Origin of the sequence: Bosea sp. RAC05, assembly GCF_001713455.1 — a bacterium.
Classification (GTDB): Bacteria; Pseudomonadota; Alphaproteobacteria; order Rhizobiales; family Beijerinckiaceae; genus Allobosea.
Genome location: NZ_CP016464.1, coordinates 1,461,954 through 1,576,291, shown reverse-complemented (window position 1 = coordinate 1,576,291; position 114,338 = coordinate 1,461,954). Strand labels below are relative to the sequence as shown.

101 protein-coding genes and 1 tRNA gene (2 of these 102 cut by a window edge) are annotated in these 114,338 nt (G+C 68.4%); 28 read left to right on the top strand and 74 right to left on the bottom strand.

The genetic code is table 11. The features are described from left to right. The 5 genes from BSY19_RS10870 to BSY19_RS10850 all read right to left on the bottom strand — a co-directional run. Nucleotides 1-128: the beginning of an FAD-dependent oxidoreductase gene (locus BSY19_RS10870; protein ID WP_069054183.1), read on the bottom strand. It extends 2,086 nt beyond the left edge of the window; only the first 128 of its 2,214 coding nucleotides appear in the window; the start codon lies at nt 126-128; its stop codon lies beyond the left edge, outside the window. Nucleotides 129-440: 312 nt separating this feature from the next. Further along, a complete protein-coding gene (locus BSY19_RS10865; RefSeq protein WP_069054182.1) occupies nt 441-1,649 on the bottom strand; it encodes an acetyl-CoA C-acetyltransferase in 1,209 nt (402 codons plus the stop codon). A 17-nt stretch (nt 1,650-1,666) separates the two neighbouring features. Then, a complete protein-coding gene (locus BSY19_RS10860) occupies nt 1,667-1,909 on the bottom strand; it encodes a hypothetical protein (RefSeq protein WP_069057004.1) in 243 nt (80 codons plus the stop codon). Between the two features lie 11 nt (nt 1,910-1,920). Beyond that, nucleotides 1,921-3,717, bottom strand: coding sequence for an acyl-CoA dehydrogenase C-terminal domain-containing protein (locus BSY19_RS10855; protein WP_069054181.1), 1,797 nt, complete (start codon nt 3,715-3,717; stop codon nt 1,921-1,923). A gap of 213 nt (nt 3,718-3,930) precedes the next feature. Beyond that, nucleotides 3,931-4,386: a MerR family transcriptional regulator gene (locus BSY19_RS10850; RefSeq protein WP_069054180.1), complete on the bottom strand. Its 456-nt coding sequence runs from the start codon at nt 4,384-4,386 to the stop codon at nt 3,931-3,933. A gap of 360 nt (nt 4,387-4,746) precedes the next feature. Here BSY19_RS10850 and BSY19_RS10845 point away from each other — a divergent pair, with 360 nt between their 5' ends. From BSY19_RS10845 to BSY19_RS10830, 4 genes are all read left to right on the top strand, one after another. Beyond that, the gene (locus tag BSY19_RS10845; RefSeq protein WP_150129577.1) at nt 4,747-7,092 is read left to right on the top strand and encodes a coiled-coil domain-containing protein; all 2,346 of its coding nucleotides are present in this window, start codon (nt 4,747-4,749) and stop codon (nt 7,090-7,092) included. After that, on the top strand, nt 7,005-8,024 hold the full coding sequence (locus BSY19_RS10840) for a tetratricopeptide repeat protein (protein ID WP_069054178.1): 1,020 nt from the start codon (nt 7,005-7,007) through the stop codon (nt 8,022-8,024). The genes BSY19_RS10845 and BSY19_RS10840 overlap by 88 nt, the downstream gene beginning before the upstream one ends. A gap of 193 nt (nt 8,025-8,217) precedes the next feature. Then, entirely contained in the window at nt 8,218-9,147 is a 930-nt protein-coding gene (locus BSY19_RS10835; RefSeq protein WP_069054177.1) for a sulfite exporter TauE/SafE family protein, read from the top strand. Beyond that, nucleotides 9,144-9,917, top strand: coding sequence for a TIGR02186 family protein (locus tag BSY19_RS10830; RefSeq protein ID WP_069054176.1), 774 nt, complete (start codon nt 9,144-9,146; stop codon nt 9,915-9,917). The genes BSY19_RS10835 and BSY19_RS10830 overlap by 4 nt, the downstream gene beginning before the upstream one ends. 10 nt (nt 9,918-9,927) lie before the next feature. Here BSY19_RS10830 and BSY19_RS10825 read toward each other — a convergent pair whose 3' ends face one another. The 12 genes from BSY19_RS10825 to BSY19_RS10770 form a co-directional block, all read right to left on the bottom strand. Beyond that, the gene (locus BSY19_RS10825; RefSeq protein ID WP_069054175.1) at nt 9,928-11,181 is read right to left on the bottom strand and encodes a molybdopterin molybdotransferase MoeA; all 1,254 of its coding nucleotides are present in this window, start codon (nt 11,179-11,181) and stop codon (nt 9,928-9,930) included. A gap of 7 nt (nt 11,182-11,188) precedes the next feature. After that, entirely contained in the window at nt 11,189-11,719 is a 531-nt protein-coding gene (mobB, locus tag BSY19_RS10820; protein ID WP_069054174.1) for a molybdopterin-guanine dinucleotide biosynthesis protein B, read from the bottom strand. A gap of 81 nt (nt 11,720-11,800) precedes the next feature. Continuing rightward, complete coding sequence (locus tag BSY19_RS10815; protein WP_069054173.1) at nt 11,801-12,808, bottom strand: formate dehydrogenase subunit gamma; 1,008 nt, start codon at nt 12,806-12,808, stop codon at nt 11,801-11,803. Nucleotides 12,809-12,957: 149 nt separating this feature from the next. Then, nucleotides 12,958-13,554 carry a formate dehydrogenase FDH3 subunit beta gene (gene fdh3B / locus BSY19_RS10810; RefSeq protein ID WP_069054172.1) on the bottom strand — a complete coding sequence of 199 codons (597 nt, stop codon included), beginning with the start codon at nt 13,552-13,554 and terminating at the stop codon, nt 12,958-12,960. Between the two features lie 15 nt (nt 13,555-13,569). Next, entirely contained in the window at nt 13,570-16,548 is a 2,979-nt protein-coding gene (locus BSY19_RS10805; RefSeq protein ID WP_069054171.1) for a formate dehydrogenase subunit alpha, read from the bottom strand. Between the two features lie 13 nt (nt 16,549-16,561). Continuing rightward, the gene (locus BSY19_RS10800) at nt 16,562-16,762 is read right to left on the bottom strand and encodes a hypothetical protein (protein ID WP_069054170.1); all 201 of its coding nucleotides are present in this window, start codon (nt 16,760-16,762) and stop codon (nt 16,562-16,564) included. A gap of 44 nt (nt 16,763-16,806) precedes the next feature. Continuing rightward, complete coding sequence (locus BSY19_RS10795; RefSeq protein WP_069054169.1) at nt 16,807-17,613, bottom strand: Cro/CI family transcriptional regulator; 807 nt, start codon at nt 17,611-17,613, stop codon at nt 16,807-16,809. A 107-nt stretch (nt 17,614-17,720) separates the two neighbouring features. Beyond that, on the bottom strand, nt 17,721-18,437 hold the full coding sequence (locus BSY19_RS10790) for a DUF3306 domain-containing protein (RefSeq protein WP_069054168.1): 717 nt from the start codon (nt 18,435-18,437) through the stop codon (nt 17,721-17,723). Next, nucleotides 18,434-18,964 (bottom strand): DUF3305 domain-containing protein, encoded by a 531-nt coding sequence (locus tag BSY19_RS10785; protein ID WP_069054167.1) that lies wholly within the window; start codon nt 18,962-18,964, stop codon nt 18,434-18,436. The genes BSY19_RS10790 and BSY19_RS10785 overlap by 4 nt, the downstream gene beginning before the upstream one ends. 10 nt (nt 18,965-18,974) lie before the next feature. Further along, nucleotides 18,975-19,985, bottom strand: coding sequence for a DUF6352 family protein (locus BSY19_RS10780; RefSeq protein ID WP_069054166.1), 1,011 nt, complete (start codon nt 19,983-19,985; stop codon nt 18,975-18,977). Further along, complete coding sequence (locus BSY19_RS10775; protein ID WP_069054165.1) at nt 19,982-20,536, bottom strand: DUF6505 family protein; 555 nt, start codon at nt 20,534-20,536, stop codon at nt 19,982-19,984. The genes BSY19_RS10780 and BSY19_RS10775 overlap by 4 nt, the downstream gene beginning before the upstream one ends. Further along, a complete protein-coding gene (locus BSY19_RS10770) occupies nt 20,533-21,276 on the bottom strand; it encodes a biotin/lipoate--protein ligase family protein (RefSeq protein ID WP_069054164.1) in 744 nt (247 codons plus the stop codon). The genes BSY19_RS10775 and BSY19_RS10770 overlap by 4 nt, the downstream gene beginning before the upstream one ends. Nucleotides 21,277-21,410: 134 nt before the next feature. Between BSY19_RS10770 and BSY19_RS10765 the strand changes: the two genes are divergently transcribed. Next, nucleotides 21,411-23,450, top strand: coding sequence for a 4Fe-4S binding protein (locus BSY19_RS10765; protein ID WP_069054163.1), 2,040 nt, complete (start codon nt 21,411-21,413; stop codon nt 23,448-23,450). An 88-nt stretch (nt 23,451-23,538) separates the two neighbouring features. Here BSY19_RS10765 and BSY19_RS10760 read toward each other — a convergent pair whose 3' ends face one another. After that, entirely contained in the window at nt 23,539-24,813 is a 1,275-nt protein-coding gene (locus BSY19_RS10760; protein WP_069054162.1) for a c-type cytochrome, read from the bottom strand. Nucleotides 24,814-24,915: 102 nt separating this feature from the next. Between BSY19_RS10760 and BSY19_RS10755 the strand changes: the two genes are divergently transcribed. After that, nucleotides 24,916-25,146 (top strand): sulfurtransferase TusA family protein, encoded by a 231-nt coding sequence (locus BSY19_RS10755; RefSeq protein ID WP_069057003.1) that lies wholly within the window; start codon nt 24,916-24,918, stop codon nt 25,144-25,146. Between the two features lie 24 nt (nt 25,147-25,170). Next, entirely contained in the window at nt 25,171-26,304 is a 1,134-nt protein-coding gene (locus tag BSY19_RS10750) for an Mrp/NBP35 family ATP-binding protein (protein WP_069054161.1), read from the top strand. A gap of 159 nt (nt 26,305-26,463) precedes the next feature. Here the strand turns inward: BSY19_RS10750 and BSY19_RS28505 are convergent, their stop codons facing one another. From BSY19_RS28505 to BSY19_RS10735, 4 genes are all read right to left on the bottom strand, one after another. Beyond that, entirely contained in the window at nt 26,464-26,589 is a 126-nt protein-coding gene (locus tag BSY19_RS28505; protein ID WP_257785740.1) for a hypothetical protein, read from the bottom strand. A gap of 70 nt (nt 26,590-26,659) precedes the next feature. Then, on the bottom strand, nt 26,660-27,286 hold the full coding sequence (gene mobA, locus BSY19_RS10745; RefSeq protein WP_069054160.1) for a molybdenum cofactor guanylyltransferase MobA: 627 nt from the start codon (nt 27,284-27,286) through the stop codon (nt 26,660-26,662). Next, nucleotides 27,279-28,172 carry a formate dehydrogenase accessory sulfurtransferase FdhD gene (locus BSY19_RS10740; protein WP_236840507.1) on the bottom strand — a complete coding sequence of 298 codons (894 nt, stop codon included), beginning with the start codon at nt 28,170-28,172 and terminating at the stop codon, nt 27,279-27,281. The genes mobA and BSY19_RS10740 overlap by 8 nt, the downstream gene beginning before the upstream one ends. Before the next feature lie 13 nt (nt 28,173-28,185). Further along, the gene (locus tag BSY19_RS10735) at nt 28,186-28,698 is read right to left on the bottom strand and encodes a DUF2478 domain-containing protein (protein ID WP_069054159.1); all 513 of its coding nucleotides are present in this window, start codon (nt 28,696-28,698) and stop codon (nt 28,186-28,188) included. A gap of 191 nt (nt 28,699-28,889) precedes the next feature. Between BSY19_RS10735 and BSY19_RS10730 the strand changes: the two genes are divergently transcribed. After that, nucleotides 28,890-30,131, top strand: a complete 1,242-nt coding sequence (locus BSY19_RS10730) for a hypothetical protein (RefSeq protein WP_069054158.1) — start codon at nt 28,890-28,892, stop codon at nt 30,129-30,131. Between the two features lie 12 nt (nt 30,132-30,143). Here BSY19_RS10730 and BSY19_RS10725 read toward each other — a convergent pair whose 3' ends face one another. From BSY19_RS10725 to argE, 7 genes are all read right to left on the bottom strand, one after another. Beyond that, nucleotides 30,144-31,145, bottom strand: coding sequence for an ABC transporter ATP-binding protein (locus tag BSY19_RS10725; RefSeq protein ID WP_069057001.1), 1,002 nt, complete (start codon nt 31,143-31,145; stop codon nt 30,144-30,146). 5 nt (nt 31,146-31,150) lie between these two features. After that, nucleotides 31,151-32,164 (bottom strand): ABC transporter ATP-binding protein, encoded by a 1,014-nt coding sequence (locus tag BSY19_RS10720; protein WP_069056999.1) that lies wholly within the window; start codon nt 32,162-32,164, stop codon nt 31,151-31,153. A gap of 5 nt (nt 32,165-32,169) precedes the next feature. Continuing rightward, nucleotides 32,170-33,114, bottom strand: coding sequence for an ABC transporter permease (locus BSY19_RS10715; RefSeq protein WP_150129574.1), 945 nt, complete (start codon nt 33,112-33,114; stop codon nt 32,170-32,172). 16 nt (nt 33,115-33,130) lie between these two features. Next, nucleotides 33,131-34,114, bottom strand: coding sequence for an ABC transporter permease (locus tag BSY19_RS10710; RefSeq protein ID WP_069054157.1), 984 nt, complete (start codon nt 34,112-34,114; stop codon nt 33,131-33,133). 113 nt (nt 34,115-34,227) lie between these two features. Continuing rightward, entirely contained in the window at nt 34,228-35,829 is a 1,602-nt protein-coding gene (locus BSY19_RS10705) for an ABC transporter substrate-binding protein (protein ID WP_069054156.1), read from the bottom strand. A gap of 154 nt (nt 35,830-35,983) precedes the next feature. Next, nucleotides 35,984-36,934, bottom strand: coding sequence for a phosphatase PAP2 family protein (locus tag BSY19_RS10700; RefSeq protein ID WP_069054155.1), 951 nt, complete (start codon nt 36,932-36,934; stop codon nt 35,984-35,986). Between the two features lie 117 nt (nt 36,935-37,051). Next, nucleotides 37,052-38,197 carry an acetylornithine deacetylase gene (argE, locus tag BSY19_RS10695; protein ID WP_069056998.1) on the bottom strand — a complete coding sequence of 382 codons (1,146 nt, stop codon included), beginning with the start codon at nt 38,195-38,197 and terminating at the stop codon, nt 37,052-37,054. A gap of 169 nt (nt 38,198-38,366) precedes the next feature. Between argE and BSY19_RS10690 the strand changes: the two genes are divergently transcribed. The 4 genes from BSY19_RS10690 to BSY19_RS10675 all read left to right on the top strand — a co-directional run bounded on the left by BSY19_RS10690 (nt 38,367) and on the right by BSY19_RS10675 (nt 42,286). Then, nucleotides 38,367-39,335 carry a threonine ammonia-lyase gene (locus BSY19_RS10690; protein ID WP_069054154.1) on the top strand — a complete coding sequence of 323 codons (969 nt, stop codon included), beginning with the start codon at nt 38,367-38,369 and terminating at the stop codon, nt 39,333-39,335. Between the two features lie 192 nt (nt 39,336-39,527). After that, the gene (locus tag BSY19_RS10685) at nt 39,528-39,917 is read left to right on the top strand and encodes a cupin domain-containing protein (protein ID WP_069054153.1); all 390 of its coding nucleotides are present in this window, start codon (nt 39,528-39,530) and stop codon (nt 39,915-39,917) included. Nucleotides 39,918-39,989: 72 nt separating this feature from the next. After that, nucleotides 39,990-41,162: a M20 aminoacylase family protein gene (locus BSY19_RS10680; RefSeq protein ID WP_069054152.1), complete on the top strand. Its 1,173-nt coding sequence runs from the start codon at nt 39,990-39,992 to the stop codon at nt 41,160-41,162. 14 nt (nt 41,163-41,176) lie between these two features. After that, a complete protein-coding gene (locus tag BSY19_RS10675; protein WP_069054151.1) occupies nt 41,177-42,286 on the top strand; it encodes an NAD(P)/FAD-dependent oxidoreductase in 1,110 nt (369 codons plus the stop codon). A gap of 93 nt (nt 42,287-42,379) precedes the next feature. Here BSY19_RS10675 and eda read toward each other — a convergent pair whose 3' ends face one another. The 8 genes from eda to BSY19_RS10635 form a co-directional block, all read right to left on the bottom strand. Continuing rightward, a complete protein-coding gene (gene eda / locus BSY19_RS10670; protein ID WP_069054150.1) occupies nt 42,380-43,024 on the bottom strand; it encodes a bifunctional 4-hydroxy-2-oxoglutarate aldolase/2-dehydro-3-deoxy-phosphogluconate aldolase in 645 nt (214 codons plus the stop codon). 39 nt (nt 43,025-43,063) lie between these two features. Further along, nucleotides 43,064-43,765 (bottom strand): 6-phosphogluconolactonase, encoded by a 702-nt coding sequence (locus BSY19_RS10665; RefSeq protein ID WP_069054149.1) that lies wholly within the window; start codon nt 43,763-43,765, stop codon nt 43,064-43,066. Next, nucleotides 43,765-45,267: a glucose-6-phosphate dehydrogenase gene (zwf, locus tag BSY19_RS10660; protein ID WP_069054148.1), complete on the bottom strand. Its 1,503-nt coding sequence runs from the start codon at nt 45,265-45,267 to the stop codon at nt 43,765-43,767. Before zwf ends, BSY19_RS10665 begins: the two co-directional genes overlap by 1 nt. 124 nt (nt 45,268-45,391) lie before the next feature. Further along, nucleotides 45,392-46,144, bottom strand: a complete 753-nt coding sequence (locus BSY19_RS10655) for an ABC transporter ATP-binding protein (RefSeq protein WP_069054147.1) — start codon at nt 46,142-46,144, stop codon at nt 45,392-45,394. Nucleotides 46,145-46,262: 118 nt separating this feature from the next. Beyond that, nucleotides 46,263-47,129, bottom strand: coding sequence for an ABC transporter ATP-binding protein (locus BSY19_RS10650; protein ID WP_069054146.1), 867 nt, complete (start codon nt 47,127-47,129; stop codon nt 46,263-46,265). Nucleotides 47,130-47,134: 5 nt separating this feature from the next. After that, entirely contained in the window at nt 47,135-48,025 is an 891-nt protein-coding gene (gene nikC, locus BSY19_RS10645) for a nickel transporter permease (RefSeq protein WP_069054145.1), read from the bottom strand. Nucleotides 48,026-48,032: 7 nt separating this feature from the next. Then, nucleotides 48,033-49,097 carry an ABC transporter permease gene (locus BSY19_RS10640; protein WP_083247528.1) on the bottom strand — a complete coding sequence of 355 codons (1,065 nt, stop codon included), beginning with the start codon at nt 49,095-49,097 and terminating at the stop codon, nt 48,033-48,035. 109 nt (nt 49,098-49,206) lie between these two features. Then, entirely contained in the window at nt 49,207-50,823 is a 1,617-nt protein-coding gene (locus tag BSY19_RS10635) for an ABC transporter substrate-binding protein (RefSeq protein ID WP_210184424.1), read from the bottom strand. Nucleotides 50,824-51,054: 231 nt separating this feature from the next. Between BSY19_RS10635 and BSY19_RS10630 the strand changes: the two genes are divergently transcribed. The 4 genes from BSY19_RS10630 (at nt 51,055) to pobA (ending at nt 59,132) form a co-directional block, all read left to right on the top strand. After that, nucleotides 51,055-54,447, top strand: a complete 3,393-nt coding sequence (locus BSY19_RS10630; protein WP_069054143.1) for a transglutaminase family protein — start codon at nt 51,055-51,057, stop codon at nt 54,445-54,447. A 9-nt stretch (nt 54,448-54,456) separates the two neighbouring features. Further along, on the top strand, nt 54,457-56,976 hold the full coding sequence (locus BSY19_RS10625) for a circularly permuted type 2 ATP-grasp protein (RefSeq protein ID WP_069054142.1): 2,520 nt from the start codon (nt 54,457-54,459) through the stop codon (nt 56,974-56,976). Then, complete coding sequence (locus BSY19_RS10620; RefSeq protein WP_069054141.1) at nt 56,973-57,851, top strand: transglutaminase family protein; 879 nt, start codon at nt 56,973-56,975, stop codon at nt 57,849-57,851. Before BSY19_RS10625 ends, BSY19_RS10620 begins: the two co-directional genes overlap by 4 nt. A gap of 108 nt (nt 57,852-57,959) precedes the next feature. Next, nucleotides 57,960-59,132 carry a 4-hydroxybenzoate 3-monooxygenase gene (gene pobA / locus BSY19_RS10615; RefSeq protein ID WP_069054140.1) on the top strand — a complete coding sequence of 391 codons (1,173 nt, stop codon included), beginning with the start codon at nt 57,960-57,962 and terminating at the stop codon, nt 59,130-59,132. A gap of 3 nt (nt 59,133-59,135) precedes the next feature. Here pobA and BSY19_RS10610 read toward each other — a convergent pair whose 3' ends face one another. From BSY19_RS10610 to BSY19_RS10600, 3 genes are all read right to left on the bottom strand, one after another. After that, nucleotides 59,136-60,140, bottom strand: a complete 1,005-nt coding sequence (locus BSY19_RS10610; RefSeq protein ID WP_150129573.1) for a BMP family protein — start codon at nt 60,138-60,140, stop codon at nt 59,136-59,138. A gap of 110 nt (nt 60,141-60,250) precedes the next feature. Continuing rightward, the gene (locus tag BSY19_RS10605) at nt 60,251-61,696 is read right to left on the bottom strand and encodes an aldehyde dehydrogenase family protein (protein ID WP_069054139.1); all 1,446 of its coding nucleotides are present in this window, start codon (nt 61,694-61,696) and stop codon (nt 60,251-60,253) included. A 110-nt stretch (nt 61,697-61,806) separates the two neighbouring features. Further along, nucleotides 61,807-62,463, bottom strand: coding sequence for a glutathione S-transferase family protein (locus tag BSY19_RS10600; protein WP_069054138.1), 657 nt, complete (start codon nt 62,461-62,463; stop codon nt 61,807-61,809). Between the two features lie 175 nt (nt 62,464-62,638). On the opposite strand from BSY19_RS10600, the gene BSY19_RS10595 reads away from it, so the two are divergent. Then, entirely contained in the window at nt 62,639-63,853 is a 1,215-nt protein-coding gene (locus tag BSY19_RS10595) for a polyhydroxyalkanoate depolymerase (protein ID WP_069054137.1), read from the top strand. A gap of 12 nt (nt 63,854-63,865) precedes the next feature. On the opposite strand, the gene BSY19_RS27925 is transcribed toward BSY19_RS10595, so the two are convergent. From BSY19_RS27925 to BSY19_RS10580, 4 genes are all read right to left on the bottom strand, one after another. Then, nucleotides 63,866-64,018: a hypothetical protein gene (locus BSY19_RS27925; protein WP_171905124.1), complete on the bottom strand. Its 153-nt coding sequence runs from the start codon at nt 64,016-64,018 to the stop codon at nt 63,866-63,868. 183 nt (nt 64,019-64,201) lie between these two features. Next, the gene (locus BSY19_RS10590; RefSeq protein ID WP_083247527.1) at nt 64,202-64,879 is read right to left on the bottom strand and encodes a phosphatase PAP2 family protein; all 678 of its coding nucleotides are present in this window, start codon (nt 64,877-64,879) and stop codon (nt 64,202-64,204) included. A 75-nt stretch (nt 64,880-64,954) separates the two neighbouring features. After that, nucleotides 64,955-65,860 (bottom strand): diacylglycerol/lipid kinase family protein, encoded by a 906-nt coding sequence (locus BSY19_RS10585; RefSeq protein WP_069054135.1) that lies wholly within the window; start codon nt 65,858-65,860, stop codon nt 64,955-64,957. Nucleotides 65,861-66,055: 195 nt separating this feature from the next. Further along, nucleotides 66,056-66,448 (bottom strand): PRC-barrel domain-containing protein, encoded by a 393-nt coding sequence (locus BSY19_RS10580; protein WP_069054134.1) that lies wholly within the window; start codon nt 66,446-66,448, stop codon nt 66,056-66,058. Nucleotides 66,449-66,734: 286 nt separating this feature from the next. On the opposite strand from BSY19_RS10580, the gene BSY19_RS10575 reads away from it, so the two are divergent. Next, complete coding sequence (locus tag BSY19_RS10575; protein ID WP_069054133.1) at nt 66,735-66,998, top strand: glycine zipper domain-containing protein; 264 nt, start codon at nt 66,735-66,737, stop codon at nt 66,996-66,998. A 75-nt stretch (nt 66,999-67,073) separates the two neighbouring features. Here BSY19_RS10575 and hutC read toward each other — a convergent pair whose 3' ends face one another. Continuing rightward, a complete protein-coding gene (hutC, locus tag BSY19_RS10570; RefSeq protein ID WP_069056995.1) occupies nt 67,074-67,823 on the bottom strand; it encodes a histidine utilization repressor in 750 nt (249 codons plus the stop codon). Between the two features lie 5 nt (nt 67,824-67,828). Next, on the bottom strand, nt 67,829-69,196 hold the full coding sequence (locus tag BSY19_RS10565) for a formimidoylglutamate deiminase (RefSeq protein WP_083247525.1): 1,368 nt from the start codon (nt 69,194-69,196) through the stop codon (nt 67,829-67,831). A 104-nt stretch (nt 69,197-69,300) separates the two neighbouring features. Between BSY19_RS10565 and hutI the strand changes: the two genes are divergently transcribed. The 4 genes from hutI (at nt 69,301) to hutU (ending at nt 74,780) form a co-directional block, all read left to right on the top strand. Further along, the gene (gene hutI / locus BSY19_RS10560) at nt 69,301-70,533 is read left to right on the top strand and encodes an imidazolonepropionase (protein ID WP_083247524.1); all 1,233 of its coding nucleotides are present in this window, start codon (nt 69,301-69,303) and stop codon (nt 70,531-70,533) included. Continuing rightward, on the top strand, nt 70,530-72,065 hold the full coding sequence (gene hutH / locus BSY19_RS10555; RefSeq protein WP_069054132.1) for a histidine ammonia-lyase: 1,536 nt from the start codon (nt 70,530-70,532) through the stop codon (nt 72,063-72,065). Before hutI ends, hutH begins: the two co-directional genes overlap by 4 nt. Nucleotides 72,066-72,306: 241 nt before the next feature. After that, nucleotides 72,307-73,113: an N-formylglutamate deformylase gene (gene hutG, locus BSY19_RS10550; RefSeq protein WP_069054131.1), complete on the top strand. Its 807-nt coding sequence runs from the start codon at nt 72,307-72,309 to the stop codon at nt 73,111-73,113. Then, complete coding sequence (gene hutU / locus BSY19_RS10545; RefSeq protein ID WP_069054130.1) at nt 73,110-74,780, top strand: urocanate hydratase; 1,671 nt, start codon at nt 73,110-73,112, stop codon at nt 74,778-74,780. The genes hutG and hutU overlap by 4 nt, the downstream gene beginning before the upstream one ends. Before the next feature lie 8 nt (nt 74,781-74,788). On the opposite strand, the gene BSY19_RS10540 is transcribed toward hutU, so the two are convergent. The 8 genes from BSY19_RS10540 to BSY19_RS10505 form a co-directional block, all read right to left on the bottom strand. Continuing rightward, on the bottom strand, nt 74,789-75,937 hold the full coding sequence (locus BSY19_RS10540) for an oxidoreductase (RefSeq protein ID WP_069054129.1): 1,149 nt from the start codon (nt 75,935-75,937) through the stop codon (nt 74,789-74,791). 37 nt (nt 75,938-75,974) lie between these two features. Beyond that, nucleotides 75,975-77,381: a TRAP transporter large permease gene (locus BSY19_RS10535; protein WP_069054128.1), complete on the bottom strand. Its 1,407-nt coding sequence runs from the start codon at nt 77,379-77,381 to the stop codon at nt 75,975-75,977. Nucleotides 77,382-77,389: 8 nt separating this feature from the next. Continuing rightward, nucleotides 77,390-77,968 (bottom strand): TRAP transporter small permease, encoded by a 579-nt coding sequence (locus tag BSY19_RS10530; RefSeq protein WP_069054127.1) that lies wholly within the window; start codon nt 77,966-77,968, stop codon nt 77,390-77,392. A 158-nt stretch (nt 77,969-78,126) separates the two neighbouring features. Then, entirely contained in the window at nt 78,127-79,098 is a 972-nt protein-coding gene (locus BSY19_RS10525) for a sialic acid TRAP transporter substrate-binding protein SiaP (RefSeq protein WP_069056992.1), read from the bottom strand. A gap of 91 nt (nt 79,099-79,189) precedes the next feature. Continuing rightward, nucleotides 79,190-79,993, bottom strand: a complete 804-nt coding sequence (locus tag BSY19_RS10520; RefSeq protein ID WP_069056991.1) for a FadR/GntR family transcriptional regulator — start codon at nt 79,991-79,993, stop codon at nt 79,190-79,192. Between the two features lie 145 nt (nt 79,994-80,138). Beyond that, complete coding sequence (locus tag BSY19_RS10515) at nt 80,139-80,918, bottom strand: ABC transporter ATP-binding protein (RefSeq protein ID WP_069054126.1); 780 nt, start codon at nt 80,916-80,918, stop codon at nt 80,139-80,141. 11 nt (nt 80,919-80,929) lie between these two features. Next, the gene (locus tag BSY19_RS10510; RefSeq protein ID WP_069054125.1) at nt 80,930-81,703 is read right to left on the bottom strand and encodes an ABC transporter permease; all 774 of its coding nucleotides are present in this window, start codon (nt 81,701-81,703) and stop codon (nt 80,930-80,932) included. A gap of 275 nt (nt 81,704-81,978) precedes the next feature. Continuing rightward, a complete protein-coding gene (locus tag BSY19_RS10505; protein ID WP_083247523.1) occupies nt 81,979-82,941 on the bottom strand; it encodes an ABC transporter substrate-binding protein in 963 nt (320 codons plus the stop codon). 245 nt (nt 82,942-83,186) lie between these two features. Here BSY19_RS10505 and BSY19_RS10500 point away from each other — a divergent pair, with 245 nt between their 5' ends. Beyond that, nucleotides 83,187-84,740 carry an acetolactate synthase large subunit gene (locus tag BSY19_RS10500; RefSeq protein WP_069054124.1) on the top strand — a complete coding sequence of 518 codons (1,554 nt, stop codon included), beginning with the start codon at nt 83,187-83,189 and terminating at the stop codon, nt 84,738-84,740. A gap of 126 nt (nt 84,741-84,866) precedes the next feature. Here BSY19_RS10500 and BSY19_RS10495 read toward each other — a convergent pair whose 3' ends face one another. From BSY19_RS10495 to BSY19_RS10435, 13 genes are all read right to left on the bottom strand, one after another. Continuing rightward, on the bottom strand, nt 84,867-85,913 hold the full coding sequence (locus BSY19_RS10495; RefSeq protein WP_069054123.1) for a histone deacetylase family protein: 1,047 nt from the start codon (nt 85,911-85,913) through the stop codon (nt 84,867-84,869). 74 nt (nt 85,914-85,987) lie between these two features. Next, on the bottom strand, nt 85,988-88,288 hold the full coding sequence (locus tag BSY19_RS10490) for a putative bifunctional diguanylate cyclase/phosphodiesterase (protein ID WP_171905123.1): 2,301 nt from the start codon (nt 88,286-88,288) through the stop codon (nt 85,988-85,990). Between the two features lie 90 nt (nt 88,289-88,378). Continuing rightward, complete coding sequence (locus BSY19_RS28500) at nt 88,379-88,981, bottom strand: TetR/AcrR family transcriptional regulator (RefSeq protein WP_069054121.1); 603 nt, start codon at nt 88,979-88,981, stop codon at nt 88,379-88,381. Continuing rightward, nucleotides 88,978-90,159 carry an acyl-CoA dehydrogenase family protein gene (locus BSY19_RS10480; protein WP_069054120.1) on the bottom strand — a complete coding sequence of 394 codons (1,182 nt, stop codon included), beginning with the start codon at nt 90,157-90,159 and terminating at the stop codon, nt 88,978-88,980. Before BSY19_RS10480 ends, BSY19_RS28500 begins: the two co-directional genes overlap by 4 nt. Nucleotides 90,160-90,314: 155 nt before the next feature. Beyond that, nucleotides 90,315-91,751 (bottom strand): amidohydrolase family protein, encoded by a 1,437-nt coding sequence (locus BSY19_RS10475; RefSeq protein ID WP_069054119.1) that lies wholly within the window; start codon nt 91,749-91,751, stop codon nt 90,315-90,317. Nucleotides 91,752-91,958: 207 nt separating this feature from the next. Next, nucleotides 91,959-93,548 (bottom strand): ABC transporter substrate-binding protein, encoded by a 1,590-nt coding sequence (locus BSY19_RS10470; protein ID WP_210184423.1) that lies wholly within the window; start codon nt 93,546-93,548, stop codon nt 91,959-91,961. Nucleotides 93,549-93,595: 47 nt separating this feature from the next. Continuing rightward, the gene (locus tag BSY19_RS10465) at nt 93,596-94,483 is read right to left on the bottom strand and encodes an ABC transporter permease (RefSeq protein WP_069054118.1); all 888 of its coding nucleotides are present in this window, start codon (nt 94,481-94,483) and stop codon (nt 93,596-93,598) included. Continuing rightward, the gene (locus BSY19_RS10460) at nt 94,476-95,420 is read right to left on the bottom strand and encodes an ABC transporter permease (protein WP_069054117.1); all 945 of its coding nucleotides are present in this window, start codon (nt 95,418-95,420) and stop codon (nt 94,476-94,478) included. Before BSY19_RS10460 ends, BSY19_RS10465 begins: the two co-directional genes overlap by 8 nt. Nucleotides 95,421-95,520: 100 nt before the next feature. Continuing rightward, complete coding sequence (locus BSY19_RS10455; protein WP_069054116.1) at nt 95,521-97,146, bottom strand: amidohydrolase; 1,626 nt, start codon at nt 97,144-97,146, stop codon at nt 95,521-95,523. Nucleotides 97,147-97,311: 165 nt separating this feature from the next. Continuing rightward, nucleotides 97,312-97,387 (bottom strand) — tRNA-Thr (locus tag BSY19_RS10450). Nucleotides 97,388-97,468: 81 nt separating this feature from the next. Beyond that, on the bottom strand, nt 97,469-98,416 hold the full coding sequence (locus BSY19_RS10445) for a prephenate/arogenate dehydrogenase family protein (protein ID WP_069054115.1): 948 nt from the start codon (nt 98,414-98,416) through the stop codon (nt 97,469-97,471). After that, nucleotides 98,416-99,516, bottom strand: coding sequence for a histidinol-phosphate transaminase (gene hisC / locus BSY19_RS10440; protein ID WP_069054114.1), 1,101 nt, complete (start codon nt 99,514-99,516; stop codon nt 98,416-98,418). Before hisC ends, BSY19_RS10445 begins: the two co-directional genes overlap by 1 nt. 161 nt (nt 99,517-99,677) lie before the next feature. After that, nucleotides 99,678-100,532: a chorismate mutase gene (locus BSY19_RS10435; RefSeq protein ID WP_069054113.1), complete on the bottom strand. Its 855-nt coding sequence runs from the start codon at nt 100,530-100,532 to the stop codon at nt 99,678-99,680. Nucleotides 100,533-100,732: 200 nt separating this feature from the next. Here BSY19_RS10435 and metX point away from each other — a divergent pair, with 200 nt between their 5' ends. Genes metX through BSY19_RS10420 form a run of 3 tightly spaced genes read left to right on the top strand, consistent with a single transcriptional unit; the run spans nt 100,733 to nt 102,935 of the window. Continuing rightward, complete coding sequence (gene metX, locus BSY19_RS10430; protein WP_069054112.1) at nt 100,733-101,902, top strand: homoserine O-acetyltransferase MetX; 1,170 nt, start codon at nt 100,733-100,735, stop codon at nt 101,900-101,902. Nucleotides 101,903-101,906: 4 nt separating this feature from the next. Further along, entirely contained in the window at nt 101,907-102,530 is a 624-nt protein-coding gene (gene metW, locus BSY19_RS10425; RefSeq protein WP_150129572.1) for a methionine biosynthesis protein MetW, read from the top strand. 33 nt (nt 102,531-102,563) lie between these two features. Next, nucleotides 102,564-102,935 (top strand): thiol-disulfide oxidoreductase DCC family protein, encoded by a 372-nt coding sequence (locus tag BSY19_RS10420; RefSeq protein ID WP_069054111.1) that lies wholly within the window; start codon nt 102,564-102,566, stop codon nt 102,933-102,935. 24 nt (nt 102,936-102,959) lie between these two features. On the opposite strand, the gene clpB is transcribed toward BSY19_RS10420, so the two are convergent. Next, nucleotides 102,960-105,581, bottom strand: a complete 2,622-nt coding sequence (clpB, locus tag BSY19_RS10415) for an ATP-dependent chaperone ClpB (protein WP_069054110.1) — start codon at nt 105,579-105,581, stop codon at nt 102,960-102,962. A 174-nt stretch (nt 105,582-105,755) separates the two neighbouring features. On the opposite strand from clpB, the gene BSY19_RS10410 reads away from it, so the two are divergent. Both BSY19_RS10410 and BSY19_RS10405 read left to right on the top strand, forming a co-directional pair. Further along, on the top strand, nt 105,756-106,100 hold the full coding sequence (locus BSY19_RS10410) for a DUF2293 domain-containing protein (RefSeq protein ID WP_069054109.1): 345 nt from the start codon (nt 105,756-105,758) through the stop codon (nt 106,098-106,100). Between the two features lie 82 nt (nt 106,101-106,182). After that, the gene (locus BSY19_RS10405) at nt 106,183-106,968 is read left to right on the top strand and encodes an MOSC domain-containing protein (RefSeq protein ID WP_069054108.1); all 786 of its coding nucleotides are present in this window, start codon (nt 106,183-106,185) and stop codon (nt 106,966-106,968) included. Nucleotides 106,969-107,047: 79 nt separating this feature from the next. Here the strand turns inward: BSY19_RS10405 and BSY19_RS28140 are convergent, their stop codons facing one another. The 6 genes from BSY19_RS28140 to BSY19_RS10380 all read right to left on the bottom strand — a co-directional run. Further along, entirely contained in the window at nt 107,048-108,085 is a 1,038-nt protein-coding gene (locus BSY19_RS28140; protein WP_069054107.1) for a DUF4167 domain-containing protein, read from the bottom strand. Between the two features lie 388 nt (nt 108,086-108,473). Beyond that, on the bottom strand, nt 108,474-109,337 hold the full coding sequence (prmC, locus tag BSY19_RS28315) for a peptide chain release factor N(5)-glutamine methyltransferase (RefSeq protein ID WP_069056987.1): 864 nt from the start codon (nt 109,335-109,337) through the stop codon (nt 108,474-108,476). Continuing rightward, nucleotides 109,334-109,612: a hypothetical protein gene (locus tag BSY19_RS28310; protein WP_236840611.1), complete on the bottom strand. Its 279-nt coding sequence runs from the start codon at nt 109,610-109,612 to the stop codon at nt 109,334-109,336. Before BSY19_RS28310 ends, prmC begins: the two co-directional genes overlap by 4 nt. Nucleotides 109,613-109,696: 84 nt before the next feature. Next, nucleotides 109,697-110,782: a peptide chain release factor 1 gene (prfA, locus tag BSY19_RS10390; RefSeq protein ID WP_069054106.1), complete on the bottom strand. Its 1,086-nt coding sequence runs from the start codon at nt 110,780-110,782 to the stop codon at nt 109,697-109,699. Between the two features lie 54 nt (nt 110,783-110,836). After that, complete coding sequence (ptsP, locus tag BSY19_RS10385; RefSeq protein ID WP_069054105.1) at nt 110,837-113,104, bottom strand: phosphoenolpyruvate--protein phosphotransferase; 2,268 nt, start codon at nt 113,102-113,104, stop codon at nt 110,837-110,839. 146 nt (nt 113,105-113,250) lie between these two features. Continuing rightward, a protein-coding gene (locus BSY19_RS10380; protein ID WP_069054104.1) for an alpha,alpha-trehalose-phosphate synthase (UDP-forming) crosses the window boundary here: on the bottom strand, nt 113,251-114,338 show its 3' portion. Its footprint extends 508 nt past the window's final position; only the last 1,088 of its 1,596 coding nucleotides appear in the window; its start codon lies beyond the right edge, outside the window; the stop codon is at nt 113,251-113,253.

The window sequence follows — 114,338 nt, the reverse complement described above, 5'->3', positions numbered from 1 at the left end:
TCGATGATCTGGTCGATCTCGGCCATCAGCTCGGGCGTGATGACGTTCATCGAGCGGCCCGGCATGTCCCAAGTCGCGGTGGCGATGCCGTCGGAATCGGTCTCGAAGCGGAAATTGGTGAGGTTCATTTTGCCCCCCTAGAGCCAAGGAATTTCACAGCCTCGGCAAATTGTTGATCCGTAATCTTTTTGGCCTTCCGAGCTTCGTCGAGTACCGCTTGCTCCATCCAAGGAGGCAAAATGTACCAGGTAGGGACTCGCGAAAAAGGGTTCCCCTTCGTGCTGGTCAATGTTTGATCCCAGCGAGAAGCCAACCTTGGCTCTTCTGACCAATAACCTGTGGCCAAAGAGTCGTGGTTTAATCGATCGCCGCCGTTGATTAGAACGTTCTGCAGCGTCCATTGTCGGCGGGGCGAATTCACATCTTGTGGACGTGTCATTTTACACCCGCTCGATGATGGTGGCGACGCCCATGCCGGCGGCGACGCAGAGCGTCACCAGGGCGGTGTTCTTGTCCGTGCGCTCCAGCTCGTCGAGCACGGTGCCGAGGATCATCGCGCCGGTCGCGCCGAGCGGGTGGCCCATGGCGATGGCGCCGCCATTCACGTTCAGGATGGCGTCGTCGATGTCGAAGGCCTGCTGGAAGCGCAGCACGACCGAGGAGAAGGCCTCGTTCAGCTCGAACAGGTCGATGTCCCTGGTGGTCATACCGGCCTTGCGCAGCACGAGCTCGGTGACGTCGACCGGGCCGGTCAGCATCAGCGCGAGATCCGAGCCGACGGTGGCGAAGGCGCGGATGCGGGCGCGGGGCTTCAGCCCTGCAGCCTTGCCGCCCTTCTTCGAGCCGACGAGCACGGCGGCTGCGCCATCGACGATGCCCGAGGAGTTGCCGGCATGGTGGACGTGGTTGACGAACTCGACATCGGGATGAGCCGCCGTCGCGACAGCGTCGAACCCGCCCATCTCGCCCATCTGGACGAAGGAAGCCTTCAGTGCGGCGAGCGCCTGCATGTCGGTGCCGGGGCGGATCGTCTCGTCGCGGGCGAGGATGGTCAGGCCGTTGACGTCGGTGACCGGGATGACCGAGTTCTTGAAGCGCCCGGCCTCCCAGGCGGCGTGGGCGCGCTTGTGCGAGCGCACGGCATAGGCGTCGACATCGTCACGCGAGAAACCGTATTTCGTCGCGATCAGATCGGCCGAGATGCCCTGCGGCATGAAATAGGTGTCGATGGCGACGGAAGGATCGACCGCGATGCCGAAACCCGAGGCGCCCATGCCGACGCGGCTCATACTTTCGACGCCGCCGCCGATCGCCATCTCCTTCTGGCCCGACATCACCTGCGCGGCGGCGAGGTTCACCGCATCCAGCCCCGAGGCGCAGAAGCGGTTGATCTGGATTCCCGGCACCTCCTTGCCGTAGCCGGCCTTGAGGGCGACCGTGCGGGCGATGTCGGCGCCGGCCTCGCCGACGGGATCGACGCAGCCGAAGACGACATCCTCGACCAGCTTGGTGTCGAGGCCGTTGCGGTCCCGGAGCGCGCGCAGCGTCGTCGTGCCGAGCTCGATCGCGGTGACCTCGTGCAGCGAGCCGTCGGCCTTGCCCTTGCCGCGCGGCGTGCGGACATGGTCGTAGATGTAGGCGTCTGCCATGGTTTTCTCCCGGGCTGTTATTTTCGGATAACCCAGACACCCCTCGGGCTGTCTTCGGCTGCCTCGAACCTGCCTTCAGTTCTCAAGACGTTTGCGGCCCACCGCATCTCGTACTGCCACTTGTAGAACCGATCGCCGGACGCCCGGAGATCGGCTTCATGGTTGTGCCAAATGTAGCGAGCGACATCGATCAAAGTGGCCTTGCCACCTTTTGAAGCGACGGCTTTGTACACCGCTTCCTTGAGCTCGATGTTTGTCATTCCTGACATTGTCAGAACTGCTCGGCGCTCAGCGCCATCGTCGAGTCGGCGCCGCTGGTGATCCGCGCCAGATGCGCCGCCGTCTCGGGCAGGCTGCGCTCCATGAAGAAGCGGGCCGTGACGAGCTTGGTGTTCATGCGCTCGGTCGCGCCATTGGCGCCGGCCTTGAGCTTATCCTGCGCGACCTTGGCCATCTTGGCCCACATATAGCCGAGGGAGACGAGGCCGAGCAGGTGCATGTAGTCGGTCGCGCCGGCGCCGGCATTGTCGGGCTTGGCGAGCGCGTTGTTCATGAACCACATCGTCGCCTGCTGGAGATGGCCGAGCGAGGCGGCGAGCGGCGCGAGCAGGGGCTTCAGCGCCTCGTCCTCGCCGTTGTCCTTCAGGAAGCCGCCGACCTCGTTGAAGAAGGCCATGATGGCGCGGCCGCCGTCGCGGCCGAGCTTGCGGCCGACGAGATCCATCGCCTGCACGCCGTTGGCACCCTCGTAGATCATGGCGATGCGGGCATCGCGCACGAACTGCTCCATGCCCCATTCGGCGATGTAGCCATGGCCGCCGAACATCTGCTGCGCCTTCACCGCATTGTCGAAGCCGACATCGGTCAGCACGCCCTTCAGCACCGGGGTCATCAAGCCGAGCTGGTCGTCGGCGGCCTGGCGCTCGGCTTCGTCGCCCGAGCGGTGGGCGATGTCCGACTTCAGCGCGTTCCAGAGCACGAAGGCGCGCGCCGCCTCGTTGAAGGCCTTGATCGACATCAGCGTGCGGCGCACGTCGGGATGGACGATGATCGGGTCGGCGGCCTTGTCGGGGTTCTTGGCGCCGGTCAGCGAGCGGCCCTGGATACGGTCCTTCGCATAGGCGACGGCGTTCTGGTAGGCGACCTCGGACTGGGCCAGCCCCTGGATGGCGACGCCGAGCCTGGCCTCGTTCATCATCACGAACATGGCGTTGAGGCCCTTGTTCTCGGTGCCGATGAGCCAGCCCTTCGCCCCGTCATAGTTCATGACGCAGGTGGCGTTGCCGTGAATGCCCATCTTGTGCTCGATCGAGCCGCAGGAGACGTGGTTGTTCTCGCCCACCGACCCGTCCGCGCCGATCGCGTTGCGCGGCACGACGAAGAGCGAGATGCCCTTGACGCCGGCGGGCGCGCCCTCGATGCGGGCGAGCACGAGGTGGATGATGTTCTCGGTGATGTCCTGCTCGCCGGCCGAGATGAAGATCTTGGTGCCGGTGATGGAATAGGAGCCGTCACCATTGGGCACGGCCTTGGTCTTGATCAGGCCGAGATCGGTGCCGCAATGCGGCTCGGTCAGGTTCATCGTGCCCGACCACACGCCCTCGATCATCTTGGGCAGATAGGTGCGCTTCTGCTCGTCCGAGCCGTGGACGTTGAGCGCGGCGATCGCGCCCATGGTCAGGCCGGGATACATCGCGAAGGCCATGTTCGCCGAGGAGGAGAATTCGTTCATCACGGCGCCCAGCGTGTAGGGCAGGCCCTGGCCGCCATAGTCGGGATCCATGGCCAGCCCGATCCAGCCGCCCTGGGCATAGGCCTCGTGGGCCGCCTTGAAGCCCTTCGGTGTGGAGACGCGGCCATCGGCGTGGCGGGTGCAGCCCTCCTTGTCGCCCGACAGGTTCAGCGGCTGAAGGACCTCCTCGCAGAGTTTGGCGCCCTCGCCGAGAACGGCCTCGATCACGTCCGGTGTCGCGTCGGCGAAGCCCGGGAGGTTGTTGTAGCGCTCGATGGCGAAAACGTCGTTCAGCAGAAACAGCGTGTCTTCGACGGGTGCCTTGTAGACCGGCATGGTGTTCCTCCCTCGCATCGCGCGGCCGCCGACTTGAGGCGGCTTGATTGTTTACATATAAACTATCTCCACCTGCTTGGCAACGCGGGCTCGCGTTTTTGTGCGCGGGAGCTTGCCCGCGCATGACGAAAAACGCCCCGACCGGAGGTCGGGGCGTTCAGACGATCAGGAGCCGGATGGCGTGCTGTCCGGAGCCTCGCCCCGGGTCGCGGTTCAGGCCTTGGCGAAGCGGGCGGCGGAGGCTTCCAGCTCCGCGATCGCATCGTCGATCTCGGCGCGCTGGGTCCGCAGCAGTTCAAGCTGCTCGAGAACCTGCTCGCGGCTGAGCTGGAGGCCGCCGACCGAGGCCGCACTGGTCTCGCCGCCCTTCTTGTCCTCATTGGCCAGCATGGCCCGGATCTCGACCAGGGTGAAGCCGAGCTGCTTGCCCTTGAGAATCAGCGCCAACCGGGCGCGATCGCGGCTGGAATAGATGCGCGTCATGCCCGAGCGGGCCGGGGCGATCAGGCCGCGCGATTCGTAGAAGCGCAGCGTGCGCAGCGTGACGCCGAAGTCGCGGGCGAGATCGCTGATGGTGAAGCCACCGGACTGGTCGGTGTCGATCGCGGTCGGGGCGGTGCGGCCATCGGCCAAGACGGTAGCAGCCAGAGCTGAGCTGTGGCGAGACATCGGGTTCAATCCTTGAATGAAGGGAGCGTCACCGGCCGAGTCGGCGGCAATCATTGACTACCCATACCATAGCGAGCGAGCTGTCCTTGCGTCAGGTAATGAGCAGCTTCCCTCAGGTAAGTTACCGTTAGCCGGACGCAACGGAGCCGAATCGAGCGACGGTGTTCGCGAAAAATTAACCGATGGGGCCGGAATCTTAACCCGCTGTTTACCACGCCGGCGAAAAGGTCGGGCTTGCGGATCGGCGCCCGGCTTGCGGCAACGTAATCTTCAGGTGTCGCCGAACCGCAGGAAGCCGTGGCAGTTCAGGGGCCTGCGCCTTCCGATCGAGGACAGAGAGCCCCTTAGGCGAGCGTCATCATGGCCACTAGCTTGCCCTGGAGCGTGAAGGGCGTCGATCCCCGCACCCGCGACGCCGCGAAGGCAGCGGCCCGGCGCGCCGGCATGACGCTGGGCGAGTGGCTGGACCATAAGCTGCGCGAAGAGACCCCCTCGGAGCCGAGCCCGCCGGAGCAGCTCGACATCGCCGCCCTGTCCGAGCGCCTCGCGCGCCTGTCCCAGGGCCAGATGGACACCGCCCCGCAGCAGGCCGCTCACGGCCATCGCGAGGCCGACCAGCCGTCCCGCAGCGAGATCGAGGCTCTGATCGCACAGGCGTCGCAGGTCGAGCGGATGACCCGCGAGTCGAGCGCCAAGACGGTCGGCGCGCTGGATTCGATCGCGCGCTGGATCGAGACGGCCGAAAAGCGCATGAGCTCGGGCGAGCGTGCCGCAGCCGAGCGCCAGGATCGCGCGACCAGCGTCATCGCCGAGGCGATCAAGACGATGGGCGACCGCCTGGCCGAGTTCGAGCGGCGGGCCGCCGAGCCGGCCCGTGGCGGCGTCCGCACGGAACCCGCCCCGCGCCTCGCCTTCAGCCGGGAGGGCCTCGCCGCCGCCGTCACCGATATCCGCACGCGCCAGCGCATGCTCGATCAGGACGAGGCGGCCCCGATCCAGCCCGCCGGCGGCCCCGAGAGCCGGATTTCGGCGCTGCGCAACGATCTGCGCGAACTCAGTGCGCGCCTGGCGCCGGTCACCGCCCGGACCGAGCGTCCGACGGCCCCGGTGCGGATGCCCGAGCCCGCCCGCGACGCGCATCTCGACCAGATCGAAACGATGATCGCCGCGCTGGGATCTCGCCTCGACCGTCTCGATCCGCGCGACCGGCTCGAGCCGATCCTGAAGCCGCTGGCGCGGATCGAATCCGAGGTCCAGCGCCTGGCCCAGGACCGCTCCGGCGAGAGCTTCCAGCGCTTCGAACTGGAGATCGCCCATCTCGCCGCCAAGGTCGATGCGCTGACGGCCCGTGGCGGAGACCGCACCCTGCTCGTCCCGCTGCAGCGGGACATCGCGGAACTGCGCGACATCCTCTCGACCAGCGGCAACGAGGCCCGGCTCGGGGAACTGTCGCACCAGGTTTCGGCCCTGTCACACGAGATCGGCCGGCTGCGCGACAGCCGCTCCGACGGACGCGACCTGCACGGGCTGACGGCGGCGATCGACGATATTCGCGACGCGATCCTGAGCGATCGCGGCCAGGCGCGGGCGCAGGATCTGGAGCCTCTCTCGGCGCTGTCGCGGCAGATCGACAGCCTCGCGAGCAAGATCGACGCACGCTCCTCCGACCCCCGCTCCGATCGCCAGATCGAGGACAGGATCGACGCGCTGCAGGCCCGGATCGAGGCGCTGGCGGAAAAGGGTCCGACCGCGGTCACTCGCCAGATCGAGGCGCTGGCCGGCCGCATCGAGAACCTCGCCGCCTCGAGCAGCCTCGCCCATCTCGTCGCCGACGGACAGGCCGTCCAGGTCGCGCCGGTCGACCTCAGGCCGGTCGAGGAGATGCTGCGCAACCTCGCCGACAAGATCGACGAGGCGGGGCGCCCCGGCGCCGACAGCGGCTCCTTCGACGCACTCGAACAGCAGATCTCCGGCCTGGCGCAGCGGCTCGACGCCGCCGCTGCGACCCGCTCCGCCGAAACCGGCATGGAGCGGACGCTGCAGGATCTCGTCACCCATCTGCGCTCCCTGCGCGAGGAGACGACCGAAGCGGCCGAACGTGCCGCGCGCGCCGCGATGTCCGACCATCTCGGCAAGGCCGCGCCGGCCCAGAGCGGCATCGCCGAGCTGGGGACGCTGCTCTCCGGCCTGCAGGAGAGCCATGCCTCGACCGGGCGCGAGACGCAGGATGCGATCGGCGCCGTCCACCAGACCCTGGAGACGATCATCTCCCGGCTCTCCAGCCTCGAGGCCGAGCTGGTCGCCGACCGGCAGGCCGCCGCGTCCCAGCCCGCACGCACGCCGATGCCGCCCCGCATCGCCGCGGCCGAGCGGGCCGCCGGCAAGGCGCCCACGATGCCCCCCGCCGCCATGCCCGCCGGCATGAGCGTCGCCCTGGACGACCGGATCGCCGCGCCCGAGCGCGCGCCCCAGCCGAAAAGCGAAGCGCCCGCCGCGCCGGCTGCGGCCGCTGCCGCGACCAACCCGCTCAGCGCGGCGCTCGACGTGCCGCTCGAGCCGGGCTCGGGCCGTCCGCGTCCGGATGCTCCGCCAAGAGCGGCGGCCGGCTCAAGGAGATCATGGAGAAGCGCAAGCGCCCGCTCCTGCTCGGCCTGGCTGCGCTCGTCCTCGCCCTCGGCACGGCCCATCTCGTCACCAACGCCCTGAAGGGCCCGCGCACGGCTGCGACGGGCGAAGCCGTCCAGAGCCCGATCACGCCTCGCGAGGACGCCACGCCTCCGGCCAAGGACCAGTCCTCCGCCCTGCCGCCGGCGTCCACCGCCGCGCAGCCAGCCGCGCTCGCCGCTGCCACACCGCCGGCCGCCGAGGTGACGGGGTCGACCACCCAGCCCGCGGCGCCCGAAGCAAAGGCGCAGGTTTCGGCAGAGCCCGTGCAGGCCGCGACCAATGTGGGCGACCTGCCGCCGACGCTGGGAACCGCCGGCATGCGCAAGGCCGCCCTCGATGGCGATGCCCGCGCCGTCTACGAGCTCGCCAGCCGCGCGGCCGATGGCCCCGCCGCCTCGCGCGACCCAAAGCTGGCGCTGCGCCTGTTCGAGCGGGCCGCCGTCGCCGGCCTCGCCCCGGCGCAGTTCCGCCTCGGCAACATGTTCGAGAAGGGCATCGGGACGGCCCGGGACCTCTCGCTCGCCCGGGTCTGGTACACGCGCGCCGCCGAACGCGGCAACGCCAAGGCGATGCACAATCTCGCGGTGCTGCATGCCGAGGGCGTCTCCGGCAAGCCGGACTATGCCACGGCGACCGAGTGGTTCCGGCGTGCGGCCGAGTTCGGCGTGCGTGACAGCCAGTACAACCTCGCCGTCCTGCTGGGCCGCGGCCTCGGCGCGCCGACCGACCTCGCCCAGTCCTATCTCTGGTTCGCGGTGGCCGCCGGCCAGGGCGACGAGGATGCCGGCCGCAAGCGCGACGAAGTCGGCCAGCGGCTGAGCCCCTCCGATCTCGCCGCGGCCAAGGCCGAGGCCGCCGCCTGGCGCCCGCGGACCGCCGCCAGCGGCGCCAACGACGTGACTCCGCCGGCCAAGGGCTGGGACGAGGCGCCGACGGCTGCGGTCAAGCCGGCCAAGCCGGCCCGCAGCTGAGGGCCGGCACGAGGCAAGCCCCGCGACAGCGGAGGCCGTCATGGTTTCGACGCGTTGGCACGGCATCACCGCCGGCAACGGGCCGTTCCTTGCCTCTTGCGATTGCCGTCTCGGCTTCTTGTCGGGAACGGTGCATCATCGGCACCGTCGGCTCCGGGTCTTCCGCCGGCCTGGCGGCGCGTGAGGAGTCGAGGTGCAGATCTATCTCCCGATCGCCGAGCTGCCGATCAGCGTCCTGATGGTGCTGGGGCTGAGCGGCGCGGTCGGCTTCGTTTCCGGACTGTTTGGCGTCGGCGGCGGCTTCCTGCTGACCCCGCTGCTGATCTTCCTCGACATTCCTCCGGCCGTCGCGGTCGCGACCGTGGCCGCGCAGGTCGCCGGGTCCTCGACCACGGGCGTCCTGACCTATTGGCGACGGCGCGCACTCGACTTCAAGCTCGGCGGCATCCTGGTGGCGGGCGGCATCGCCGGCACGCTGCTCGGCGTGCTGTTCTTCAATTCGATGCGGCGCCTGGGCCAGCTCGAGCTCGTCATCACCCTGTCCTATGTCACGCTGTTCACGATCATCGGCGGGCTGATGCTGTACGACGCGCTGCGCGCCATGCTGCGCGTGCGGGCGGGCAAGCCGGCACGGCTGAAGCGGCGGGCGGGCACGCATCCCTGGTGGATGGGCCTGCCGCTGCGCATGCGCTTTCCGGATTCGCAGCTCTATTGCAGCGTCATCCCGATCGCCCTGCTCGCCGTCGTGATCGGCTTCATCGGCGCGGTGCTGGGCGTCGGCGGCGGCTTCATCCTGGTGCCGGCGCTGATCTATTTCTTCCGCATTCCCACCGCCGTCGTGGTCGGCACCTCGCTGTTCCAGATCCTGATGACGATGACCGGCGCGACGCTGCTGCATGCGCTCACCAACCAGTCGGTCGACATCATCCTGGCCGTCCTGCTGCTGCTCGGCGGCGTGATCGGCGCGCAGTTCGGGGGACGGGCGGCGCGCAATCTCAACGTCGAATCCTTCCGCCTGCTGCTGGCCTTGCTGATCCTCTCGGTTGGGCTGCGCTTCGCGATCGAGCTGTTCATCCCGCCGAGCGAACCGTTCTCGGTGGTGATCTCGGAGGGCTCGCGATGAGCCTGCTCGCGCGCATCGCGGCCGTCCTGGCGCTGCTCGCGGGCGGCACGGGCGCGGCGCGCGCGGAGACGTTGATCGCGGCCATGTCGAGCCACCAGATCCTGATCACCTCCAACTACACGGGCAGCCAGCTCACGGTGTTCGGCGTGGTCGAGCGCGACGGGCGGACGGTGGCGCGTGGCGACCCCTATGACATCGTCGTCACGGCGCGCGGCCCCCGCCGCATGCTGCTGGTGCGCGAGAAGGAGCGTCTCGGCCCGATCTGGATCAACCGCACGCAGCGGCGCTTCCCCGACAGCTCCTTGTTCCTGACGGTGGCGAGCAACCGGCCGCTGAGCGAGATCATCAGTCCCGAGACGGCGCGTCGCGAGCGGGTCGGGCTCGAAAACGCCCAGCGGTCCCGGGATGCGGCGCTCGACCTCGACGTGACCACGGCCCGTTTCCAGGAGGGCCTGATCCGGATCCTCGCCGCGAAGGATCTCTACACGGCCAGGGAGCGGGGCGTCACCTTCCTCTCCTCGACCGTCTTCAGCGCGCCGATCGAGGTTCCGGCCACCGCCCCGACCGGCTCCTACGAGATCGAGATCGTGCTCTATGCCGGCGGCGTGCCGCTGGCGCGCCAGACGACCAATTTCGAGGTGGTCAAGAGCGGCATGGAGCAGAGCCTCGCCACCGCCGCCCACGACCTGCCGCTGGTCTACGGGCTCGTCACGGTGCTGATGGCGCTGCTGCTGGGCTGGCTCGCGAGCGTCGTCTTCCGTCGGGACTGAGGCCGGCCTCTCAGCCGAAGAGCAGGCCATAGGCCAGGAAGGGCACGACCGTGCCCTCGGCGATCTTGGTCGTGTCCTCGGCCAGTTCGACCAGCCCGTCGGTGCGCGTCAGCGAGGTCAGAACGCCAGCCCCGTCCTGCGGGTGCTTGCGGGCGATCATGATCCCGTCCGCACCGGGTTCGAGCGAGACGCGGACATATTCGCGGCGCCCTTCCTTCTTGCGATAGGGGAAGCCGAGCCGCACCGGCAGGGCGGCAGGCCGGACCGGGGCGGTGCCGGCCAGCCGGGCGATGAGGGCGCGCGCCACGAAGGCGAAGGTGACGAAGACAGCGACGGGATTGCCCGGCAGGCCGATGAAGGGCACCGAACCGATGCGCCCCAGGGCCACCGGCCGGCCCGGCTTGATGCCGATGCGCCAGAAGGCGAGATCACCGACCTGCTCGAGCGCCGCCTTGACGTGATCTTCCTCGCCCGTGGAGACGCCGCCCGAGGTCAGCACCAGATCGCAGGAGGCGGCCGCCTCGGCCAGCGAGCGGGCGAGGCCGGCGGGCTCGTCCCTGAGGATGCCGAGATCGACGACCTCGGCCCCGGCGCGCGTCACCATCGCCCGCAGCAGGGCGCGGTTGGCGTCGTAGATCGCGGCGGGCCCGAGCGGCTGCCCCGGCTCGGTCAGTTCGTCGCCTGTGGAGAAGATCGCGACCCGCGGCCGGCGGCGCACGGCCACGTCGGTCAGGCCCAGCGCCGAGAGCAAGGCGAGATCCTGCGGGCGCAGGCGCTGGCCGGCCGCAGCGGCCGGCGCGCCTCTGGCGATGTCCTCGCCTGCCGGGCGGGCATTGGCGCCCTTCGCCAGACCGGGCGGCAGCACCGCGACGGGGCCCTCCAGCACGACGTCCTCCTGCATGAAGACGGTGTCGGCGCCCTGTGGCATCGGCGCACCGGTGAAGACGCGGACCGCGATGCCCTGCACCGTCACGCCCGCCGCATCGGCTCCGGCCGCGACGCGGCCGCCGACGGGAAGGCGGCTGGCGCCGGCCGGTGCCAGATCGCCATGGCGCACGGCGTAGCCGTCGACGGCGGAGTTGGCGAAGGGCGGCAGATCGAGCGGCGCGGCGATGTCGCGCGCCAGCACGCGGCCGTCGGCTTGCGCCAGGGCAACCGTCTCGATCCCGGTGACGGGCGCGGCGAGCGTCGCCACACGCGTGGCGGCCTCCTCGAGCGTCATCAGAGGGCCGAAGGCCTCGTCGTCGCGGCTCAGCTGTGCCATAGCGCCCTCACCGTCCGGCGCCGCAGCGGGCCAGCACCTCGGCGAGCGGCTGGGCCTGCGCCAGCATCAGCGCGGCGATGCCCTGGATGTCGTCGATGTCGATGACGGGACGGCCGGCGTCGGGGAAAGCGGTATCGCTCGCCACCGCGACGATGGTGGGATCGCCGGGGTGCAGCGGCGGCTTGCCGTTGGCCGCACGGTGGATCTCGAGCTTGGCGTGAGCCTGGCGCTTGAAGCCCTCGACGATGACGAGATCGACCGGCGAGAGCCTCGCCAGCAGATCCGGCAACTCCGCCTCCGGCTCGTCGCGCAGCTCCCGCATCAGGGCCCAGCGCCGCTCCGAGGAGATCAGCACCTCGCGCGCCCCGGCCTCGCGATGGGCGTGGGAATCCTTGCCGGGCGTATCGAGGTCGAAGGCGTGGTGGGCGTGCTTGAGCGTCGAGACCGAGACACCCCGACGCCCCAGTTCCGGAATCAGGCGGGTGACCACGGTGGTCTTGCCCGCTCCGCTCCACCCCGCCAGGCCGATCACACGCATCGAATGTCTTCACCCCAAACGAAAACCGGGCGCCGAGGCGCCCGGTCGTCATCCGTCAGGAGCCCCTGACGGTCAAGCGGATCATTCAGCCGGCTGGAGCCGGTTGTCGGAGCCGGCACGGGCCTTCTGCATCTCTTCCTCGACCCAGAGCGAGTGATGCGCCTTGGCCCAGTTCAGATCGACCTCGCCGGAGCCCATGGCGTCGAAGGCGCCTTCCATGCCGATCGAGCCGATGTAGATGTGGCCGAGCATCAGCGCGATCATCAGCACCGAGACGATGCCGTGGACGACGTTCCAGAACTGGAGATTGAGCACGCCGCCGGCATAGAACGGGAACAGCAGGTAGAAGCCCGACACCGACAGCGCCGCGCCGCCGAGCACCACGCTCCAGAACACGATCTTCTGGCCGGCGTTGAAGCGGCGGGCCTCCGGATGGCCGTTGCCGATGATGCCGCCGCCGGCCGCGAACCAGCGCAGGTCGAGCAGGGTCGGGATGTTGTCCTTGATCCAGATGACGAACATCAGCGCCACGCCCAGCATGAAGGGCCAGGCCAGGAAGTTATGGGCCCATTTGGCGGCGATCGAGAGGTTCGTGAAGGCCTGCGGGCCGACCAGCGGCAGCAGGACGAGCTTGCCGAAGGTGACGTTCAGGCCCGACAGCGTCAGGATGATGAAGCAGCCCGCCGTCAGCCAGTGCACGAAACGCTCGAAGGCGTTGAAGCGCGTGATCGTGGTGCCCGCCGGTCCCGCCTCGTTCATGATCCGCCCGCGGATCAGGTAGAAGGCCGTCAGCGCCAGCAGGGTCCCCAGCACCGCGATGGCGGAGATGCGCAGCATGGTACCCTGGTGGAAGGCGCGCCAGTCGCGGCCCGCGGGACGCTCCAGCGTCGCGGCCTTCTGGTCGGGAATCGAGATGCGGCCCTGCAGCTCCGCCTGGGGATTGCCCTTCAGGGCATCCAGGAACTGCCGCTCGCGAACGGCATCGGCCGTCGGATTGACCTGCTGGGCACTTGCGGGAACGGCGAACGCGACCGCGAAGGTCAGCAGCAGGCCGGTCACCAGCAGGCGGATATGGGCGCCAAAACGCATGGCTGTCTTTCCTTGTTCTCGACTCTCGCGGCGAGCCGCCGACCTGTCCGTAAGCGGTGCCCCGAGGAGCCGGCCGGGCCGGCTTGCCTTCGGAACACCCTGTCCTGGGCTCCTCGCGAGGAGGGCCCGGTCCGTTGCCGGACAGGCGCCTAGATGGCGATGTTTTCCTTGTAGGCCGTCTGCCAGCCCCAGGCGCCCGAGCCGTAGCCGCGCTTCACCACCCGCTCCTTGTAGATCTGGGCGATGATCTCGCCGTCACCGGCGAGCAGCGACTTGGTCGAGCACATCTCGGCGCAGAGCGGCAGCTTGCCTTCGGCGAGACGGTTCGAGCCGTACTTCTGGAACTCGACCGGCGAGAGGTCCGCCTCGGGGCCGCCGGCGCAGAAGGTGCACTTGTCCATCTTGCCGCGCGAACCGAAGTTGCCGACCTTCGGATACTGCGGCGCGCCAAACGGGCAGGCGTAGAAGCAGTAGCCGCAGCCGATGCAGAGGTCCTTGCTGTGCAGCACCACGGCGTCCGCCGTGGTGTAGAAGCAGTCGACCGGGCAGACCGCCGCGCAGGGCGCGTCGGTGCAGTGCATGCAGGCCATCGAGACCGAGCGCTCGCTGGGCTTGCCGTCATTGATCGTGACGACACGGCGGCGGTTGATGCCCCAGGGCACCTCGTTCTCGTTCTTGCAGGCGGTGACGCAGGCGTTGCACTCGATGCAGCGATCCGCGTCGCAGAGGAATTTCATCCGGGCCATGGTTCAGTTTCCCCCTTACGCCGCTGCGATCTGGCAGAGCGTGACCTTGCCTTCGTGCATCGCCGTGACCGGGTCGTAACCATAGGTCGTGACGACGTTGACCGACTCGCCCAGCACGATCGGATCCGTGCCCTTCGGGTAGTTCCCGCGCTGGTCCTGGCCCTGGTAGAAGCCGCCGAAGTGGAACGGCATGAAGGCCACCCCCTTGCCGACACGCTCCGTCACCAGCGCCTTGACGCGGGCCTTGGAGTTGTTCTCGGGGCCCGACACCCAGACGAAAGCGCCGTCCTTGATGCCACGCGCCGCCGCGTCCGCCGGATTGATCTCGACGAACATGTCCTGCTGCAGCTCGGCCAGCCACTTGTTCGAGCGGGTTTCCTCGCCGCCGCCCTCGTACTCCACGAGACGACCCGAGGTGAGGACGATCGGGAAGGACTTGGCGATGCCCTTTTCGACTGCGGCCTTCTGGACCGAGGTGTGGAGGTTGGGGATGCGCAGGGTCCGCTCGTCGGGACGGGCCGGCCACTTCGCGACCAGATCGACGCGCGGCGAGTAGATCGGCTCGCGATGGGTCGGCACAGGGTCGGGCAGGTTCCAGGCGTTGGCGCGAGCCTTGCCGTTGCCGTAGGGCACGCAGCCATGCTTGAGCGCGATGCGCTGGATGCCGCCGGACAGGTCGTTCGCCCAGCTCACCGAGTCGATGTTGTTGCCACCGATCCAGGTGATGGTCTCCAGCTCCTTGGGCGTCAGCTCGGCATCCCAGCCCAGCTTCTTCAGCACGCCCATGGTGAACTCGGGATAGCCGTCCTTGATGTCCGAGTTCAGCGAGTAGGAGCCGTTCTCCGCCAGCAGCGTGTCATTGACCTTGCTGCCGTCGGCGAGCGTGCGCTCGCGGGTGAGGCCGAAGCGCGGACGGAAGGTGCCGCCGCCGTTACCCGCCTCGAGGGAGGTGTTGTAGAGGATATGGGTGCCGGGGTGCTTGAGCTCCGGAGTGCCCCAGCACGGCCAGGGCAGACCGTAGAAGTCGTTCTCGACCGGGGAGCCCTTGGCGCCGCGCAGGCTGACCAGGTCGAACTTGTCCTGATGCTCCATGTGCAGCTTCAGGCGCTCGGGAGACTGGCCGGTGTAGCCCGTCGACCAGCCGCCGCGGTTGATCTCGCGCAGGATCGACTCCGGCGACGGCTCAGGGCCGTACTTGCCCTGCACCATCTCGAAGTTCTTGTGCATCTGCTCGGCGAAACCGAGCTTCTGCGCCAGCTTGTAGATCACGAAGTAGTCGCTGGCGGCCTCGAAGATCGGCTCCACCACCTTCTCGCCCCACTGCACCGAGCGGTTCGAGCAGGTGCGCGAGCCGGCGCATTCGAACTGCGTGCCGATCGGCAGGATATAGGTGCCGTTCTTGCGGCCGCCGAGCGAGACGAAGTTGGTCGGGTGCGGGTCGGCGACGACGAGCAGCTCCAGCTTCTCGAGGCCCTTCACCGCATCAGGCATGCGGGGAATGGTGTTGCCGCCATGGCCCATGACGAACATGGCCTTGAGGTTGTCCATCTGGTCGACCTGCTCGGCCGGCAGATTGGCGGCGTCGAACCAGCGGGTCGAGGTGTGGCCCGAGGTCTCCATGTTGGCCTTGCGGGTCCGCGCCGGACGGCCGCCCTTGGCCGGCACTTCGTCGAAGCGGGTGACGAAGTAGTCGTACGGCACGTCCCAGACGCGGGCCCAGTGGCGCCAGGCGCCCTCGACCAGCCCGTAGTAGCAAGGCAGGTTCGAGATATCGAGGCCGAAGTCGGTGGCGCCCTGCACGTTACAGTGGCCGCGGAAGATGTTGGCGCCGTTACCCATGCCGCCGACATTGCCGGTGGCCAGCAGCAGGTTGCAGATGGCGCGGACGTTGGCGGTGCCGACCGAGTGCTGGGTCACGCCCATGCACCAGATGAACGTCGCCGGCTTGACCTTGGCGAAGGTCTCGGCCGCGCGCTTGAGCTGCGCCTCGGGCACGCCGGTGATGTCCTCGACGGTCTTGGGGTCGTATTTCTCGACCTCCTTGCGGACGTCGTCCATGCCGTGCACGCGGGCGGCGAGGAAGGCCTTGTCCTCCCAGCCATTCTTGAAGATGTGCCACATCATGCCCCAGATCACCGCGATGTCGGTGCCCGAGCGGATGCGGATGTAGTCCGTCGCATGGGCCGCGGTGCGGGTCAGGCGCGGATCGAAGACGATGACGTTGGCGCGGTTCTGTTCCTTGCCGACCAGGATGTGCTGCATCGAGACCGGATGGGCCTCGGCCGCATTCGAGCCCATGAACAGGATCGTCTTGGAATTGCGGATGTCATTGTAGGAGTTCGTCATCGCGCCGTAGCCCCAGGTGTTGGCAACACCCGCGACCGTGGTGGAGTGACAGATGCGCGCCTGGTGGTCGACGTTGTTCGTGCCCCAGAAGGCGGCGAACTTGCGGAACAGGTACGCGCCCTCGTTCGAGAACTTGGCCGAGCCGAGCATGTAGACGGAGTCAGCGCCGGACTTCGCCCGGATCTGCATCATCTTGTCGCCGATCTCGTTGATCGCGACATCCCAGGAGATGCGCTGCCACTGACCGTCGACCAGCTTCATCGGATACTTGATGCGGCGGTCGCCATGGACCAGCTCGCGCACGGACGCGCCCTTGGCGCAGTGCGAGCCGCGGTTGATCGGGCTCTCCCAGGCCGGCTCCTGGCCGACCCAGACGCCGTTGGCGACCTCGGCCTTGACCGTGCAGCCCACCGAGCAGTGGGTGCAGATGTTCTTGACGATCTTCGTGCCCGTCGCCGGGCCAAGGCCAGCGGCCTCGGCCTTGCGGACCGACCCGATCTGCAGGGCGCCCGCGGCGGCGACGCCACCGGCGACGAGGCCGGAGCGGCGGAGGAAGGCACGGCGGTCCATGACGCCGGAGGACAGGCCGGCGATCGCCGCCTGGAGCCTGCCGCGCTGGACGTCGGCGGTTTTGCGCTTGATCAGCATGGTTTGGCGCCTCTCAGAAACGGTTGACGCGGTAGAAGGCCTTGACGTGCTCCGACTCGCGGTAGCGCGCCTTGGTCTCTTCCTTGCCGGGATCGACGGCCGCGGCGGGCGTCACCATCGCCGGCGTCGCCGCCAGCGTGGCGCCCGCGCCGAGCGCCTTGAAGAAGCTGCGGCGATCGACGGCCGGTTCGCCGGTTTCTTTGGTTTTCGACATCGTCGTCTCCCACGCGTCGGGTTGTGCGGTGTGTCTGGACTGGATCATGCGGGCAGCCTCGCGGCCTGTGTCTCGATCGAGAGGAACAGGCTGCCGAGCCGGCCCACGGCCTTGTAGAATTTCGCCGCCTTCGCGACCTCGAGGTCGGCGAAGAAGCGCTCGCCCCAGGGCTCGATGTGGCGGGCGTAGAAGCGGTCGGCGTCGACGCCCTCGGCCTCGACCTCGCCACGAAGCAGCTTCGCCATGATGTCGAGCAGCACGGCGATGTGGTCCTCGGGCTCACCGGCCCGGGCGTCCCGCGCCAGGCCGAGCGCGCCCATGTCCTCCCGCACCAGGGCCAGCGGCCGCTCGTGCAGGAAACCGGTCAGGTAATAGGAGGCGTAGGGCAGGAGTTCGCCGCGGCCGACGCCAATGAACAGCTCGAAGAACTCGTCGCGCAGGCTTTCGGGCGTCGCCGCATCGGCGGCCTCGGCCAGAGCGAGATGGGCCATGCCCAGCGGCGAGGCGTCGCCCTGCAGGTCGCGCAGCGCCACTAGCGTCTCGGCCGTCGGCGCCCGCCAGAGCAGCGCGCCGACCAGCTCGCATTCATGGGCGCGGGCGGCATCGATCTCGTCGATCGGCTGCGAGATCATGATCTGCGACTGCATCGCCGCGGCGGGATCGGGGCGGGGGTAGAGATCGGGCCGCAGCTCGGAGCGCGGAATGCCCGTCGTCGCCTCGACCGAGAGGACGCGGTCGGCAGGGACGCGCTTCCAGCTCGAGATGGCGGGTTGAGAAATGCCGAGGCTGCGCGCCAGAGCCCTGACGCCACCAACGCTACCGATCGCTTTTTCGAGTGCCGGATCGCGCATTTGATTCAGGTCAAGGTCCTCGAGGCGCGGGGCATTCAGATTGCCGCCCCAACTGCGGGTGATAACGACTGGTTATTGCCCAAAAATAAAACGATTCCAATCTCCCTTCAGATTGGAATTGCGCCACCTCCACGCTTGCGAAGACGGGGGGCGGCAGCCTCCTGAGGCGCCTCCTGCTGCGCTGCAGCATAGACCGAGAGAGGCGGCATCCCCCGCCCAATCTCGTTCATGGGGGTGTTTTCACCCTCGTCAGACAAACGCAATGCCACCGGCTCGGGCTCGCCGCGCGCGTCTTCTTGCGCTGCAGCATGAGCCGCCTCACTTTCGTCGTTAGACGAAAGGGGGTGCGGCAAGCCGTCGCTCCCTGCCTCCTGATTGACCAGCGTGGCCTCCGGAGGGGTCGGCGGCTCCCCGAAGATGCCGCGAACCAGCTCGGCGACGTCATCCGATTCCGTCAGCGGCCCATAGCCGGGCGCGCCGCCGGGCGTGTTCCAGTCGAGCGCGTAATCGCGCGCCGGGTTCTCGAAATTCGCGATCGCGGGGTCGTTCTCCCAGGCGCGCCGCATCGCCGCCAGCTTCCAGGCTTCCGGCACATTCTGCTTCAGCCAGGAGGCGAGATCGAAATCCTTGTCGATCAGGTCGAGAGACGGCGGCTCGACCAGCTCGGGCTCGGGTTGCGCCGCCGCAGCCTCGGCCGACACCTCGCTCGCCGGCAGCTCGGCCGGCAGCGTCTCGACGCCCTTGTCCTCAGCCGGCTCCGCCCCGCGCTTGCGGCGCGACCAGCGGCTGAGGAAACCCTCGTCCTGGGGGGTGCGCGCGCTCACCGCCGTTCTCCCGGTCCGGCTTCGTCCCGATGCAGGCCCGGCCCGGGCCGCGGCGCGCCGCCCTTGCGCGGATCGTGCTCGCTGCGCTTGCGCTTGATGAACTCGCGCTCGACATGATGCGCCTCGAAGAAGGCCAGCACCGCCTCGGCCACCGAAAGCGGCATCGGCAGCGCCTCGACGACGTCGCCGACATTCTCGCAGTAGACCTCGCCCTCGAAGGGGTCGGCGGTCACGCCGACGAACTCGATCTCGGGCTCGATCCCCGTCGGGCGGATCGCCACCCAGAGCTTGGCGCGGCCGGCCTGGAAGTTCTCGCGGAAATGGGCGGTGTCGACCGAGTGCAGGGTCAGCGTCGCAGGGCCGAGATAGAACTGGTGCCGGCCGGGCTCGCGCGACAGTTCTGTCCAGGGCGCGAGCGGCGGCGGCTCCGGCAGCACGGCGAGCGGCGCCCAGGCATGATCGGCCCAGGGCGAATCGATCGCGCGCCGCTCGATGACGATGCCGACCTCGATGTGCTGCTGCGTCATCGCCGTCTCCTCAGTTCGCCATTTCGCGCCGGGCGAGCGGCAGGCCGGCTACGAGGTTCTGCGGCTTCAGCCGCAGCACCCGGTCGGCCGACATCGCCATGATCAGATAGATCGGCTTGCCCTTGGCCGCGGGCAAGACCGGGACCTCGGCGGGAAGCGTCAATGTGAAGAGGGCGAGCACCCGCGCCATGTCGTCGGCGGCGACCGTCTTGCCCTGCCAGAGCGCATTGCCGACCGCCGTCGCCTCCGCGTCGAGCCCGACGAACCAGCGCCAGTCCGCGTCCGTGACCGTTTCCAGCGGCTCGACGACGACGTCGAAACCATGAATCTGCCGGATCCAGTGGCGCAGCGCCTGGCCGAGCGCCGCCCGGCCGGACGGAGAACCGCCGAGGTCGAGCACCATGTCGAACCCGTCGGAGCGCTGCCAGTAGTGGTCGGCATTGGCGGGCTTGAGGATGTCGAGCGCGGTCGCCGCCGGCCCGCCGAGCATGGCGAGCAGCGGCGAGGCGTGCCGGTCGGCCTCGTGCCCCTCGATCATCTCGGCGTCGGCGAGCAGGATCGTGTTCTCGTGATGGGTGACCCGCTGCGGGCGGAACAGGCATTCGGCGGCGCGGGTGACGAAGGGATCGTCCGCCTCGTCGAGCGCGGCGCGCATGATCACGTGGACCAGCTGGTCGAGGAAGAGCGGCGGTATCCCGCTCACGCCCTCGCGGATGATCCCGGCATAGGCCGCCTCCAGCGTCGGCGCGGCCAGCAGTCGGTCGCGCCAGCCGAGCATGAAGCGCCAGTTCTCGCGGGCGTCCTCGTCGATGATCGCCTCGATCGCGGCGGCCGGAATCTCCGCCTGCGGCGTCTCCATCAGCCGGGCGTGAAGCGCGCGCTCGGCCTCGCAGGCCTCCTCTGGCGGCATCAGCTCCGGCCGGGCGAGATAGGCCTTGAGGAAATCGTCGGTCACGCGCAGCCCGCCACCGGGCTCGCGGTCGAGCAGGAGATGGCCGGAACTGGCCCAGAAATGCGTCATGTCAGCCTGGTCTTTTCGAGATTGAGAAGATCGACATGCTCGACCGGCCCGTCCTCCTCGCCCGCCACCTCGAGGAACTCGAAGGCGCGGAAGCCTTCGCTCTGGCTGGCATCGCGTGGGGTCAGGGTGCGGAAGCGCTCGCGGATCTCGCCGTCTTCAATCGTCCGGTGCAAAGCGAGCAGGGTCTGCGGAGGATGATCGCAGAGAGAGGCAGCGAAGGCGATCTCCTCGGCCGCCGCGGCACGCGCGGTCGCCAGATCGGGCGCGCCGAGCTTGTCGACGAGATGGCCGGCGAGGCTTTCGACCGCCGCCTCGCGCTCGGCCGCCGTTGCCTCCGTCACCACGGCGAGCGTGCTCCAGCCGAAGCTCGCCACGCCCAGGAAGCCGGAGCGGAAGGCGGCCTTGCCCTTCGAATCAAGCGCCGAGGGATCGGCCTGGCCGAACAGGAAGGAGCCGGTCACCAGCCATTCCCCCGACTCGGCCGCCTTGCGGAAGACGAAGGTGTCGGATGGGTCGAGCCGGATGGCACGGGGCAGTTTCAGAGCGCTCACAGCTTCGGCCCGCCGCTGTCCCGATCGAGCCAGTCGACGCGGCCCAGCGCCTCGATGAGGCTGCGGCGCTCCGTGCCCGCCTGGGTCGTCGCGACGAGATCGCCGTTCGGCTCGATGCCGTGGCGGGTGCCCACGACCTTGTCGAGCCGGTCGAGCCAACGCAGCGCGGCCGCTTTCGGCCCGGCGCTCTGCCAGCGGGTGACGGCGAGCATGAGATGGCGGGCGAAGGCTTCGATCAGGTCGACGGCATCGATCTCCTCGAACCCCTCCTCGGCCATGCCGACGCCGATCTGGCCGAAGGCGAAGGGCGCCATCGTGGTGGCGCGCAGCATGCCACCGAAGACGACCCATTCGGGCACCTCGTCCTCGCCGCAGCCCTCGGGCCAGGCCAGCCGGCCGCCGCCGATCAGCCCGAGATCGTAGATCAGCGCATCGGGCCAGCGGAACAGGATCGGCCGCTCGGGCGGGCTGTAGACCGCGAGCGCATCGGCCAGCGCCGTCATCGCGAGATAATGGGCCAGCCGCGCCTCGCGCAGCGGGTTGTCGGGCTCGAGCACAACGGCGAATTCGATCACGTCGAAGCGCCGGGTCCAGACCAGCGTCGCCGCCCCCGCCTCGGCCGCAATCGTGCAGGCATGGGCGAAGGCGTCGCCGGATTCCCGCAGCGTGACGAGCGAGAATCCCGGTGGCAGCACCGGCTCGCGACGCAGATCGTCCGGGCGCTGGGCACTGACTGCCATATCCGACCATCCTCCTTGGCGACTGCGACGAAACACGCAGGCTTCGTTTCTTTTGAACCGCTCCAATTCCATATAAGCATGGATTATCGCAAGAGAGGCGACACAACGCCGCCGGCCCGAGGATGAAGCCCACCATGCCTGACACCACCCGTACGCTGATGGTGTGCTCGTGCGAGGACACGATGCCGCTCGATGCGGCAGCGCTCGCCCGCGGCTGCAAGGGCGCCGACATCCGCACGGCGCGCCATCTCTGCCGGAATCAGACCGAGCTGTTCACCCGCGCGCTCGGCGAGAGCGCCGCCGTCACCGTCGCCTGCACGCAGGAGGCGCCGCTGTTTGAGGAGATCGCGGCCGATCTCGACTATGCCGGGGAGCTGGTCTTCGCCAACATCCGCGAGACGGGCGGCTGGGCGCGCGAGGCCAAGGCGGCGGGGCCGAAGATGGCGGCGCTGCTGGCCGCCGCCGCCGAGCCGATGCCGCCGATCTCCTTCACGACGCTGACCAGCAAGGGCGTCGCCCTGGTCTATGGCCGCGACGAGACGGCGCTTTCGGTCGGCCAGCGCCTGGCCGAACATCTCGACGTCACCATCCTGATCAGCCGGCCGGGCGAGATCACGCCGCCGCGTGTGGTCGAGACGCCGGTGCTGAAGGGCACCATCGTGTCGGCCACCGGCTGGCTCGGCGCCTTCGAGCTGCGCATCGACGACTATGCCGCGCCGGCCCCCTCCTCCCGCGCAAGGCTCGTCTTCGGCGAGCCGCGCAACGGCGCGACCTCGCAATGCGACATCGTCATCGACGTCTCCGGCGGCACGCCTTTGTTTCCCGCCGGCGAGCTGCGGGCGGGCTATCTGCGGGCGGACCCGGCGAGCCCTGCCGCCATCGAAAAGCTCATCGCGGAAGCCGGCCATCTCGTCGGCGAGTTCGACAAGCCGACCTATGTCCGGCTGAACGAGGATCTCTGCGCCCATTCGCGCTCGAAGAAGACCGGCTGTACGCGCTGCCTCGAGCTCTGCCCGACCGGGGCCATCACGCCCAACGGCGACCATGTCGCGATCTCGGCCGAGATCTGCGCCGGCTGCGGCGCCTGCGCCGCGGTTTGTCCGACCGGGGCGGTGACCTATGCGCTGCCGCCGGCCGACGCGCTGCTGCGCCGGCTGCGCACGCTGCTTGCGACCTATGCCGAGGCCGGCGGGCGCGAGCCGGTCGTGCTGCTGCATGACGAGGAGCATGGCGAGCCGCTGATCGACGCGCTCGCCCGCTTCGGCGAGGGGCTGCCGGCCCGCGTGCTGCCGCTGCGCGTCAACGAGATCACCCAGATCGGGCTCGACGCCTTCGCGGCGGCGCTCGCCTTCGGCGCGGCCTCCGTGCAGGTGCTCGGCCGCGCCCGCCCGAAGCACGATCTCTCTGGCTTACAGCGCAACCTCGCCTATGCCGAGACGCTCGCCGCCGCGCTCGGCTATGGTGCCGGCAGCGCCGGGCTGATCGAGACCGACGACCCCGAGCAGCTGGCGGCGGCGCTGGCGCGGGTTGTGCCGGGCACGGCCTCCCCCAAGCCGGCGCGCTTCCGCCCGATGGGCGAAGGCCGGCCGCTGCTGCGCCAGACGATCGGCGAGTTGCACGCCGCGGCGCCGATGCCCGTGGCCACGGTGCCGCTGCCGCCGCGCGCGCCCTTCGGCACCGTGCATGTCGACACGGATGGCTGCACGCTCTGCCTCGCCTGCGTCTCGGCCTGCCCGGTGCAGGCGCTGTCTGATGATCCCGAGCGGCCGACGCTCGCCTTCCAGGAGGATCTCTGCGTGCAGTGCGGGCTGTGCGCCGCGACCTGCCCGGAGAAGGTCATCACGCTGGAACCGCGCATCGATTTCGACGCCTGGAAGGGCGGAAAGCGCGTGCTGAAGCAGGAGGAGCCGTTCCACTGCATCAGCTGCGCCAAGCCTTTCGGCGTGCGCAGCACGATCGAGAAAATCACCGCCAAGCTCGAGAACAAGCACTGGATGTTCTCGGGCGACGCGGCCAAGCGCATCTCGGTCCTGAGGATGTGCGAGGATTGCCGCGTCGAGGTCGTGGTCAACGAGAGCTTCGACCCGCATCTCTCGCCGCCGCGCCCGCCGGTGCGCACGACGGAAGATTACCTGCGCGAGCGGGCGGAGCGCGGGGAAGATCCGTTGCAGTAGGTCACGTCATTCTCGGGCTTGACCCGAGAATCTCTGACAACAGCAATCTGGTTCAAGAGATTCTCGGGTCAAGCCCGAGAACGACGCCTTATTTCGTCACCTTCTCCAGCCAGTCGACCAGCGCCTGCCGGTCTTCAGCCGAACCGATCGTCTGCTCGGGCATCTTGGTGCCGGGCGTGTAGGCGTTGGGGCCAATCTCGAAGAGCTTCGCCACCGTCTCCTTGGTCCAGACGATGTCCATCGTCCTGAAGGCCTCGGAATAGGCGTAGCCCGGCGCGCTGGCGATGCGGCGGCCGAAGATGCCGTGCAGCGTCGGCCCGGCGCGGTTCCCGTCCGACGGGGTCAGGGTGTGGCAGGCGGCGCAGGCGCGGAAGACCTGCGCGCCACGCTCGCCGTTGAAGGCGGCCAGCACATCCGCCCCGGCGCGCGGCACCACCGTGCCGATATGCTCGCCGGAGACGGCGTTCCAGCGGCGCACGAGACGGTCGGCACCGCCCGACAGGATCTGGCGGCCATCCGGCAGGAAAGCGAGCGACCAGACCGGCAGGCCCGGCCCGACCAGCGTCGCGCGGATGCGGCGTGCGGCCCGGTCGATCAGCGCCACCTGGCCGCGCAGGCCGCCGGCGGCCAGCGTCGTGCCGTCGGCCGAGAGCGCCAGCGCGATCAGCGGCGTCTCGCCCACGGCCACCTCCCCGCGCGCCTCCCCATCCGGCCCGAAGAGACGCAGCCGTCCGTCGGCCGCGGCGACGGCGATCTCGCCATCAGCAGCCACGACGACCCCGTTCAGCGGCGCCGGCAGCGTGACGATCCGGGGCGCGCCGGCGTCCGCCGGCCAGATCCGCAGCGTCGCGTCGTAGCTGGCGGTGACGAGGCCGCCGCCGGGCAGGAAGGCGACGCCATTGACCGGCCCCTGGTGCCCCTCGAAGGCGACCGCTGCGCCGCCCTCGCGCGTCGTCACCCGCGCCGTCCCGTCCCAGGAGGCGGAGGCGATGCGGCGCCTGTCGGCGGAGACCGCCAGCGCGGCTACGGGCCCCTTGTGGCCCTCGATGACCTCGGCGGGCTCGGCCGCCGCGCCGCGCCAGAGCGCGATGCGCCCATCCTCGGCACCGGTGGCGAAGCCGAGGCCCGGCACGGCCGCAACCGCATTGACCGCGCCCTCATGGAAGCGCAGCACGGCCTCCGCCGTGCCGCCCGACAGGCTCCAGAGGATGGCCGACTGGTCGAAGGAGCCGGTCATGGCGCTCGCACCGTCGGGCGCGACCGCGATGGCGCGCACAGGCCCGCCATGGCCGCGCAGTTCCTGGGCGGAGACGGGGTGGGCGAGGCAGAGAAGAAGGACAAGAGGCTTCAGGACAGATCGCATCGTTCCATCATGCCGCCTCCCCGGCGCCGTGACAAAGCGGCCAGTTGCCCCGGTGCGACCGGGCATCCTATGAAGCTGCGCTCCTGCCGCTGGTTCCCAACGATGACCGCCACGCCTCTCAATCTCCGCGGCCTGAAATGCCCCCTGCCGGCGCTGCGGGTCCGCAAGGCGCTGAAGGGGGCGACACCCGGCACGCTGTTCCTCGTCGAATGCACCGATCCGATGGCGGCCATCGACATTCCCAACCTGATGCGCGAAACCGGGGATGCGATCGAGGAGAGCCGCAGCGACGGCGATCTGCTCGTCTTCCACATCCGCAAGGCGTCGGCCTGAACCGCGCCGATAGGAGTTCAGCCCTTGGCCCTCACCCAAGCCGACATCCTGCGCGCGCTCGAACTGGTGAAGCTGCCGGCCAGCGGCCAGTCGCTCTCCGCGTCCGGCCGCGTCGCCGACATCCTGATCGACGGCGGCAAGGTGATCTTCGCCATTGGCATCGACGCCACCGAAGCCGCCGCCATGGAGCCGGTGCGCAAGGCGGCCGAAAGCGCGGTGTCGGGCCTGCCGGGCGTGAGCCAGGTTCTGGTCGGGCTGACCGCCGACAAGGCGCCCTCGTCGGCTGCCGCGCAGGCGCGCCAGCAGGCGCAGCGTCCGGCCCCCGGCGCGGGTCCTGGCGGCCCGACGCCGAAGGCGGCGGGTGTGCCCGGCGTGAAGCAGATCATCGCGGTCGCCTCGGGCAAGGGCGGCGTCGGCAAGTCGACCACCACCGCCAATCTCGCGGTGGCGCTCAGCGTTCTCGGGCTGAAGGTCGGCGTGCTCGACGCCGACATCTATGGCCCCTCGGTGCCCAAGATCTTCGGCATCACCGGCAAGCCGCGGCTGGTGTCCGGACGGACGCTGGCGCCGATGGAGGCCTATGGGCTGAAGATCATGTCGATCGGCTTCCTGATCGACGAGGAAACGCCGATGATCTGGCGCGGGCCGATGGTGATCTCGGCGATCACCCAGATGCTGCGCGAGGTCGCCTGGGGCGAACTCGATGTGCTCGTCGTCGACATGCCGCCCGGCACCGGCGACGCACAGCTGACGATGGCCCAGCAGACGCCGCTGGCCGGCGCCGTGATCGTCTCGACGCCGCAGGATCTGGCGCTGCTCGATGCACGCCGCGGCGTCGCGATGTTCAAGAAGGTCGAGGTGCCGATCCTCGGCATCGTCGAGAACATGAGCTATTTCATCTGCCCGGAATGCGGCACGCGCTCGGACATCTTCGCCCATGGCGGGGCGCGGCATGAGGCGGAACGCCTCGGCGTGCCCTTCCTCGGCGAGGTGCCGCTGGCCATGCCGATCCGCGAAACGTCCGATTCAGGCCGGCCGATCGTCGCGAGCGACCCGGACACGGCCCATGCGAAGGCCTATCTCGGCATTGCAAGGCAGGTGATGGCGTCGATGGCGGGAGGGGCGGCCCGGGCCGCGCCGCGTATCGTCATCGAGTGAGCGGCGGCGCCTCACTGGCGCCACCTCGACGTCATTCTCGGGCTCAGCGAAGCGCAGACCCGAGAATCTCAGGATGGGCGAGCGCCAGGCCTGCCGCGGCACGAGATGCTCGGGTCAAGCCCGAGCATGACGGCCTGGTTCGGTCGCCGCTTCAGCCGCTCAGAGCCTGACGCCGCCCGTCGAGAAAGCGACGTCGACCGGCTTCTGGAAATAGTCGTTCAGCACGAGGCTGGCGCCGAAGGCGAGGATGGCGGAAACGGCGATGGCGGCGACGAACGACTTCATGATCTTCCCCCGGAGCTCGGCAGCGATAAGCGGCTCTTATCAGGACAGATAGCGAAGGACCGCAGGGGGTTCAAGCCGGCGGCAGAGTGGCGAAAAGCCGCTCGGCCTCGTCCAGATCCTCGGGCTTGTTGGCGTTGAAGAAGGGATCGACCGGCGTCACCGGCCACTCCGCGCTCGCGCAGCCATGGCGGGCGGTCCAGCGGTCGATCTTGCGCTCGTCCTCGACCGTCAGGGCGTGGCGCAGATCGGCGCGCAGGCGAACCGGCCAGAGGCCGATCACCGGATGCGTCCAGCCGCCCGAGGCCGCGCAGGCGAGTGGGACGCCCTGCGTCTCGCGTGCCTCTTGCAGGCGGGCGACGAGATCATCAGGGATGAAAGGCGTGTCGGCGGCGACGCTGACGAGCCATTCGGTCTCGGGCCGATGGACCGCCATCCAGTCGAGCCCGGCGAGAATGCCGGCGAGCGGCCCGGCGAAATCCGGCACGCTGTCGGCGACCACCGGCAGGCCGTAAGCGGCGAAGCGGGCGGGGTCGCCATTGGCGTTGACCAGCAGGCGATCGCATTGGGGCGCCAGGCGCTCGATGACATGGGCGAGGATGCTGCGGCCCGCGATGGTCCGCAGCGGCTTGTCACCGCCCCCCATGCGCCGGGCGAGGCCGCCGGCGAGAAGAAGGCCGAGGGTTGGCGTGTCAGTCATCGCCCCCCGCGCCCTTGCGCCGGCTCCTGCCGCCCTCCTCCTCGACCGAGTCGGGATCCTGGTCGAAGACGATGTTCTGCTCGCCGGCGAGCGCCACGAAACGCTTTCCCCGCGCCCGGCCGATCAGGGTCAGCCCGGCCTTGCGGGCCAGTTCGACGCCCCATTCGGTGAAGCCCGAGCGGGAGACCAGCACGGGGATGCCCATGCGGACGGTCTTGATGACCATTTCCGAGGTCAGGCGACCGGTAGTGTAGAAGATCATCCGGGCGGGATCGACGTTGTTGCGGAACATCCAGCCGGCGACCTTGTCGACGGCGTTGTGGCGGCCGACATCCTCCATATAGACCAGCGGCCTGTCGGCCTCGCAGAGCACGCAGCCATGGATGGCACCGGCCTCGAGATAGAGCGAGGGCGTGGTGTTGATCTTCTTCGTCAGCGCATAGAGCCAACTCGTGCGGAGTTCCGCCTTGGGCAGTTCGATCTCGTCGATCGCCTCCATCAGGTCCCCAAAAGCGGTGCCTTGCGCGCAGCCCGAGGTCAGCGTCTTCTTCTTCAGCTTCTCCTCGAAATTGGTGCGCTCCGGTGTGCGGACGACCACGACCTCGAGTTCCTCGTCGTAATCGACGGCATCGACGACATCGCCACGCTTGAGCATGTTCTGGTTCAGGAGATAGCCCAGCGCCAGCGCGTCGGGGTGGTCGCCGATCGTCATCATGGTGACGATCTCCTGGGCGTTGAGATAGAGCGTCAGCGCGCGCTCGGTGACGACGCGGGTCTCGACGGTCGCGCCGGTCTGGTCGATGCCGGAGACGGTCGCGCCCAGTCGGGCCGCCTGCGGATCGGGCCGAACGAAATAATCGTCGAGGAAGCTCATATCCTGCGCCATGGCGGTCTCCCGGTCAGGCGGCCAGCCGCGCGAGATGCAGGGCCCAGGTCTCGATGGCCTCGGCCTGTGCCGGCAGCTCGGTCCAATCCTCCCCCGCGAAGTCGCGGAAGGCGGGCAGCACGTCCTGCCGGACGGCGATCAGCACGGGCACGCCCACCAGCAGGGCTGCGGCGATCTCCTGCCGCAACCCCTGACCCAGCACCTCCTGCCGGCCGAACTTGTTGACGATGACCAGATCGGTTTCGCCAGCTAGCGCAGCGCCGAGCGCGCCACCGGCGGCCGCGAGCCCGCCTGCGTCGAGACGGCAGCCGGTGGCGCCGGCGCCGCGGTTCTCGCTGATCGGATAGCGCACGCCGCTGGCGAGGTCCTCCAGCGCCATCGAGAAACAGCCGCTCTCGCAGGCGCCGTCATTGTGCTGGACGACACCACCGAGCCGGAGCCCCCGCGCCTTCAGCCGCGACGCCGTATCGGCCATGAACCGGTCGATATGGAAGCCCGACGAATAGGGAATGACGGCCATGAGCATCGGGACCTCATCCCATGAAAAGCGACAGGCGACCAGAGGGCTTTCGTCGCAGCGGGTCGCGCGCTGCAACCGCGAAATGCGACGGAAGTGTTGCGCTGTCCCTACAGTCGCGCCTCGCGGGGCCAGCTACGGTTGAATCCAGTATCCTCCGGCGCGTTTTCCGGCGGAGGCCAGACCCCGGTTCGCGATCCATGCCCCGTCATCACGCCCAGCACCCGCTCGATCCCGCCGCCGATGCCGCGCTGCTGTTGCGCCGCATCGCGTTCGGCACGCTGGCGCTGCTGCTGCCGATCGCGTCCCTCGTCTCGCGTCGCGCCGCGGTGGTGCTGGCGCCGATCGGCGTCGTGCTGCTGGTCATCGCCATGTTGATCGAGGACCCGCGCGACTTCGTCTCGCGGCTCAAGCGCAGCGTATTCAGCCTGCCCGGGCTGATCCTGATCGGCCTCGTCGCCTGGGCGGTGCTCTCGCTGGTCTGGAGCCCATACACGCTCTCGGCGACGGAGAAGGCCAGCAACATCGTTCTCGCCGTCGCGCTCGGGTTCCTGGGCAACGCCGCGCTGCCGGAGCGCATGCGGGCCTCGAACCTCAACCTGGCGCCGCTGGGAGCGGGCACCGCCGCGGCCTTCGCGCTGGCGCTGATCGTGATGACGGCCCTGCGCCACCAGGACACCGATGCCGGCGTCGAGCGCGGGATCAGCGTCATCCTGATCATGGCCTGGCCGGCGCTCGCCTGGCTGCTCTCGCGCGAGCGGGGCCTGAGCGCGCTCGGGCTCGCGCTGATCGTCGGCCTGCTGTCGCTGACGCGGTTCGAGGATGGCGAGGCGGTTGCGATGATCTGCGGCGCGGTCGCCTTCGGCGCCGTCAGCGCCAGCCGCGAGCGGGCGGCGGCCATGGTCGCCGCGGTGCTGGCTGGCCTGATCCTGCTGGCGCCGATCCTGCCCTTCCTGATGATCCCGATCGTCTCGCGGCTGCCCGAGAGCACGCTCGCGCCGGCGCTGGCGGTCTGGGCCGATGTAATCAGCAGCGCGCCGATCCAGCTCGTGACCGGCCACGGCCTCGACACGGTTCTGCGCGGCCGGCTGATCGGCGCCCTGCCGCCCGCGACCCCGACGACACTCTTGTTCGAAACCTGGTACGAGCTCGGCCTCGTCGGGGCGGCCGCAGCCGCCTTCTGCCTCTATGTCGCCGTCCGGGCGGCCGGGCGCATGCCGGGCGCGCTGGCGGCCGGCGGCGTCGCGGCCTTCACAACCGCCTTCGCGCTCTCCGCGCTCGGCTTCGCGACCCTGCAGCCCTGGTGGCTGATGACGCTGACGTCGGTCGTGCTGATGTTCGGCGCGATCGCGCGCGGCCAGTACCGCACCGACCGGCCCGTCGCGCCGTTGCTGAAGTCCCCGAGCCCGACGCGCCCCAAGGCCGGCGGCACCGGCCCCTGAAGCCCGGGACGATCAGGCCGCGGCCACGCGCCCGGCCTGGACCGCATGACAGGCGACGCCGTCGATCACCGGCGGGCTCTCGAGCCGGCAGCGGTCGAACACCAGCGGGCAGCGGGGATGGAAGGTGCAGCCCGAGGGCGGGCTGATCGGGTTCGGGATCTCGCCCTTCACCGCCTCGCGCGCCTTGCCGACCATCGCGACATCGGGCACCGCATCGAGCAGCATCCGCGTATAGGGGTGCCGCGGCGCCGAGAACAGGCTCTTGCCCTCGGAGACCTCGACGAGGCGGCCGAGATACATCACGCCGATGCGGGTCGCCATGTGCCGGACGACCGCGAGGTTGTGCGAGATGAAGAGGTAGGTCAGCCCCAGCCGCTCCTGCAGGTCGCGCATCAGGTTGAGGATCTGGGCCTGGACCGAGACGTCGAGCGCCGAGGTCGGCTCGTCGCAGACGATGAACTCGGCATCGGAGGCGAGCGCGCGGGCAATCGCGATGCGCTGGCGCTGGCCACCCGAGAATTCGTGGGGAAATTTCGTGCGGTCGGCGGGGTGCAGGCCGACCAGCGTCAGGAGATCGCCGACACGCTCGGTGATCGCGGCCTCGCCCTCGACCAGCCGGAAGGCCCGGATCGGCTCGGCGATGATGCGCCCGACACGCCAGCGCGGATTGAGCGAGGCGTAAGGGTCCTGGAAGATCATCTGGATGCGCCGGCGCAGCCGCTGACGCTCCTCGGCCGCCGCCGCATCGCTCATCGAGACGCCGTCGATCGTGACCGTACCGGCCGACGGCGGCAGCAGGCCGACGACCATGCGCGCTACGGTCGACTTCCCCGAGCCGGATTCACCGACCAGCGCGAAGGTCTCGCCCTTGCGGATCTCGAAGGAGACGCCGTCGACCGCCTTGAGGAACTGGCGTGGCGCGCGCTCGATGACGCGGTTGAGCCAGGGCTTCGAGACATCGAAGACGCGCTTGAGATCGCGGACCTCGACCAAAGCGGGCTCATCGGCGGTCATGCGGCTCATGCGGCGATCTCCGCCCCGGCGCCACTGCGGCGCGGTTCGTCATAAAGGTGGCAGGCGACCTTGCGATCCCCCACCGCGACCAGCTCCGGGCGCTCGACATGGCAGCGGGCGAAGGCCTGCCCGCAACGCGGATTAAAGGCGCAGCCGGGCGGGATGGCCGAAAGCCGCGGCATCGAGCCCGGGATCTGGACGAGCCGGGTGGTCTCGCCCTCGAGAGAGGGGATCGCCCCCATCAGCCCCTTCGCATAGGGGTGGAGCGGCTCTTTCACGACGTCGCGGACCGGGCCGATCTCGGCGATGCGCCCGGCATACATCACCGCGACCCGATCGGCGGTTTCGGCGATGACGCCCATGTCGTGGGTGACGAGCATGACCGAGGTGCCACGATCCCGGCAGAGCGTCTTGATCAGCGCGATGATCTGCGCCTGCACGGAGACGTCGAGCGCGGTGGTCGGCTCGTCGGCGATGATGAACTCCGGTTCGGCGCAGAGCGCCAGCGCGATCACGACGCGCTGGCGCATGCCGCCGGAGAACTCGTGCGGATAGCTGTCGATCCGCTTCTCAGGCGCGGGAATGCCGACCTCGTCCAGCAGGGCGATGGCGCGGGCGCGGGCCTGGGTGGCGTCGAGATCGGTGTGGACTTGGATCGTTTCGATCAGCTGCTCGCTGATCCGGTAGAGCGGGTTCAGGCTGGTCAGCGGATCCTGGAAGATCATGCCGATGCGCTTGCCGCGGACCTTGCGCATCGCGTCATCGGGCAGGTTGTCGATCCGTTCACCGGAGAGGCGGACCTCGCCGCCGGCGATCCGACCGGGCGGGTCGATCAGGCCGATGATGGCCGATCCGGTGACGGATTTGCCGGCGCCGGATTCGCCGACGACGCCGAGCACCTCGCCGCGCGCGACATCGAAGGAAATCCGGTCCAGCGCGCGCAGCGTGCCGCGACGGGTGACGAACTCGACCGTCAGGTCGCGGACGGAGAGGACGGGGGCGGCGTCTTCAGGCGGCATCGCGCTCATCTCAGCTTCGGGTTGAGCGCATCGCGCAGCCAGTCGCCGAACAGGTTGATCGACAGGGCGAGCAGGACCAGCACGAGCGAGGGAAAGAGCAGGATCCACCACTCGCCGGAGAAGAGATACTGCTGGCCGAAGCGGATCAGCGTGCCGAGCGAGGGCTGGGTCGGCGGCATGCCGACGCCGAGGAAGGAGAGCGTCGCCTCCTCGATGACGGCCAGCGCCAGGTTGATCGTCGCGATCACCAGCACGGGCCCGGCGACATTGGGCAGGACGTGCTTGAGCATCACCGGCCAGGCCTTCAGCCCGATCAGCCGGGCGGCGTCGACATAGACCTTGTTCTTCTCGACCAGCGTCGAGCCGCGCACGGTGCGGGCATATTGCGCCCAGTTCGACAAGCCGATGGCGACGACGAGAACGAGCAGAGTCATCTGCTCCTGCATCGCCGGCGGGATCAGCCCACGGGCGACGCCGAAGACCAGAAGCGCGACGAGGATCGCCGGGAAGGAGAGCTGGACATCGGCGACCCGCATGATCAGCGCCTCGGTGCGCCCGCCGACATAGCCGGCGACCAGGCCCAAGCCCACGCCGATGACGAGCGAGAACAGCACGGAGGCCGCGCCGACCAGCAGCGAGACGCGCGAGCCGTAGAGGATGGCCGAGAAGATGTCGCGCCCCTGCGCGTCGGACCCCAGCCAGAAGACCTTGCCGGTGATCTCGTTGGGCACCATCGGCCGCGAGAACCCGTCGGAGAGATCGAGCGAAGCGGGGTCGAAGGGATCATAGGGCGCGATCAGCGGCGCCGCGACCGCCGCCAGCACGAGCAGCAGCGCCAGCAGCGTCGCCACCACCGTCACCGGGGAGGAGCGGAAGGAGTAGGCGATGTCGGAATCCCAGATCCGGGCGAGGCGGCCGGGCGGGTTGGGGGGAGCAGGCATGCTGGTCATGATGCGAACCTCGCCCTCACTTCGCCATGGCCGGGTTGCCGCTGCGCAGGCGCGGATCGAGCGCGACGTAGACGAGGTCGACCAGGAGCGAGGTCAGCACGAAGACGAAGGCCACGAACAGGAGATAGGCCGACATCACCGGCACATCGACGAACTGCACGGCGTTGACGAAGAGCGCGCCCAGCCCCGGCCACTGGAACACCGTCTCGGTGACGATGGCGAAGGCGATCACGCCGCCGAGCTGGACGCCCGCGATGGTGACAACCGGGATCAGCGTGTTGCGCAGCGCGTGGCGGAACTCGATGCGGCGCTCGGGAATGCCCCGCGCCCGGGCGAAGCGGATGAAATCGGCCCGCATCACCTCCAGCATCTCGGAGCGAACCAGGCGCATGATCAGCGTCAGCTGCAGAAAGCCGAGCGTCAGCACCGGCATGACCAGCGATTTGAGCCCGCTCGTGGTGAGCAGCCCGGTCGTCCACCAGCCGATCGCGACCGTGTCGCCGCGGCCGAAGGAGGGCAGCCAGCGCAATTCGACGGCGAAGATGTAGATCAGCCCGATGCCGATCAGGAAGGTCGGCAGGCTGACGCCGATCAGGGAGAGCGCCATCACCAGATTGGCGATCCAGCCATCGCGCCGGATCGCGGCATAGACCCCGAGGCCGATGCCGGTGACGAAGGCGAAGATCGCCGAGAGCACGGCGAGTTCCACCGTCGCGGGCAGCCGCTCGAGGATCAGCGAGGAGACCTTGCGCCCCTGGCGGTAGGAGATGCCGAAATCGCCCTGCGCCGCATCCGCGACGAAGCGGGCGAACTGCAGCGGCACGGGGTCGTTGAGGCCGAGCCGCTCGGTCAGCTCGGCGCGATCCTGCAGCGTCGCCTCCTGGCCGAGCATGTTGACCACGGGATCGCCGACGAAGCGGAACATCGAGAAGGCGATGAAGGCGACGGCCAGCATCACGACGATGCCCTGCATCAGCGAGCGCAGGATGTAGGCGAGCATTACGGGGTTACTTTCCCAACACCGTCAGACAGACAAGTCTCCAGGTCATCCCGGGCGGAGCGAAGTGCAGGCCCGGGATGACGTCGGAGGTTCACGAACGAGGCGGAGGGAGACTACGAGCCCTTGAAGCTCACCATCTTCAGCTTCGGCGAGTTCGACACGTCGACGGGAATGTCGAGGTTGGTCTTCATCGCGTAGCTCAGCGACTGATGGTGGATCGGCAGATAGATCGTCTCGTCCTTCAGCCGCGTCCAGAGCTTGGAGATGGTGGCGTCGCGCTTGGGAATGTCGACCTCCTGCGAGAGCGACTGGATCATGGAGTCGACCTCGGCATTCTTGAAGCCGGTGGCGTTCCAGGAGCCCTGCGAGCCGGTGCGCGAGTGGTACATGAAGGAGAAGATGTAGTCGCTGTCGAAGGTCGGGACGCCCCACCCGACGAGGTAGAACTCCGTCTCCGGCGGGTTCTTCTGGATCAGGGTGAAATGGATCGACTTCGACTGCGAGACCAGGTTCACCTTGACGCCGATCTGCGCGAACATGCCCACGGCCGCCTGGCAGATGCCCTCGTCATTGACGTAGCGGTCATTGGGGCAGTGCAGCGTCACCGAGAAGCCGTTGGGATAGCCCGCCTCCGCCAGCAGCGCCTTGGCCTTGGCGTTGTCGACCGCCGGGAACGCGTCCAGCTCCTTGGTCCAGCCATTGACGAAGGGCGGCATGATGACGCCGGTCGGCACCGACTCGCCGCGCATCACGACGCGCTGGATCGCCGGCCGGTTGATCGCCATGTTGAGGGCCTGGCGAACGCGCTTGTCGGCGAAGGGGTTCTTGCCCTGCACGTCGTCGCCCTTGAGGTCGGCCGAGGCGACGTCCATGCCGAAGAAGATGGTGCGGTTCTCGGCACCGGAATTGACGCGCAGCGTGGGCTGGCTCTTGAGGCGGACGATGTCCTGCACCGGCACGTCCTGGACGAAGTCGACCTCGCCCGAGAGCAGCGCCGCGACGCGGGTGGCATCCTGCTTGATCGGGACGTAGGTCAGCTCGGTGATCTCGAGCGGCACCTTGGCCTTGTTCCAGTAGGCGTCGTTGCGCTTCATCACCGTCTTCACATCCGCCTCGCGGGTGACCAGCGTGAAGGGCCCGGTGCCGTTGGCGTTACGGACGGCGAAGTTCTCCTCCTTGTTCTTGAAGTCCTGCGCCTTGGTGGCGTTGTTCTTCTCGGCCCAGGCCTTGCTCATGATGCGGATCGAGACGGTGTTGTTGACGAGGAGCGGGTTGGGCCCCTTGGTCTTGATGCGCACCGTCAGGTCGTCGACCTTGCTGACCTTCTCGACGGAGGTCAGCAGACCCTTGAAGTCCGAGGTCGGCTGCATGGCGCGCTCATAGGAGAACACCACGTCATCGGCGCTGAAGGCGCTGCCGTCATGGAACTTGACGTTCGGCTGGAGCTTGAACTCCCAGGTGGTCGGGTCCTCGGGCACGACCCGCCAGGAGGAGGCCAGCAGCGGCAGCAGCTTGCCGGCATGGTCGCGCTCGGTCAGGGCTTCATAGATGTGCTGGGTGAGCGCCGTCGTCGGCCCTTCGTTCTGACCATGGGGATCGATCGTCAGGGCGTCGCCCGCGGCGGCCCATTTCAGCGGTCGGGCCTCGGCGGCGCCCAGCGCCAGCAGCGAAACCCCGAGCAAAGCGGCCGCAAGGCCGAACACACGCGCTTTCATCGAAAAACACCTCCCCTCGCAGGCACCGTCGGCGCCCGAAAGAAGCGATGTTAGGGGCAGCTTGTGCGCGAGTCACGGGGGTGACGCGACTCAGGCGCATGGCATTTCCGCGCAACCTGCCGAAGTTATGGTCAGTTCGCGGCGGACCGCCGAGTCAGACGGCCGTGACGGGCGCCAGCGCCTGACAGGACGGGGCCGTGCGTTGACGCTCACGCGCCAGCAGCCACGCCGCCGCCGCCCAGGCCGCGACCGCCAGAGCGGCCCCCGCGATGACGTCGACGAGGTAGTGGCTTCCCTCGATCGGAATGGCGACCAGCATCAGCCCATTGAGCCCGACCCCGAACCAGCGCCAGTAGGGCGGCGCCGCCCAGAAGCCGAGCATCAGGAGGACGGCCGACACGGTGTGGAAGCTCGGGAAGGTGACGAGTCCCTGGGCGCCGTTCAGATCGACGAGCTTCATGCTGCCCTCGCGCAGGGCCTGGGCATGCTGGGCGAACTCGAGCGGCACGGCCAGGACGATGTTGGGATGGTCAGCCGGCGTGATGCCGAGATGGACCACGGGGCTCAGCGCGGGCAGCAGAGTCGCGATGGCGACCGTCACGATGGCCGCGAGCGCATAGCTCAACAGGAAGCGGTCGAGATGACGGTAGGCTCCGATCGCGGCGAGGACGATCGGCAGGAGCGCCGTCTGCGGCAGCATCGAGTGGTAGGCGAGGACCAGAACCTCGTGAACGGACGGATGGGCGTCGAGCACGGACAACCAGAAGCGCCAGTCGAAGCCCAGGGCCACGTCCATCGCCTGGAACCACTCGTCGCGCAGGGGCATGGCGAGGGATGTGCCGCTGTAGGACAGCGAGCCGACCATGAAGATCAGGAGCAGCAGTTCGGCCATCGCGCGGGTCAAGCGGGCGAGGCGCTCGTCGGGACGGCGCTGTGAATAGAAGGCTGAGATCGCCAGAAGGCTCGCGACCACGCCGAGGATGACGAGCAGGTCGCCTGCCTTCAGGCCCACGCCGGTCGCAGACCAGATCGCCAGGCTGAGCAGCGAGATCGCGCCGATGAGAGCCCACAGCGTCCGCGACGCTCTCCACCCGTCTCCCGCCATGCCGCAGCCCCTCCCCGATGGTGGAGAGCAGTGGCACGACTCTCTAAAAACTCCGTTGAGATCGGCACGGGGCGTTTCCCCGCGCGCGTCGCCGCGGGGGGACCGGAGCTGGCCCCCTCAGCGCGAAAGCTCGGCGATCAGCTTGCGCACGAACTGCGTGCCGGCATCGAGCTGCGCCACCGTGATGAACTCGTCGGGCTGATGGGCCTGGGCGATGTCGCCAGGGCCGCAGACCACGGTCGACCAGCCGGCGCGCTGGAACAGGCCGCCTTCCGTGCCATAGGCGACGACATGGCGGCCATTGTCGCCGGTCAGGCGGCGGCAGAGTTCCTCGGCCGCACCGTTCTCCTCGGGGCCCATCGCCGGGGTGTCGGAGGTGACGACGAAGTCGATGCCGGTTTCCGGCGCGATCGCCTGCATCTGCGCCTCCAGCGCGGCAACCTCGGCGCGGTAGCGCTGCTCGTAGGTCTCGAAGCTCTCACCAGGGATGCAGCGGACCTCATGGGTGAACATGCAGTGCTCGGCGGTGATGTTGACCGCCGTCCCCCCATTCACCACGCCGACATGGAGTGTCGTGTAGGGCGGCTCGAAACCGTTGCCCGGCGCGGTGCGGGCCTTGTTCTCGGCCATCACCTGGTTGTGCCAGTCGATCAGGCGCCCGGCGATCATCACGGCGGGAACACCGACATCGACGCGGCTCGAATGGACGGCATGGCCGCGCACCGTCGTCTTCATCCGCAGGCCGCCCTTGTGACCGGTGACGACCTGCATCATCGACGGCTCGCCAACGACGACGGCCGACGGCTTCAGACCCTCCTTGGCCATGGCGGCGATCATGACGCGTGCGCCCTGGCAGCCGACCTCCTCGTCGTAGGAGAGTGCGATGTGGACCGGCCGCTTCAGCGGTGCCGCCAGCATCTCCGGCACCAGCGCCAGCGCGATGGCGTCGAAGCCCTTCATGTCGCAGGTGCCGCGGCCGAAGAGCTTGCCGTCCCGCTCGGTCAGCGTCCAGGGATCGGAACTCCAGTCCTGGCCAGCGACGGGCACGACGTCGGTGTGACCGGAGAGGATGACGCCGCCCTCCACCTTCGGGCCGATCGTGGCGTAGAGATTGGCCTTGTCGCCCTCGGCATTGAACGCCAGCGTGCTCTCGACGCCGAGGCTCGCCAGATAGTCGCGGCAGAAGTGGATCAACTTGAGATTGCTGCGCTGGGATTCGGTGTTGAACGAAACCAGCCGGGCCAGCATCTCCTTCGGGGTCATCGTCACGCGGCGTCTCTCCAAAATGCGGCGCGAGGCAGGTTTCGTGCCGAGCCCGCCGGTAGGCCGAGCCTGATATATGTCCTAAGCCTCCAGCGAGCCGCTGCCAACGATCCGTTTCCGTCCATCGCCGCGCACCCCTATAACGGCAGCGGGACATGAGAGGCTCCGCATGCATTTCGACGTCACTCTGGCAGACATCCAGGCCGCCGCCGCGCGCATCGCCGGCAAGATCCGGCGTACGCCGACCTTCTACAGCGCCGGGCTTTCGGCGCGGCTGGGCGTCGAGACCGTCGTCAAGGTCGAGAGCCTGCAGCTCGGCGGCTCCTTCAAGGTGCGCGGCTGCTTCAACAAGCTGATGGGGCTGAGCGAGGCCGAGCGCGCGCGTGGCGTCGTCACCGTCTCGGGCGGCAATCACGCCATCGCGGTGGCGCTGGTCGCCAAGACGATGGGCTGCCGCGCGCTGGTGCTGATGCCGCAGAACGCGGCCGCCTTCAATGTCGAGATGGCGCGCGGTCTCGGGGCCGAGATCGAGCTCTGCGCGGATTCAATCGAAGCCTTCGCGAAGGCCGAGGATTATGCCGCCCAGGGCATGACCAACGTCCATTCCTATGACGATCCGGCGATCATCGCCGGACATGGCTCGCTCGGGCTTGAGATGAACAACGATGCCGGCGGGCGGCTCGACCACGTCTTCATCTCGATCGGCGGCGGCGGCTTCGCGGCCGGCGTCGGCGCGGCGATGAAAGGGCTCGACCCGGCCCTGCGCATCCATGGCGTCGAAACCGAGGGCGCGACCGCGATGACGCAGGCGCTGGCGGCCGGCAAGCCGGTGCCGATCCGCCCGACCTCGATCGCGCGCACGCTGGGCGCCCCCTTCGCGACGGAGCGGACAATGGCGGCCGCCCGGCAGTTCCTGGAGGACATCGTGATCGTGCCCGACGCCGAGGCGGTGCGCGAGATCACCTGGGTGCTGCAGAACGGGCGCGTGCTGCTGGAGCCGGCGGCCTCCTGCGTCGTCGCCGCCGCGCTGGCGCGCAAGGCGCTGTTCCAGCCGGGCGAGCGCGTCGGCCTCGTGCTCTGCGGCTCGAATGTCGCGCTCGACGACATCGCCGCCTGGCGGACGCAGTTCGGGGTTTGAAGCCGCGGCCCTGTGGCCCGGCCCCTCCTCTGCGGCGGCGGCAAGACGGGATGTGCCGCGGGCGCGCGTCAGGGTCGCAGCGCCCGCGCTTGACGCTGCCCCGCGTTCGGGCTTGTGGAAAGAGGTGTCGCGCCTGACCGATGAGGCGGGGGGCCGCAGCGGCGGGCGCGGACAGAAGCGGAGGCATGCCCCATGACGATCCTCGACCACAAGACGCAGCCGCAGGACAAATGGCGCGACGGCGTCATGACCGAGATGCGGGTCTCGGCCCTGGTCCAGAGCAAGCAGCTCTGCATCTTCGAGCAGTTCTGCGAGCCTGGCCTGGGCGCGCCGATGCATCTGCACGCGGTCGAGGAGGTGCTCGAGGTAATGGGCGGCACGGCCGAGATCTATCTGCGCGACCAGACGATGGTCGTCACCGCCAACCAGTCCGTTTTGGTGCCGGCGGGCGCCCGCCACGGCTTCAAGAACATCGGCACCGACACGCTGCATGTGCGCGCGACGCTGGCGGCGGCGATCTTCGAGGCGTCCTATGACGACCGCAACGAATTGTCGCGCCGCTACGTTCCCGCCGACGCCTGATCAGCGCCGCAGAGCCCTGCCGATCCCGCGATCCGCCGCCGGCGGATCGGTTTCGCCCTTTTCGAGGTCACGATGCCCAAAGCCGAACTCATTGCCGCCCTTCACCCCGAGCTCACTGCGATCCGCCGCGACCTGCACCGCCACCCCGAACTGATGTACGACGTGCACCGCACGGCCGGCGTCGTCGCGCAGAAGCTGACGGAATGGGGCGTGGACGAGGTCGTGGCCGGCATCGGCCAGACCGGCGTCGTCGGCGTCATCAAGGGCCGCAACCAGGGCTCCGGCAAGGTGATCGCGATGCGGGCCGACATGGACGCGCTGCCGATCCACGAGGAAACCAATCTCGAGCACCGCTCGACCGTGCCGGGCAAGATGCACGCCTGCGGCCATGACGGCCACACCGCCATGCTGCTGGGCGCCGCCAAGTACCTCGCCGAGACGCGCGATTTCGACGGGACCGCGGTGGTGATCTTCCAGCCTGCGGAGGAAGGCGGCGCCGGCGCCAAGGCGATGATCGAGGACGGGCTGATGACCCGCTTCGGCATCCAGGAAGTCTACGGCATGCACAACAAGCCGGGCCTGGCCGTCGGCCAGTTCGACGTGCGCAAGGGCCCGACCATGGCTGCCGCCGACCGCATCCACATCAAGATCGAGGGCAAGGGCGGGCATGCCGCGGCCCCGCACCGGGTCAACGACCCGATCGTCGCCGCCTGCCAGCTGGTGACGGCGCTGCAGACGATTTCCTCGCGCAATGCCGACCCGCTCGACTCGATCGTCGTCTCCGTGACCGCGATCAATGCGGGTGAGGCCTTCAACGTCATCCCGCAGACCGTCGAGCTCAAGGGCTCGGTGCGGACGCTGACGCCGCAGATGCGCGAGCTCGCCGAGAAGCGCATCAAGGAGGTGACCGCCGGCATCATGGGTGCCTTCGGCATGAGCGTCGTCTGCGACTATCTCCACGGTTACCCGGTGACCTTCAACCATGCGGAGCAGGCCGAGTTCGTGGTCGGCACGATCGAGGCCGCCTTCGGCGAGGGCAAGGTCGACACGACCGTGCCGCCGACGATGGGCTCGGAGGATTTCTCCTACATGCTCGAGGAGCGCCCCGGCGCCTTCATCAACATCGGCAATGGCGACTCGGCCGGCCTGCACCACCCGGCCTATGAGTTCAACGACGAGGTCATCCCGGTCGGCGTGACCTACTGGGCGAATCTCGTCGAGACCGCGATGCCGAACCGGGCCTGAGGGACGGATCTCCCATGCATGACATCGACTGTCTGGTGATCGGGGCCGGCGTCGTCGGCCTCGCGACAGCGCGGGCGCTGGCGCTCGCCGGGCGCGAGGTCGTCATCGCGGAAGCCGCCGAGGGCATCGGCACGCAGACCTCGGCGCGCAACAGCGAGGTCATCCATGCGGGAATCTATTATCCGCCGGGCTCGCTGAAGGCGAAGGTCTGCGTCGAGGGCCGCAAGCGGCTTTACGCCTATCTCCGCGAGCGCGGCCTGCCCCACAAGGCCTGCGGCAAGCTGATCGTCGCCACCAGTGCCGCGCAGAAGCCGGCGCTGGAGACGATCATGGCCCGCGCCCAGGCCTCCGGCGTCGACAGCCTGCGCTGGCTCGACGCCGCGGAGGCCAAGGCGAGGGAACCGGAGGTGCGCTGCGAGATCGCGCTACTCTCGCCGGAGACCGGCGTGGTCGACAGCCATGCCTTCATGCTGTCGCTGCTCGGCGAATGCGAGGCGGCGGGTGGTTCGCTGGCGCTCAACACGCCGATCGCCGGATGGCGTCGCGAGGCCGAGGGCTTCAGCGTCGATTTCGGCGGCGAGGAGCCTGCGACCTATTCGGTGAAGACCATCGTCAATTCGGCCGGCCATGGCGCGCCGAAACTGCTCGGCACGCTGGAGGGGTTCCCGCCCGAACATGTGCCGGTTCAGCACTACGCCAAGGGCAATTATTTCGCGCTGCTCGGCAAGCAGCCCTTCTCGCATCTGGTCTATCCCGTGCCCGAGGCGGCGGGCCTGGGCATCCACGCCACGATCGACATGGGCGGGCGGGTCAAGTTCGGCCCCGATGTCGAATGGGTCCAGCACGATCAGGACCTCGTCGTCGATCCGCAGCGGGCCGAGAAGTTCTACGCCGCGATCCGGACCTATTGGCCGGCCCTGCCTGACGGCGCGCTCGTCGCCGATTATGCCGGCATCCGCCCGAAGCTGCATGATTCGACGCAGCCGATGCCCGATTTCCGCATCGACGGGCCGCAGATCCATGGGGTGCCGGACCTGGTCAATCTGCTGGGCATCGAGAGCCCGGGGCTGACGAGTTCGCTGGCGATCGCGGAGATGGTGGTGGAGCGGCTGGCGGCAGGTTGACCGTCATTGCGAGCGAAGCGAAGCGAAGCAATCCAGAAAGGCTCGCTCGACGCCCCCTGGATTGCTTCGCTCCGCTCGCAATGACGGGAAGACTCAGCCCCGCAACGCCCTGAAGGCCGCGCTGGCCTCTTTCGCCAGCTGCGTCACGCGCGTCCAGTCGCCCGATGCGATGGCGTCCGCCGGCACCAGCCAGGAGCCGCCGACGCAGATGACCTGCGGCAGGGCGAGGTAGCTCCCGAGGTTGTTCAGGCCGACGCCACCGGTCGGGCAGAAACGCATCTGCGGGAACGGGCCCGAGAGCGCCTTGAGCGCGGGCGGGCCGCCCGCTGTTTCCGCAGGGAAGAACTTCGCGACAGTGCGGCCGGCGGCGACCGCGCGCATGCAGTCCGACGCGGTGGCGACGCCCGGCAGCCAGGGCAGCCCGGCCGCCTTCAGCGCCTCGTCGACCGCCTCGCTGAAGCCGGGGCTGACCACGGCTTTCGCGCCGGCATCCTTGACCTGCTGGACCTGCGCCGGCGTGACGACCGTGCCGGCGACCGGCAGCGCGCCCGGCACCGATCTGGCGATGGCCTCCAGCGCGGCCAGCCCGGCCGGGCGGCGCAGCGTGACCTCGACGACGTCGATGCCGCCGGCGACGAGCGCATGCGCCAGGTCGATGGCGCGCGAGGCGTCCTCGATCACCACGACGGGAATCACGCCACAGGCTTCGAGGCGGGCAATCGCGGCGGTCTCGTCCATGGTCGGCGTCTTTCAATCGTTTGAACGGCTGCGCGCGGTCTACTCTTTCGCCCAGTAGACGTCGAGGCCCTGCGGGCGGTCGAGGAGGATGTCGACGGGCAGCGGAGCGGGGCGGCCCAGGGCGGCCTTCAGCACGGCCTCCTTCTCGCGGCCCGAGACCAGCAGGCTCGCCCAGCCCGCGCCTGCGAGACGCGCGGGCGACAGGGAGAGACGCGGCGGCAGGCCGGGCGGCGTGGCGATGCAGATGCCGCTGTCGGGCATGGCGGAGAAACGTTCCTCCTTGCCGGGAAACAGCGAGGCGATGTGGCCGTCGGTGCCCATGCCGCTGACGACGAGATCCAGCGGCGGCTGGCTCGCGAGTTCGGAGGCGAGCGCGGCGGCGGCCGCCTCGATGTCTTGGCCACGGCCATGGAAGGACAGGAACCCGACCCGCCCCTCGCGCAACGGCGCGAATTGCCCGCGGATCATGTGCTCGTTCGAGGCCGGATCGTCGGCGGTGACGAAGCGCTCGTCGGTCGGCAGCAGCGTGACCTTGTCCCAGGCCAGATCGCGGGTGCCGAGCGCCGCGAGGAAGCGGGCCGGCGTCGTGCCGCCGGGGACAGCGAGCGAAGCCCTGCCCTGCCCCGCCAGCAGCGCGCGCAACCGGATGGCGACGGCCTCCGCCAGCGCCTCCGAGGCGTCGGCCAGGGTCGCGAAGCGGTGCCAGGCGACGGGACCAAGGGGAGGTAGGCTTGGCTGCATCACTCGAAGTCCGGATCGGCCCAGGAGCGGCCTTCGCGCTCGATCAGCCCGATCGCCTGCGAGGGCCCCCAGGAGCCGGCGGCGTAGCGATGCGGGTGGGGAGCGTATTCCTGCCAGCCGGCGATGATCGGATCGACCCAGCGCCAGGCCTGCTCGACCTCGTCGCGATGCATGAACAGCGTCTGGTCGCCACGGATGACGTCCGTCAGCAGGCGCTCATAGGCATCGGGCGTGCGCTCGTCGAAGGCGGTGGAATAGCGCAGGTCGAGCTGGCGCGGCACGATCTTGAGCCGGCCCGAGCCCGGCACCTTCATCATCAGCTGGAGTTGGACGCCGTCATTGGGCTGCAGGCGGATCAGCAGGCGGTTGGCGTAGAGCTTGTCGCAGGAGCCGCCGCCGAAGATCGAATGCGGCACCGGCTTGAAGGTGACGACGATCTCCGAATAGCGCTGCGCCATGCGCTTGCCGGTGCGCAGATAGATCGGCACGCCGGCCCAGCGCCAGTTGTCGAGTTCGCAGCGGATGGCGACGAAGGTCTCGGTGTTGCTGAGATGGCCGAGTTCGTCGGCATAGGCGCGCACGCGCTGGCCGTCGATCTGGCCGGTGCCATACTGGCCGCGCACCGTATAGCGCTCGACATCGGGCCCGACGATCGGCCGCAGCGCCTTGAGCACCTTGATCTTCTCGTCGCGCACGGCGCCGGCCTCGAGCAGATTGGGCGGCTCGATCGCGAAGAGGGTGAGCAGCTGCATGAGATGGTTCTGGACCATGTCGCGCATCTGCCCGGCCTTGTCGTAATAGCCGGCGCGGGCTTCCAGGCCGACCGTTTCGGCCACCGTGATCTGGACATGGTCGATGTCGCGGCCGGTCCAGGAGCGCTCGAACAGCGTGTTGGCGAAGCGAAGCACCAGGAGGTTCTGGACCGTTTCCTTGCCGAGGTAATGGTCGATCCGGTAGGTGCGGTCCTCCGGCAGGATGCGCGCGACGGCGTCGTTGATCTCGCGCGCCGAGGCGAGGTCGCGGCCCAGCGGCTTCTCGAGAATGACGCGCGAGGTCGGCGTCAGGATGTCGGCGGCGGCGAGATTCTCGCAGATCGGGATGAAGAGGTCCGGCGGTGTCGAGAGGTAGAACGAGCGCACGCGACCATCGTCGCCGAGCGCCGTCTTGAGCGCCTTGTAGGTCTCCGGCTTCACCGCATCGAGCAGCACGATGGTCAGGCGCTGCTGAAAGGCGTGGATATGGTCCGGGGTGAGCCCCTCCTCCTTCAGCCGCTTGGCGATCTGCTTGGGCAGCCCATCGACATCCTCCTGCTTTCGGACGATGCAGAGGATGCGGCTCTCACCCGGCAGGACACCTTCGCGGCTGCGCTGCGCCAAAGCCGGGAACAGCTTGCGCATGGCGAGATCGCCGCCCGCGCCGAAGATCACCAGGTCGAAAGCCGGAACCGGCGTGCGCTCGGGAATGGTTTCAGGCCGCAGGATGCGGCCGGCAATATCGTCCATCGTTCAGTCATCTCCGTGCCCGTCCGCGAATCCGGCGCAGGGTCCATCTGGACGGCGGGCTTGCGACGAGAATGAGACCAAGCGCGGCGATTGCCAAACGCTCAGATCACAACGCGGCCGGCCGTCAATCGCGGCGGAAGCCCTCGCTGGCGGTCAGCAATTGCCGGGCATAGTCCGTCTGCGGGCTGCGGGCGGCGAGCGTCTGCGCCGTCATCTCCTCGACGCCGCGGCCGAACTGCATGACGAGCAGCCGCTCGCACATATGCGCGACGACCGCGAGATCGTGGCTGACGAGGATGTAGGTCAGCTTGCGCTCGTGGCGCAGTGCCTGCAGCAGGTTCAGCACCTCGGCCTGGATCGAGACGTCGAGCGCCGAGGTCGGCTCGTCGAGCAGCAGGATCGAGGGCTCAAGCACGAGCGCGCGCGCGATGGCGACGCGCTGGCGCTGGCCGCCGGAGAGCTGGTGCGGATAGCGGAAACGGAAGGAGGCGGGCAGGCCGACCTCCGACATCGCCCGCCCGATCCGCCTTTCGGCGTCGCCGATGCCATGGATGGCGAGCGGCTCGGCCAGCGTGTCGTCGACCGTCTTCTTGGGATGGAGCGAGCCGTAGGGGTCCTGGAAGACCATCTGCACGGCGCGATAGAAGGCCTTGTCGCGGATCTTCGGCTGGGCATGCCCGGTGATCTCGACGGTGCCGCTCCAGTCGCGGTTCAACCCCGAGAGCACGCGCAGCACGGTCGACTTGCCCGAGCCGGACTCGCCGACGATGCCATAGCTCTCGCCGGAGGCGACCGAGAAAGAGAGGTCCTTCACGACATGGGAATCGCCGAAGGAGACGTTGAGGTTTTCGACGCGGATGGCGGGTTGAGGGGTCATGACAGATGCCTCGTCGTCATTGCGAGCGCAGCGAAGCAATCCAGGGGGCGTCGGGCTCTACGAAGCTGGATTGCTTCGCTGCGCTCGCAATGACGGACAGAGCTCAATTGCAAAGCCCTCATGCCAGCCATGCCGGGTCGCGGGTGAGCGTGGCGAGTTCGGCCTTGGGATGGTCGAGATCGGGCAGGCAGCCGAGCAGGCCGAGCGTGTAGGGATGGCGCCGGGCGCGGGCGGATTCGTCGGCGAGTTCGGCGGCCGGCAGCGTCTCCATCGCCTTGCCGCCATACATGACGATGACGCGGTCGCAGAAGGACTGCACCAGATGCAGGTCGTGGCTGATGAAGATCAGCCCCATGCCGCGCTGGGTGACCAGATCGTCGAGGATCTTCAGGATCTGCAGCTGAACGGTGACGTCGAGCGCCGAAGTCGGCTCGTCGGCGATCAGGATGTCGGGCTCGGCGATCAGCATCATCGCGATCATCACGCGCTGGCCCATGCCGCCCGAGACCTCGTGCGGATAGAGTTCGTAGACGCGCGCCGGCTCGCGGATCTGCACCTGCTCCAGCATGGACAGCGAGCGTTCCCTGGCCTCGCGGGCGCTCGCCTTGTGATGGACGCGATAGGCTTCGGCTATCTGGTCGCCGACGGTACGGACCGGGTTGAGCGAGAATTTCGGGTCCTGCATCACCATCGAGATGCGGCGGCCGCGCAGCTTGCGGCGCTCGCGCTTGTCCATGGCCAGGAGATCCTGCCCGCGGAAGATCATGCGGTCGGCCGTGACGATGCCGGGCGGCGGGATCAGGTCGAGGATGGCGCGGCCGGTCATCGACTTGCCCGAGCCGGATTCGCCGACGATGCCGAGCCGCTCGCGGCCGAGCGTGAAGGACAGGCCGCGCACGGCGTGGACGATGCCGGTCGGCGTGTGGAAATCGACGCGCAGATTGTCGAGTTCGAGGAGGGGTTGATCCTTGATGCTCTCGTTCATGGCGCTCACCTCGCATCCATGACGTCGCGCAGGCCGTCGCCGAGCAGGTTGAAGCCGAGCGCGACGATGCAGATGGCGATGCCGGGGAAGGTCGCGACCCACCACTGGTCGAAGATCTGCTCGCGGCCGGCCGAGATCATCGCGCCCCATTCGGGGATCGGCGGCTGCGCACCCAGCCCGAGGAAGCCGAGTCCGGCGGCGATGAGGATGACGCCCGCCATGTCGAGCGTGGTGCGCACGATCAGCGAGGGCAGGCAGAGCGGCACGACATGCTTCAAGACGATGCGCCATTGCGAGGCGCCCTGCAGGCGGATCGCGGCGATGTAGTCCTGCTGGCGGATGATCAGCGTCTCGGCGCGGGCGACGCGGGCATAAGGCGGCCAGGCGGTGATGGCGATGGCGATGACCGCGTTCTCCAGGCCGGGGCCGAGCGCCGCGACGAAGGCCAGCGCCAGCACCAGCCGGGGAAAGGCCAGGAAGACGTCGGTCATGCGCATCAGCGCCCGGTCGACCCAGCCGCCGAGATAGCCCGATGTCGCGCCGATCAGCAGGCCGATCGGCCCGACCGAGACGACGACGAGCAGCACGATCACCAGCGTGACGCGGGTGCCGTAGACGATGCGGCTGAAGATGTCGCGGCCGAGCGAATCCGTGCCGAAGACATTGGTGCCCGAGGGCGGCAGCAGCCGGCGGTCGAGATTCTGCGCCAGCGGATCGGCGGTGGCGATCAGCGGCGCGAAGGCCGCGACCAGCAGCAGCGCGACGATGATGCACAGCCCGACCATGGCGAGCGGGTTGCGCCGGAAGGCGAGCCATTTCCTGTACATCTGCCCGAGCCGCGCCTGGCGGCGGGAGGACGGGGAATCCGTGAGGAGATAGTCGGTCCAGGTGGTCATGGCGGCCTCAGCGCGTGCGCGGATCGACCAGCCGGCCGAGGATGTCGGACAGCAGGTTGACGCCGATGAAGACCGCCCCGATCACCAGCGTGCCGCCCAGCACCGCGTTCATGTCGGCGTTGAGGAGCGAGTTGGTGAGGTAGCGGCCGAGGCCGGGCCAGGCGAAGATCGTCTCGGTCAGCACCGAGCCCTCGAGCAGGTGCATGTAGGAGACGGCGATGACCGTCACCAGCGGCACGAAGGCGTTGTGCATGGCGTGGCGCCAGACCACGCGGAACTCGGACAGCCCCTTCACCCGCGCGGCGATGACGTATTGCTGCTGCAGCTCGGTGATCATGAAGCTGCGGGTCATGCGGCTGATATAGGCCACGCTGAGGATGCCGAGCACGGAAGCCGGCAGGACGAGATGGGACCAGGCGTCGCGCACCGCCTCCCAGTCGCCCTCGAGGGCCGCGTCGATCATCAGGATGCCGGTGACCGGCGTGATCAGGTCCTGGAAGGCGACGCCGGCGCGGCCGGGCCCGCCGACCCAGCCGAGCTTGGCGTAAAACAGCAGCAGCCCCATAAGGCCGAGCCAGAAGACGGGAATCGAATAGCCGAACAGGCCGATGATGCGGGCGACCTGGTCGGGCCAGCGGCCCTGATAGACGGCGGCGACGACGCCGAGCGGAATGCCGAGCAGGCAGCCGATCAGCGTGCCGAGCGTCGCCAGTTCCAGCGTCGCCGGAAAGACGCGCTTGATGTCGTCGACGACGGTGTTGGAGGTCAGAACAGAGCGGCCGAGATCGCCGGTGAAGACCTTGCCGACATAAATCGCGAACTGCTGCCAGAGCGGCTTGTCGAGGCCGAGCTCGATGCGGGCGGCCTCGTAGGTTTCGGGCCGGGCATTGTCGCCGACGACCGCCAGCACCGGGTCGATCGGGATGACGCGGGCGATGAAGAAGGTGATCAGCAAGAGGCCGAAGATGGTGATGGCCACGGTGACGAGTTCGCGCGAGGCGATCTTCGCCCAGCGCCCTGCCGTTTCGCCCCATGAGCGCCTGCGAACCGGGCTTTCCACCACGCTCGTCATGCCAGCTTCATTCCATCTCTGGGACCGGGACCGGCCCTGCCGGGCCGTCCGGAAGCAAAAGCCCCGCCGCGGCCGGGATAGGCCGGGGCGGGGCTCGTTGCCGCGAAACTCAGTTCTTCGAGATCGGCGCGTAGAAGTTGGTGTCCGAGCTCGGGCCGATGACCCAGCCCTTGACGCCCTTGCGGTCCGCCGAAACCTCGACCTGCTGGAACATGATGACGAAGGGCGAGACCTTCTGGTGCTCGCGCTGCAGGGTGCCATAGACGGCCGCGCGCTTGGCGGCCTCCGTCTCCAGCACGTTGGCCTGCGTGGTCTTGGTCATCTCGGGGATGTCCCAGGCGTTGCGCCAGGCCAGCGTCTTCGACTTCGCGTCCTCGCCATTGTTCTCGTTGATGGCGAAGGTCTCGGCATTGGTGTGCGGGTCGAGATAGTCCGGGCCCCACTGGCCGATATAGATGTCGTGGGTGCGGGCACGATACTTGGTCAGGGTCTGCTTGCCGTCGCCGGGGAGCAGCTCGAGCTTGATGCCGGCCTGGGCCCAGTTCGCCTGGATCGCCTGGGCGATGTCGGTGATCGGGCTGACCGAGCGGACGTCCATCGTGACCGTGAAGCCGTTGGGCAGGCCGGCCTTGGCGAGCAGTTCCTTGGCCTTGGCGGGATCGAAGGTATAGGGCTTGTCGTCGATCGCGCCGAGGAAGCCCTTGGGCAGGAAGGACTGGTGCGACTTGTAGGTGCCCTCGACGATGTTGCGCTCGATCGAGGCGTAGTCGACCAGATACTTCAGCGCCTCGCGCACCTCCGGCTTGGCGAAGTTCGGGTTCTTCGTGTTCAGGCCGAGATAGAGGATGTATCCCTTGTCGCCCTGGACGAGCTCGACGTCCTTGTTGGCCTTGACCGCCGTAAGCTGGTCCTTCGAGAGGTTGCGGGCGATGTCGATGTCGCCCTTCTCAAGCAGCAGGCGCTGCGAGGCCGGCTCGGCGACATGGCGCACGACGATGCGCTTGTTCTTCGGCGCGCCCTTGTACCAGGCCTCGTTGGCGTCGAGCGTGTACTGCTCGTTGGGACGATAGGCGCGGACCTTGTAGGCGCCGGAGCCGGCCGAGTTCTGCTTCAGCCAGCCATTGCCCCAGTCGCCGTCCTTCTCATTGGCCTTGACCAGCTTGCTGTCGACGATCGAGGCGACGCCCGAGGTCAGGCAGTTGAGGAAGAAGGTCGGCGCGAAGGGCTTGGAGACGGTGATGACGAGGGTGGAGTCGTCGGTCGCCTTCACCTTCTCGGTGACGTTGTCCTTGGTGAAGCCGAACTGGGCCAGGATGAAGCCGGGCGACTTGTTCAGCGTCACGGCGCGCTGGAAGGAATAGACCACGTCGGCCGCCGTCAGCGCGTTGCCGGAGTGAAACTTCACGCCGGGGCGCAGCTTGAAGGTATAGGTCAGGTTGTCGGGCGTAACGCTCCAGCTCTGGGCGAGTTCGGGAACGAGCTCGTTGTTCTTGGCGAGGTCGACGCCCATCAGCTTGTCGTAGAGGTTGGTGACGACCTCGACGCCGGAGAATTCGAAGGCCTCGGCGGGATCGAGCGAGATGATGTCGTCGATCTGCTTGGCCATCACCACCGTGTCCTTCGGGGTCTGGGCCAGGGCCACGGTGGTCTGGGCGGTCGTCGCCAGCAAGGCTGTGAAGGCCGACGCCATCATCAATTTCGCAACGTGACGCATCGCATTCCCCATCGGTTCGGATTGGCGGCCGCCCTGCGGCCATTGGTATGAATGTGGAACCAGTTGGCGGCTTCTGTCCAGCAGGACGAGGCCCGTGTCCAGATGTGACTGCACAGTTCTTGTGCATCGATCTGGACAGGATCGGGCAATGCGTCGCGAGTTGCGGCTTTGCGCGCCCTCCCCGCCTCGCTAACGTGAAGTGCTCCGGCGCCAGCCGGCCCATGACAAGCAGGTGCCCAGCCCTTGGCCATCATCGCCGCGCTCCACCACGTCACGCATTACCGCTATGATCGGCCGGTCACGCTCGGACCCCAGATCATCCGCCTGCGCCCCGCGCCGCATTGCCGGGCGGCGATCAACAGCTATGCGCTGAAGGTCACCCCTGCCGAGCATTTCGTGAACTGGCAGCAGGACCCCAGCGGCAACTGGCTGGCGCGCTATGTCTTCCCGGAGCCGGTGCGGGAGTTCCGCATCGAGGTCGATCTCGTCACCGAGCTGTCGATCATCAATCCCTTCGACTTCTTCGTCGAGACCGATGCCGAGACCTTCCCCTTCGCCTATCCGGAGGAATTGCGAGCCGAGCTCGCGCCCTATCTGGTGACGGAGCCGGCCGGCCCGCTGCTCACCGAGTTCCTCGCCACGATTTCGCGGGAGCCCACCAACACCGTCAATTTCGTCGTCGACCTGAACGCGCGCCTCGCCGGTGCCATCGCCTATGGCATCCGCATGGAGCCCGGCGTCCAGGAGCCGGAGCACACGCTCGGCATCAAGTCCGGCTCCTGCCGCGACACGAGCTGGCTCCTGGTGCAGATCCTGCGGCATCTCGGGCTCGCGGCCCGGTTCGTCTCCGGCTACCTGATCCAGATGAAGGCGGATATCGACCCGCTCGAGGGCCCGCGCGGCACGGACAAGGACTTCACCGACCTGCATGCCTGGGCCGAGGTCTACATTCCCGGCGCCGGCTGGATCGGGCTCGACCCGACCTCGGGCCTGCTGACCGGCGAGGGCCATCTGCCGCTGGCGGCGACGCCGCATTACCGTTCGGCGGCCCCGGTCTCGGGCCTGGCGAGCTATGCCGAGACGAGTTTCGACTTCGAGATGAGCGTGGCGCGCGTGCACGAGGTGCCGCGGATCACCCTGCCCTTCTCGGATGAATCCTGGCAGCGGCTCGATGCGCTGGGCGAGCAGGTCGAGGCCGATCTCCAGGCCGGCGATGTGCGGCTCACCATGGGTGGCGAGCCGACCTTCGTTTCCGTCGACGACCAGACCGGCGAGGAGTGGAACATCGCCGCCGTCGGGCCGACCAAGCGGCAGCGGGCGGACGTGCTGATCCGGCGCCTGCGCGAGCGCTTCGCGCCGGGTGGGATGCTGCATTACGGCCAGGGCAAATGGTATCCGGGCGAGAGCCTGCCGCGCTGGGCCTTCGCGCTCTACTGGCGAGCCGATGGCGAGCCGATCTGGCGCGATGCATCGCTGATCGCCCGCGAGCCGGGCGCGCCGACGGGGCAGGACCGCGAGCTGGAGGCCAGCGCGACGATGGCCGAGGCGGAAGCGCTGGCGGAGGGACTGTCGGACAAGCTCGGGCTGGGCGCCGACTATGTCGTGCCGGCCTATGAGGACACCGGATACTGGCTCCTGAAGGAGGCGCAGCTTCCCGACAATGTCGATCCGCTCGACCCGCGACTCGCCGATCCGGAGGAGCGCGCGCGGATGCAGCAGGTCTTCCAGCTCGGCCTGGGCAAGCCGCGCGGCTATGTCATTCCCGTCCAGCGCTGGCAGAGTCAGGCGGGCGACAAGCGCTGGCGCTCGGAGAAATGGAAGCTGCGCCGGGGCAGGCTCTTCCTGGTCCCGGGCGATTCGCCGGTGGGCTATCGCCTGCCGCTCGGCTCCCTGCCCGTGGTGCCGAAGGCCGCATATCCGCACATCCACCCGCAGGACCCGATGGAGGCCCGCCCGCCGCTGCCGCGCGCGGCCGGAGGCTTCGGCCCGGCCGCGGACCCGCCGGCGCCCGAGGCGCCGATCCAGGTGGAGGCGCCCTTCCCCCACCAGATGTCGCGCTCGGTCGAGGCCAGCGGCGCCAGCGCCCAGGACCGCACCGAGCAGGAGATCGGCGGCGAGCATGTGCGCACCGCCATCAGCCTGGAGATTCGCGACAAGGTGCTGTGTGTCTTCCTGCCGCCGGTGGAGCGGCTGGAGGACTATCTCGACCTCGTCGCCAGCGTCGAGGCCGTGGCGCGCGAGCGCAACCAGCCTGTCCATATCGAGGGTTACGCGCCGCCGCATGATCCGCGACTGAACGTCGTCAAGGTCACGCCCGACCCGGGCGTCATCGAGGTCAACATCCACCCGGCCCGCAACTGGCGCGAGGCGGTCGAGATCACCCGCGGGGTCTATGAGGAGGCGCGGCAGTCGCGGCTCTGCGCCGAGAAGTTCATGGTCGACGGGCGCCACACCGGCACCGGCGGCGGCAACCATGTCGTGCTCGGCGGCGTCACCCCGCCGGATTCACCCTTCCTGCGGCGGCCGGACCTGCTCAAGAGCCTCGTGCTCTACTGGAACCGGCACCCGTCCCTGTCCTACCTGTTCTCGGGCCTGTTCATCGGCCCGACGAGCCAGGCACCGCGCATCGACGAGGCGCGGCACGACGCGCTCTACGAGCTCGAGATCGCACTGGCGAACATCCCCGGCCCCGGTGCGCCCGCGATCCCGCTCTGGCTGGTCGACCGGCTGCTGCGCAATCTCCTGGTCGACGTCTCCGGCAACACCCATCGCAGCGAGATCTGCATCGACAAGCTCTATTCGCCGGACGGGCCGACGGGGCGGCTCGGGCTGATCGAGTTCCGCGGCTTCGAGATGCCGCCGGATGCGCGGATGAGCCTGGCGCAGCAACTGCTGGTGCGGGCGCTGATCGCGTGGTTCTGGCGCGAGCCGCAGACCGGTCCGCTGGTGCGCTGGGGCACGGCGCTGCACGACCGCTTCATGCTGCCCGAGATGGTCTGGCAGGATTTCCGCGAGGTGCTCGCCGATCTCGGTCGCGCCGGCTACGCCTTCGACCCGGTCTGGTTCGAGGCGCAGGCCGAGTTCCGCTTTCCCTTCTTTGGCAAGGTCGAGCATGGCGGCGTCGAGATCGAGATCCGCCAGGCGCTGGAACCCTGGCACGTCATGGGCGAGGAGGGCGCGATCGGCGGCACCGTGCGCTATGTCGATTCCTCGGTCGAGCGGCTCCAGGTCAAGGCGAAGGGGCTGGTGCCCGGGCGGCACCTCGTCACCTGCAATGGCCGCCGCCTGCCGATGACGCCCGCCGGCCCGGCTGGCGACAGCGTCGCGGCCGTGCGCTTCAAGGCCTGGCAGCCGGCGTCCGGCCTGCACCCGACGATTCCCGTCCACGCGCCACTGACCTTCGACATCGTCGACACCTGGGTCGGGCGCTCGCTCGGCGGCTGCGTCTATCACGTCGCCCATCCCGGCGGTCGCAATTATGAGACTCCGCCTGTGAATTCCTACGAGGCGGAGGCGCGGCGGCTCGCACGTTTCGAAGCGATCGGCCATACTCCCGGCGCGCTGGCGATTCCGCCCGAAGAGCGCAACGCCGAATTCCCGCTGACCCTGGATTTGCGGCGCCCGGCCGGAGTGTAGACCCAAGCGATGGCATTGCAGCGCCGATCCCCCTCCGCGCGCGTGAGGACAGAGCGGCGCAACGCTCTGCTGGCGGAATATCGCCCTCTGCCCGGCGTCTATGACGAGATCGTCGGTGCGGACGGGCAGGTGCGCCCGCAATGGGAGCCCTTCCTCAGCGAGTGGTGCGCCCTGTCGCCGGACGAGCTGAACCAGCGCTTCGGCCTGGCCGACCGGCATGTCCACGACACCGGCGTGTCCTACCGGGTGCATGGCGACATCGACCCGCGCGACCCGACCGCGGGCGAGCGGGCCTGGCCGCTCAGCCATGTGCCGCTGGTGATCACCGGGGCTGAGTGGCAGACGATCGCGGCCGGCGTGGCCCAGCGGGCGCAGCTCCTAAGCACGCTGCTCGACGACATCTACGGCCCGGGCGACATGATCGCCAACGGCCTGCTGCCGGCCTCCGTGGTCACCGGCAGCCCGGACTATCTGCGGCCGCTGCAGGGTGCGCCCGGCGGTGGGATGCTGCAGCTCTACGCCGCCGATCTCGGGCGTGGACCGGACGGACGCTGGTGGGTCCTGCAGGACCGCACCCAGGCGCCTTCGGGCACGGGCTATGCGCTGGAAAACCGGCTCGCCCTCTCGCGCGCCTTCCCCGACATGTTCCGGACGATGAACATCGAGCGGCTCGCCGCCTTCTTCCAGGGGTTCCGCGCCGGGCTCGTCGCCCGCTCCAAGCGCGTCGAGCCGCGCATCTGCCTGCTGACGCCGGGGCCGCTGAACGAGAGCTATTTCGAGCAAACCTATCTGGCGCGCTATCTCGGCTTCCTGCTGGTCGAGGGCGGCGACCTCGTCATGCGCGAGGGGCGCGTGCATGTGCGCACGATCGCCGGGCTGAAGCGGGCCGACGTCGTCTGGCGGCGCATCGACGGGGATTTCGCCGACCCGCTCGAGCTCAACGCCTCCTCTGCGCTCGGTGTCGCCGGGCTGGTCCAGGCGGTGCGCAAGGGTTCCGTGCATGTCGCCAACGGGCTGGGCTCGGGCGTCGTCGAGGCGCGCGCGCTGATGGGTTTCCTGCCTGCGCTGGGCGAGCGGCTTCTCGGCGAGGCCATGATCCTGCCGAATGTCGCGACCTGGTGGTGCGGCCAGCCGCGCGAACGGGCGGTGGTGCTCGAGCGCTTCGACGAGATGAGCATCGCGCCGGCCTTCCGCAGCGCCGGCGGCGGGCTCGATGCCGGCCCCGTCGTCGTGGCCGATCTGCCGGCCGCCGAGAAGGCGGCACTGCGCCGCCGGATCGAGGCGCGCGGCATGGATTATGTCGGGCAGGAGGTGGTGCGGCTCTCGACCACGCCGGTCTTCCAGAACGGCCGGCTGCAGCCGCGACCGATGACGCTGCGTGTCTTTGCCGCCGCGACGCCGGATGGCTGGAAGGTCATGCCCGGCGGCTTCTGCCGCATCTCCGACGAGCGTGACGCGCGGGCGGTGAGCATGCGCAGCGGCGTGCGCTCCAGCGACGTCTGGGTGACGTCCGACGCGCCGGTCGACCAGGTCTCGCTGCTGCCGGCCCCGGACCGCATCACCATCCGCCGCGTCACGGGAACGCTGCCGAGCCGCGCGGCCGACAACCTGTTCTGGCTCGGGCGCTATCTGGAGCGGACGGAGGCGACGCTGCGCCTGGTGCGCGCGCTGCTCGGCCGGCTGATCGACACCGACGCCGCGCAGGGCCGCAACGAAACACTGAAGCGCCTCGCCAATCTGCTGGTGGCCTGGGGCGCGTCACCCGGCGGGCGCGGCCAGACCCCGGCCGGCCAGGCCTCGGCCGCCCTGCATGCGCTGGACGAGTATGGCTCCGCGATCGCGACGGTGCGCGAGGCGCGGCGAACCGCCTCCGTCATCCGCGAGCGGCTCTCGGTCGACGCCTGGCGGCTGTTCGGCGACATGCAGGACCAGCTCACCCTCGCGGAGGGGCGAAAGCCCAGCGAGGGCGAGGCCTACGAGATCGCCGACCGGGCGCTGAAGTCGCTCGCCGCCTTCTCGGGGCTCAGCCAGGAGAACATGGTGCGCGGGCCCGGGTGGCGCTTCCTCGACATCGGGCGACGGCTCGAGCGCGGCATCGCGACCTGCCGCTTCGCCCGCCATTTCGCCGAGACCAACGCGCCCAGCGACGCGCTCGACGCGCTGCTCGACCTGACGGATTCGCAGATCACCTACCGCTCGCGCTATCTGCTCGGCGCCAGCCTGCAGCCGGTGCTCGATCTGGTGATGCTCGATCCCTACAATCCCCGCTCCGTCGCCTTCCAGATCGACCGGCTCGACACCGAGATCCGGGATCTGCCGTCGCTGACCGAGGACGGGATGCTGGAAGCGCCGCGCCGCCTGATCCTCAAGCTCGCCGCCGAATGCCGGACGGCGGAGGCCGCGCGCCTCGACCGGGCCGGCATCCTGCTGTTCGAGCAATTGCTGATGGGCGTCTCCAACGCCATCGCCGACCGCTACTTCCTCCAGAACAGCGGTCCGGAAGGCTCCCGCCTGACAGGCATCGCGTGATCTACGACGTCCGCCACATCACGACCTACGCCTATAGCCGCTCGGTCCCCTTCGCCCGCTGCATCCTGCGGCTGCAGCCGCGCGACGATGGCGGGCAGAGCGTCCACAGCAGCGAACTCGGCGTGACCCCGCGTCCGGCCGAGCGCGACGACGGCATCTGCTTCTTCGGCAACCGGATGACGACGCTGACGATCTCGAAGCCGCATCGCGAGCTGAAGGTCGAGATGCGGGCGCGCGTCGAGGTGAGGCGCACGCCGCCCCCCTTCCCCGGCCTGACCCGCAACTGGGAGAATGTCGGCGCCCTGGCGCTGGCCTCCGCCAGCCTGGCCCCGGACTCGCCCGCACATCACCTCTATCCGAGCCGGCTGGTGCCGCCGGTCGCCGCCGTGACCGACTATGCGCGGGCCAGCTTTCCGGCGCTGCGGCCGGTGCTGGAGGCCGCGACCGAGCTGATGAGACGCATCCGTGCCGACTTCACCTATGATCCGGAGGCGACCGAGGTCTCGACGCCGCTGGAGGAAGCCTTTCGCCAGCGGCACGGCGTCTGCCAGGATTTCGCGCATGTGATGATCGCCGGGCTGCGCGGGCTCGGCCTGCCGGCGGCCTATGTCAGCGGGTACATCCGCACCGTGCCGCCGCCCGGCGAGAAGCGGCTCGAGGGCGCCGACGCCAGCCATGCCTGGGTGATGCTCTGGTGCGGGCCGGAGACAGGCTGGATCGGCCTCGACCCGACCAACGACCTGATCGTCGCCGACGACCATATCGTCACCGCCTTCGGCCGCGACTATGCCGACGTCTCCCCGCTCGATGGGGTCGTGATCGGGCCCGGCTCGCAGAAGATCGGCGTGGCGGTGGACGTCATCCCCATCGGCTGACCGGCTGCGGCCATCCGGCCCAGGTCAGAGACACTTTTCTTTTGTTAGTTGCCATGGCAACTTGTTTCCCGCGCAGCCGCCAGCAGGGTCGGCGCAGGGAGGATTTTCGTGCGAACCCAGGTCGCCATCATCGGAGCCGGCCCATCGGGGCTGCTGCTCGGCCAGCTTCTCCATCAGGCCGGCGTCGACAGCGTCATCCTCGAACGCAAGAGCCCCGATTACGTTCTCTCCCGAATCAGGGCCGGCGTCCTCGAACAGGGGACGGTCGGCCTGCTCGACCAGGCCGGCGCGAGCGCGCGGCTGCATGCCGAGGGGTTGGTGCATGACGGCTTCGACCTGCTCTTCGGGGAGCAGCGCCACCGCATCGCGCTCGATGCGCTGACCGGCGGCAAGCATGTTACCGTGTACGGGCAGACCGAGGTGACGCGCGACCTGATGGAGCAGCGTCTGGCGCAGAACGGCGTCACCGTCTACGAGGCCGACGACGTGACCCTGCACGGCTTCGACGGCACCAGTCCCTATGTCACCTATCTCGAGAACGGCATCCCGCGGCGGATCGACTGCGATGTCATCGTCGGCTGCGACGGCTATCACGGGGTCTCGCGCGCCAGCATCCCGGCCAGCGCGCTGCGCATCTTCGAGCGGGTCTACCCGTTCGGCTGGCTCGGCATCCTCGCCGACGTGCCGCCGGTCTCCGACGAACTGATCTATGCCCGCGGGGCGCGCGGCTTCGCGCTGTGCTCGATGCGCTCGGCCACGCGCAGCCGCTACTATGTCCAGTGCGGGACCGACGAGCGGGTCGATTCCTGGTCGGACCAGCGCTTCTGGGACGAGCTGCGCCGAAGGCTCGACCCCGAAACGGCGGAATCCCTGACGACCGGCCCCTCGATCGAGAAGTCGATCGCGCCGCTGCGCTCCTTCGTGGCCGAGCCGCTGCGCTTCGGCCGGCTGTTCCTGGCCGGCGACGCCGCCCACATCGTGCCGCCGACGGGCGCGAAGGGCCTCAACCTCGCCGCCAGCGACGTGCATTACCTGTTCGAGGCGCTGCGCGAGTTCTTCCTCGACCGCTCGGAGGCCGGCATCGACGCCTATTCGCAGACAGCGCTGGCGCGGGTCTGGAAGGCCGAGCGCTTCTCCTGGTGGCTGACCTCGCTGATGCACCTCTTCCCCGAGCAGAGCCCGTTCGAGCAGCGCATGCAGCAGGCCGAACTCGACTACCTCGTCTCCTCGCAGCACGCGATGGCGGCGCTGGCGGAGAACTATGTCGGGCTGCCGTATTGAGCCTCAGGCGGGCGTCGGGAACTCCGAGCCCGCCCATTCGACGGGGACCTTCAGCGAGCCGGCGACGATGGCGCTGGCCGCCGCCTCGATCCGGCCGCGGATCTCGCCCGGGACCGACGGTGCCATGACGAGGCGCACGGCCTCGGGCGCCTGCAGGCCGAGATGCTTGATCTCGCCGGCGGCGAACTTGCCGGCGGTGAAGTCGCTGACCGCATCGAACAGGGCGCGGCCGGAATCGGCGAAGGCGGAGGCGATGAAGACGTCCGGCGCGATTGCGGTCCAGTCGCCGACATTGCCGATCTGCTTGATGCCACGCTCGCGGCAGGCCACGGTCACGCCGTCGCGCCCGGCATTCAGCATGGTGAAGATCACCTGCGCGTCCTTGGCGATCATGGCGCGGGCGACCTTTTCCGACAGGGCGTTGTCGTCCTGGTTGCCGGAGAAATTGGTGAGCAGGATCACCTTGGGATCGGCATGGGCGACACCGGCGGCATAGGCGGCGCGGCCCTTCAGGCCCGGCGTCACGCGGATGCCGGACATGTGGCCGACGACGCCGGTGCGGGTCGTCAAAGCGGCGAGCATGCCGGCGAGGAAGGCCGACTGCTCCTGCAGCACCTCGTAGCTCGCGAGGTTGGTTCCGGTGACGTTGCCCTGGGTCACGGCGAAACGCACCGCCGGAAACTCGGCCGCGACCGCCTTGGCGGCCGCGTTGTTCTGGCCGCCATGGGCGATGACGAGATCGGGCCCGGCGGCGGCGAGTTCGCGCAAGGCGGCGCTGAGATCCTCCAGTTTTGGCTGGACGCCCTGTTTGAAGGCGATCGAGACGCCGAGGCGCGCTTCGGCCAGCTTCAGCCCGTCATAGCCCGCCTGCATGAAGCCCCGGTCGTCGATGCGCCCGGCAAAGAGCGCGGCGATCTTTTTCGGAGCCTGCGCCCGCCCGAGAGTCGGCAGGGACGTGGCCGCAATCAGGGCGAGCGCGGTGCGGCGGTTCGGACGAAGCAGGGTCATCGTGGTGGGGTCCCTCCGGTTGTTATCTGCCGGAAGCAAAGACCGAGCCGTTCCGTAACGCAATGTCGATGGCACGGACGGCCCTGGCGGCCGTCCGTGCCGATGTCGCCTCAGGCCAGCGTGTAGGCCGTCTTCACCGTGGTGTAGAACTCCTTGGCGTAGGCGCCCTGCTCGCGGGGGCCGTAGCTCGAGCCCTTCCGGCCGCCGAAGGGCACGTGGTAGTCGACGCCCGCGGTGGCGAGGTTGACCATCACCATGCCGGCCTCGGCATTGCGCCGGAAATGCGCCGCGTGCTTCAGCGAGGTCGTGCAGATGCCCGAGGACAGGCCGAACTCGGTGTCGTTGGCGACGCTGAGCGCCTCCTCATAGTCCTTGACGCGGATGATGTTGGCGACGGGGCCGAAGACCTCCTCGCGCGAGATCCGCATCGCGTTCGTCGTCTGCGTGAACAGCGCCGGCTGGAGGTAGAAGCCGGGGGTCTCGCGGTTCAGCAGTTCGCCGCCCCAGACCAGCTTGCCGCCCTCGTCCTTGGCGATCTGGATGTATTTCAGGTCCTGGTCGAGCTGGCTCTGGTCGACGACCGGGCCGATATGGGTGCCGGCCTTGAGCGCATCGTCGACGACGACGCCCTTCAGCCGCTCGATGCAGGCCTCGACGAAGCGGTCATGGATGCCGGACTGGACGATCAGGCGCGAGGACGCCGTGCAGCGCTGGCCGGTGGAGAAGAAGGCGCCGGTGACGGCGGCCTCCACCGCGACCTTGAGGTCAGCGTCGTCGAGCACGACGAGCGGGTTCTTGCCGCCCATCTCGAGCTGGACCTTCTTCATCGGCGAGGAGGCGATGCAGGCCTCGGCGACCTTGCGGCCGGTCGAAACCGAGCCGGTGAAGGAGATGGCGTGGACGTCCTTGTGCTGCAGCAGCGCCTGGCCGACGACCGAGCCGCGGCCCATGACGAGGTTGAGCACGCCCTTGGGCAGGCCGGCGCGCTGGAGGATGTCGACCAGCGCCCAGGCCGAGCCCGGCACCAGATCGGCCGGCTTGATCACGACGCAGTTGCCGTAGGCGAGCGCGGGAGCGATCTTCCAGGCGGGGATCGCGATCGGGAAGTTCCAGGGCGTGATCATGCCGACGATGCCGACCGGCTCGCGGGTGATCTCGACGCCAACACCCGGACGCACCGAGGGCAGCGCCTCGCCGGTCAGGCGCAGGCATTCGCCGGCGAAGAAGGCGAAGATCTGGCCGGCGCGGCCGGCCTCGCCGATGCCCTCGGCCAGGGTCTTGCCCTCCTCGCGCGAGAGCAGGCGACCGAGTTCCTCCTTGCGGGCGAGGATCTCGTCGGAGGCCTTCTTCAGGATCTCGTAGCGCTCCTGCGGGCCGGAGCGGCTCCAGGCTGGAAAGGCGGCCTTGGCGGCGGCGACGGCGTCGTTGAGCTGCTCGACCGTGCCCTGCGCATATTCGCCGACGATGTCGTTGGTGTTGGAGGGGTTGATGTTGCGCGAAGCATTCGTGCCGCCGGCCCATTCGCCGGCAATCAGGTTCTTGAACATCTCGGTCATCAATGGCCTCCCACGGCGTTTTGTGTTCGCCGGGGTTTAGCCGCTTTGAGGCGCGATGGCCAATGCGGGCCCGGGCATCGGCCCTGTCCCGCCATGCATGAGGGCAGCGTTCAGAACTCGGCGTCGAGTTCTTCGACGTCGTCGGGCTCGGCCTTGGCGGCCTCGATCCAGCGCCGCAGGGCGGGCCAGGCCGAGATCGTGCGGCAATAGGCCTGGCAGGCGGGATCGAGCGCCACGTCATAGGTCAGGAACCGCAGGCAGACGGGGGCATACATCGCATCCGCCATGGTCAGCGTCTTGCCGAAGAGATAGGGCCCGCCATAGGTCGACAGGCAGTTGCGCCAGATCTCGGTGACGCGGTCGATATCGGCCTGGGCGCCGGCCCAGACCTTGAAGCCGGGATAATGCGCCTTGAGGTTCATCGGCAGGGCCGAGCGCAGATTGGCGAAGCCGGAATGCATCTCGCCGCAGATCGCGCGGCAATGCGCGCGGGCGGCAGCGTCCTTCGGCACGAGGCCGGCACCGGGCCTGATCTCGTCGAGATAGGCGGCGATGGCGAGCGTGTCCCAGACCTTGATGCCGTCATGCGTCAGGCAGGGCACCAGGAAGGACGGCGAGAGCAGCAGCAGTTCGGCCCGCGTCGAGGGGTCGTCGGCGGAGAGCATGTGCTCCTCCACCTCGAGGTCAGCCATCATGCAGAGCAGCCAACCACGCAGCGACCAGGACGAGTAGTTCTTGCTGCTGATGGTCAGTGTCGCGCTGGTCATGGCAGGCATCCTCTGCGGCAGCCCGGAATCTAGCAAGAGGCATTCCACTCCGGAATGCGGATTAGAACAATCTTGCGGAAATCACCTTTTGCAGTGCAACATCAATCGGGGCGCGGGCCGCCGCCGGGTGAAACCGGCGGCGGCCCGCCGGGCTGTTCACCGAAGGCGCATTCCGATGCTCTATCTCGCCTACCAGGCCCAGTCGGATCTGATGAACCCGGCGCGGATGCTGTCGCAGTCGGCGCTGGCTGTGATCGGAGCCCGGGCGATGAGCGGCCAGCCGATGGACTGGCGCGCGACGGCCGCCGCCTATGAGATGGTGACGCGGGCCGGGCTCACCCATGAACGGCCGCCCTACCACATCGACAGCGTCCGCGAAGGCAATCGCGACGTGCCGGTGACCGAGGAGATCGTGCTGAGCCTGCCCTTCGGCAGCCTGCTGCGTTTCCGCAAGGACAGCGAGGCGCCGCAGGCGAAGGTGCTGGTGGTCGCGCCGATGTCCGGCCATTTCGCAACCCTACTGCGCAACACGGTGGCGACGCTGCTGCGCGACCACGACGTCTACATCACCGACTGGCACAATGCCCGCGACGTGCCGCTGGCGGCCGGACCCTTCGGCTACGACGACTATGTCGACACGCTGATCCGCTTCGTCGAGACGCTGGGTTCCGAGACGCATATCGTCGCCGTGTGCCAGCCCTGCGTGCAGGTGCTGACCGCGGCAGCGGTGATGGCGCAGGCAGGCAGCCCGTTCCAGCCGCGCAGCATGACCCTGATGGCGGGGCCGGTCGACACCCGCATCAACCCGACGGCGGTCAACAAGCTGGCGATGGAGAAACCGATCGACTGGTTCGGGCGCAACCTGATCGCGACGGTGCCGTCCCGCTATCCCGGTGGCGGACGGAAGGTCTATCCCGGCTTCGTCCAGCTCGGCGCCTTCGTCGCGATGAACCTGCAGCGCCATGTCAACGCGCATATCGACATGTTCCTCCACCTCGCCACCGGCGAGACCGAGGAGGCGCAGAAGATCAAGGCGTTCTACGACGAGTACTTCGCCGTGCTCGACCTGCCGGCGGAGTTCTACCTCGAGACCGTGCAGTGGATCTTCCAGGAGGCGCGTCTGGCGGCCCGGACCCTGACCTATCGGGGCGAGCCGGTCGATTGCCGCGCCATAAGGCGCACCGCGCTGCTCACCGTCGAGGGCGAGCGCGACGACATCTGCGCGCTCGGCCAGACCTCGGCGGCGCATGATCTCTGCTCGGGGCTGAAGCCCTTCCGCAAGCGCCACCACATGCAGGCCGGCGTCGGGCACTACGGCGTCTTCTCGGGCCGCAAATGGGACGGGCAGATCTACCCGATCGTCCGCAACATGATCCTCGCCAACAGCTGAGCGGCCAGTTCCCTACTTCTCCTTGATCGACAGCCCGTTCTTGCCGACCGAGATCTCGACGCCCTCCGGCTGCTTCTTCTCCTGATAGAGGGCGTAACCAGTGGCGGCGAGGCCGATCACGAGGGCGGCGACGACGGCGACGAGAACCTGGCGCGAGGCGAGCATGGAGCGATCCGAATGTTGAACCGCATCGGCTGCGGCGCGCTTCAAACCCGCAACCGGCGTCGATGTTCCCGCACCCGCGCAAAAACGTGGCTTTATCCTGGGACCTTGGCCCCACCCGTTGGCGGCGGAACCGCAGCGGAGCCGTCGAGGCTTCCTGCCTCGCCCGTCACCTGCCGAGGCCCTTCAACGGGCGCGGTCGTCCCGGGCGGGCTCGAGCCCTTCGGCCCGCGCCATCCAGCGGCCGAGCAGTGCGACCGACAGGCTCGACCAGGCGATGCCGAGACACCAGCCGCCGATGACGTCGGTGGGCCAGTGGACCCCGAGATAGATGCGGCTCACGCCGATCATCACGATCATCGCCCAGGCGAGGCCGAGGCACAGGCGGGTGATGTCGTCCCGCCGCGCCGCGAGGCCGACGAAGCCGGCGATGCTGAGCAGGGTGACGGCCGAGAGGAAGGCGTGGCCGCTCGGGAAGCTGGCCGTGAAGGTCAGGGCCGCGTGCTCGACGATGTCCGGCCGGTCGCGGCCGATCAGGATCTTCAGAACGGTGGAGACGGCGGTCGCTCCGATCACGGTCAGGGCGAGGCCGACGGCGAGGTGCCGATGGCGGCAGAACCACAGGGTCAGGCCGGCCGCGATCGTCATCATGCCGAGTCCGACGGTGCTGCCGAAGGCGGTGACGTCCCGCACGGCTTCCCGCAGCCAGGCCGGGCCGATCGGCATGGAGGGGTCGCCGGCCTCGCGGAACAGCAGGACGATGCTGCGGTCGAAGGCGAAGCTGCGACCGGACGCGATGAACAGCGCCAGGGCCAGAAAGACGCAGGCGGCGGCGACGGGGATCAGAATGCGCGGCTGAAGCAAGAAGACATCACCTCCGGTCAAGACCTGTCGCCTGGGAAATGGGGGGCCCGGCCCCGAGTGCAACGGCCCGGGGGTTCAGACGAGCCTGTCGCGGGCCGCGATCAGCCGGATGGCCCTGGGCAGGAGCCTGTAGACGAGCGGACCCGCCTTGCGCTCGACCTCACCGTCGAAGGTGATGTGGCCACGCCGCTTGTCCCGGCGTGTCAGGGTGACCTGCGACCCGGTGAAGGAGATCAGATTCGGCGATGTGCGCCAGTGGCCGGAAACCACCGACAGCGCCGCCTTGCAGCGGGAATAGAGCCCGCCGGCGTTGAGGATGTGGACCTCGAAGACGCCGCCATCGAGCCGCGGCCGACGCCATTCGCTGCCCTCGAAGGCGTTGACGGTGACGAGCACCGCATCGGCCTCGACGAGGCGGCGTTCGTCGCCGCGCCCCATGTCGATGGCGACCGTGATCGACCGCGTGAACAGGATGGAGCGCGTGGCGGCCACGAGAAAAGCGATGGCACGGCTGAAGGGGAAGCGCCGCCGCGCGTATTCGCGCTCGCGGGCCATCAGGCTGAAGAACCCCATGCCCGAGAGCGAGTGGAACAGGCGATCATTGACGCTGCCGACATCGAGCGACAGCGGCTGCCCCGAGCAGAGGGCGGCGATCTGCTCCTCCAGGGTACCGGTCAGCCCCAGATCGCGGCCCAGCACGTTGACCGTCCCCAGCGGGAGAACCCCGACCGGCCGGTCTGCATGCATGAGCACGGGCAGCACGCCATTCAGCGTGCCGTCGCCGCCCGCAATCACCGGGATTGTCCCGCGATCCTCAACCACCAGGGCCAGCGCGTCGTCGAGCTCGCGGGGGTGAACCATGCGCACGCTCGCCGAGCAGCCGGCGGCCGCGAAGGCGGCCATGATGCGGGCCTCGAACGCATCCGCCCCCGCCTCGAGAACGGTACCGGCCCGGGCGTTGACGATGACGGTGTGGTGCATGGCGTGGAGGGTGTGAAAGGCTTCATGGCGCCCCAGTGGGGAGCCGGCGGCTCGCGTGTGCCCGCCGGCTGACTGAAAGCCCCGGGGGCGGGCCCTCACCCAAAACGGAAGATGCGGGCCTTTCGGCCCGCATCCCGCCGCCACGACGGTTCGGCTGGGGGGATAGCAACCGCCGCGACCTGCGTCTGGCGTGACCTACATCATCCAGTAGGGCATCGTGCCGTAATAGTCGTGGACGCGCTTGCCATAGGCGCGGTCGTCCCAGTCGGGCTCACCCTGGCTGTCGTACATCGGGGCTGCCTCGAGCTTGTCCTTCGTCATCGGGACGACATAGCCGCCGCGTCCGGGATCGAAGTCGAGCACGCTCCAGGGAATCGGGTGGTACTTCTCACCCAGCCCCAGGAAGCCGCCGAAGGACATGATCGCGTAGGCGACCTTGCCGGTCCTCTTGTCCAGCATGACGTCGTAGATCTCGCCGAGATGCTCGCCCGCGCTGTTGTAGACCGCGGTGCCGGCGACGCGCGCACCTGCGATCAGCGGGTTCGACGACCTGGGCATGGACGGCGAAGCGGTGTCGATCAGGGTCATGAAAGGTTCCTCCGCCTGCAGCAGCCGCTTCGGCTGCCGATTGCCGAGACAACGCGGCGTTCGGCAGAAAGGTTCCGCCGCCATTGTGGCGCGCGAAGAGCGAGGCCGGCGTCGGCGGAGATGGCCGCCCGCGCGATCGAGGCTGACGGGCGCGGCGTGGAGGAACCTTTTGGGACGCGCGGACGTTCAGCTGGGACGATCGGCCATGGCCGTGCCACGATATCTGTCTTAATCTAGCAGCTGCGAAGCCATCGCCTTCCAACGAGAGCGCCGAGGAAACGAAACCATGAAGAAAATCCTGATCATCGCTGCAATCGCCGCGACGCTGGGCGCCTGTACGGCTCAACAGGAGCGTACAGCGGGCGGCGCGCTGATCGGTGCCGGCGCCGGAGCCGTGATCGGCGGCATCGCGACGGGCCGAGCCGGCGGCGCTCTGGCCGGTGCGGCCATCGGCGGTGCCAGCGGCGCCATCATCGGCTCCGCGACCAGCCCGACCCGGACATGCGTCGGCCGTGACGAGTGGGGTCGCCGCTTCACCTACGATTGCTGAGTGACCCGACCGCTGTTGCGGTGAGTTCGAGGCCCGGCTGGCGCATCGCGCCGGCCGGGCTTTTTCGTGCCGGCGTCAGACCGCTCCATAAGGCCCGAAACGGCCGACGAAACGGTGGCGATTTCCAGGGTACAGCAGCCGCACCGCCGTGACCGGAGCGGCTTGGTTCCAGGTCCGGCGTTCGATCAGCAGGCAGGCTTCCCCGGCTGCGATGTCGAGCAGCGCGGCATCGTCCGGTTCGGCCGGAATGGCGCTGATGGCGTGCTCCGCCTGCGACCAGAGACTGTGCTGCAGCAACCAGTCGCCCGGTGGGGTCGTCGCGAAATCCTCCGCGGCTGCGGCCGGTACGGTTGCAAGGTGGATGATGCGTTCCTCCAGCACATGCGGCCGGTCGTCGGCCCGGTGCAGCGTGACCAGATGGGCGATCTTCTCGCCTCGCTTCAGCCCGAAGCGCAGCGCCAGTTCCGGCGAGGGCCGCCCGTCATGCCGCGCCAGAACCTCATAGGCATAGCGCTGCCCGAGCCGCTCCACCTCGGCGGGGATCGACAGGATGTCGAGCATGGCATGGGTCGTCGGCGGGCTCGCCACCACGGTGCCCGAGCGGCGCCGGCGGGTGATGAGCCCCTCGCGCGCCAGCTGTACGAGCGCGCGGTGGACGGTCATGCGGGAGGCGCCGAGCTGCTCCATCAGCGCGTGCTCGGGCGGGACCGGTGTGCCCGGCGGCCAGGTGCCGCCGAGGATGAGATCGCGGATCGACCGGCGGATCTGATCATAGATCGGACCGGTGCCATCCAGCTTCACCGCATCGAGCCGGTCATGAGCCATCGTCGTCACAGCGCCGCCAGCAGCTTGCGCATCACGGTGCCGAAGCGCGTCTTCACCGCGACGCGGGCGCGATGCTGCCCCTCCGCCACGAGATGCCGGCCGCCGACGACGACATCCCGAACGGGCAGCGCGTTGGTGGCGAAGATCGCGCTGTCGAGGACCGCCTCGCCGCTCTTGCCGATGAGGGCCGGATGGTCGGGATCGAGCATCACGAGATCGGCTCTCATGCCCGGCGCGAGTGAGCCCAACGACCGGCCGCAGGCCTGGGCCCCGCCGGTGGCGGCGGCACTCCACAGCGCGACGCCGGTCGAGGCATCCTCCTCCGCCAGCAGCGCGCGGCGGCGGTCGCGCAGGCGCTGCGAATACTCGAGCAGGCGCAGTTCGGAAGCCGCGTCGATCTGGATGTTGGAATCGCTGCCGACCCCGTAGCGCCCGCCCGACGCCCGGTAGCGCACGCCGTCGTAGATGCCGTCGCCGAGGCTCGCCTCGGTGATGGGGCAGAGGCCTGCGACGGCGCCGCTGGTGGCGATGGCGTCGCGCTCGGCATCGTCGAGATGGGTGGCGTGGATCAGGCACCAGCGCGCGTCGAGCGCGACCGTGTCCGCCAGCAGGGCGACGGGCCGGCGTCCCATGATCGCGATCGAATCCTCGACCTCGCGCATCTGCTCGGCGACATGGATGTGCAGGGGCGTGCCGGGGCGAAGACTGGCGAGCCAGTCCAGATCCTCCAGCGCGACCGCGCGCAGCGAATGCGGCGCGAGGCCGAGCCTGGCGTCGGGCAGAGGGCGAAGCGCGGACTCGCTCGCCTCGATCAGCCTCAGATAGGAATCGCGATCATTGACGAAGCGGCGCTGGCCGTGGACCGAGGGCGCCTGGCCGAAATTGCCGAAACGATAGAGGACCGGCAGCAGCGTCAGGCCGAGCCCGGTTTCCTCCGCGGCGGCGGCGATGGCGGCCCCCATCGCGGCGATGTCGGCATAGGGGCGACCGTCCTTGTCGTGATGCAGATAGTGGAACTCGGCGAGCGCTGTGAAGCCGCCCTCCAGCATCTCGACGAAAGCCTGGGCGGCGAGCGCCTGGACATCGTCGGGGTCGAGCCGGTCGAGGAAGCGGTACATCACCTCGCGCCAGGTCCAGAACGAATCCTCGCTCGCGCCGCGGCGCTCCGACAGGCCGGCCATGCCGCGCTGGAAGGCGTGGCTGTGCAGATTCGGCATGCCGGGCAGCGCCAGCCCGGAGAGCCTGGTGTCGCCCGCTTGCGCCGCGACGCCCGGCTCGACCGCCGTGATCGTTCCCCCCGAATGGGTCAGGCGCACATTCTCGGCAAAACCGTCCGGCAGCAGGGCCTGCTGCAGATGCAGGGTCAGGGTCACGGCGTCTCTCCAGCGTCCAATTGCCTATGCAATTAAGGGCTTGTCATTTGCATATGCAATTAGCTAGCATACTCTCCATTCGAGGATAGTCGAGAGGACGCGACATGGCGACGATGTCGGCTGAGACCCCGACCTGCGACCGGCTCTGGACGAATGCCCGATTGGCGACGATGGCGCCCTCGGTGGCGGCTCCCTATGGCACTGTCGAGGATGGCGTCGTGGCGGCCCGCGACGGGCGCATCCTCTATGCCGGGCCGCGCAGCCAGGCGCCGGCCTTCGCGGCGGCGGAGACGATCGATTGCGGCGGGCGCTGGATCACGCCGGGGCTGATCGATTGCCACACCCATCTCGTCTATGGCGGCGACCGCGCCCATGAATTCGAGCTGCGCCTGCAGGGCGCGAGCTATGAGGAAATCGCGCGCGCCGGCGGCGGCATCCTCTCCACGGTGACCGCGACGCGGGCGGCGAGCGAGGACGCGCTGTTCGCCAGCGCCGACCGGCGGCTCTCCGCGCTGCTGTCGGAAGGCGTGACCACCGTCGAGATCAAGTCGGGCTACGGGCTGGAGACGCAGGCCGAGGTCAAGACGCTGCGGGTCGCGCGCCGGATCGGGCGCGAGCGGCCGGTGCGGGTGCGCACGACCTTCCTCGGCGCCCATGCCGTGCCCCCCGAATTCAAGGGTCGCTCGGGGGACTACGCCGCCCTCGTCGCCGGGCCGATGCTCGACGCCGTTGCGGCGGAGGGGCTGGCGGACGCGGTCGATGTGTTCTGCGAGGGCATCGCCTTCTTGCCCGACGAGACGCGGGCCGTCTTCGAGGCCGCGCAGGCCAAGGGGCTCGCGATCAAGATCCACGCCGAGCAGCTCTCCAATCTCGGCGGCGCGGCGCTGGCGGCCGACATGGGCGCGCTCTCGGCGGATCATCTCGAATATCTCGACGACGCCGGCGTGATCGCCATGGCGAAGGCCGGCACGGTCGCCGTGGTGCTGCCCGGGGCCTTCTACTTCCTGCGCGAGACGGTGAAGCCGCCGATCGACCTGTTGCGCCGACATGGCGTGGCGATCGCGCTCGCGACCGATGCCAATCCCGGCTCCTCGCCGCTGACCTCGCCGCTGCTCGTGATGAACATGGCCTGCACGCTGTTCCGGCTGACGCCGGAGGAGGCGCTGGCGGGGCTGACCCGCCATGCCGCGCAGGCGCTCGGTCTGCAGGACGAGATCGGCACGCTGGAGGCGGGCAAGGCCTGCGACCTGGCGATCTGGGACATCGAGCGCCCGGCCGAACTCGCCTACCGCATCGGCTTCAACCCGCTTCACGCCCGAATCTGGAACGGACAATGAGCACGCCCCTTCTCCTCGACCCCGGCCATGCCGCCCTGACGCAGTGGCGGGAGGTGATCGACGGCGCGTCGATCACGCTGTCGACGGCGAGTGCGGATGCGATCACCGCCGCCCAGGCGATCGTCGACGATATCGTCGCGGCGGGCACCGTGACCTATGGCGTCAACACCGGCTTCGGGAAGCTCGCCAGCGTGCGGATCGCGGATCGCGACCTCGCGACGCTGCAGCGCAATCTCATCCTGTCGCATGCGGTCGGCACCGGGCCTGCCCTGCCTGACGGCGTGGTGCGGCTGATCCTCGCCATGAAGGCGGCGAGCCTGGCGCGTGGCGCATCCGGCGTGCGGCCGGTCGTGGTCGAGGCGCTGCTCGGCGCGCTCAAGGCCGATGCGCTTCCGGTCGTGCCGGCCAAGGGCTCGGTCGGCGCGTCGGGTGATCTCGCGCCGCTCGCCCATCTCACCGCCGCGCTGATGGGCGTCGGCGAGATCAGGATGAAGGGCGAGGTGATGCCGGCTGCGGACGCGCTCGCGCGGATCGGCCAGGCGCCGCTGGCGCTCGGACCCAAGGAGGGGTTGGCGCTGATCAACGGCACGCAGGTCTCGACCGCGCTGGCGCTCACTGGCCTCACCGCCATGGCGCGGGTGTTCGATGCCGCACTGGTCGCCGGCGCGCTCTCGGTCGATGCGCTGAAGGGCTCCGACACGCCGTTCGACCCGCGCATCCAACGCTTGCGCGGCCAGCCTGGCCAGATCCGCGTCGCGGCGCTGCTGCTCGAGCTGATCGCCGGCAGTGAAATCCGCGACAGCCACCGCTTCGGCGACTCGAAGGTGCAGGACCCCTATTCGCTGCGCTGTCAGCCACAGGTGATGGGCGCGGTGCGCGACCTCCTCGCCAATGCCGCGGCGACGCTTGCGATCGAGGCCAATGCCGTCACCGACAACCCGCTGGTGCTGGGGCCGGGCGAGGTCGTCTCGGGCGGGAACTTCCATGCCGAGCCGGTGGCGTTTGCCGCCGACATGCTGGCGATGGGGCTATGCGAGATCGGCAACCTCTCCGAGCGGCGGATCGCGCTTCTGGTCGACCCCGTGATGAGCGGCCTGCCGCCGTTCCTGGCGCGCGATGCGGGGCTCAACTCCGGCTTCATGATCGCGCAGGTGACCGCGGCCGCGCTGGCCTCCGAGAACAAGCAGAAGGCCTATCCGGCCTCGGTCGATACCATCCCGACCTCGGCCAACCAGGAAGACCATGTCTCGATGGCGACGCATGGCGCCTATCGCCTGCTCGACATGGCGGCGAACGCCGCCAGCATCATCGGCGTCGAGCTGATGGCGGCGGCAGAAGCGATCGAGCATCATCGCCCGATGACGACGAGCCCGCGACTGGAGCCGGTGCTGGCGCTGCTGCGCGGCCAGATCGCGCCGCTGACAGAGGATCGCTACCTCGCGCCGGACCTCGCGGCGGCGACGGAGCTGGTGCTGTCGGGGGCCGTGGGCGCGGCGGCGGGGCTGGATTCGTTTGCGGAGTTTTCGGCGTGAGGCGTTGGCAAAGAGCGGTCCTCGTCAACCGAGCAGGCGCGGGGAACCCCTCTCCCGTAGGGAGAGGGGCAGGGGTGAGGGGTCGGCCGTTTGATACCGTGGCCGCGAACTCCCCGCAGCCGCCCTCAGGGATGCGTTTCGCTGGTCCAGGGGCCTACACCTCACCCCTGCTCCTCTCCTTACAGGAGAGGGGTTCCCCGCGCCTCGATGGACAAGACGCAACGCTCGCGAAGAGAAGCTCATGACCTCGATCGTCACCGTCACCCGGGGCCCATCCCCGCTCATCCTCTCGATGCCGCATCCCGGCACCGGGCTGCCCTCAGAAGTCGATGCTGCGCTGAACGAACGCGGGCGGCTGGTCGAGGACACCGACTGGCACATGCGCGAGGTCTATGCCTTCGCGGAGCGCTTCCAGCCGACGATCGTCGAGGCGAAGCTGTCGCGCTTCGTCATCGACCTGAACCGCGATCCGTCGGGCGTCTCGCTCTATCCCGGACAGGCCACGACCGAGCTGGTGCCGACGACGACCTTCGACGGAGCGTCGATCTGGACGGTGTTGCCCGACGCCGCCGAGATCGAGCGGCGCCGCCCCGTCTATTTCCAGCCCTATCACGACGCGCTCGCGGCCGAGATCGCGCGGGTCAAGGCGGCCCATGGCTATGCGGTGCTGTGGGACTGCCACTCGATCAAATCGGTGATCCCGCGGCTGTTTCCCGGCACGCTGCCGACGCTCAATCTCGGGACGAATTCGGGTCAGAGCTGCGCGCCCGCCGTGGAGGCCGCCGCAGCAGCGGCGATGGCCGCGCAGCCCCTGACCCATGTCGTCAACGGCCGCTTCAAAGGCGGCTGGATCACCCGCCATTACGGCCGGCCCGCCGAACACGTCCATGCGCTGCAGATGGAAAAGGCGCTCAGCGCCTATCTCGCCACGGAAGCGGCGCCCTGGACTTTCGACGCGGCCATCGCCGCGACCCTGCAATCCTCCCTCTCCGCCATCATCGCCGCAGCGCTGGACGCGGCGGCCCAGCACGAACGGAGCCGTTCATGACCCGCATCGACAACAGCCGCGTCATCCGCAGCCCCCACGGCACGGAGCTCTCCGCCAAGAGCTGGCTGACGGAGGCGCCGCTGCGCATGCTGATGAACAATCTCGACCCCGACGTCGCCGAGAAGCCCGGCGAACTCGTTGTCTATGGCGGCATCGGCCGGGCCGCGCGGACCTGGGAGGATTTCGACCGGATCTGCGCATCGCTGCGCTCGCTGGAGGCCGACGAGACGCTGCTGGTCCAGTCTGGCAAGCCGGTCGGCATCTTCCGGACGCATCCCGATGCGCCGCGGGTGCTGATCGCCAATTCCAACCTCGTCCCGGCCTATGCGAACTGGGAGCATTTCCACCATCTCGATAAGCTCGGGCTGATGATGTACGGCCAGATGACGGCCGGTTCCTGGATCTATATCGGCACGCAGGGCATCGTCCAGGGCACCTACGAGACCTTCGTCGAGGTCGGCCGGCAGCACTATGGCGGCTCGCTCAAGGGCAAATGGATCCTGACCGGCGGGCTGGGCGGCATGGGCGGGGCGCAGCCGCTGGCCGCGACCATGGCCGGCGCCTCGATGATCGCCGTCGAGTGCAAGCCCTCCTCGATCGAGTTCCGCCTGCGCACGCGCTATCTCGACGAGAAGGCCGACAGCATCGACGAGGCCCTGAAGATCGTCGAGGCGGCGCATGCGAAGGGCAAGGCGGTCTCGGTCGGCGTGCTCGGCAATGCCGCCGAGATCTTCCCCGACATGGTCCGCCGCGGCATTCGCCCCGACGTCGTCACCGACCAGACCTCGGCGCATGACCCGCTCAACGGCTATCTGCCGGCCGGCTGGACGCTGGAGGAGTGGGAGGAGCGCAAGGAGCGTGACCCGGCCGGGACAATCCAGGCCGCCAAGCGCTCCATGGCCGAGCATGTCAGGGCGATGCTCGACTTCCAGCGCATGGGCGTGCCGACGCTCGACTACGGCAACAACATCCGCCAGATGGCCAAGGATATGGGCGTCGAGAACGCCTTCGATTTCCCCGGCTTCGTGCCCGCCTATATCCGCCCGCTGTTCTGCCGGGGCATCGGCCCGTTCCGCTGGGCGGCCCTCTCGGGCGATCCGGAGGACATCTACAAGACCGACGCCAAGGTGAAGGAGCTGATGCCCAACGACGCGCATCTGCACAACTGGCTCGACATGGCGCGCGAGCGCATCCAGTTCCAGGGCCTGCCGGCGCGAATCTGCTGGGTGGGGCTGGGCGACCGGCATCGGCTCGGCCTCGCTTTCAACGAGATGGTGGCGAAGGGCGAGCTGAAGGCGCCCGTCGTGATCGGCCGCGACCATCTCGATTCAGGCTCGGTCGCCTCGCCCAACCGCGAGACGGAAGCGATGAAGGACGGCTCGGATGCCGTCTCCGACTGGCCCCTGCTCAACGCCCTGCTCAACACGGCCGGCGGCGCGACCTGGGTATCGCTGCATCATGGCGGCGGCGTCGGCATGGGCTATTCGCAGCATTCGGGCGTCGTCATCGTCGCCGACGGCACGCCGGAAGCGGCCAAGCGGCTCGAACGCGTTCTCTGGAACGACCCCGCCACCGGCGTGATGCGCCATGCCGATGCGGGCTACGAGATCGCGCAGGACTGCGCGCGCGAGAAGGGGCTGAAGCTGCCGGGGATGGGGATTGGTTGAGGCGCCGCTCAGGCGTCCTCACGTTTGATCCAGCCGGGCCGGCTCAGCAGATAGTCGACCATGCGCGGCGGGATCGCGCAGCGCGCCGCGATGTCCTCGGGCGCGTGGGGGAAACGCACAGCGATGTCAGCCTCGCGACCGTCGGCGAGCTTGCGAAGCCAGTCCGGGTCGATCAAGGGCGCCCGGCCCACCGCCACGAGATCCCCGCCCGCCGCCATCGCGGCCCGGGCATCCGCGAGCGTTCCCACGCCGCCACAGGCGACGACCGCGCAGCGCCCCGCGATCACCGCACGGATTTCTGCCAGCGGGCTGCGGCCGTCACCACCGGTGGGCGCGCAGGCAACCAGGTAGTTGCGATCCTCGCGCTGCGGCCGCTGAAGGCGAAAATCATCGAGAGACACATGGATGTAATCGAGGCCGAGACCGGCCAGCCGATCGACGAGCGCGAGCGCGTCATCGAGCCCGTAACCATCGGGTTCAGGCTCGAACGGCGTGATCCGGTAGCCGAGAACCATGCCCGGCCCCGCTGCCTCTCGGGCCGCCCGCACCACGGCGAGCGGAAAGCGCATCCGCGCATCGCGGTCACCGCCCCAGCGGTCCCGCCTGCGGTTGGCGCGCGGCGAGAAGAACTGATGCAGCAGGTAGTGATTGGCGCCATGGAGTTCGACGCCGTCGAAGCCGGCCTGTCGCGCCCGCTCGGCTGCCGCACCAAAGCAGCCGACGAGATCGTCGACCTCGGCCCCGGTCATCTCGCGCGGGGTCGGCGCGCCGGGTCGTAGCGACGCGACAGCCGACGGGGCCCGCATCCGTCCCTCCCCGATCAGGGCGGGCCGCGCAATGCGGCCGCCGTCGTAGATCTGCAGGATCGCAAGACCGCCGCCGGCACGCAGATCCCCCGCCAGCGCCTCGAGGCTCGGCAGGTGCCCGGGCTTTGCCGCTCCGATGCCGTTCCAGGAGCGACCATCCTCATGAACGTAAGCGCATGAGCTGATCAGGCCACCGAAACCCGACAGGCTGCGTCGCCGCACGAAAGCGCGCTCCCCGGCACTGACCATTCCGTCGGGATCGGAGGCATCCGTCGTCATCGGCGCCAGCAAGAAGCGGTTGGGCAGAGTGTGCCCGCCGCCGAAGCGGAAGGGCGTCCACGGATCGGTCATCCCTCCACCGGCTCCCCCTCACGGGCCGGGATCATCCTCACCGCACCATCCCCATCTGCCGCGGCAGCCAGAGCGTCAACTCGGGGATGAAGGTGATCGCGATCAACGCCGCGAAGAGCGGGACCAGCCAGGGCAGGATCGCCATGGTGGTGCGCTCGACCGAGAGCTTGGCGACGCGCGAGAGCACGAACAGCACCATGCCGAGTGGCGGGTGGAGCAGCCCGATCATCAGGTTCAGCACCATGATCAGCCCGAAATGGATCGGGTCGACGCCGAGCTTCAGCGCGATCGGCAGCAGGATCGGCACCACGATGGTGATGGCGGCGATGGTGTCGAGGAAGCAGCCGATGAACAGCAGCAGGAGATTGACCAGCACCAGGAAGACCCATTTGTTCTGGGTCAGGCTGAGGATCAGGTCCGACAGGATCTGGGCCGTGTTGGAGACCGTCAGCAGCCAGGCGAAGATCGAGGCCGCCGTGACGATGAAGAGCACGGAAGCCGTGGTCTCGATCGTGTCGAAGGTCGCCTTGGTCAGGCTGCGCATGGTCATCGAGCGATAGCGCACGAGGCCGAGGAAGAGCGACCAGATCACCGCGGCGGCGGCAGCCTCGGTCGGCGTGAACCAGCCCATCGTCATGCCGCCGATCAGGATGACCGGCGTCATCAGCGCCATCACGGCCGAGAAGTCGAAGTAATAGTCGAGCCCCAGCAGCACCGCGAGCGCGAGCCCAATGGCGAGGTTCTCCTCGAGCCCGGCCCAGACCAGGGCATAAGCGACGACCGGGAAGCCGAGCACGACGGCGACTTCGATGCCGGCCGACCCGATCTCGCGCCAGGAGAAGGTGGCGTCGGAGCCCCATTTGTAGATCCGCGCGAAGATCGCGACGGTGATCATCATGAACAGCGTCATCATCACGCCGGGCACCACGCCGGCGAGGAAGAGCGCGCCGATCGAGGTGTTCGACATCATCCCGTAGATGACGAAGGGCAGCGAGGGCGGGATGATCGGCCCCAGCGTCGCCGAGGCCGCCGTCACGCCCACCGCCACCTCGGTGGGATAGCCGTGGTCCTTCATCGCCTTGATCTCGATCGTGCCGATGCCGGCGGCATCCGCGATCGCGGTGCCCGACATGCCCGAGAAGATCACCGAACCGATGATGTTGACCTGGGCCAGGCCGCCGCGCATCCAGCCGACGAGCGCGACCGCGAAGGCATAGATGCGGCCGGTCACGCCGGCGATGTTCATCAGGTTGCCGGCCAGGATGAAGAACGGCACGGCGAGCAGCGGGAAGCTCTCGACGCCCGCGATCATGCGCTGGGCCAGGATGACGTCGGGCACGGTGCCCGAGATGATGATGAAAGCGAGCGAGGCGACGGCCATGGCGATCGCCACCGGCACGCCGAGGATCATCAGGCCAAGAAAGGAACCGAGCAGGATCAGCATGGTCGTTCTCAGGCCTCCGAGCCGTCGAAGGCTTCCGGCTTTTCCAGCACGGAATAGCCGCGGCGCATGTTCTGCCAGGCGACGTGGAGCGCCCGCAGCGTCATCAGCGCGAAGGCGAGGACGACGGCGTTGAAGATGATGGACTTCGGCAGGTCGACCGTCGTCATCATCTCATCGGGGATCAGCGAGGAGTATTTGTACGTCAGCCAGGTCCCGTAGGCGAAAAAGCCGATGCGCACGGCATCGACGAAGGTCGCCATGATCCGGCCCGTCCGCGCCGACATGTAGCGGTAGAGGAAATCCACCTGGATGTGGCGGGAGGCCCGCACGCAGAGCGAGGCGCCGAGGAAGACCACGACGACCAGCGCGTTGATGGCGATCTCCTCGGTCCAGGCGAAGGAGTTGTTGAGGACGTAGCGGGTGAAGAACTGCAGGATGACGCAGCCCACCATGACCCAGAAGGCGGCCAGCGTGATCCAGTCCTCGACGCCGTAGACCGAGAGGTCCGCCGGCGGCGGCGCCTCGTCGAAGACGTGGGCGAGTTCCTCGCCGGTGACAGGCGTGTGGATTTCGGGGGCTGTGGTCATAGGCTGGTCCAGTCGTGAGGAGCTCGGCCGCGGCGGCCATCGTCTTGGCGAGCACAGCGAAGCCATCCAGTGAGCTGTGTCAGCGGCTCTGGATGGCTTCGTCGGCTGCGCCTCCCCGCGATGACCGAGCGGTCACCGCGAGGAGGCAAGATAGCGACTTACTTGATCGCCTGGATGCGTTCCCAGTCGGCCTTGCGATAGCCGAACTGCTCGAAGGTGACGTTCTTCTGGACGTTGGCGAGGAAGTCGGCCTTGTCGACCTCGGTCACGGTCAGACCCTTGTCCTTGAAGAACTGGACGAGCTTGACCTCGTCTGCCTGGATCTTCTTGGTCGCCCGGGCGGAGGCCTCCTGCGCGACTTCGCTGAAGATCTTGCGATCCTCGGGCGAGAGCTTGTCCCAGAGCTGCTTGGCGACGACCGTGTTGAGGTGGTCGACGATGTGACCGGTCAGGACGATGTGCTTCTGGACCTCGTAGAACTTCTTGGCCTCGATCGTGGTCAGCGGGTTCTCCTGCGCCTCGACGGTGCCGTTCTGCAGCGCGAGATAGACCTCGGCGAAGGCGATCGGCGCGGTGTTGGCGCCACAGGCGCGCGGCATGGCGAGGTAGGCCGGCACGTCGGGCACACGGATCTTGAGCCCCTTCATGTCGGCGCAGCTCTTGATCGGCCGGTTCGAGGTGGTGTGGCGCGTGCCGTAATAGGTCACCGAGACGATCTGGTGCCCGGTCTTCTCCTGATAGCCCTTGGCCATGTCGGTGAAGACATCGCTCTTGGTGTAGGCGAGCAGATGCTCCGGGCTGCGGAAGGTGAAGGGGTAGTAGGTCACCCCGATCGGCGCGAAGGAGCGCGCGGCGAAGCTCGAACCGGAGATGATGATGTCGACCGTGCCCAGGGTGAGGCCCTGGTTGATGTCGGTTTCCTTGCCGAGCTGCGAGGCCGGATAGACGGTGATCTCGTAGCGGCCATTGGTGCGCTTCTTGAACTCGTCCGCCGCCCAGACCGATTCGGTGTGGAAGGGCTCGGAGGTCTCGTAGACATGCGCCCATTTCAGCTTGGTCTGGGCCTGGGCCGGCGCGCCGACCGCGATCAGGCTCGCGGCCACCGCCGCCATCGTCAGATAGGTCTTCATCATGTTGGTCCCTCCCGTGGGATCGCTCTCGTTGCCTTGGTCGTCTCAGTCTTCTTGTTGTCGTGCTTCTTGTTGTCGTGGTCTGCGAGCGTCAGTTCTTCCTGACGAGGCGGGTCACGACGCTCTCCCTCCCGCCTTGCCGCGTGCTGGCCTGCACGCCGTCCCGCCGCGCCGAACCCGCCGGAGCGGGCCCTTCGCCGAAGCTCTGCGAGAACCGCTCCTGCGAGCGCTGCAGATGCTGCCGCATCGCCGCCTGCGCCGCCTCCCCTCGCCCCTCGGCGATCGCGTCACGGATCTCGCGATGCTCCGCCACGGCCTCGCGCCAGGAGTCGGCGTTCTCGAAGTAGCTCGCGAGCTGCCGGAAATAGGGGTTGATGCGCTGATCGAAGAGCAGCCCGACGAAGCGCGCCAGCACGGCATTGCCGAGGATGGCGGCGATGGCGACATGGAAGGCCCGATCGAGCGCAACCAGCTCGTCACCGGTCAGATTCGGATTTTCCATCTGCGCGAGAATGGCGTCCAGGCTTGCGACATCGTGGCGACCGGCCTGCGAGCCGGCCTCCGCGCAGACCGCGCTCTCGATCAGCTCGCGCGCCTTGAGCACCTCGAACGGTCCCTCCGGCGCCTCTTCGGCCAGCGGCGCCAGAGCGGGGAGACCGGCGGGCTTGTCGATGACGTAGACGCCCGATCCCATGCGGATCCGGACCCGCCCCTCGACCTCGAGCGCGATCAGGGCTTCCCGTACGGAGGGGCGGGACACGCCCAGCTTTTCCGCCAACTCGCGCTCCGGCGGCAGCCGGCCGCCCACCGGATACTCGCGCCGATCGATGAGATGGCGGAGCTGGTCGGCGATCTGACGATAAAGGCGTGGCGACTCGACAGTTTCGAGCGGCACAGTCTGCTCCCGGTTTCCATCCCCGGCTTCCTCTTTCGGGAAGCTCGCTTTGGCCATGTGGTCAGGCCAATTGGAATTGAAACAAGCATCATCACGGAGGCGTGTCAATGAGTCGCGAGGGTCTCGGCGGCGGGTGGCGCCGCGCTCAATGCCCGGCCGCCATCACCTCGGAGCGGATCTCCTCGACGAGTCGTTCCTTCAGCGCCACGAATTCAGGGCTCGTCTTGATGGTGTAGGGCCGCGGATGGGGCAGGTCGACCGCGATGTCGGCCTTGATGCGGCCGGGCCTGGCGCTCATCACCACGACGCGCGAGCCGACGAAGATCGCCTCCTCGATGTCATGGGTGACGAAGAGAACGGTCTTGCGCTCGCGCTCCCAGATCCCGAGCAGCATTTCCTGCATCAGCGCGCGCGTCTGATTGTCGAGGGCCCCGAAGGGCTCGTCGAGCAGCAGAATCTTGGGGTCGTTGGCCAGCGCGCGGGCGATCGCGGTGCGCTGCTGCATGCCGCCGGAGAGCTGCTTGGGAAAATGGTCGACGAAGCTCGCCAGCCCGACCCGCTCAGCCCAGCCACGGGCGATGTCAATCCGCTCGCGCTCGCCGATGCCCTTCTCGCGCAGGCCGAAGGCGATGTTCTGGACGACCGTCAGCCAGGGGAAGAGCGTATAGCTCTGGAAGACGAAGCCGCGATCGGCGCCAGGCCCGGAGACCGGGGCGCCATCGAGCATGATCTGGCCTTCGCTCGCCGTCTCCAGCCCGCCGATGATCCGCAGCAAGGTGGATTTGCCGCAGCCCGAGGGCCCGAGGATGGCGATGAAGTCGTTGTCGTCGACGCTGAGAGAGGTCGGCATCAGGGCGCGCGTCGGCTGGCCGCCGCGCTGGGCCGGGAAGATCTTCCCGACGTTCTCGACCAGGAGCTTGCTCATCTTGCGACCGACTATCTCTGCGCCCAGGGAAACAGGCGCTGGTTGACCGCCTTGAACAGGAAATCCGAGACCAGGCCGATCAGGCCGATGACGATGATGCCGAAGATGATCTGGCCGGTGTTCAGCAGCGCCTGGCTGTCGGTGATCATGTGGCCGATGCCAGAGGACGAGCCGATCAGCTCGGCGACGATGACATAGGTCCAGGCCCAGCCGAGCACGAGGCGGAAGATCTCGGCGATCTCGGGCGCCGCATTGGGCAACAGCACGCGCCTGACCACCGAGGTGTCGGTGGCGCCCAGCGTATAGGCGGCATCGACGAGATCGCGCCGGATCGAGCCGACCGCCACCGCGATCATCAGGATCAGCTGGAAGACCGAGCCGATGAAGATGACGAGCAGCTTCTGCGCCTCGCCGATGCCGGCCCAGAGGATCAGCAGGGGGATGAAGGCGGAGGCCGGCAGATAGCGAGCGAAGGAGACGAACGGCTCGAGGAAGGCCTCGACCGGCTTGTAGGCGCCCATGGCGATGCCGATCGGCAGGGCGACGAGTGCCGCCAGCACGAAGCCACCGACGACGCGCCAGATCGTCATGCCGATGTCGAAGGCGAAGCCATACTGGAAGAGAAGGTTGTAGCCCTCGCGGACCATGGTGAGCGGGTCGGCCAGGAACAGCTTCTGGACATAGCCGCCGAAGGTCGCGACCGACCACAGCGCCACGAACAGCGCGAAAAAGGCGACGCCATAGGCGACGCGAGAGGACGCGGAGACCGGCTGGAGGGGTTTCATGATGACGTCGCTGACGAGAGGAAGCGCGGGATCCCCTCTCCTGTAAGGAGAGGGGTAGGGGTGAGGTGTCGGCCCCTGGACCAGTGAAGCGCCGAATACGAAACGAAGCAGCGGTGAGCTCACGACCGAAGCGTCAATCGGCCGACCCCTCACCCTGCCCTCTCCCTGATCTCGGGCCTGCCCGAGATCAGCGTCCGGAGTGTCAAAGTCGGCTACTGCCGACTTTTGTGGGGAGAGGGTTCCCCGCGCCTTGCTCGGCGGTGACCGAGGTCAGCTCACTTGCCGGCGACGTATTTCGTCTCGACGAGGCTGGCGAGATCGGGCTTGGCCTTGATCAGGCCGATCTCCAGCAGCAGGTCGGCGGCCTTGGCCGAGAAGGCCTGCCACTCGCCCGAGAAGAAGGCCTTGTTGCCGGCGGCGTCAGACCATTTCAGGAAGGCGGCCGACTTGCCGAACTGCTCTGCGGACTGCTTGACGTCGGCGCCCATGATGCCGAAGGCCTTGTCCTTCTCCTTGGCGATCATCTCGAGCGCCTCGAAATAGCTCTTGGTGAGCGCAGCAGCGGCCGCGTCATTGGCGGCGAGGAAGGCCGGGGTGCAGCCGAAGGTGTCCATCACCATCGGGTAGTCGAGCGTGGTGGCGATGATCTTTCCGGCATCGGGCCGCTCGCGCACGGCCGAGAGAAAGGGCTCATAGGTCATGGCTGCGTCGTTCTGGCCGGCGATGAAGGCCTGCGCCGCGGGGCCGGGCTCCATGTTGACCACGGTCACGTCCTTCACGGACATGCCGTTCTCCTTCAGGAACCAGGCGAGCGCGAAATAGGGCGAGGTGCCCGGCGCCGAGGCCGCGACCGTCTTGCCCTTGAGATCCTTGATCGACGCGGTGGCGTTGCGCGTCACCATGCCGTCGGCGCCATAGCTCTTGTCGAGCTGGAAGATCTGCTTGGTCTTCACGCCGGCGGCGTCCCAGACGATCCAGGTCTCGACCGTGGTCGCCGCGCACTGGATGTCGCCCGACGCGATGGCGAGATGGCGGTCCTTCTGCGGGATTTTCTTGATGGTGACGTCGAGCCCGTTCTTGGCGAAGATGCCGGCCTCCTTGGCCAGCGTCAGCGGCGCGAAGCCGGTCCAGCCGGAAATGCCGATGTTGACCTTGGTCTGCGCCTGCGCGCCGCCGGCGACCAGCGCCGCCGCGAGACCGAGACCCGCCGCCGTTCTCCAACGCTTCAAACCCGTCATGACGAAACTCCCCTGTTGTGATGTCCAACCCGCTGCCCGAGGGCTGGAGCCCATCGCAGCGTATGGCGCAGCCGGATGCAACCTTCGTTCCATCGGAGGTTAAATGCATATGCAAATCCGTCAAGCCGTCGATCACCAGGGTTGGGGACAGCGATGACATTCTCTCGTTTGACAGGATCGGGAACATCCCCTCCCCTGTGCGTCCCTTTGACGACCCTTCCATTCTCTTCCGTGGGATATTCCGAATGAACGGTGCCGACCGCCTCTGCGACACGCTGCTCGTCAATGGCGTGGATGTCTGCTTCGCCAATCCCGGCACCTCCGAGATGCATTTCGTCGCGGCGCTCGACCGCAAGCCGGAGATGCGCTGCGTGCTCGGCCTGTTCGAGGGCGTGGTGACGGGCGCGGCCGACGGCTATGCCCGCATGGCCGACAAGCCGGCGGCGACGCTGCTGCATTGCGGGCCGGGCATGGCGAACGCGCTCGCGAACATGCACAACGCCCGGCGCGCCTGGACACCGATGCTCAACGTCGTCGGCGACCACGCGACCTATCATCTCGTCAACGACGCGCCGCTGACCAGCGACATCGAGAGCCTGGCGCGGCCGATGTCGCATTACGTGCACCGGATCGCGACGCCGGAGGATGTCGGGCCCGCGATCGGCGAGGCCTATGCGGCGGCGATGTCGCTGCCGGGCGTCGCGACCGTGATCCTGCCCGGCGACTGCGCCTGGGGCTCGGTCGAGCCGGCCGAGGTCAAGGCGACGCCCGTTCCGGCCTTCCGGACGGTCGCGGCCGAGACCATCCGCGAGGTCGCCGCCGCGCTGCGCCAGCATGGCTCACGCGCGGCGCTGATGATGACGGGCGCGTCCCTGCGCGCCGGGGCGCTGGAAACGGCGGCGCGCATCTGCGCGGCGACCGGTTGCAAGATGTACGGGCAGATGTCGAACGGGCGCATCGAGCGTGGCGCCGGGCGCGTCGCGATCCCCAAGGTGTTCTACCCCGTCGACATGGCGCTGGAACAGTTGAAGGACGTCGACCTGCTCGTGCTGGTCGGCGCGCAGATCCCGGTCGGCTTCTTCGCCTATCCCGGAAAGCCCGGCCGGCTCATTCATGACGGCTGCACCGTGACCACGCTCGGCAAGATGGGCGACGACCTCGTCGGCGCGCTCGATGCGCTGGCGGAAGAGACGGGCGCCACCAAGGTCGAGCCCGCCTTCATCGCCAAGGCGCAGACCGAGACGGCGCTGCCCACGGGCACCCTCGACGCCGACAAGGTCTGCACCATCGTGGCGCGCCTTTTGCCCGAGAACGCGATCATCTGCGACGAGTCGGTCTCGTCGGGCCGCGTCTTCTACCAGCAGTGCCACAATGCACCGCAGCACGATTATCTGCAGCTGACCGGCGGCGCGATCGGCGAGGGCATCCCGATGTGCGTCGGCGCGGCGGTGGCCTGTCCTGATCGCAAGGTCATCGGCATGCAGGCCGACGGGTCCGGCATGTACACCGTCCAGGGCCTGTGGACGCAGGCGCGCGAGAACCTCGACATCGTCACCGTGATCTTCGCCAACCGGACCTATGCGATCCTGCATGGCGAGATGCGCGCCGTCGGCGTCAATGATTTCGGCCGCAACGCCACGCTGATGCTCAACCTCGACGAGCCGGCGCTGGACTGGGTTGCGATGGCCCGCGGCATGGGCGTGGAGGCGGCACGCGCCACCACCGCCGAGGAATTCACCAAGCTGTTCAAGGGCGCTCTCGGCCGCAAGGGGCCGTTCCTGATCGAGGCGGTGATCTGACGCGGGCTCGTCATTCTCGGGCGCCCGATGGGCGACCCGAGAATCTCTTGCCGCGTGAGCCCCTTAGACTGGCAGGCTCCCCTTGTTACGAGATGGTCGGGTCAAGCCCGACCATGACGCATCTGGCTACGCCTTGAATCCACCGAGGAACGCGTCGAGGCACTCGCCGATCGCCTCGATCGCGTAGCCACCCTCCTGCACCACCAGCGTCGGCAGGCCGAAGGACTTCACCTTCGTGGCGATGGTGCCGAAATCCGCGGCGTCGAGCTTCAAGACGCCGATGGGATCGTCCCTGTGGGCGTCATAGCCGAGCGCCACGATGACGACGTCGGCGCCGAAGGCCTTGATCGCCTCGCCGGCCCTGTCGACGGCGGCCGCCATCTCGGCGCCGCCGGCGCCATGCGGAAGCGGCAGGTTGAGGTTGAAGCCCTCGCCTGGCCCATTGCCGCGTTCATCCTCATAGCCCGTGTAGAACGGATAGTAGTTCGACGGGTCGGCATGAACAGAGATCGTCAGCACATCGTCGCGGCGATAAAAGATTTGCTGCGTGCCGTCGCCGTGATGGGCATCGACATCGAGGATCGCGACCTTACCGAACTTGGACCGCAGGCGCTGGGCGGCGATCGCGGTGTTGTTCAGGTAGCAGAAGCCCGTCGCGCGATCCGCACGGGCATGATGGCCGGAGGGGCGGCAGAGCGAATAGACGGCGCGCTCGCCCGCGATAACGGCATCGGCCGCGGTCACCGCCGTCTGGGCGGAGAGCAGGGTCGAGCGCCAGCAATGCTCGCCGATCGGCACCGACATGTCGCCGAGATACCAGCCGAGCTGGCCGATGAAGCCGGTCGGTCGGCAGGGCGCACGGACGGCCTCTTCAGGGCGGCCGCTCCAATAGGGGAAGGTGCTCGGCCAGACCTCCGGCCCGCGCTCGGCCGGCAGGTCCTGCCAGTGCGCCCAGGCCGTCTCGAGAAACCGGACGAAGCCGGCATCATGGATCTCCAGCACCGGGCCCGTGCCGTGCGAGGCCGGCCGCTCGGGCGCGATGCCGTGCCGCTCCAGCGCCGCGAGCAGGCGTGCGGTGCGCTCCGGCAGGTCCTTCGGCGCGACCACCCGGCCATAGCGCAGGTATTGCTGCGGATCGTGCATCGACTGGTCGGGATGATAGAAGGCGCGCATGGGTCGACAGGTCTCCAGGGACGGACCGGTCACAGCCCGCATCAGGCGAGGCTAGCAAAGCCTGCGCCCTGGCGTCAGGCGGGGACGACGCCGCCCTGCCCTGCGTCGATGGCGGGCCGCAGGTCCTTTCGCGCGAGCAGGCGCGGCACGTCGTCGGCCGCCACGGCCGGCGCGTAGAGATAGCCCTGGCCGTAGCGGCAGCCATGGGCGTGCAGGAACTCCTGCTGCGACACCGCCTCGATGCCCTCGGCGACCACATCGAGGCCGAGTTCGGTCGTGAGCGCCACGACGGCGCGCACGATCGCCGCATCCTCGCCCTGCTCGCCGATCCGCGCGACGAAGGAGCGGTCGATCTTCACGACATCGACGGGGAAACGCCGCAGATGGGTCAACGAGGCATAGCCCGTGCCGAAATCGTCGAGCGCGACACTGATCCCGGCGGCCCGCAGCCGGTGCAGGGCCGGTCCGGCCTGGTCGCCCTTGCGGGTCAGCAGCACGTTCTCCGTGACCTCGACGCCGAACTGCTCCGCCGCCAGTCCCGCGGTGCGGAGCCTGTCGAGCAGCCCCTCCGCAAACAGCGGATCGCGGAACACGCCGGGCGCGAGATTGATCCAGAGCCGCGGCACCGCCAGGCCTTCGTCGCGCCAGCGGCACCGGTCCGCGAGAACGCGCGTCAGCACCGCCTCGCCGATCTGGCGCGCCGTCTCGGGGTCCTGCAGGGCGAGCAGGAAAGAACCGGCAGGCACGATGCCGCGGTCGGGATGATCCCAGCGCGCCAGCACCTCGAGACCGTCGACCGCCCCGCTGCGCAGATCGATCTGCGGCTGGTAGAACGGCAGGATCCGCCCCTGTGTGACCGCCTCGCAGATCGCGCTGCAGATCTCGACGCGTGCGTTCATCGCCTCGCGCATGGCCGGATCGTAGACAATCGCCATGTTGCGGCCGAGCGCTTTGGCCCGATACAGGGCGAGATCGGCATCCTTGAGCAGTTCGCCGGCCTCGTCATCGTGCTGCGGCGCGAGGGCGAAGCCGATGCTGGCCCGCATGGGGCCGGCGATCTCCACGCCGGCCAGCGGCTGACGCACGGCCTGCAGAAGCCGCTGCGCCTTGGCGGCGGCATCGAAGCCGTCCGGCAGCTCGGCGATGACCACGAACTCGTCGCCGCCCAGCCGCGCCACCACATCGCCGGGCTGGAGGACGGCGCTCAGCCGGTCGCCGACGGCGACCAGCAGCTGGTCGCCGACATCATGGCCGAGCGTGTCGTTGACCGCCTTGAAATCATCGAGATCGATCAGGAACAGGGCGACGACACCCGGAATGTCGCGACCGAGCGCCTCGCTTAGCCGCTCTTGGAACAACAGGCGGTTGGGCAGGCCGGTAAGCGCGTCATGAGTGGCCTGCCAGCGCATCTGCGCGGCGGCCGCATTGCGCTCGGTGACATCGACGATGCCGGCCGCGAAGGCCTGGCTCTGCCCGATCGGGACAGAGGCCGCGGTGATGACGGCCTCCCGCATCCGGCCCTGCCCGTCCCGGAGGGGCACCTCCAGCGCCTCGATGCGTCCGCGATCCCGCAACTCGGCGATCGCGCGGCGTCGATCGTCGATCCCGATGCTGTCGGCGATCGTGCGGTCGGCGAGGCCCGTTGCGCCGGGCGCCGCCAGATAACGCACAGCCGCCTCATTGGCGCGCAGATAGCTGCCATCGGCGACCGCCGTGACCACGAGCGGGATCGGGACCGCCATGAAGACGCGTTCGAGCAGGGCCTGGCTCGCTTCGAGCGCCTCGCGTGCCGTTCGCTCCGATCGGGTCGCCAGCCATTCCAGCCGGCGTAGCCGATTGGCATGGATGACGACCAGGCTGAGTGCGAAGTTCAGCATGGCCAGCACCAGCACCAGCCCGAGCAGCGTCGAGGGATAGGGGCCTCGGCCAAGATAGCCCGCCAGCATCAGCACGCTGACACCGATGCCCATGAGCAGGGTGAAGCGGAAGGGGGTGGGGGCAACGAGGTAGAAGATCGACGGCAGCAGCAACACCACGAAGAGCGCCAGATCGCTGCGTGAACTGACCAGGAAGGCGACCGCCACGGCGGTCGTCGCCTCCCAGAGCAGTGTCGCGGCCAGAGCGCGTCCGATACCGGTCGCCCGCCGGACCATCAGGAAGCAGAGCAGCGAGAACATGACGACCGAAAGCCGGGCCGGGACGGCGATGAAGAAATGCGGCGTTCCGGCAAAGCGCCAGTCGCTCAACAGGAAGAGCGTGTTGAGCGCGGCCGAGAGCAGGAACAGCAGCCGGCACTGCCTGAGCGTCTCTTCGTGACGCGCGACCGTGAAGGCCTGCTCGATCGCGGAATCGCGAAACTCGCCGCCGAACGTCAATTTATCCCCAACCATGCGGCGCTTGTCGGCGATAACCCCTCAAAAGCGAGTTAAATTGACCGATCGCTTCCGATGCGATGCCGATTTGCGTCAGCGCGCGAGGATGAGGGCCGAGAACTCCCGGGCCACATCCGCGGTGGCGAAGCGCCCGGGACGAAACCAGTCGATCGAGCCGTTCATCGCCCCCAGGATGAGGTAGCGGATCAGGTCGGGCGAGCGCTCCTTCGGCAAGGCTCCGGCGGCCTGCAGCTCCGCGATGAGGGCGCGCCAGACGTCCTCATAGGCCCGCCTCGCCGCCCGCACGCTCTCGGGCACCGGCGTCGCGCCGAAGGTGAAGACGCGGAAGCTCGCGGTGGTGTAGTCGCGCTGGCCATGGAGGGCGGTCAGATGGGCCGTGATCGCCGCATCGAGCCTTCGATCGGGCTGTGCCCCCGCCGTCTCCGCCAGTGCAGCCACGACCGCGTCGTGTACGAAGCGCACTCCGTCATTGACCACCGCCTCGACGATCTCCTCCTTGGAGGCGAAGTGGTGATAGAGGCTCGCCTTGCGGATGCCGACCGCCTCGGCGATCTCTCGCAGCGTGGTCTGGTGATAGCCGCCCGAACGCAGCAGCCGCGCCGCCGTGTCGAGGATCAGGCGGCGCGACCCGCCGGGGGCGGCCTCCCGCGCGAGACTGTCGGTCGCCGCGCTCACAGCCGCTTGGCGACCTCTTCCAGCATGACCTCGGTGGCGCCGCCGCCGATGGCCTGCACCCGGGCGTCGCGCGTCATGCGCTCGATCGTGCTCTCGCGCATATAGCCCATGCCGCCATGAAACTGCAGGCAGGCGTACATGACCTCGTTGACGAGTTCGCCGCAGTAGGCCTTGACCATCGAGACCTCGCGCGTCGCATCGACGCCCTGCGCGTCGAGCCAGGCGGCGTGGTAGACGAGCTGCCGGCCGGCCTCCACCTTCGCCGCCAGCATGGCGAGCTTCTGGCGGATGGCCTGCTTGTCCCAGAGCGGGGCGCCGAAGGCTTTCCGGGTCTTCACATAGTCCAGCGTCAGGTCGATCGCGGCCTGGGCCTCGCCCATCGCCATGGCGCCGATCACGGTGCGCTCGTTCTGGAAGTTGCTCATGATCGCGTAGAAACCGCGGCCCTCCTGCCCGAGGAGGTTCTCGGCGGGAATGCGGCAATCCTCGAAGACGAGCTCGGCTGTGTCCGAGGAGCGCCAGCCATGCTTGTCCAGCTCGCGCGCGACGCGGAAACCGGGCGTGCCCTTCTCGACCAGGAAGATCGAGACCGATTGCGAGGGCTTGGCCGCAAGGTCCGTCTTGGCGGCGACGCAGTAGAGATCGGCATGGACGCCGTTGGTGATGTAGACCTTGGCGCCGTTCAGCACATAGCTGTCGCCCTCGCGCCGGGCCGTGGTGCGGATGCCCTTCACGTCGGAGCCGGCGTCGGGTTCGGTCACGGCGACAGCGACGATCTTCTCACCGGCGATGATGGCCGGCATCAGCCGGTCGCGCTGGGCCTTGCTGCCGGCATTGGCGATGTGGACGGAGGCCATGTCGGTGTGGACGAGCGCGGTGATCGCCACGCCCGAGAAGGTCGAGCGGCCGAGTTCCTCGGCGAAGACGACGGTCGCCATCGTGTCCATCTCGGAGCCGCCGTACTCGGCCGGATAGCGGATGCCGAGGAAGCCGAGTGAGCCCATCTTCCGAAGGACCTCGCGGGGGACGAAGCCCGCCTCCTCCCAGGCCAGGGCATGGGGCTTGATCTCGGTCTCGACGAAGCGGCGGACCTGGTCGCGCAGCGCCTCATGCTCCTCGGTGAAATAGGGCGATCGCGCGAGCGTTCCCTCGGCTCCGATCTTCTCGACTGCGGACATGCCGGCCTCCCGTCACGATGCACCAACCTACCGGACGGTAGGCTGGCTGCACCGCGAGATCAAGCGGCGGGCTGACGCAGGCGACCCCTGCCCCGGCCTCGAGCGCCGGCGGCGTCCCGCGCGGGTTCCGCCTTTGCCGACGCAGCGGGACGCGATCAGCCGCGTGTCGGGAAGGTCAGCGGCGAGATTTCGAGATGGTCGCGCTTGGCCCAGTCGAGGTCCTTGACCTTGGGCTCGGCGCGGCGCTGGGCCTCCTCGAGTTCGGCGGCGGCGGCGGCGTAGTCCATCGTCAGGACCTTGCCGTTGTCGACGACGGTGACGCCGTCGACGATGACCGTCGTCACGGCGCGCTCGCCGGCGGCATAGATCAGGCTGCGCACGGGATCGCGCAGCGGCCGCATCATCGGATGGGTGACATCGACCAGCACGATGTCGGCCTTGGCGCCCTTGGCGAGGCGGCCGATGTCGTCGCGGCCGAGCGCCTTGGCGCTGCCCAGCGTCGCGGCGTTGAAGGCATCCGAGGTGCGCAGATCGAACACATCCTCCGCCATCATGCGCGAGCCGATGCAGACGGCCCGCAGCTCCTCGAGCATGTGGTGGGGATAGGTGTCGGTGCCGATGCCGACATTCACGCCGGCGGCGACATACTGCCCGAAGCTCTGCATTGCGATACCGCGGCGCTGGAACACGATCGGGCAATGGGCGACGCTGGTGCCGGTCTCGACGAGGCAGCCGAGATCGTCCGTCGCCGGCCATTTCACCGAGGAGTGGTGGTCGAGGAAGATGCCGTGGCCGATGATCGAGAACGGCCCGAGCACATCGAGCGATTCCAGCCATTCGACCGGCGTCATGCCGTGGCGGCGGGTGATCTCGTGGAACTCGACGACGCTCTGAGCGGCGTGGATCTGGAAGGGAACTTTGCGCTTCTCGGCCTCGGCATAGCTCGCCTGGATCAGCTCGGGCGTGCAGGTGTCGATCTGCGAGGGCGAGACCATGCCGGAGAGGCGTCCCGAATCGTCGGCCGCGACCTGGTCGAGCAGCTTCATGGCGGCGGCCATGGCGGCTTCGCCCGCCTTCTCGTCCCATTCGTATTTCGCGAGATGGCCGTTGTCGGTGTACCAGCGGGCCGAACGGTACATCGGCGAGAAGACGCCGCGCAGGCCCGAGGCCTTGAAGGTCTCGAGCCAGCCATCCCAGGCGACCGACATGTCGACCAGTGTGGTGACGCCCGACATCAAGAGCTCGGAATAGGTCACCTGCGCGCAGGACTTGATCCCCTGCGCGTCGCAGCGGAACAGCGGCATGAACTCGTAGAGCGCCGTGCCGTACATCTTCGGTGAGCCGAGCTCGTCGTTCCAGCCCTTGGTCATCGCCTCGGACGAGGGATGGGAATGGATGTTGACGAGACCCGGCATCACCATTTTGCCGCGCCCGTCGACCGTCACGTCCGCCTTGCCCTTGAACGTCCCGCCGACATGGACAATCCGGTCGCCGTCATAGGCGACATCGCCGTCGCGCAGATAGACATGCCCCTTGGCCTTGGCGTCGTAGGCGACGATCCAGCTGGCGTTGGCGATGAGGGTGATCGGCATGGCAGTCTCCGGCTTGGGCGGCCCATAAGGGAGATGGTGCTTCCCTTCCCCCTTGTGGGGAAGGGAGAGGGATGGGGGTGGCCCCGACTGGCGATCGATCGCCAGACGACGTTGCAAGAGTGTCCCGGCGGACGCTGCAGAGGGCTCGCTCTAGCTTTGCGCCCCCCACCCCTGGCCCCTCCCCACAAGGGGGAGGGGAATGGCAAATCAACGCACGAACTTCAGATCCAGCCCCTTGTAGAGGCCGCAACCGTAGATGTTGTGGGCCTTGAAGGGAGCCAGCCGCGCCGAGGCCGCGATCTTCATCGGCTCGTGATAGAGCGGCAGCCAGACCGCCGCCTCATGCACCTTCTTCAGCACCTCGCCATAGGCGGCGGCGCGGTCGGCATCGTTCAGCGCCGTCATGCCCTTGCTCAGCAGCGCATCCGTCTCGGCGTCCTTCCAGTTCATCCGGTTGGGCGTCGGCGCGTTGGCGGAGGGGAAGTAGAGATTCAGCGCGTCGCCGGCCGAGATGTAGGGGAAGCTCATCCCGAACATGTCGAACTCCTGCGTCGCCAGCTTGCCCCAGGCGATGGTGGCGTCGAAGAGCTGGACCTTGAGATCGACGCCGATCTTGCGCAGGTCGCCCTGGATCGCCTCCATCAGCTTCTGCCAGGTCGAGCCCGTGAAGCCATAGACCACCGGCGCGAGCTTCTTGCCGTCCTTGGCGCGGAAGCCGTCGGCGCCCTTCACCCAGCCGGCAGCATCGAGGATCTTGTTGGCCTCGGCGACATTGGTCCTGATCGGCGTGACCGACTTGTTCCAGTCGAGCGCTTCGGTGGAGATGTAGCTGTAGGCCGGCTCGACCTCGCCGAAATAGAGGTTCTCGGCGATCGCCTTCTGATCGACCGCCATCACCATGGCCTTGCGCACGGCGGGATCGTTGACGCCGTCCTTGTCTATCTTGAAGCCGACGAAATAGGTCCAGAAGGCTTCCTTGGAGTCGACGAGCTTGAGATTGCGGTTGGCGCGGATCTGCGACAGGCCGGAATAGGGCACGTATTGCGTGACCTGGCTCTGGCCGGTCATGACGGCGGCGAGGCGGGTGTTCTCCTCGGGCACGATGCGCCAGACGATCTCGTCGATCTGGGCGGCGCCCTTGTTCTCGTAGATCGGCGGGCCCCACTTGTAGGCGGCGTGCTTCTTCAGGCGGAATTCATTGCGCGGCTTCCAGTCGCCCCAGCAATAGGGGCCGGTGCCGTTGAAGCCCTTCACGCCGAAATCGGCGCCGAGCGCCTCGACATTCGCCTTGTCCATGATGACGGCGAAGCTCTGGGTGAGCTGGTAGAGCAGCTCGGAGAAGGGGTCGGTCAGCTTGTACTCGACCGTGGTGTCGTCGACGGCGACGATGTCATCGACCTTGCCGGCGCGCCAACGCACCGGCGAGCGCGTGGCGGGGTCGATCCAGCGCTTCATCGAGTAGACCACGTCCTGCGCCGTCATCTTCTTGCCGTCGCAGAAGGAGACGTCGTTGCGCAGCTTGAAGGTGTAGGTCTTGCCGTCCGGCGACACCGTCCAGGAGGTGGCGAGGCCGGGCTTGATCGTCGACATGTCGTGGTCGAGCGAGACCAGCGTGTCGGCCATCATGAAGATGACCTCGGAGGCCGCGCGGGCGGTCGAGCGGTGGGGATCGTAGCGGTCGCTGTCGACCTCGCGCACGATGGTCAGGCTGGCGTTGGACCCCTGCGCGGCCGCTGGGCCGGCCAGAGCCGCCAGGCCCAGCAGGGCGCCCGTGGCGATGGATGTGAGATGCTTCACGATCGGTCTCCCCTTTTGTTTTGAAACGAGCGGTTGAATTCGGTGCCTCACTGGTTCCGCATGCGCGGATCGAGCAGGTCGCGCAGCGCATCGCCCAGCAGATTGACGCAGAGCACGATGGCGATGATCACGAGGCTCGGCAAAAGCGAGATATGCGGCGCGAAGAACAGCGCGTCGCGGCCGAGCGAGGCCATCATGCCGAGCTCCGCCTCCGGCGGGCGCACCCCGAGCCCGAGGAAGGACAGCGCCGCGCCGATCAGGATGATCTGGCCGAAGCGCAGGGTCATGAAGACGAAGACCGGCGACAGGCAGTTCAGCGCGAGGTAGCGCCAGATCAGCGTCCGGTCCGGCAGGCCCATGGCGCGGCCGGCCTCCATGTAGTCCTGCCCCATGATGACGATGGCGGCGCTGCGGGTGATGCGGGCGACGTCGGGAATGGTCGCGATCGAGAGCGCGATCACGATGGCCGTCAGGCCGGGCCCGACGACGGCGGCGAGCGCCAGCCCGAGCAGAATCGCCGGGAAGGACAGAAGGATGTCGGCGGCGCGCATGATGTAGGGGTCGAGCCGGCGGTAATAGACGCCGAGCAGGGCGACCAGAGCGCCCAGCCCCCCGCCGATGATGATCGAGGCCAGGCCCATCACCAGTGTCAGCCGCGTGCCGTAGAGCAGGCGCGAGAGCATGTCGCGGCCCTGCCCGTCCGTGCCGAGCCAGTGCTGCGGCAGCGAGCCGTCGCTCCAGACCGGCGGCACGAAGGGGCGGCGCGTGGTGTTGTAGGGGTCGAAGGGCGCGAGCCAGGGCGCAAACACCGCCGCCAGCACGATCAGCACCAGCAGCACCGCCGCGAGCAAGGCGAGCTTGTCGCGCAGGATGCGGCGGCCGAAGGCCCTGAGCGGCCGGCTCGCGACGGGGGCGGTGACGGCGATGTCAGCCATGTTTTTCCACCCGCGGATCGAGCACGGCATAGAGCATGTCGACGATCAGATTGATCACCAGGAAGGCCAGCGCGAGGATCAGGATGGCGCCCTGCGCCAGCGGGAAGTCGCTGGCGAGAATGGCGCCGACGGCGAGCCGGCCGACGCCGGGCCAGGAGTAGATCGTCTCGGTGACGACGGCGCCGCCGAGCAGGTAGCCGGCCTGCAGGCCGATCAGCGTCACGACCGGGATCAGGGCGTTGCGCAGGACATGGCGCAGCACCACGGCGCGCTCCGAGAGCCCCTTGGCGCGGGCGGTGCGGACATGGTCGGCACTCAGCACCTCGAGCGCGGCGGTGCGCGTCATGCGGGCGATCGGGCCGACGAAGACGAGGCCGAGCGTCAGCGCCGGCAGCGCGATCGCGGCGAGCCCCTCCAGGCTCCAGAGCGGGCCGCCGCGCCCGATGAAGGGCAGAAGGCCCCAATGGTAGCCGATATACTGCATCAGGATCAGGCCGATGAAGAAAACCGGGGTCGAGACGCCGGCGACCGAGATCGCGATGACGATGCGGTCGAGCAGGCGGCCGCGATAGACCGCCGCGATGGTGCCGAGCGCGATGCCGAGCGGCACGGCCCAGACCAGGCAGGCGAACATCAGCTCGGCGGTGGGCCCGATCGCCTCGCCGAGCTCGGCGACAACGCTGGTGTTGGAGATCAGCGAGACGCCGAGATCGCCCTGCAGGACGCGGGCGAGATAGATGCCGAACTGGACGATGACCGGCCGATCGAGCCCGAGATCCTTGCGGATCTGCTCGACCAGCTCGGGGCTCGCGGTCGGGCCGGCGACGATGGCGGCGGGGTCGGCGGGGACGAGTTGCAGCAGCAGGAAGCCGAACAGCAGCACGCCGAACAGCACCGGCACCGACATGGCGACACGCTGGGCGATGTGGTTCAGCATGGGCGCTCCACCCCCGTCATTGCGAGCGCAGCGAAGCAATCCAGCGCCGCGTGCTCTGCAACTCCTGGATTGCTTCGCTCCGCTCGCAATGACGAATCCATCACGCTTCCGCCCCGTACACGACCTTGCCCGCGATGATCGTCATGTCGCAGCGGGTCTCGTGCAAGAGCTGTTCCGGCGTGGCGTTGGACAGGTCGCGCGAGAAGATCGCGACATCCGCGGCCATGCCCGGCAGGAGGCGGCCGCGGCTGTCCTCGCAGCGGTTCACATAGGCGCCGAACTCGGTGTAGGCGGAGATGACCTCGTCGATGGTCAGGGTCTGGTCCGGCGAGATGACGGTGCCGCGCGCCGTCTTGCGGGTCAGCATCGTGTAGATGTTGGGCCAGATGTTCGCGTCGCAGACCGGCGCATCCGAGGAGGCGGCGGGCTTCAGGCCGGCGCTGATCCAGTCCCGCATCGGGTAGCAGGCCTCGACGCGGTCGGCTTCCAGCACCGAGAGATAGAGATCGCCGAAATCATAGATGAAGACCGGCTGCGGCACGGGCTCGATGCCGAGCCGGACCATGCGGGCGATCTGCTCCTGCGAGTTGAAGCCGCAATGCTCGATGCGGTGGCGGCGGTCGGGATCGGGATGATCGTTCAGCCCGTTTTCCATCGCGTTCAGCGTCTGCTCGATGGCGGCATCGCCGATGGCATGCACCGCGAGCTGATAGCCCTTGGCGTGATAGTCGCGGGTCAGCGCGTCCATCTCGGCATCGGTGAGGCAGAAGATGCCCTTGGTCTCGGGCTCGCCGAGATAGGGCAGGCTCATCGCCGCGGTACGCCCGCCGGCCGAGCCGTCGGTGAAGATCTTGACCGGGCCGACGCTGAGCCAGTCGTCGCCCGCCCCCGTCACCAGCCCGTCGGCGAAGCACTGCTCGACGATGCCGTTATGCCCGCCGAGCAGGCACATGTTGGTGCGCACCGGCAGGCGGCCGGTGCGCTGCGCCGTGCGATAGGCCGCGACCTCGCGATAGCGCGAGCGCATGCCCACGGCAGCGTCCATGACCGAGGTGATGCCGAAGGAGTTGCAGTAGCGCCCGGCCCGCTCGATCGCGGCGACGAGTTCCTCGTCGGTCGGATCGGGGATGACCTTCTTGACCGGATCGCGGCCGTTCTCGGCCATCAGCCCGGTCAGCACGCCATTGACCTGCTCGATCGCGCCGCCGGCGGGAACGGGAGTTGTCTCGTCGACACCGGCGAGCTTCAGCGCCAGCGAATTGGCGACCGAGAGATGGCCGCAGGCGCGCACGATATAGACGGGGTTGTTCGGCGCGGCGCGGTCCAGCTCCGTGCGGTGCGGATGGCGCTTCACGTCGAGTTCGAAATGGTCGTAGCCGCGCGCCAGGATCCATTCGCCGGGCTTGGCCTTGGCCGCCGCCTGCGCGATCATCTCCAGCAGGCCGTCGAGCGTGCGCACGAAGCGCGGCCGGATGTCGAGCTCCTTCATCGTCAGCCCGAGCGGCAGCAGATGGAGATGCGCCTCGTAGAAGCCGGGCGTCGCCATGCGGCCGGCGAGGTCGATCACTTGCGTGCCAGGGCCGATCAACGGTGCCATATCGGCCGGCGTCCCCGTCGCCAGAACCTTGCCCGCCCAGAGCGCGACAGCCGAGGCGTAACCCTCCTTCAGCCCGAGATAGACCGGACCGTTCTGGAGGACGAGATCGGCATGGGGCAGGCTAGGCATGGAATTAGTTCCTCCGGGAACCAATTCATGGCATCAAAAAAATCCCCGGGCAATCGCGGGGCGCGCAGCAAAAAGCGCCAGTCCGGCGATGAAGAGATGGGCAGCATCGCGCGCCCTCGCTCGCTGAGCAAGGCCTGTTCCGATGACGAAGCGGGAGATTGGGAGTGGTGCCGCTTGAGGGATTCGAACCCCCGACCCCCTCATTACGAATGAGGTGCTCTACCAGCTGAGCTAAAGCGGCGACGCGGGTGGCTCTACCAGCCCGGCCGATTCTTGGCAAGGCGACGGCGCGGGGCGCAGGCCGGAAAATCCGGCTTCTTCGTCAATCCTTGCGCAGCTTTTCCGTCTCGGGCTTCTCCTGGCCGAGCGCGACGATGCCGCGGCGGATGGCGCGGGTGCGGGTGAAGTGCTTGTGCAGCGTGTCGCCGTCGCCGAAGCGGATGGCTCGGGTCAGCACCGCCAGATCCTCGCTGAAGCGGCCGAGCATTTCCAGCACCGCATCCTTGTTGTGCAGGAAGACGTCGCGCCACATCGTCGGGTCCGAGGCCGCGATGCGGGTGAAGTCGCGGAAGCCGCCGGCCGAGAACTTGATCACCTCCGACTGCGTCACCGCCGCCAAATCCTCCGCCGTGCCGACGATGTTGTAGGCGATCAGATGCGGCAGATGGCTGGTGACAGCGAGCACGAGATCATGATGGCTCGCGGTCATCACCTCGACGATCGCGCCCATGCCCTCCCAGAACTGGCGGGTGGCGGCGATGGCGGCCGGATCGGCGTCCTCCGCCGGAGTCAGGATGCACCAGCGGTTGAGGAAGAGGCTGGGGAAGCCGGCGTCGGGGCCGGAATTCTCCGTGCCCGCCACGGGATGGGCCGGGACGAAATGCACGCCTTCGGGCAGATGCGGCGTCACCGCATCGACAACCGATTTCTTGACCGAGCCGACATCGGAGAGGATCGCGCCCGGCTTGAGCATCGCGGCGATCTCGGCCGCAACCGCGCCGCAGGCCCCGACCGGCACGCAGAGGATGATGTGGTCGGCGTCCGCGACGGCAGCGGCGGCCGTGTCCGCGATCTCGTGGCCGAGGCCGAGTTCGCGGGCGCGCTGCCGCACCTCCAGCTCACGGTCATAGAGCACGACGCGGCCGGCGAGGTTCAGCGCCTTGGCGGCATGGGCGATGGAGGAGCCGATCAGCCCGATGCCGATGATCGCGAGCCGCCCGAAGAGCGGGGCGTCCCGCCGGGGCGCGAAGCTGTCCTGGGACGGCGCCATCACGCCGCCAGGAATTCGCTGAGGGCGGCGACGACGAGGCGGTTCTGCTCCTCGGTGCCGATGGTCATGCGCAGCGCGCCGGGCAGGCCATAGGCGCCGACGCCGCGCAGGATCAGGCCGCGCTGCGTCAGGAAGGCATCGGCCTCCTTGGCCGTCCGGCCCGGCGCCGCGGGGAAATGGACCAGCACGAAATTGCCGACGGAGGGCGTGACCGTCAGGCCGAGCTTCTCCAGTTCGGCGGTGGTCCAGGCCAGCCATGTGTCGTTGTGCTCGATCGCGGCCGCGACATGGGCCTCGTCGGCGATAGCCGCCGCGCCGGCCTCGATCGCCGCGCCATTGACGTTGAACGGGCCACGGATACGCTCGAGCGCATCGATGATGTGAGCCGGCCCGTACATCCAGCCGATGCGCAGATTGGCCAGCCCATAGATCTTCGAGAAGGTGCGCGTCATCACGACGTTCTCGCTCTCGGCGACCAGTTCGAGGCCCGAGGCATAGTCGTTGCGGCGGACATATTCGGCATAGGCCGCGTCCAGCACAAGCAGCACATGCGCGGGCAGCCCGGCATGCAGGCGCTTGACCTCGTCGAAGGGCAGATAGGTCCCGGTCGGGTTGTTGGGGTTGGCGAGGAAGACGATCTTCGTGCGCGGCGTCACCGCCGCCAGGATGGCGTCGACATCGGCGGTGAAGTTCGTCTCGTCGACGACGACGGGCTTGCCGCCCGCGGCGAGGATGGCGATGCGGTAGACGAGGAAGCCGTGCTGGGTGAAGACGCCCTCGTCGCCATCGCCGAGATAGGCCTTGGTGATGAGCTGAAGCAGTTCGTCCGAGCCGGTGCCGCAGAGGATGCGGCCGGCGTCGAGCCCGTAGCGGGCGGCGATCGCCTCGCGCAGCTTGGTCGAGGAGCCGTCCGGATAAAGTTCCAGCTTGCCGGCGATCTTGCCATAGGCCTCGACGGCCTTGGGGCTGGGGCCCAGCGGCGTCTCGTTGGAGGAGAGCTTGTGCAGCTTCACGCCGGCCGGAGCGGCCGACTTGCCGGGGACATAGGCCTCGATGTCGAGGACGCCGGGACGGGGCATGGGGCGGGTGGCTGCGGACATGGTCTTGGCTTTCGACGTTGGCGACCCGCTCCGTCGTTCCGGGCGACCGGAGGGAGACCCGGAATCCATCGCAGCGCGCCGCGCTCTACGATGGATCCCGGAGCTCCGCTTCGCGTCGTCCGGGATGACGGTGGTGGATCAGGCGAGAGACATAATCGGGTTCACGAACGGACGGGCTTGAAGGCGAAGCGGGCGGCGTGGCTGCCGATCTCGGCGAAGTCGCTGAGGCCCGCGGGTTCCAGCGAGGCGCGGATCGTGGCCTGGTCGACCTCGCCCGAGGCCGCCACCAAGAGCGAGAGATGCGAGCCGTCGGCGGCCGAGGCCGAGACCTCGGCCAGATGCTGGGCGAGCCCGGCCCTCAGCGTCTCCGACCAGCGCTCGACGCGGGCGGCATAGAGCACGATCTCGCGCACGGCGGCGTCCGCCAGCGGCTTGGCGATGCAGTAGACCGGGGTGCCGGCCGGGTGGTTTGGCCGCTCGATGAAGGGCAGGCGCGCAATGATCTTGGGGGCATCGGCGCCGACGAGATCGCGCCACCAGATGCCGGCGCTGGCGCCCTGGTCCATGCGAAAGATGCCGAGATCGCCCGCCGAGTCCGCCACCGCGCGGATGACGGCGCGGGCATCCGCATGGGTGACGAAGGGGACGGTGAAGCCGAAATGGAAGCGGGCGGAATCGCGCATCGCCGGATCGCCGCCCGAGACATCGGCGTGGACCGAGTAATTCGCCTGCACATAGGTGAAGGTCGCGATGATGAGGCGCCAGATGCCCTCGATCGTGTCGAGCGGCAGGAGGCCCTGATGGCGCAGCGCGAGGCGCTTCATCATGTCCGCCTCTCGCCCGGGGCGGAAGGCCGAGCCCGACACCTGCGTCTTCTTCACCGAGATCAGCGTCTCGATGATCGCGGAGCGCTCCATCAGCAGGCCATGCATCTGCGCATCGATGCGGTCGATCTCCGCGCGCAGATCGGCAAGGGTCGTTGGCGCAGCGAGCGTGGTCGGGGCGGCTTCGGTCATGATGGCAGCGCGATTGCGAGGAACGGCCCTCGTCCCGAGGACCGGGGGTAGATGGAGGCTCTTAGCGCCGCAACCCGCCCTTGGCAAAGCCGGGGGCGCAACGCCGCGTTGACATGACGCACGCGTCGCGGCATCGCTAGGGTTCGATCTTCCGAACGACCTGACCGGCAAGCCAGATTATCGCGTCGAAACGGACAAGAATGAGCGACTTTTCCGCGAGCCTGGCCGACCCTCTGAAGGAAGCCAACGAGCCGACGAGCGCGGTGGCCCGCTTCGGCCCCGACACGCCGCTCGCGATGGATTGCGGCGTCAGCCTCGACCACTGGCAGATCGCCTACCAGACCTATGGCGTTCTGAATGAGGCCCGCTCGAACGCCATCCTGGTCTGCCATGCCCTGACCGGCGACCAGCATGTCGCGAGCCGCAACCCGATCACCGGCAAGGGCGGCTGGTGGACGGCCATGGTCGGCCCCGGCAAGCCTGTAGACACCGACCGCTTCTTCGTGATCTGCGCCAATGTCGTCGGCGGCTGCACGGGCACGACCGGCCCGGCCTCGACCAACCCCGAGACGGGCCAGCCCTGGGGGCTCGGCTTCCCGATGGTGACGATCCGCGACATGGTGCGGGCCCAGCGGCACCTGATCGACAGCCTGGGCATCGAGACCCTGTTCTGCGTCGCCGGGGGCTCGATGGGCGGGATGCAGGTGCTGCAATGGGCGGCGAGCTATCCCGACCGGGTCTTCGCCGCGCTGCCACTGGCGACCGCTGCCAAGCATTCCGCCCAGAACATCGCCTTCCACGAGGTCGGCCGCCAGGCCGTGATGGCCGATCCCGACTGGCGCGGCGGGCGCTATCTCGAGGCGGGGACGCGGCCCTCCAAGGGGCTCTCCGTGGCGCGGATGGGCGCGCATATCACCTATCTCTCCGAGCCGGCGCTGCACCGCAAATTCGGCCGCAAGCTGCAGGACCGGGAGGCGCCGACCTTCTCCTTCGATGCGGATTTCCAGGTCGAGAGCTATCTGCGCTACCAGGGGCTCTCCTTCGTCGAGCGCTTCGACGCCAACTCCTATCTCTACGTGACGCGGGCGATGGACTATTTCGACCTCGCCGCCGACCATGACGGCGTGCTGGCCAAGGCCTTCGCGGGCACGAAGACGCGCTTCTGCGTGGCGTCCTTCACCTCCGACTGGCTGTTCCCGACGGCGGATTCGCGCGCGATCGTGCATGCGCTCAACGCGGCGGGCGCCTCGGTCTCCTTCGTCGAGCTCGAGAGCGACAAGGGCCACGACGCCTTCCTGCTGGAGGAGCCCAACCTGTTCGCGACGACGCGCGGCTTCCTCGGCGCGGCGGCACGGGCGCGGGGGATCTGAAGCGATGGCGCTGACCGACCCCCACACCAGCCGCATTGATCTCAAGCTCGTCGCCGAGATGGTGACGCCCGGCTCGCGCGTGCTCGATGTCGGCTGCGGCGACGGGCAATTGCTGGCGCTGCTCGCCGAAACCCGCAATGTCGATGCGCGCGGCATCGAATTGTCGCGCGAGGGCGTGGCCGGCTGCGTGGCGCGCGGGCTCTCGGTGATCCAGGGCGACGCGGACACGGACCTGACCGAATATCCCGACGACGCCTTCGACTATGTCATCCTGTCCCAGACCATCCAGGCGACGCGCAACCCGCGCTTCGTACTCGAGCAGATGCTGCGGATCGGCCGGCGTGCGATCATCTCCTTCCCGAATTTCGGGCATTGGAAAATGCGCAGCCAGGTCTTCTTCCTCGGCCGCATGCCGGTGACGGAGTCCCTGCCCTATGCCTGGTGGGACACGCCCAACATCCATTTCTGCACGATCCGCGATTTCGTGACGCTGTGCGACACGATCGGCGCGGAAAAGGAGCGCGCGGTGGCGCTCGACGCGGCGGGCGGCCGCGTCGGCGTCAGCGCGCCCTGGTGGTTCTGGAACCTGTTCGGTGCGCAGGCGGTGTTCCTGCTGAAGCGGGGGTAAGGTAGCAGGCGCGCAACCGCCCGGAGACGCCCCTTGAGCTTCACTGTCTGGTACAACACGCGCTGCCCGGTCTGCGATGCCGGCATCACGCACCAGAAGCGCCGGCTGATCGCTGCGGTGAAAGCGGGCGCGATCGAATTTCGCGACATCAACCACGAACCCGAGGCGCTCGCCAGTTGCGGCGCGACATTGGACCAGATCAGGCGGCGGCTGCATGTCATCGACGAGAACGGAAAGCTCGTTGTCGGCGCCGATGTCGCGATCGAAATCTGGCGGCGCACACCCGGCGAGCACTGGCTCGCGACACTAACCGGCAATCGGGTCGTCAAGCCGGTCACTCGGTTCGTCTATGATCGTTTCGCCGACCTGCTCTACGCCTGGAACAAGCGGCGCGGCCACTGGTGAGGTCGCACCGCTCGTCGTTTGCATTCAGTTCAACGGCACGCCCACGGGGCGCTTTTCCTTCACGGCCGCGATATCGCCCAGCATCAGGCTGGCGGGGCCGACAGTGACCGGCACCGTCTCGCCATCATGGACCTTGCCGGCCAGCAGCATCTCGGCCAGCGGGTCCTGGACCGACTTCTGGATGACGCGCTTGAGCGGGCGCGCGCCATAGGCCGGGTCGTAGCCCTTGTCGGCGAGCCACTGGCGGGCCTCCTTCGACAGCTCCAGCACGATCTTGCGGTCGGTCAGGAGCTTGGCGAGACGGGCCATCTGGATGTCGACGATCGCGCCCATGTCCTCCCGGCGCAGCCGGTGGAACAGGATGATATCGTCGATGCGGTTCAGGAACTCCGGCCGGAAAGCCTGCCGGACCACGCCCATCACCTCGTCGCGGACGGCCTCCGAATCCTGCCCCTCGGGCTGGTTCACCAGATAATCGGAGCCCAGGTTCGAGGTCATGATGATCAGCACGTTGCGGAAGTCGACCGTGCGGCCCTGGCCGTCGGTCAGGCGCCCATCGTCGAGCACCTGCAGCAGGACGTTGAACACGTCCGGATGAGCCTTCTCGACCTCGTCGAAGAGCACGACCTGATAGGGCCGGCGGCGCACGGCCTCGGTGAGCGCCCCGCCCTCCTCATAGCCGACATAGCCGGGAGGCGCGCCGATCAGCCGGGAGACCGAGTGCTTCTCCATGTATTCGGACATGTCGAGGCGCACCATCGCGGTGTCGTCGTCGAACAGGAAGGAGGCCAGGGCCTTGGTCAGCTCGGTCTTGCCGACGCCGGTCGGCCCCAGGAACATGAAGGAGCCGATCGGACGGTTGGGATCCTGCAGACCGGCGCGGGCGCGGCGGACGGCCGTCGAGACGGCCTCGACCGCCTCGCGCTGGCCGACCACGCGTGACGCCAGCACCTGCTCCATGCGCAGGAGCTTGTCCTTCTCGCCCTCGAGCATCCGGTCGACGGGAACGCCGGTCCAGCGGCTGACGACCTGGGCGACATGGTCGGCCGTCACGGCCTCCTCGACCATGCCCGAATTGTCGCCGATGGCCTCGATCTCGGCCAGCGTCTTCTCGAGCTGCGGGATCTCGCCATAGGCGAGTTCGCCGGCGCGCTGATACTCACCCTTGCGCTGCGCCTGGGCCAGTTCGGTGCGGGCGTTGTCGAGCTTGGTCTTCAGCTCGGCGGCGGCACCGAGCTTGTCCTTCTCGGCCTTCCACTTGGCCGTGATCGTGGCCGAGCGCGACTCCAGATCGGCGAGCTCGGATTCCAGCCGCTTCAGCCGCTCCTTCGAGCCGGTGTCGCTCTCCTTCTTGAGCGCCTCCTGCTCGATCTTGAGGCGGACGATCTCGCGGTCGATCGAGTCCAGCTCCTCGGGCTTGGAATCGACCTGCATGCGCAGCCGCGCCGAGGCCTCGTCGACGAGGTCGATGGCCTTGTCGGGTAGGAAGCGGTCGGTGATGTAGCGGTTCGACAACGTCGCGGCCGAGACCAGTGCCGAGTCCGTGATGCGGACGCGGTGGTGCTGCTCGTATTTCTCCTTCAGCCCGCGCAGGATCGAGACCGTGTCCTCGACCGAGGGCTCGTCGACGAAGACGGGCTGGAAGCGCCGCGCCAGGGCCGCGTCCTTCTCGACATATTTGCGGTACTCGTCGAGCGTGGTGGCGCCGATGCAGTGCAGGTCGCCGCGCGCCAGAGCGGGCTTGAGCAGGTTCGAGGCGTCCATCGCGCCATCGCTCTTGCCGGCGCCGACGAGGGTGTGCATCTCGTCGATGAAGAGGATGATGCCGCCCTCGGCCGCCGAGACCTCGTTCAGCACCGCCTTCAGCCGCTCCTCGAACTCGCCGCGATACTTCGCGCCGGCGATCAGGGAGCCCATGTCGAGCGAGAGCAGGTCCTTGTCCTTCAGGCCCTCGGGCACGTCGCCATTGACGATGCGCAGCGCCAGCCCTTCGGCAATGGCGGTCTTGCCGACGCCGGGCTCGCCGATCAGGACGGGGTTGTTCTTGGTCCGGCGCGAGAGCACCTGGATCGTGCGGCGGATCTCCTCGTCGCGGCCGATGACCGGATCGAGCTTGCCCTCGCGGGCGGCGGCGGTGAGGTCGCGCGCGTATTTCTTCAGGGCGTCATAGCTCTGCTCGGCTGATGCCGAGTCGGCGGTGCGGCCCTTGCGGATCGCTTCGACGGCGGCGTTGAGCGCCTGCGGCGTGACTCCGGCCTTGCCGAGCGCCTTGCCGGCCTCGCTGTCCTTCTCGATCGCCAGAGCGAGCAGGAGCCGTTCGACGGTCACGAAGGAATCGCCCGCCTTGTCGGCCGCCTTCTCGGCGGTGTCGAAGACACGCGCCAGGCCCTGCGTCAGGCTGACCCCGCCGGCACCGGCGCCGCTCACCTTCGGGAGCCGAGCCAGCGCGGCATCGGTGAGCTGGAGTGCGAGCTTGGCATTGCCGCCCGAGCGGTCGATCAGGCCGGCCGCCATGCCCTCATTGTCGTCCAGCAGCGCCTTGAGCAGATGCTCCGGCGTGAACTGCTGATGGCCCTCGCGGAGCGCGATGGTCTGCGCGGCCTGCAGGAAGCCCTTGGCGCGATCGGTGTATTTCTCGATGTTCATCTGGTCACTCCCGCCCACCGGCTCGCCCCGTAGCAGCGTCGACCGGTCGCCTTTCGTCAGGGTGGAGCCCCCGTGCGGGCCGCTCCTCAGGGCTTAGATAGTGTGGCATTCCCGCAACGGAAGAGGCTGCGAAACCGAATTGACCTGGGTCAAATCCCGCGGGCACCATGGGGCATGGCAGGAACGCAGCGACAGCAGTCGATCCGCAGGGCGCTCCGGGCTCTGGCGCCGGGCATTCCGCTCGCCGACGCGCAGGCCGTGGTGGAACTGGCCGAGCGACGGCACATGAAGGACCTGCCGCCCTCGACCGCGCTCTGGCTCGCGCTGGGGAGCCATGTCCGCCATGTCCACACCGACTATGAGCAGTTGCTGGCCGACGGTTATGACCGCGAAGCGGCCCGCTTCTTCGTCGTGGAGGAGACCGATTCCGTGCTCGCCGGCTGGGGCTGCCAGCGCTCGGTCGCCGAATTGCCCGAGGTCGAGGAGGAGGCTATCCGGACCCGCATCTCACGGCGCTGATCGCAGCCATGCCAGGAATTCATCGCTCTCCACGCCGGGGGCGCGCTAGTCTCGCGATCCGTCTTGCTTCAGGGCCGTCCCCATGCGCATCGCCTCGCTGTACCGCTATCCCGTCAAGGGCCTGTCGCCCGAACGCCTGACCTCGGCGCAGCTCGAGGCGAACAGCTATTTTCCCGGCGACCGGCTGTTTGCGATCGAGAACGGGCCTTCGGGCTTCGACCCCGCCGAACCGGTCCATCAGCCCAAGATCAAGTATCTGATGCTGATGCGGCACGAGGCGCTGGCGACGCTGCGCACCCGCTTTAACGACCCCAGCGGCGATCTCGTCATCGCCCGGGACGGCCAGGAGGTGCTGCAGGCCGACACGACGACGGCCGCGGGGCAAGGCGCCATCAGCGCGTTCTTCGAGGGATTCATGCCCGAGGCGCTGCGCGGCCAGCCGCGATTGCTGCGGGCGCCGGCGGGCTACCGTTTCACCGATTCGCGCTCTGGCTTCGTCTCTCTGATCAACCTCGCCAGCGTCGCCGATCTGGAGAAGCGCATCGGCTCGGCCGTCGATCCGCTGCGGTTCCGCGGCAACATCATGATCGAGGGCTTGCCCCCCTGGAGCGAACTCGATCTCGTCGGCCGCGAGTTGATCACCGCGTCCGGCCTGAGACTGCAGGTCATCAAGCGGATCGAACGCTGTGCGGCCACGAATGTCGATCCGCAGAGCGGGGCCCGCGACCTGCAGGTGCCCAAGGCGCTGATGACCGCTTTCGGGCATGTCGATTGCGGGATCTACTGCCAGATCATGGCGGGCGGCCGGGTGGCCGAGGGCGAGCGTTTCGACCTCGTCGAGAGGCCGGCGGCGCTTGGAATCACCTGACGCAGCCCGGCTTCATCCTTCCTGGAACAAAAAAGGGGCCCTCGCGGGCCCCTTTTCTCTAGACAATCAGTGGGTTGGCTCACTCGGGAGAGCCGTCCGTCTCGGACCCCAGCGCATCCATGACCTCGCGGGGCGAACGGCGGCGACGCGGGCGCTTGACGCCGCCCTCGGCCGAAGCGGCATCGCCACCCTCCGGGCCGACCGGATCGGCGGCGGCGGGCGCCACCTCGGCCGACGGCACGCGAACCGGCGTCGTCAGGAAGGACGGAAGCGCCGCGGCGACATCGCCCGGCTGGTCCGCGTCGAACTCGGCATCCCGCTCGCGGCGGGGCCGGCGTTCCGGCCGCGGGCCACGCTCGGGGCGATCGAAGCGGCGCTCGCCCTGCACGGGCTGCGGCGCCAGATCAGGCTGCTCGCCACCCACGGGAATGTCGGACCGCGGCGCGTCGGGACGCGGCGCATAGCCGCCCTGCACGGGCTGGCCGCCCTCCGGCCGATCGAAGCGACGCTCGCCATCACGGGCGGGCCTGTCGTTGCGCTCGGGCCGGTCGTTGCGATCGAAGCGGCGGTTGCCGTTTCGGTCATTGCCCGGCCGGTCATTGCCGGAGCGGTCGTTCGGCTGGCGATCGTTGGTGCGGGGCGGACGGTCGAAGCGCTGACCGTCCTGGCCCTCGCCCTCGTGCCGCGCTCCGCCATTGCCGTTATAGCCGTTGCCATTCATGGCGCCGCCCTGGGCGTTGCGGCCGTCAGGCTGAGGCCCGCCCGGCTGCATGCCCTGGCCGTCCTCGTCGCCCTCTTCCTCTCCGTCATCGGCATCCTCGTTGAAGGCGCGATTGGGCGGGAAGCTGTGGCCGAACTGCTGGGCCATCTGCTCCTGGGCGGCCAGCAGGATGCGATAATAATGTTCGGCGTGCTGGAAATAGTTCTCAGCCGAGACAGGATCGCCCGACGACTGGGCGTCACGCGCGAGCTGCAGATACTTTTCCGCAACGTGCTGAGCGGTGCCGCGAACCTTGACGTCCGGCCCGTTCGACTCGTAGCTCCGCTGCAGCGGGTTCGGCGCCTTCCGGTTACCGTTGTTGCTGTTATTGTTATTGTTGTTGTTACGGCCGCGCATGCGCCGGTTCTGACCTGGTCTCATTCGCGTGAATCTCGCGCTCTGTGCTCAAGGCAACCGTGGGGTCATCATGCGTGTGCCGGCGCACAGCGGGTTGCGGCGCTGCACCGGGAAGATTTGACCTGAAGTGGCGTAGCGCCGATCCTGGTCTTCACGCGCTCTTTCCAAAAGGGACCTCTTGGCCCCATGAGCCGATGGGCGCCACAGCGCCTTCGGTGTCCAATCTGGCTGGTCAGTTCCGTCGATTCACGGACATGTCCGGAAGAAACGATCGGTCGCCACAGACGTGACCCGCGGCTCCGGCCTGACGACACCAGCGTCGGCTAGTCAGGTGCATAGAGGATTTTACCCGGCGCTCCAAGCAAAATCACACCGATGCCCTCGCTTTTCAGTGCAGAGCAAAGATCAGCGCACGTGGGTGGCCGCCGAGATCGCAGCGCGATTCGAGCCAGATGAAGCCGCCTTCCCGCATGATCGCCTTCACATCCTCTTCCTGCCCGGCGCCGATCTCGAGCAGGACATGGCCGCCATCGGCGAGCCGCCCGCGCAGCGTCCCCGCGAAGATTCGGTAGGGATCGAGTCCGTCGCGCCCCCCGTCGAGCGCGAGCAGGGGATCGTGATCGCGCACCACGGCGTCGAGCGTCGCGATGTCGGCGCTGGGAATATAGGGGGGGTTGGAGACGATCAGATCGAAGCGCCCGTCGAGGCCATCCGTCCAGGATCCTTGCCGGAACAGGGCGCGCCCGGCGACGCCGTTCAGGGCGGCGTTGGTGCGCGCGGTCTCGCAGGCCTCGCCCAACAGATCGATGCCGATTCCCGTTGCGGCAGGGCATTCGCTCAGAAGCGTGACCAGCAGGCAACCCGTGCCGGTGCCGAGATCGAGGATGCGCAGCGGGTCCTGCCGCCGCGCCCCGAGAAGTTCCAGAGCGGTCGCGATCAGCGTCTCGCTGTCGGGTCGCGGCTCCAGGGTCGCGGGGGACAGGCGGAAGGGCAGGCCCCAGAATTCGCGCTCGCCCAGAATGCGCCAGAACGGCTCGCCGGCGAGCCGACGATCGACGGCCTCTTCGAGGGCGGCGGTCATCCCCGGTGTCCAGCAGCCCGGCGTCTCGCTGGCCCCGGTGACATGCTCGACCAGCCATCGCGCTTCGAGGGCCGCGTTGTCGATGCCCGCCTGCAGCAGGCGCCGCGCAGCGTGACGCCGCGCCTCCGATGACGAAGACGCGGCGTCTGGTGAGGTGGACGAGGCCGTCAGTTGCCCTGCATCTTCTCGTTGATGCAGAAGCGCATCTTGGTCCGGATCGAGGAGCGGCTCTCGCGCGAGCCGCGCATCTCGGACTGGCAGGCCCGGCGCGCCTGGGACTGGGTCATCGCCTTGTTCATCCGCGCCGGCTGACCGCTGGTGATGCTCTTCAGGCCTCGCTCCATCGAGCGCTCGACGCGCTCCGCCGTACCCTGGGCCTGCACCGGCGCCACGAGCATCGTCGCCATCAGACCCGCGATGGCCGCGCTCGAAAGAATCTTGATCATAGGAGGCTCCCCCCTGTTGCACTGTCGATGCAGCGACAACGCGGGAGGTCACGGGAGGTTTCATCGCCCCGGCCGAATCATCGGTCACGCGATGCCCTCGCTGGCCAGCAGGCGGGCCTGGTGCTCGGCGGTGAGGGCGTCGATCACCTCGTCCAGCACCAGCCCCTGCATCATCTCGTCCAGCTTGTAGAGCGTCAGGTTGATGCGATGGTCGGTGATCCGCCCCTGCGGGAAGTTGTAGGTGCGGATGCGCTCGGAGCGGTCGCCGGACCCGACCTGCGAGCGCCGGTCGGCCGAGCGCTCGGAATCGAGGCGCATGCGCTCCAGATCGTAGAGCTTGGCGCGCAGCAGTTCATAGGCGCGCGCCTTGTTCTTGTGCTGGGAGCGCTCGTCCTGCACCACGACGACGACGCCGCTCGGCAGATGGGTCAGGCGCACCGCCGACTCGGTCTTGTTAACGTGCTGCCCGCCGGCACCGCCGGCGCGCATCGTGTCGATGCGGATGTCGCTGTCGTTGAGGACGATGTCGACGTCTCCGGCCAGCGGCAGCATCGCCACGGTCGCCGCCGAGGTGTGGATGCGGCCGCTGGTCTCCGTATCCGGCACACGCTGGACGCGGTGCACGCCGGATTCGTATTTCAGCTTCGCATACACGCCGCGGCCCGAGATCTCGGCGATGACCTCCTTGAAGCCGCCGACCGTGCCCTCGCTCTCGGAGAGCAGATCGACGCTCCAGCCCTTCTGGGCGGCATAGCGCTGGTACATCCGGAACAGATCGCCCGCGAAAAGCGAGGCCTCGTCGCCGCCCGTCCCCGCCCGGATCTCGAGGATGACGCCGCGCTCGTCGGCGGCATCCTTGGGCAGCAGCGCGATCAGGATCTCGCGGGCGCGGGCGTCGATCTCGGTGCGGGCCGCGTCGCGCTCCTCATAGGCGAGGTCCCGGAACTCGGCATCGGTCGCGGGGTCCGCGATCAATCCCTCGGCCTCGGTCAGATTCGCCAGTGCCTGGCGCCAGGCGGCGATCGCCGCCACAACCGGATCGAGCTCGGAGAGTTCCTTGGCGAGCTCGACCGTTCGGACCGCGTCCGTGGCGGTGTTGATCTCGGCGGACGCCGCGGCGTGGCGGGCGACGATGGCGTCGAGGCGATCCTGGGGGAGCTGAAGCGACATGGGGGAACTCGAAACGACGATCGGAGGGCTCGGTGCACGCGGGACGACGGCCCGCTAGACCGGCACCTTGCATTCGGCGGCGAAGGCCGCGAGTTGCGGACGCAGACTGGCGGCGCCGTCGCCGGAGGCCAGCATCCAGTCGACCCGCTCGGTCAGCCGGGCGACGTCGAGCGCGCGCAGCATCGCCTTGACCGGTCCGACCGAGGCCGCCGACATCGAGAAGGCGCGATAGCCGAGGCCGATCAGGGCCATCGTCTCGAGCGGCTTGCCGCCCATCTCGCCGCACACCGTGACGGGGCAGTTCGCCTTGGACGCCGCCTCGACGATGCTGCGCAGCGCGCGCAGGGCGCCGGCCCCGAGGGGGTCGAAGCGGTCGGCGACGCGCTTGTTCTCGCGGTCCGCCGCGAACAGGAACTGCATCAGGTCATTCGTGCCGATCGAGAGGAAATCGGCCTCGCGCACGATCTCCGGCAGCTCGAACAGGAGCGACGGCACCTCCACCATGACGCCGAGCTGCAGGCTCAGCGGCGGCACATGCCCCTGCTTGGCGAGCATCGCCTGCTCGCGCCGCACGATCGTGCGGGCGCGCTGGAACTCGTCGACGGTGGCGATCATCGGCAGCATGATCTTCATGTCGCGGCCCGATCCCGCCCGCAGCAGGGCCCGGATCTGGGCGCGCAGCAGGCGCGGCTTGTCGAGGCCGATCCGGATCGCCCGCCACCCCAGCGCGGGGTTCTCCTCCTCGACGCGCTCCATGTAGGGCAGCACCTTGTCGCCTCCGATGTCGAGCGTGCGGAAGGTCACGGGGCGCCCCTGCGCGTGGTCGAGCACGGCGGTGTAGAGCGCCTGCTGTTCGCTCGTCGTCGGCATGTGCTCGGCGACCATGAACTGCAGCTCGGTGCGGAACAGGCCGATGCCGGCCGCCGCCGTCGCTTCCAGATTCGGCATGTCGACCAGCAGGCCGGCATTGATCTGGAGCACGATCGGCACGCCGTCGCGGGTGACGCCCGGCTGGCTCTTGAGCTTGCGGTACTGCTCCTGCTTGCGGGCCCGCAGCCGCGCCTTGTCCTTGTAGGCGTTCTCGACGTCGGGCTGGGGCCGGATCTGGACCTCGCCGGCCTGGCCGTCGACGATGACCGCGTCGCCGGACTGGATCAGCGCGGTGGCGTTGACGATCTCGCCCACAGCGGGAATGCCGAGCGCGCGGGCCACGATGGCGATATGGCTGGTCGGCCCGCCCTCTTCGAGAACGAGGCCGCGCAGATGGGCGCGATCGTAATCGAGCAGCGCGGCCGGGCCCATGGAGCGCGCGATCAGGATCGCGTTCTCGGGCATCTCCTCGCGCGCGACGCCATTGGCCTTGCCGACGAGGGTCCGCAGCAGCCGGTTGGCCAGGTCGTCGAGATCGTGCAGGCGCTCGCGCAGATAGGGGTCCGTTTGGCGCAGCATCTTGGCGCGCGTGTCGGACTGGACGCGCTCGACCGCCGCCTCGGCGGTGAGGCCGGTCAGCACCACCTCGCGCATGCGGCGCAGCCAGCCCTGGTCATGGGCGAACATGCGGAAGGTCTCGAGGACGTCGCGATGCTCGCCGATATGGGCGACGTCGCCACGCTCGATCAGCTCGTCGATCGAGGCGCGCATCTCGGCGATGGCGTCCTCCAGCCGCTTGACCTCGGCGGCCGGGTTCTCGGCGATGAGATTGGTGATCGCGACGCGCGGCTCGTGCAGTACGGCATGGCCGAGGCCGACGCCGTCGGCGAGCGAGACGCCGACGCCATGGATCGGACGGTCGAGGCCGATCGAGGCGCCCGGCCGCGCCAGGGATTTCAGCCCGCCGGCCGCGATCATCTCCGCCATGATCATGGCGGTGGTCTGCAGCGACTCGATCTCCTCGTCGCTGTAGAGGCGCGAGGCGCGGTTCTGGATGACGAGCACGCCCATCACCGCACCGCCGCGCAGGATCGGCACGCCGAGGAAGGAGCGATAGACCTCTTCGCCCGTCTCGGGCCGGTAGGAGAAGGCGGGGTGGTTCTGCGCGTCTGACAGCGCCAGCGGCGCGGCTTCTCGCGCGATCAGGCCGACGAGGCCCTCGCCGGCACGCATGGTGGTAAGATGGACCGCCTCGCGGTTCAGGCCTTCGGTGGCGTAGAGCTCGAGCGAGCCGTCCTCACGCAGCACATAAACGGAGCAGACTTCGGCGACGAGATTGCCGGCGATCAGGACGACGAGCCGGTCGAGCCGCTCCTGCGGGCTGATCGAGGCCGCCATCACCTCACGAAGGCGGCGCAGCAGAACGCCCGATCCTCCGAGAGCACCTCGCATCGATCTATCGTCCTCCGCCAGCCTGGCCGTCACGGCCGCTATGCATCGCAGACCTGACACCTGTCATGGCCGAGTCGCAAGCTCTCCTGCCTTGCGGGCGTTCTAGCCACCGCGCGCGGGGTTCGGCAAGGGCCGGGGCGGCAGCCTCAGCCGGACGGTGACGCAGGCCGCCGGGAAGCGGGTGCCCGACCGGTCTTCGCCGGAGTCCGGCTGGCCCGCCCCTGGCCGGGTTTTGGGGCGTCATCAAGGGCGCCGGCCTTGCGGCGCGGCGGCTTGGGCCGGCCGCTTTTCGCAGCCGGGGTCACGGCAGGGCGCGACGTCACGACGGTGCTGGTCTCGTTGCGCGGCGACGGGCTATCGGACGGCGTGACCTCGATGTCCGACAGCGCATCGAGATAGCGCTGCGTCCACCAGCCGATGTCGGTCGCCTCGATCGTCGCATAGAGGCGCTCGAAGCGTCGGATCCGTTCCGATTTCGGCATGGCGAGTGCGGTGCGGATGGCCTCGGCGACCTCATGCAGGTCGTAAGGGTTGACGATCAATGCCTCGCCCATCTGGTGGGCGGCGCCGGCGAAGCGCGACAGCACCAGAACGCCGGGATCGGCCGGGTCCTGCGCCGCGATGTACTCCTTCGCGACGAGGTTCATCCCGTCCCGCATCGGCGTGACGAGGCCGACCTGGGCGCGACGGTAGAAGCCGGCCAGAGCGTTGCGCGAATAGGCCTTCTTCACGACGCGGATCGGCGTCCAGTCGAACTCGCCCAGCGCCGCGTTGAGGCGCCCCGCGACCTCGTCGGACTGCCGGTCGAGCTCGGCATATTCGGGCACGTCCGAGCGCGAGGGCGGTGCGATCTGCAGCAGGCCGACGCGGCCGCGCTGGTCGGGATGGCTGCGCAGGAAGTGACCGAAGGCCTCCAGCCTCTGGACGATGCCCTTCGAGTAATCGAGGCGGTCGACCCCGATCACCAGCTTGCGCTCGCCCAGCGACTGGCGCGTCGTCTTCAGTGGCGTCGTCGCGGACCGGACCGAGGCCGCGGCGAGCTTGCGGAAGGCCTCGACATCAATGCCGATCGGGAAGGGCTGGATGATGGTTTCGCGCCGTCCGACCCGGACCTTGCGTCCGTCGCTGCGGGCGCCGCTCATCGCCGAGAGACAGCCGATCAGGTTCGAGACGTCGGTCGCCGTCTGCAGGCCGACGAGGTCGTAGGCCATGATCGTGCTCGCGAGGGTGGCGG

Bases quoted from the DNA above. Each gene is read 5' to 3' on its own strand.
- BSY19_RS10865 (WP_069054182.1), bottom strand. From the start codon at position 1,649: ATGGCAGACGCCTACATCTACGACCATGTCCGCACGCCGCGCGGCAAG.
- BSY19_RS10860 (WP_069057004.1), bottom strand. From the start codon at position 1,909: ATGACAAACATCGAGCTCAAGGAAGCGGTGTACAAAGCCGTCGCTTCA.
- BSY19_RS10855 (WP_069054181.1), bottom strand. From the start codon at position 3,717: ATGCCGGTCTACAAGGCACCCGTCGAAGACACGCTGTTTCTGCTGAAC.
- BSY19_RS10850 (WP_069054180.1), bottom strand. From the start codon at position 4,386: ATGTCTCGCCACAGCTCAGCTCTGGCTGCTACCGTCTTGGCCGATGGC.
- BSY19_RS10845 (WP_150129577.1), top strand. From the start codon at position 4,747: ATGGCCACTAGCTTGCCCTGGAGCGTGAAGGGCGTCGATCCCCGCACC.
- BSY19_RS10840 (WP_069054178.1), top strand. From the start codon at position 7,005: ATGGAGAAGCGCAAGCGCCCGCTCCTGCTCGGCCTGGCTGCGCTCGTC.
- BSY19_RS10830 (WP_069054176.1), top strand. From the start codon at position 9,144: ATGAGCCTGCTCGCGCGCATCGCGGCCGTCCTGGCGCTGCTCGCGGGC.
- BSY19_RS10825 (WP_069054175.1), bottom strand. From the start codon at position 11,181: ATGGCACAGCTGAGCCGCGACGACGAGGCCTTCGGCCCTCTGATGACG.
- mobB (WP_069054174.1), bottom strand. From the start codon at position 11,719: ATGCGTGTGATCGGCCTGGCGGGGTGGAGCGGAGCGGGCAAGACCACC.
- BSY19_RS10815 (WP_069054173.1), bottom strand. From the start codon at position 12,808: ATGCGTTTTGGCGCCCATATCCGCCTGCTGGTGACCGGCCTGCTGCTG.
- fdh3B (WP_069054172.1), bottom strand. From the start codon at position 13,554: ATGGCCCGGATGAAATTCCTCTGCGACGCGGATCGCTGCATCGAGTGC.
- BSY19_RS10805 (WP_069054171.1), bottom strand. From the start codon at position 16,548: ATGCTGATCAAGCGCAAAACCGCCGACGTCCAGCGCGGCAGGCTCCAG.
- BSY19_RS10800 (WP_069054170.1), bottom strand. From the start codon at position 16,762: ATGTCGAAAACCAAAGAAACCGGCGAACCGGCCGTCGATCGCCGCAGC.
- BSY19_RS10795 (WP_069054169.1), bottom strand. From the start codon at position 17,613: ATGCGCGATCCGGCACTCGAAAAAGCGATCGGTAGCGTTGGTGGCGTC.
- BSY19_RS10785 (WP_069054167.1), bottom strand. From the start codon at position 18,964: ATGACGCAGCAGCACATCGAGGTCGGCATCGTCATCGAGCGGCGCGCG.
- BSY19_RS10780 (WP_069054166.1), bottom strand. From the start codon at position 19,985: ATGACGCATTTCTGGGCCAGTTCCGGCCATCTCCTGCTCGACCGCGAG.
- BSY19_RS10770 (WP_069054164.1), bottom strand. From the start codon at position 21,276: ATGGCAGTCAGTGCCCAGCGCCCGGACGATCTGCGTCGCGAGCCGGTG.
- BSY19_RS10765 (WP_069054163.1), top strand. From the start codon at position 21,411: ATGCCTGACACCACCCGTACGCTGATGGTGTGCTCGTGCGAGGACACG.
- BSY19_RS10760 (WP_069054162.1), bottom strand. From the start codon at position 24,813: ATGCGATCTGTCCTGAAGCCTCTTGTCCTTCTTCTCTGCCTCGCCCAC.
- BSY19_RS10755 (WP_069057003.1), top strand. From the start codon at position 24,916: ATGACCGCCACGCCTCTCAATCTCCGCGGCCTGAAATGCCCCCTGCCG.
- BSY19_RS28505 (WP_257785740.1), bottom strand. From the start codon at position 26,589: ATGAAGTCGTTCGTCGCCGCCATCGCCGTTTCCGCCATCCTCGCCTTC.
- mobA (WP_069054160.1), bottom strand. From the start codon at position 27,286: ATGACTGACACGCCAACCCTCGGCCTTCTTCTCGCCGGCGGCCTCGCC.
- BSY19_RS10740 (WP_236840507.1), bottom strand. From the start codon at position 28,172: ATGGCGCAGGATATGAGCTTCCTCGACGATTATTTCGTTCGGCCCGAT.
- BSY19_RS10735 (WP_069054159.1), bottom strand. From the start codon at position 28,698: ATGCTCATGGCCGTCATTCCCTATTCGTCGGGCTTCCATATCGACCGG.
- BSY19_RS10730 (WP_069054158.1), top strand. From the start codon at position 28,890: ATGCCCCGTCATCACGCCCAGCACCCGCTCGATCCCGCCGCCGATGCC.
- BSY19_RS10725 (WP_069057001.1), bottom strand. From the start codon at position 31,145: ATGACCGCCGATGAGCCCGCTTTGGTCGAGGTCCGCGATCTCAAGCGC.
- BSY19_RS10720 (WP_069056999.1), bottom strand. From the start codon at position 32,164: ATGCCGCCTGAAGACGCCGCCCCCGTCCTCTCCGTCCGCGACCTGACG.
- BSY19_RS10715 (WP_150129574.1), bottom strand. From the start codon at position 33,114: ATGACCAGCATGCCTGCTCCCCCCAACCCGCCCGGCCGCCTCGCCCGG.
- BSY19_RS10710 (WP_069054157.1), bottom strand. From the start codon at position 34,114: ATGCTCGCCTACATCCTGCGCTCGCTGATGCAGGGCATCGTCGTGATG.
- BSY19_RS10705 (WP_069054156.1), bottom strand. From the start codon at position 35,829: ATGAAAGCGCGTGTGTTCGGCCTTGCGGCCGCTTTGCTCGGGGTTTCG.
- BSY19_RS10700 (WP_069054155.1), bottom strand. From the start codon at position 36,934: ATGGCGGGAGACGGGTGGAGAGCGTCGCGGACGCTGTGGGCTCTCATC.
- argE (WP_069056998.1), bottom strand. From the start codon at position 38,197: ATGACCCCGAAGGAGATGCTGGCCCGGCTGGTTTCGTTCAACACCGAA.
- BSY19_RS10690 (WP_069054154.1), top strand. From the start codon at position 38,367: ATGCATTTCGACGTCACTCTGGCAGACATCCAGGCCGCCGCCGCGCGC.
- BSY19_RS10685 (WP_069054153.1), top strand. From the start codon at position 39,528: ATGACGATCCTCGACCACAAGACGCAGCCGCAGGACAAATGGCGCGAC.
- BSY19_RS10680 (WP_069054152.1), top strand. From the start codon at position 39,990: ATGCCCAAAGCCGAACTCATTGCCGCCCTTCACCCCGAGCTCACTGCG.
- BSY19_RS10675 (WP_069054151.1), top strand. From the start codon at position 41,177: ATGCATGACATCGACTGTCTGGTGATCGGGGCCGGCGTCGTCGGCCTC.
- eda (WP_069054150.1), bottom strand. From the start codon at position 43,024: ATGGACGAGACCGCCGCGATTGCCCGCCTCGAAGCCTGTGGCGTGATT.
- BSY19_RS10665 (WP_069054149.1), bottom strand. From the start codon at position 43,765: ATGCAGCCAAGCCTACCTCCCCTTGGTCCCGTCGCCTGGCACCGCTTC.
- zwf (WP_069054148.1), bottom strand. From the start codon at position 45,267: ATGGACGATATTGCCGGCCGCATCCTGCGGCCTGAAACCATTCCCGAG.
- BSY19_RS10655 (WP_069054147.1), bottom strand. From the start codon at position 46,144: ATGACCCCTCAACCCGCCATCCGCGTCGAAAACCTCAACGTCTCCTTC.
- BSY19_RS10650 (WP_069054146.1), bottom strand. From the start codon at position 47,129: ATGAACGAGAGCATCAAGGATCAACCCCTCCTCGAACTCGACAATCTG.
- nikC (WP_069054145.1), bottom strand. From the start codon at position 48,025: ATGACCACCTGGACCGACTATCTCCTCACGGATTCCCCGTCCTCCCGC.
- BSY19_RS10640 (WP_083247528.1), bottom strand. From the start codon at position 49,097: ATGACGAGCGTGGTGGAAAGCCCGGTTCGCAGGCGCTCATGGGGCGAA.
- BSY19_RS10635 (WP_210184424.1), bottom strand. From the start codon at position 50,823: ATGGGGAATGCGATGCGTCACGTTGCGAAATTGATGATGGCGTCGGCC.
- BSY19_RS10625 (WP_069054142.1), top strand. From the start codon at position 54,457: ATGGCATTGCAGCGCCGATCCCCCTCCGCGCGCGTGAGGACAGAGCGG.
- BSY19_RS10610 (WP_150129573.1), bottom strand. From the start codon at position 60,140: ATGACCCTGCTTCGTCCGAACCGCCGCACCGCGCTCGCCCTGATTGCG.
- BSY19_RS10605 (WP_069054139.1), bottom strand. From the start codon at position 61,696: ATGACCGAGATGTTCAAGAACCTGATTGCCGGCGAATGGGCCGGCGGC.
- BSY19_RS10600 (WP_069054138.1), bottom strand. From the start codon at position 62,463: ATGACCAGCGCGACACTGACCATCAGCAGCAAGAACTACTCGTCCTGG.
- BSY19_RS10595 (WP_069054137.1), top strand. From the start codon at position 62,639: ATGCTCTATCTCGCCTACCAGGCCCAGTCGGATCTGATGAACCCGGCG.
- BSY19_RS27925 (WP_171905124.1), bottom strand. From the start codon at position 64,018: ATGCTCGCCTCGCGCCAGGTTCTCGTCGCCGTCGTCGCCGCCCTCGTG.
- BSY19_RS10585 (WP_069054135.1), bottom strand. From the start codon at position 65,860: ATGCACCACACCGTCATCGTCAACGCCCGGGCCGGTACCGTTCTCGAG.
- BSY19_RS10580 (WP_069054134.1), bottom strand. From the start codon at position 66,448: ATGACCCTGATCGACACCGCTTCGCCGTCCATGCCCAGGTCGTCGAAC.
- BSY19_RS10575 (WP_069054133.1), top strand. From the start codon at position 66,735: ATGAAGAAAATCCTGATCATCGCTGCAATCGCCGCGACGCTGGGCGCC.
- hutC (WP_069056995.1), bottom strand. From the start codon at position 67,823: ATGGCTCATGACCGGCTCGATGCGGTGAAGCTGGATGGCACCGGTCCG.
- hutI (WP_083247524.1), top strand. From the start codon at position 69,301: ATGGCGACGATGTCGGCTGAGACCCCGACCTGCGACCGGCTCTGGACG.
- hutH (WP_069054132.1), top strand. From the start codon at position 70,530: ATGAGCACGCCCCTTCTCCTCGACCCCGGCCATGCCGCCCTGACGCAG.
- hutG (WP_069054131.1), top strand. From the start codon at position 72,307: ATGACCTCGATCGTCACCGTCACCCGGGGCCCATCCCCGCTCATCCTC.
- hutU (WP_069054130.1), top strand. From the start codon at position 73,110: ATGACCCGCATCGACAACAGCCGCGTCATCCGCAGCCCCCACGGCACG.
- BSY19_RS10540 (WP_069054129.1), bottom strand. From the start codon at position 75,937: ATGACCGATCCGTGGACGCCCTTCCGCTTCGGCGGCGGGCACACTCTG.
- BSY19_RS10535 (WP_069054128.1), bottom strand. From the start codon at position 77,381: ATGCTGATCCTGCTCGGTTCCTTTCTTGGCCTGATGATCCTCGGCGTG.
- BSY19_RS10530 (WP_069054127.1), bottom strand. From the start codon at position 77,968: ATGACCACAGCCCCCGAAATCCACACGCCTGTCACCGGCGAGGAACTC.
- BSY19_RS10525 (WP_069056992.1), bottom strand. From the start codon at position 79,098: ATGAAGACCTATCTGACGATGGCGGCGGTGGCCGCGAGCCTGATCGCG.
- BSY19_RS10515 (WP_069054126.1), bottom strand. From the start codon at position 80,918: ATGAGCAAGCTCCTGGTCGAGAACGTCGGGAAGATCTTCCCGGCCCAG.
- BSY19_RS10510 (WP_069054125.1), bottom strand. From the start codon at position 81,703: ATGAAACCCCTCCAGCCGGTCTCCGCGTCCTCTCGCGTCGCCTATGGC.
- BSY19_RS10505 (WP_083247523.1), bottom strand. From the start codon at position 82,941: ATGACGGGTTTGAAGCGTTGGAGAACGGCGGCGGGTCTCGGTCTCGCG.
- BSY19_RS10500 (WP_069054124.1), top strand. From the start codon at position 83,187: ATGAACGGTGCCGACCGCCTCTGCGACACGCTGCTCGTCAATGGCGTG.
- BSY19_RS10495 (WP_069054123.1), bottom strand. From the start codon at position 85,913: ATGCGCGCCTTCTATCATCCCGACCAGTCGATGCACGATCCGCAGCAA.
- BSY19_RS10480 (WP_069054120.1), bottom strand. From the start codon at position 90,159: ATGTCCGCAGTCGAGAAGATCGGAGCCGAGGGAACGCTCGCGCGATCG.
- BSY19_RS10475 (WP_069054119.1), bottom strand. From the start codon at position 91,751: ATGCCGATCACCCTCATCGCCAACGCCAGCTGGATCGTCGCCTACGAC.
- BSY19_RS10465 (WP_069054118.1), bottom strand. From the start codon at position 94,483: ATGGCTGACATCGCCGTCACCGCCCCCGTCGCGAGCCGGCCGCTCAGG.
- BSY19_RS10460 (WP_069054117.1), bottom strand. From the start codon at position 95,420: ATGCTGAACCACATCGCCCAGCGTGTCGCCATGTCGGTGCCGGTGCTG.
- BSY19_RS10455 (WP_069054116.1), bottom strand. From the start codon at position 97,146: ATGCCTAGCCTGCCCCATGCCGATCTCGTCCTCCAGAACGGTCCGGTC.
- BSY19_RS10445 (WP_069054115.1), bottom strand. From the start codon at position 98,416: ATGGCGCCGTCCCAGGACAGCTTCGCGCCCCGGCGGGACGCCCCGCTC.
- hisC (WP_069054114.1), bottom strand. From the start codon at position 99,516: ATGTCCGCAGCCACCCGCCCCATGCCCCGTCCCGGCGTCCTCGACATC.
- BSY19_RS10435 (WP_069054113.1), bottom strand. From the start codon at position 100,532: ATGACCGAAGCCGCCCCGACCACGCTCGCTGCGCCAACGACCCTTGCC.
- metX (WP_069054112.1), top strand. From the start codon at position 100,733: ATGAGCGACTTTTCCGCGAGCCTGGCCGACCCTCTGAAGGAAGCCAAC.
- metW (WP_150129572.1), top strand. From the start codon at position 101,907: ATGGCGCTGACCGACCCCCACACCAGCCGCATTGATCTCAAGCTCGTC.
- clpB (WP_069054110.1), bottom strand. From the start codon at position 105,581: ATGAACATCGAGAAATACACCGATCGCGCCAAGGGCTTCCTGCAGGCC.
- BSY19_RS10410 (WP_069054109.1), top strand. From the start codon at position 105,756: ATGGCAGGAACGCAGCGACAGCAGTCGATCCGCAGGGCGCTCCGGGCT.
- BSY19_RS10405 (WP_069054108.1), top strand. From the start codon at position 106,183: ATGCGCATCGCCTCGCTGTACCGCTATCCCGTCAAGGGCCTGTCGCCC.
- BSY19_RS28140 (WP_069054107.1), bottom strand. From the start codon at position 108,085: ATGCGCGGCCGTAACAACAACAATAACAATAACAGCAACAACGGTAAC.
- BSY19_RS28310 (WP_236840611.1), bottom strand. From the start codon at position 109,612: ATGATCAAGATTCTTTCGAGCGCGGCCATCGCGGGTCTGATGGCGACG.
- prfA (WP_069054106.1), bottom strand. From the start codon at position 110,782: ATGTCGCTTCAGCTCCCCCAGGATCGCCTCGACGCCATCGTCGCCCGC.
- ptsP (WP_069054105.1), bottom strand. From the start codon at position 113,104: ATGCGAGGTGCTCTCGGAGGATCGGGCGTTCTGCTGCGCCGCCTTCGT.